A 113,294-nucleotide genomic window follows, 5' to 3' on the forward strand; every position below is an offset into this window, starting at 1 on the left:
GAGCACGAGGCCTGCGGCCTCGCGTTTGAATTCAGCGGAAAAAGAACGACGTTGTTTGGTCATCAGACACCTCTATCTGGCGAGCATTCTCGCCTAAATGGGTGTCCGGTTTCATTAGACCACTACACAAATGCCATCATTTGCACGGCGCTGAGGCGGCCCATGACACCGTTCTCCCCTTATACAGACTCCCGGAGTAACCGTTATGGTGACGGATGCCAACAGCGCTTTGTTTCCTGACCATCACATGTACACCGATGCAGTGGACGCTATGAAGCGGTATCACCAAGCCCAAGCAGACGGTATCAGTGGCGCTGAGCTAGAGAGTCTACGGCTGTTAGCGGAACAAAGGTTTCAAGCAGTCACTGACTACCAGCTTCGCGCGCTTGGCGGGCCAATAGAGCCCAGCCAATAGGAATGCAATGAATCGCCCCCAAGTTTCGTAGACACCTCTTTCCCTTAAACTGAGGCCAATTAGGAGGTGCCATGAGCAACCCGCGTTACCCCGAAAAACTCAAAATGCAAGCAGTCAATCAAGTGACCGAAAAGGAACTGCCTGCCGTTGAGGTAGCGGAGCGTTGATTATTCCGTTACCGACGTGGCGGCAGATCCTTTGTAACATCCAAGTCCCCGAACCTGCGCACGTATCTGACGTAGTACGTGATTATACAAGTGGGCGATGTCAGATGTTCATAAATAGCTCACGGGGCCGAGATTGCTGACTAAATGTTCTCGGAATTAGCGAGATTGTTGATCGATAGATGTTCATACACCTAGTTTTTCCGGCGCCTTTAGCCTCGTCGCGACTACCTCGACGGCCCCAGTCTAGATGCTGATGGATGTTGGCTCTCAAAAAACCATGCTTTTGGATTTGGTTGAAAATCACGCAGAAGCTGGCCGGCTCAGCATTGAGCAGTGTGGTTTGTTCCAGAACTGGTCATTCATGGCCCTCCTGACAGCCTCAATGGTGAAGTTCGGACTTGCCTCTAAGGACGTGGGGCCTGTTCAAGGATTAGCGTGAGTCGCTATCGACACTGGCGCGGATCTTGTCCGCCAGCGCCATCAACGGCGCGGCGTAACACGTCACGACAGCATCGATAGACTTTGGTGTGGATAGGCTGATATTCAAAATATGGTCCTGATAGTTACGGATGCCGAGTGGGGTTGAAATAGCCACGACTTCGGCCTGCCAGGACGCAGCGCAATACCCTCGAAGTCGCACGCTTTCGCAGGCTTCGGCAATCTCCGTTTCCAATACTGTCCACCTGGCATCGCAGCGTCTCGACTTGAAGTTCGCCATCAGCGCTTGCCGCTCTTTCGTGCCAATCGTCGCCAGGTAAGCGCGCCCCAAGGAAGTGAACTCCATGGGGACTCGCTGCCCGGTTTGTACGGTTCGTGGGGTGTTTTTACGGCTCAGTCGGATGGACTCCAGGTAAATCATCTCATCGCGGTCGGCGGCGGCCAGCCCCACATTCACGCCTAACGCGTGGGCCGCTTCGCGCATTAAGGGCGCAGCGATCTGCACCAGCGAACTGCTGTTGTACATGGCGTTGGCGAAGCAGAGGGTGGCGGGTGCGAGGCGATAGGCACTGTGTTGGCGGTCGTACACCAGCATGCCGCTGTGGATCAGCGTTTGGGTCAGGCGACTGATCGTGGACTTGGACAAACCTGTGCGTTCGCTGATGTCGCCATTCCCCAAGTACTCGGTGCCCGCGCGAAAGGCTCGCAGGATTTCAAGGCCGCGCTCCAGCGAACGGTTGATCGGCGCCTTGCCGGCACCCGGCGTATCAAACCCGTCGTCCTCTTTCATCGTGTTCCATCCAGTGGAATTGCCGGATTGTCAATCATGGGGAGCTCCATAGACTCGGGATCAGCGCAAGGCCCTTCAGTTTGGGCTGCTGCCATGCCAACAACAAGAGAGAGATTCCCCATGACGATGTTGCAAAGTGTTACCTCGCCCATCCACATGGCCGTCGATGACGATGGCATCGCGGTGCTGACCCTTAATCGACCCGAAGCGCGCAACGCCATCAGCGACGAGATGCGCAGCCACATGATCGAGTTGCTGGAAGAAGTGGCCGCAAACAGCCAGATTCGCGCCCTCATCATCACCGGTACCGGCAAAGGCTTCTGCGCAGGCGGCGACATCAAGGGCATGGAAAAACGCATGAGCGCACCGGCGGGCGAGGTGGCCTATAACGGCTGGAAGCGCCAGCAGCGCGTGCATCATGCGGTCTCCCTATTGCTCAACCTGCCCAAGCCGACCCTGGCTGCTGTCAATGGTGCCGCCACGGGGCTGGGTTGCGACCTGGCACTGAGCTGCGATTTCGTGGTGTCCTCCCGGCAAGCCAGCTATGCCATGAGTTATATCGCTCGGGGCCTGATCCCCGACGGCGGCGGCTTGTACCTGTTGCCGCGTCGAGTCGGATTGCCCAAAGCCAAGGAACTGATTTACACCGGTCGCCGCGTAGAGCCCGACGAAGGGCTGGCGATCGGCCTGGTGGACCGAGTGGTCGAACATGACGATCTCCTGGACGAAACCCGGCGCTGGGCATTGGAACTCTCCGCCGGCTCGGCGACCGCACTGGCATTGAGCAAATCCATCCTTAACAACAGCTTCGAACTCACCCAGGCCCAGGTCTTGGCCATGGGCAGCCAGGCGCAAGGCATTTGCTACACCTCGGCCGAGCATCAGGCGTCGGTGGCGGCTTTTCTGGCGGCCAAAGCGAAGAGGGCATGAGCATGGATAATATTTCCCGCCTGATGAACCCGCGCAGTGTCGCGGTGATCGGCGCTTCCGGCGATGCACAAAAAACCTCCGGACGGCCCATCGCATTCCTGCGCAAACATGGCTTCGAAGGCCGCTTGTATCCGGTCAACCCGCGGTACACCGAGATCGATGGGTTGACCTGCTATCCCTCTATCGCCGCACTACCAGAGGTGCCGGACGCCGCTATCATCCTGCTCGGGCCTGAGCGTGCCAACCAGGCCGTTGCCGAACTGGCGGCCATGGGCACGCCGGCGGCCATCGTGCTTGCCGGTGGCTATGGCGAGGCTGGCGAAGCGGGCGTCGCGCGCCAACAGGCCTTGCACAAGGCGCGAGGCAACATGCGCATCCTGGGTCCGAACACCATCGGCCTGATCAACCTTACCCAGGGCATCACCTTGTCGGCCAGCGGTGCGCTGGATCAGGATGCATTGAGAGCGGGTAACATCGCAGTCATTTCCCAGAGTGGCGGGATCCTGGGATCGCTCCTGTCCCGTGGTGCTGCCGCCGGCATCGGCTTTTCCAAGCTGGTGGCAACCAGCAACGAAGTCGACCTGGACGTCGCCGATTTCGTCGATTACTTGGTAGATGACGACGCCACCGAAGTCATTGCTCTTTACCTTGAAGGGCTGCGCGACACCGAGAAATTCAGCCGCGCAGCACTCAAGGCGCGAGCCGCCGGCAAGCCCATCGTGGTGTTCAAGGTCGGGCGCTCCGAAGCTGGGGCCCGTTCAGCTGCTTCCCATACCGGTGCCCTGGCCGGCGCCGACGCACTCTACGACGTGTACTTCAAACAACTGGGCATCGTGCGGGCACAGACGTTTGCCGATCTGCTCGACCTGCCGTTCGCGTTGGCCAGCCGGCGCACGATGGCGGGTAACCGGGTGGCGATTCTGACCTCGACCGGCGGCGCGGGCACGCTGATTGCCGATGCCCTGGGCGCCAATGGTTTCGACACGCCGCCGCCGGGGGAGGCCACCGCTGCACGTTTGCGTGATCTGGACCTCGGTGACCAGGCGGTGCTCGACCGTAACCCCATCGACCTGACCCTGGCCGGCCTGCAGCCGCAGATCATGCAAGAAGCCATGCGCATCCTGCTGGAAAGCGCGGACTACGACGCGGTGATCAGTGTGGTGGGATCATCCGGTGTCGCGCGCCCGACGCTGATGGCGGACGCGATCCGTGACAGCCAGCGCGACAGCAGCAAGCCTGTGCTTGCCTATGTCAGCCCGTACGCACCGCAAGCCTTGCTACGTATCAACAGCAACCAGGGCGTCGCCTTTACTGCGCCGGAGGCTTGCGCGAGTGCATTGCTGGCACTCAAAGCCAAAGCCTGCATTGTTCAGGACACGCCGCGAGCGCAATCAAGCCGTCAGCATATGAGCGCCGAGGACGTCGAGCAGTTGCCCAGTGGAACCCTGGATGAACAGCAGAGCAAAGCCCTGTTTACTCGTTTCGGCGTGCCCGTCACTCGTGAGCAGGCGGTCGCGGATGCCGGCGAGGCAATCGAGGCCGCCCGGGCGCTCGGCCCGAACGTGGTGCTCAAGGTGCTGTCCGAGCGCATCCCTCACAAGACCGAAGTCGGTGGTGTTGCGCTCGGCCTGAGCGAACACAGCATTGGTCAGGCGTTGGACGACATGCGCGGCGTGGTCACGCAGAAGGCCGGGTTCGCGCCCGAGCGTTTCCTTGTCCAGGAGATGGTCAGTGGCGGACATGAGCTGATCCTCGGCTTCCATCGCGACCCACAACTGGGGCCGGCGTTGCTGCTGGGTATGGGCGGTGTCAGCGCCGAACTGCTGCGCGATACCAGCATGCGATTGCTGCCGATCTCGCGCAATGACGCGGACGCAATGCTGCGGGAGCTGAAAACCTTCGCGCTGCTCGACGGTTATCGCGGCGCGCCCAAGGCCGATGTCAACGCGTTGGTCGACTGCATCCTCGCCTTCGCCGATATGGCCACCACCCTGGGAACAAAGCTGCAAGAGGCCGAGATCAACCCCTTGCGCGTGCTGGCCGAAGGGCAGGGCGTGAGGGCCGTTGATGGCCTCACGCTGCTGGCCTGAGGCGCCACCTGTTCCACTGTGTGGAATAGGTGGATTGACCCTCACCCCCCCGGTTTCATAATCAAGACAGCTTCATCAACGACTCATAAAAACAAGTAGGTCGCTATGAACATACTGAATTGCACATCGAATCAACGGCTCCCTTTGGGCAACCTCCATTTTCAGAGCGGGGGCCCATCATGCCTGTCGCATTGAAAGCCATTACCCAGCCTAAAGGCGCTGAAAGAGAAGAGCAGGTTTCATCGCTCATCCAGTTCATCGGCGTGTCCAAATCCTTCACCGTCAAGGGTGTTGCCAAGCAGGCCTCGCATAGCATCAACCTGTCGATCAAGAAGGGCGAAGTGGTCACCGTGGTAGGGCCGTCGGGCTGCGGCAAGTCCACCTTGCTGAACATGGTCGCGGGGTTGTTTGCGCCCACCGAAGGGCAGGTGGTCTACAACGGCAAGGCCGTTTGCGGGGTCAATGGCCGTACCGGCTACATGACCCAGAGTGACCACTTGCTGCCTTGGCGTGATGTGGTCGGCAACATTGCCGTGCCTTTGGAGATCCAGGGCATGGCTAAGGCCGAACGCCGCGTACGCATCCAGGAACTGGTTCGCCTCGTGGGCCTGGAAGGCTTCGAAAAATCCTACCCCAGTCAGCTATCCGGTGGCATGCGTAAACGTGCGGCGCTGGCCCGCCTGCTGGCGTATGACCCTGAAACCCTACTGATGGACGAGCCGTTCGCGGCACTGGATGCGCAACTGCGCATGCGCATGCAGACCGAGCTGATCCGTCTCAGTCGCCGGTTGAACAAGACGGTCATCTTTGTCACCCACGATTTGGATGAGGCCGTGGCACTCGGCGATCGCTGTCTGATCTTCGCCGGCCGCCCCGGCACCATCGTCAAGGACGTGCAGATTCCCCTGGGCGAGGAGCGAAACATTCTGCAGTTGCGCAAAGACCCGCGCTATCACCAGCTCTGCGGCGACTTGTGGGACTTCATGACCCCGTCTTTGAACGATGCAGCAAAGGATAACCAAGCATGAATATTTTCCTTGGACGCCTGGCGATTTTCATCGTGCTTTTCGGCACCTGGCAACTCGCCTCGGGGCCGTTGATCGACCCCTTCTTCGTCAGCTCACCCAGCGAGATCGCTGGCAAGTTCTACGAGTTGGTCATCAGTGGCAGGCTGTTTTCCCATGGCGGGATCACGGTGGTGGAAACCCTTGCAGGCTTCGTACTGGGGGCGACCGTCGGGATTGGGGTGGGGCTGTTGCTGGGGCGTAACGAATTGCTGGCCAAGCTACTCGATCCGATCCTGATCTCGATCTACAGCTTGCCCAAAGTGGCCCTGGCGCCGCTGTTCATCATGTGGTTCGGCATTGGCATCGAGATGAAGATCATCCTGACCGCCACCATCGTGTTCTTCCTGGTGTTCCTCAACACCTACAGCGGCGTGCGTGCGGTTGACCGCGAGCAGTTGGAGATCCTGCGCCTGATGGGCGCCCGCGAACATCACCTGATCACCAAAGTGGTGTTCCCCTCGGCGATCCAATGGGTGTTCACCGGCCTCAAGCTCTCGGTGCCGTATGCCCTGATCGGCGCCATCGTCGGCGAAATCATGGCCTCCAATCGCGGGCTCGGTTACCTGCTGCAAGATGCAGCCGGGCAGTTGGACACCGCCGGCGTATTCGCCGCACTGGTCGCGATTATCGCCCTGGCACTGCTGCTGCAAGCGGTTGTACGGATGGTGGAAACCCGTCTCATGCCGTGGAAAAAAGACCTGGGTGATCGTGAAGCTTCGGTTTGACCTGTTCATAACGCACAAGAAAATACAGGTGTACATATGTCTATTAAAACGCTGATTGCAAAGATGGGCCTGGTCGCTTCGCTGGTGGCCGCGAGCGCCGGCGCACATGCGCAGGACATCAAGGTTGCCCTGGGCACCGACGGCTTCGTGCACATGCCGCTGTTCGTGGCGGTGGATGGCGGCTATTTCAAGAAGCAGGGTATGAATGTCGAATTGATCAAGTTCAAGGGCGGTGGCGCCGCGACTTCGGGCCTGGCCAGTCGAACCGTGGAGTTCTGTTCGTGCGCGATCCAGAATTCGATCAACGCTAAATTGAAGGGCGCTGATCTAACCCTTCTGGGGCGCCTGGTGGGACAGTATGCAAGTAACGTGGTCATCAGCCAGAAGAAAGCCGACCAACTCAGCCTGACCGCGCAGACCCCTATGGAAGAACGCCTGAAGGCGATGAAAGGCTTGAAGATCGCCGTCAGCGGTGCGGGTGGCAGCGCCGATTTCCTGGTGCGCTTCCTCGGTGAAAAGGGTGGCCTTTCGGCAGAGAAAGACTTCACCCTGCTTTACCTCAACAGCGCCAGCGCCATTCTGACCGCGTTCTCCCAAGGACGAATCGATGGCTTTGCCTTGTCCTCGCCCACCTCGGACAGCGCGATTATCGAGCACAAAGGGTTCACGCTGTTGGACATGGCCGACGGGCAGGTCAAGGAGCTTGATGGCTACCCTTCGATTGCCTTGAGCGCGCGCAAACAGTGGGCCGATGAAAACCCGAAAACCGTCAAACAGTTCCTCGACGGCCTCGCGCAAGCGACCAAGCTGATCAACGAAGACCCTGAGCAAGCGATGAAACTCGTGCGTGCTCGTTTTGAAGGCACGCCGGACAATGTCTACGCAGCGGCGTGGAAGTCCAACAAACACTCGTTCCCGCAAACGCCTTATCTGAGCGAAGACGACGTGGCCCGGGCCATTGCGTTTCTCGGCAAGATTCAGGGCCAATCGATTCCTGGCAAGGCCAGCGACTACATGACCTCAGTACGCTGATACCCCTCTCAACATTGACGCACGTATCGGCCCACCGACCTCAGCCGAGTTCGGTGTGGCTGAGTACGGCCCGGAATCCCTCATGAATAATAAGAAAACAGCTGCATCCTGGGGCGTGATCGTCGCCGCCGGGCCATGGCTTGCCAGTGCACAGGCCGCGGATTTCCTGGCGGATGCCAAAGTCGACCTGGAGCTGCGCAACTTCTACATGAACCGCGACTTTCGTGATGGCAGCGGCCAATCAAAGCGCGATGAATGGGCCCAAGGCTTCATTCTTCGCGCACAGTCGGGCTACACCCCAGGATTCGTCGGCTTCGGCCTGGACGCAATCGCCATGGTCGGACTGAAACTCGACTCCAGCCCGGACCGCACCGGTACCGGCTTGCTGCCGGTTCATGATGACGGCAGGGCACCCGATGAGTATTCCAAGGCCGGGCTGACCGCAAAAATGCGCGTGTCCAAAACCGAGCTGAAGGTGGGCACCTTGATGCCCAAGCTGCCCACCCTGCAATCAAACTTCGGTCGCTTACTGCCGCAGACCTTCCGCGGCGGCATGCTCGAGTCCCGAGAGTGGGGCGGCTTGGAGCTGATAGGCGGGCACCTTGACCAAGTGACTGACCGCGATGTCACAGGCGCGCAAGGGTTGGCCATCAATAATAAGAACCGGCGCTTCAGCGGCCAGCTGGATGGCGGTGCCTTTGAGTTGGCAGGCGCTGCCTATCGTTGGAAGACGGTGCAGCTGACTTACCAGGTCGGTCGTCTGGAGGATGTCTACCAACAGCATTACCTGGGGTTCAGCAGCGCCAACGAAGTCGGCGAGGGCAAGTTTAAGTCAGACCTGCGGCTGTTTATCACTGATGATCAAGGACAGGCACGCGCCGGGCAGATCGACAATCGCGCATTCAGTGGGATGGCAACATACGAATGGCGTGGCAACGCATTCAGCCTGGGTTATCAGGCCATGAGCGGGGATTCGGCGTTTCCCTACGTCGAGGGCACCGACCCGTATCTGGTCAACTTCGTGCAGGTGGGCGATTTTGCCGAGAAGGGTGAACGCTCCTGGCAACTGCGTTATGCCCGTGACCTGGCGTCGTGGGGCTTGCCGGGGCTGACCTTTATGACCCGCTACGTCAAAGGCACTGATGCACAGGTTCTGAGTACCGATTCAGGCCGCGAGCGCGAGTTGGATATCGAATTGCAGTACCGGGTACAAAGCGGACCGCTCAAGGCCTTGGACATACGCCTGCGCAACGCCGCGTATCGCTCGGACTTCTCGCGCAATGCCAACGACACGCGGGTGATCCTCAGCTATCCCATTTCCTTCCTCTGACTGGTAACCCTCATGGATGCATTGGTAAGCCTGAAAACAGATGACGGCATCGCTGTCATCGCAATCAACAACCCGCCGGTGAACGCTTTGTCCCAAGGCGTTCGGCAACAGCTCTCGGCCTGCCTCGCTCTGGCCGGGTCCGACCCTGCGGTGCAGGCCATTGTTATCACCTGCCAGGGCAAGACGTTTGTGGCCGGCGCCGATCTCAAGGAATTCGACCAGCCCCTGATGGAGCCCCATCTGCCGGACGTTCTGAGTGTTATCGAAAACAGCCAGAAGCCGGTCATCGCGGCCTTGCATGGTTCGGTGCTCGGTGGCGGCTTCGAGTTGGCGCTGGCGTGTCATCTGCGTATTGCCGATGAACACACGGTGTTGGGCTTGCCGGAGGTCAGCCTGGGTTTGATACCTGGCGCGGGAGGTACGCAGCGGCTGGTTCGCCTCTGTGGGCCGCTGGTCGCCGTTGATGTCGTGATTGGCGGGCAGCGCCTGTCGGCGACGCAGGCTCAGGCCGTCGGGCTGGTCGACCACTGTGTGGCCGACGACCTGCCAGGTGCAGCCATCGAACACGCCAGGCGCTTTATCCTTACCCATCCTTTTTGGGAGCGCACGCGGGATCGGTTGATGCCCGCCCACAACAGCGCTGAATTCGAAACGAAAGTTACTGCGGTGATGAAGAAGCTGGCTGGGCAAGAAGCACCCCAGGCCGCGCTCAAGGCCATCAATGCGGCTCTGACCGAGTCGTTTGACGCCGGCATGGCGCTGGAGCGCTCGCTGTTTATCGAAAGGCGGCAATCGGCCCAGGCCAAGGCCTTGCGGCATCTGTTTTTCGCCGAGCGAGCCCTGGCGGGGCGCACGCGCACGCTCGCCGCTAACGGCCAGGGACGTGGGATTGAAAAGGTCGCGGTCATCGGTTCAGGCACTATGGGCAGCGGGATTGCTATCTGCGTGGCCAATGCAGGTGTTGCTGTGAGCCTGATCGATGTACAGGACGCAGCGCTGCAACGCGGCGTTAAGCACATTGATGACTATTACCGCGACGCGCTGCTTAAGGGGCGTATGGATGAGCAAGTCTGTCAGGAACGCCGGGCTTTGATCTCGCCATCGACGTCAATGGACGCTGTGGCGGACGCCGACCTGGTCATCGAAGCTGTTTTCGAAGACATGGAGGTCAAGCGCGAGGTATTTCGCCAGCTGGATACGCTGTGTAAGCCGGACGCCATCCTGGCAACCAATACCTCATATCTGGACGTCGAAGCCATCGCCGATTGCACCCGTCGCCCGCAGCAGGTATTGGGGATGCACTTTTTCAGCCCGGCGCCGGTGATGAAACTCCTGGAAGTGGTTCGCACGACCCAAACCGATAGGTCTGTGCTGGCTGCCGTGCTTGGTTTGGCGCTGCGGCTGGGCAAAGTGGCGGTCACCGTGGGGGTATGCGACGGCTTTGTCGGGAATCGGCTCTTGGCGGCGCGAGAGCGAGAAGCCATGTTCCTGCTGGAGGAGGGCGCGTCTCCCGAAGCCGTCGATCGAGTGATGCGTGCGTTCGGCTTTCCCATTGGCCCCTTTGAATTGCGGGACATGGCTGGCGTGGACGTCGCCTGGCGTAACCGTCAGGGGCGTTTGTCGCAGTTGAGCGAGCGTGAGAAACGCTGCGATTGGGTCGATACGTTGTATGCCGCAGGTCGGCTCGGGCAAAAGGCTGGCCTCGGGTTCTATCGCTACGCGTCAGGCAGCCGCCAAGCGTTGCCGGACCCTTGGCTGGCAGAGTTGTTGGCGGATCATCGACAACAATGGAGCATCACCCCCCGCAGCATCACCGATCACGAAATTGAAGAGCGCTGTTTGTTTGCGATGGTCAACGAGGCCGCCTGGTTGATCGAGCACGATATCGTGGCGCACCCTGCGGATATTGATCTGGTCTGGATTCATGGCTACGGCTTCCCCCGTTACAAAGCCGGGTTGACCTACTATGCCGACCAGGTGGGGCTAGGCGTTGTGGCGAAGGCCCTCAAGCGCTACAACCGGGAGGGTAGAGAGCTTTCGACGTTCATGGCTCGCCAGAAGAAGTTCCACTGCAATTGATGAGCAACCCCGGCGGTTTAATCAGCCCGCCGGGGCCTTGGTGTATCAGGCTTCCTTTACCACGTAGCGCAAAATCAACGTCAACACCGTGGCGACACACAGCATGGCCGCCATCGCAATGAGACCGGCATTGAATGAGTGTGTGACGTCCTTGAGCCAGCCCACTGCATACGGTCCCACCAGGCCGCCAAGGCTGCCCACCGCGTTAATGAACGCAATGCCACCCGCCGCTGCCTGCTTGCTCAGGAACGTCGCCGGAATGCTGTAGAAGCAGGTGCGCACCGAGCTTAAGCCAATCAACGCGACCGTCAGGCCAATCAGCGCCGGAATCAGGTCGCTATAGACCACCGAGAAGATAAAACCGGCCGCCCCCGTGGCGCACGTAATTGCAAGGTGCAGGACATAACGACGCTTGCGCGCTAGCACTTTGGCCCACAGCAGCATGGCAACACTGGCGATCAGATAGGGGATCGCCGACACCCAGCCGATTTGAGTGGTGGTCAGTGAATGGGTCTTGAGGATTTGCGGCAGCCAGACGCCGATGCCGAGGATGCCAATGATGTAGCTGAACAGAATGGCCGCCAGCAGCCATACGCGCACGTCGTTGATTGACTCGCGAAAGCTGTGGGAACCCTTCGATTCGTGCTCGGCATCGAGGGCCGATTGCAACGCGTGACGCTCGTCCACGGTCAGCCATTTTGCGTCAGCGGGCCGGTCGGCCAGCATGTTCAGGCACATCACACCCAGTACGCAGGCAGGCAGCCCTTGCAGCACCAGCAGCCACTGCCAGCCGTGGAAACCCCAGATGCCATCCATTGCCAGCATGGCAGCCGACAGAGGCCCGCCGAGAACCGAAGACACAGGGATGGCGAATAGAAACCAGGCCATTACCCGCGTTCGATACTGGATGGGAAACCACAACGACAGGAAGAAGATGACGCCGGGGAAAAAGCCGGCTTCGGCGATGCCGGCCAGCAGGCGGATGACCGAATAACTGACAGGCCCTTGCGCCAACGCTGTGGACGCCGAAAACAGCCCCCACGTAATCATGATCCTGGCCAGCCATCGGCGCGCACCGAAGCGGTAAAGCGCCAGGTTGCTGGGCACCTCGAACAGGCAATAACCGACGTAAAAGATGCCGGCCGCAAAACCGAACTGGGACGCGGTGAGCCCCAAATCGTCGTTCATCGTCAACGATGCGAACCCGACATTGGTTCGGTCCAGATAGTTGAAGAAATACGCGATGGCCAGCAACGGGATCAAGCGTATCGCGGCTTTGCGACAAGCGCTGGACTCCAGCGCCTCCTGGGGCGTGACTTGAGCGGCGGTGAGTGTATTCATGGGGCTCCATTATTGTTGTATTCAGGAGCTTGGAAGCATATGGGCGGCGTTCTGGTTCGCGCCAAGACCTTTAAACCATAGGTGTCCATAACGGCAGGGCATGGGACTTGGAGGGGATCCATGCAGGGTAGGGCCATGCCCGACAGGCATCGAACACCATGAGATATCGGTATTGGTTATTTTCTTCCCGGTGCATAAACCTGAGTGTTCACACCCATAATAAAAAGGCTCATCCAATGCACTACACTCGCGTCATGCAATCCTTAATCGTCGCTGGCCTCGTAGCCTATAGCCTGCCGGGAAATGCCGATGATTCGGTACGTACACTGGTGGCCGAGAAGGGCAACGTCCATATCGAAGCGCTGGACCAGGGCAAGGGCCATGTGATCGTGATCCTGCCCTCTAAGGGGCGCGGCGCAAATGATTATGACGAGGTCGCACGGTACCTGGCCGCTGACGGCTATCGCGTGATCCGCCCAGAACCACGCGGGGTCAAGGGCAGTAAGGGACCCATGGACACACCGACGCTGCATGACTTCGCCGCCGACGTCGCGCTGGTAATGGACATGGCCAAGACCGGGCCTTCGGTAGTGGTCGGGCATGCCTGGGGCAGTCAGCCCGCACGCGTGCTGGCGGTGGACCGCCCGGACCTGGTCAATGGCATCGTATTGGCGGCCGCATCGATAGGAAAGTTGCCCGCCGGCTCATCGGAGAAACCCTATGGGCGCATGGTCGAGGCGATCAAAGGCGCGGGTAATTACTCGTTGCCGGAAGCCAAGCGTATCGACTATCTCAAAGAGGCGTTTTTTGCCCCCGGCAATGACCCGCGTCCCTGGCTGAGCGGATGGTATGACAAGACCCACCAGGCGCAGGACCATGCGCGAGACAGCACGCCGGTGGAACTTTATTGGTCGGCCGGCAAAACCGTACCGATTCTTGACCTGCAAGGACAGCATGACGCAGTGGTGATTCCGAACATTCTCAAGTCCATGCTCGGCGACCGGGTCGAACACAAGACCATCGCCAACGCCGGACACGCCATGGCGCCCGAGCAGCCGCGTGCAATGGCGGATGCCATCGCCGAGTTTGCGCAGCAGGTGTATGCGAGCCAATAAACTGCACCAGTCTTAAGCCCATGTTTTCCCGGCGGATAATCGCCTGGGCAAACATGGGCCAACTCCTTCAGCGCTAGACTGCCTGTTGCCGCTCCCGGCACAGGCCTGTCGCTGCCAGGTGTTGCACCACGTATTGAGCATCGCGTGCCACCCCGGAAAACCGTCCGGAGCCCCAAGTGTGCAGCCATGGCAAACCGAGGAAATACAAGCCTTGCCGAGCGGTAACCCCGCGGGTATGGCCGGGATAGCTGCGGCCATTGAAGACAGGCACATCGACCCAGCTGAAATCTGGCTGGAAACCGATGCACCAGATCACGCTGGTGATGGCGCTGGCGGTGAGCTCCAGTTCACTTCGCTCTTCTTTCGGCGCCCACAGCGGCGTGTAGGGCGTGCCGATTGGCGCATCGATCGAGTGCTCGGCAATGTACTTGTCAATGCTGGCGTTGATGCGATTGTAGACCGCGTCGGCAGCTTCCAGATTGGCGCCCAGGTCGCAGGCAAATTTCAGCGTGGTGCCTTCCAGGCTTTCGAGCCTGCCAAACAATTGCATGCCTTCGTGGGCGAAGCGGCGCAGGTCGATATCGCGTCCGCCATCACGCCCTGTGACGTAGTGGTTGGTGTTGTCGCGCACGCCTTCGCGAAGCGGGTGAGTGTCCACCCCAATGTCGTAGTAGCCCATCTGCGCCAGCCAGTCGACCACGTCCTTGCCACGGTAGAGGCGTGCGCAACGCGGCGCATCGCCGACGGCCAGGTAAACCTTGCGCCCGGCCAGATGCAGGTCTTCGGCGATCTGCGCACCGGATTGGCCCGAACCCACGACCAACACGGCGCCCTCGGGCAAGGCCTGCGGGTTGCGATACTGCTCGGAATGAATTTGCGTGATCTGCGTCGGCAAGCGTTCGGCCAGACGCGGAATGATCGGTGTGTGATAGCCGCCGCTGGCGATAATGACGTGGTCGGCGGTGAAGTCGCCCTTGGACGTATTGAGCAGGTAGCCGCCCTCCGGGCGTGCGGTCATGCGCTGTACCGCAACCCCTTCCTTGGTCGGGGCATTGACCTTGGCGATAAAACCGTCGAGGTAGTCGATGATCTGATCCTTGGTCATGAAACCATGGGGCTCATTACCCGTATAAGGATAGCCTGGAAGGGCGCACTGCCAGTTCGGCGTCACCAGGCAAAAGGCGTCCCAGCGCTGGCTGCGCCAGGTGTGCGTCAGTGTATGTTTTTCCAGAACCACGTGATTGATGTCCTGTTGTTGCAGGTAGTAACTGGCCGAAAGGCCGGCCTGGCCGCCGCCGACGACGATGGTTGTGTAGTGAGTCATGGTGAAGTCCTCTTCAAATTTGAACAGCGCCGTCAGATGTCGCCGAAGCCTGAGTAATGAACCGTGCCGGTGCCCTGATGTTTGATTTCCACGACCTCGACCCGGGCGTGCGGGTCGGCAAAGTTGCGCGCCCGTATACGCAGGCCGCCCAGGCTGTCCATTGCCGAACTGCAGTAGAAACCCTTGACCTGTTTGACACGTTCCGAGGCCGCGTTCAGGCCGGTTTCCGCGCGCTGTAAAAATTCGGCCATGGAATACGTGCAGCCTTCCTGGAGGTGTTCGTAGATGGTCGTTGAAGGTGAATAGGTGTTGCTTTCCTGGCCATCGGGCCAACGCAGGCGAATGTTCACGGCGGGCATGTCAGTGCTCCTTCGAGAGGGCAGGGTGAGCGAATTCGGGATAGCTGAATCCGGTAAAGGGGTGGCTGGCCAAGTTCCAGAACTCGACTTGTTCGTGGCCTTGAATCACCTGCAGCCGGGCGCTGTCATCGACCTCGCCGATGCAGGCACAGTGAATGCCTTGAGCGGCGAACGCTGCCTCCACGGCAGCTAGGTTTTCGTGCTCAAGGGTGAGCAGGAAGCCGTAACTGGGGAATGCTTGCAGCCAGCGCTCCATCGGCGTCTCGACCGGGATGGGCAGCGCCTCAAGGTGAATCCGTGCGCCGCAGTGGGTGGGTTCGAGGAGCATCAACAGGGTGCCTAGAATTCCAGCGTTGCTGATGTCCTTGGCCGCGAGTAACAGGCCGGCTTCTGCCATTAGCGGGATCACCTCGAGTTTCTCGCGCAAACGAGCTCCGGGCACGTTCTCGAAGGCTTTCCAGTAGGGCGCGTTACCATGCCACTGGCCATCCAGGTCCACCGCCATGACGATGATCTGGCCCGGCGCGACGTGCAGGGTCGAGAGTACGCTGCGCGCCCAGCCCGTGATAGCGACTGCCAGCGCCACAGGATTGCCGGCCGCCAAGCTGGTATGGCCGCCAGCTATGATCAGGCCGTAGGCCGCGCAGGCGTCACGGATACCGGCCAATAGGCTGTCGGTGGCGTGTGGATCATGGTGCCAATAGGCATTGACCACCGCAGTGGCGCGCCCCCCCATGGCGGTGATGTCGCTGACATTGGCCATGACGGCCGACCAACCGGCGAACCAAGGCGCCTGTTCGACAAAAGCCGGGATCATGCCTTCGATGGCCAGCAGTTGGTATTGATCGCCGCAGCGGATAGCTGCAGTGTCGTCACCGGGCAATGCGTACAGATCGTCGCCCCTGATACCCTGGCTCGGCTGCGCCGCCGCAGCCTGGCCGATGGCTTGCTTGGCCAGCATGGCCGGTGAGTCGCGCAGCGTCGCGAGCAGTTCGTGCAGGTGTGTCTGGAGGTCAGTCATGCCGCACCACCTTGCGTGTCGGCAGTGCTACGTTGCGAGGCATGAAGGGGTAACAGCCCAGTTGAGCCTGCATCAGGCAGTGCGCGTGTCCGCACACGTCCACGGCTTGTAAGGTTTGCCAGTGCAGGCCCTGGAAATAGCTCTCGTTGGCGTGTTGCACGGTGGCTAGAAAGGTGCGGCAGCCCAGGTCGATCGCGCGTGACACCGCCTCATTGATCAGTGCCTTGCCGATCATGCCGTGGCGTCGATAAGCGCGCTCCACACACAAACGTCCGCCGTACCAGACGCCCGGTTCGGTTTCATAGATGCGCACCGCACCGACCACCCGTTCGGGCATGCCGCAATGATGCGCCACGGCAACGATCGGAATCGCCTGGAAGTCTTTTTCGTCGCGGTCTTGAGCCAGTAATTGCTGCTCATCGGAAAACACCGCGCGGCGTAACGCGTAGTAGTCCTGACGCTCCCATGTGGCCAGTGCTGGCTTGACCAGCAGGTCGTCGGCGAGGAAGTCGGCGAACGTGTCGTCGATCAGGGCAAAGGTCTGTATTGGCATGCTGGCGGCTCCCGTTACTCGTGATGTTTCAGGGCCGAGCACGCGCCGCATTTGGCGCAGCCGGCGTTGATGTTATCCGAGTGCAGGCCGTGCTTGCGCAGGCTGGCGCCAATTCGCGGGTAGAGCCGCTGCATGAAGGCGCTGTCGGGCTTGGGGTGATGGGCCAGTGGGGTACCGTCGATGGGCACGAACGGCACAACAAAGGGATAAACGCCGGCGCGGGCGAGGCGCTCGCTCATCTGCACAATTGCCTCTTCGCTGTCACCCAGCCCGGCAAGAATGTAGGTACTGACCTGACCGCGGCCGAATACGTTGACAGCGGCTTCAAAGGCGCTGAAGTAGCGCTCCAGGGGCACTTGAGCCTTGCCAGGCATGATGCGTTGACGCACGGCATCAGTGACCGACTCCAGATGCATGCCCAGCGATACCACGCCACTGTCCTTGAGCCGCATGAACCAGGCATCGTCATCTGGCGGCTCGCACTGTGCCTGGATCGGCAGATCGACAGCGGCGGTGACGGCCGCCGCCGACTCACACAGAATGGCGGCTCCGCGATCGGACGTCAGCGGCGTACCCGTGGTCATGACCATATGCTTGACGCCGTCGAGTTCCACCGCCGCCTTGGCCACTTGCGCCAATTGCGCCGGGCGTTTACGGGCAATGGTTTTGCCTGCGGCCAGGGAGTGGCCGATGGCGCAAAACTGGCAGGCCGTGGCGGCCTCGTTCATGCGAATGCAGTGCTGTAGAACGGTCGTGGCCAGCACATCCTTGCTGTGCAAGGTGGCGATTTTCCAGTACGGCGTACCGTCTTCGGTGTTCAGGGCGTAGAAGTTAGGGATGCCCGGCAACTGCACCTGGCCCACCTGCAGTCCTTCGCGAAAGATCAGCGCCTGAGCCCCCGACGCATCAGGCACGGCGGAGTAGGGTGAGCTTTGCGACGCCTGGTTGAGCATCGGTACCATCGCGGTGTGTTCGCCCAGGGTCAGAGCCTTATGGTCAGACGGGCCGGCGCCGCCTTTACGCGTAAGGCCGTCGGCACCCTGCCAGCGCACGCCATGGCATTGCAATGCGCTCAGAAGCTGGCTGTCTGGCGGTGATGCATTCAGATTATTCATGGAGGGCGTCCTCGACGCTTTCCCGCCGCTCTTGCACATGTGCCGTGACGCGACGGTCAATCAATAGGCTGAGCAACTCGGGGCGGCTGTAATGACCCACCGAATCCATCATGCGTTTGCGTTTGTTGATCAGCGCGAAGTCGAGATCAGCGATGATCACGCCTTCGCCAGTACACAAAGGTTCGCCCAGCAATTTCCCTTCTGGCGAGACAATGGCGGTGAAGCAGCCACCGGAAATCGGTTCGACGGCACAGCCGGTGTCGGCCATGATCTGCGCCTGCTGCTCGGGATCCAGCCACGCCGTGGCGTTAACCACAAAACAACCGGACTCCAGCGCATGGTGGCGGATGGTGACCTCGATCTGGTCAGCGAAGATCTGCCCGACCAGTGAGCCGGGGAACATCGCGGCATGGATTTGTTCGCCGTCGGCCATCAGCGCATAACGCGCCAGCGGGTTGTAATGTTCCCAGCAGGCCAGCGCGCCGATGCGACCGACTGCACTGCCGGTGGCGCGCAACCCTGAGCCATCGCCTTGCCCCCAGACCATGCGCTCGTGATAGGTGGGGGTGATTTTACGGCGATGCTGGATCAGCGTGCCGTCAGCGTCGAACAGCAGTTGGGCGTTATAGAGCGTGCCGCCATCCCGCTCGTTGACGCCAATGCAGGCAACGATACCGGCTTCGCGGCACGCTGCGCCTATTTGCCGAGTGACATCGGAGGGCACGATGACCGCTTGCTCAAGCAGGCGCAGATGCTCCTGCCCATGGCGAAGGGCGGTTGCACAAAAGAAAAGTAAGGGTAGTAAGGCACCACGGTTTCCGGGAACACCGCGAACTGAACGCCCTTGCGACCCAAGTCCAGGAGCGTGTCACACAGTTTGGTGACCGTGGCTTCACGGGAATACAACACCGGACTGAACTGGACGGCTGCGGCGCGAATGGTAGGCATGTCATGGGATCCTGTCAGGGATGATCGACGTTTCAATGGCCTTGAGCGTTCGGTGTCGGCGATGGCAAGGAAGGTTGCCATCGCACGCTCCTTTCAGAAGGGGGCGTCAAGCCGTCCAGGTATCAATGATCATGGCGCCCTCACGACGCATCAGCAGGCGAAGGTCCATGACGTCCAGCGGGTTGATGGGGCGGATGCCTTCGATCAAGGCTTTCTCGGTTTGGCCATACAAGGCTTGAAGGGCGAAGCGACAGGCGTATACCTCACCGCCTTCGGACATGAACGCCTTGATCTGGTTGTTGACGGCCAGATGCCCAGGGAAGGCTTCGGCGCCCAGCGTCGGAAAACCCCGCTGCACGCCCAGTTGCACGCCAGGCCCGTAGAGCAGGATCTTGGTTTCGAAGCCTTTGCGCAGGAGGCGTTTGGCTTGCAGCATATTGACCAGGCCAATGGAGCCTTCAAAGGCGATGGTATGAAACGTCAGCAAGGCTTTTTCGCCGGGTTCGGCTTTGACGTCCTCGAACACTTTCTCCTCGTAATTGACCAGAAAGTCACCGTCCTGATAGTGGGCAATTTCTACATTTGGCATGTCTTACTCCGCTGTGCTGAGGGGCTGTCATCGACGGCCGGAATCGGCGAGTCGTCGAGAGACAGATAGCGAAGGGCGTGCCAGTTGGTTCATGGCAACTTGGTGATCTTTTATCTGACTGATAAATATAGATATTTATTTTTTATCGATAAATAAAGGATCAGTTCTGGCTGGACAGAACACTACTTAATTACGTAGATATACGAATGTTCGTGATGCGTTTAACGAGATTTCGTAGTTTTGGATCGAGCTTGAACTGAGAGGTGAACTGGTTTTTTAAGCGCAAACCGGGACTATTTGTGGGTTACGAAATTCCGTATAAATGAACCTGGTCACACCTTGTAATTACGGGATTTCGTAGGCATGCGCGACACTGACTCCTTAGACGGCTGGACGGACCTGGCCTATCCCTCACGCCACATGGTATTCGAGCACTGTGCCGAGGCCATTGCGCTACTGGACCCTTATAACGATCGCTTCGTGGACTTGAACATTGCGGCCTGCCAACTGCTGAGCTACCCGCGCCAGGAGCTGCTGGAGTTTCCCGTCAGCAAGCTGTTCGGTCACCAATTGGCGGACCTGATCGTGTTCACTCAGGCGGTCATGGACAAAGGGCGGGGCTGGACCGATGAGCTGCGTTGCAATTGCAAGAGCGGCGAGCGGATCGAGTTGGAAATCTCCGCCACCCGCCTGGTGGTCAAGGGCGTACAGCAACTGATACTGGTGCTGCGTGAAAAGAGCCAGCAGCGCTACCAGCGCGATCAGGCTGAAACCGAACGCACCATGCGTGGCGGCCTTATCGAGTGGCGCAATATCCTGAACCTGTTCAAGGAGACTGAACGTGACAAGCAACTACTGCTCAGTTCGGTGGGTGATGGCATCTACAGCATCGACAGCGATGGGCTAGCGACCTTTGTCAACCCAGCGGGTGCCCGCATGCTGGGCTGGGCCCCCGAAGAGATGATCGGCAAGAACATCCATCGCATCCATCACCATACGCATGCCGATGGCGCCCACTATCCGGTGGAGGACTGTCCGATCTACAAGGCCGTGCATGACGGCATGGTGCATGAGGGGCGGCAAGAGGTGTTCTGGCGGCGCGATGGCACCTCATTTGCGGTGGAGTTCACCAGTACGCCGGTGATCAGTGACAGCCGAATCATCGGAGCGGTGGTGGTATTTCGCGATATCACCGAACGGCGCACCACCGAATTGCAGTTGCAGAACGCGCTGGTTGAACTGAAAACCCTGAAGCAGCGACTCGAAGAGCAGAACGCCTACCTGCAGGAAGAAATTCATATTGAGCACAACTATCGCGATATCGTCGGGCAGAGCGAGCCGATTCTGAAGATCGTCCAACAGATAAATGTCGTCGGCCCCACCGATGCCAACGTATTGATCCATGGTGAATCAGGCACCGGTAAAGAACTCATCGCCCGGGCCATTCACCAGGCCAGCAAGCGTCGGGATCAGCCGCTGATTCGTGTCAATTGTGCGGCTATACCGGCAGAACTGTTTGAAAGCGAATTTTTTGGCCATTTGCGTGGAGCGTTCACCGGCGCAGTACGTGATCGTGTCGGTCGCTTCGAGCTGGCCAACGGCGGCACCTTGTTTCTGGATGAAATCGGTGAGATTCCCCTGGAGTTACAAAGCAAACTCCTGCGTGTATTGCAGGAAGGGCAGTTCGAGCGTGTCGGTGAGGAGCGAACCCGCAGTGTGGATGTACGGATCATTGCCGCCACCAACCGCGATTTACGTGCGGAAGTGCAAGCCAAGCGCTTTCGTGAAGACCTTTTTTTCCGGCTGAATGTATTTCCCGTTCACTCACCGAGCCTGCGTGAGCGCCGTGCCGATGTCCCATTGTTGGCCTTGCATTTTCTCCATCTCATCGGTGCCCGCTTGAACATGCCCGGTCATCGCTTGAATAAAGGGGACATGGCGCGCCTGCAGGCTTACGAATGGCCAGGCAATATCCGCGAACTGCAGAACGTCATCGAGCGCGCGTTGATTACAGCGACCGGAGCGGAACTGAACATAGACCTGCCCAACACCGCGACGACTGAGCAAGTGGCAGTGGCGCAGGTCAGTGAACGGATCATGACCGAGCAGGAGCTACGTACACTTGAGCGGGATAATTTGAGCGCCGCAATGGCGGTCTGTGGCGGCAAGATGTTCGGCAAGGATGGTGCAGCCCAGTTGCTGGGGATCAAGCCAACGACATTGGCGTCACGCTTGAAAAAAATGGGGCTCGATTGATCAAAAAAATGCTCCGAACCTTTCGATTCGGAGCACTCATTCAAACTTACGAAAACACGCTCGATGCGCTTTTGCGCTCTACAGCTTGCGGGCGTACTGCGCCTTGGCAAACGCGGCGATTGCATCCGCCATCGCCTTGGGTTGTTCCGGAGCCATGGCATGGCCGGCATTTTTCAATACCACCACCTGGACCCGGTCGCCGAGCATGCTTTTGAGCACGCCTGAGAAACGCCGTGGAGCCACAGTGTCTGCCTCGCCCTGCAAATCGAGAATCGGCGCACTGCCGGCGGCGAAGTAGTCGTCCACCGGGGTGATGTTGCGCGCATGGCCTTCGGCATCGTGGGTCGCCTGGTGCCAGCCGCCCAGCCATACCTTGGGGTCGTTGCCGGGGGCAAAGAATGCCTTGCGCAGATAGATAAGGCGTTGTTCTTCGGAAAGCGACATATCGCCCGCGCCGTCGATGGCCTGACGCATCTCTGCGTTGATGGGTTTTTCAGTGGAGCCTGGCGGAACCTTGCCAGCGGACGCAGCAGCCATGACCACGCCGCGCACCAAATCGGGACGATCCGCCGCGAGCATGCGCGCCGCGAAATTGCCCCAGGCATGACCGACCACCACGATGGGGCCTTTATTTTCATGCTCGACCACCGCCGCGACGTCACGGGCAAAGTCGTGCACGGTCAGGTTTTCCATCGGCCCTTTGCTTTGCCCTATGCCCCGTGGCTCCGGCCTGACCACACGGAATCCGTCGGCCTGGAGATAATCGGCGACCTGATCATAATCGCGACCCGAGCGACCCAGCGAGGGCAACATCACAATCACCGGCCCGGTACCTTGGGCATTGACCTCGATTTGTACATTGTCGTAGCGAACCAGCTCTTGCTTCAGTGGAGCACCAGCGGCCATCGCAACGGCAGAAGCCAGGCCAAAGGTGGCTCCGAGTAGAAGACGCGAGACTATTTTCATTATTTGGACTCCTGGGTATTCGCGTTTTTCGCTGGCTCAAGGCCGCTCTCTTCAAGCAGACGGCGTGCCGCTGGGCTGTTGAGAAAGGCAATGAATTCACGCGCAGGCAGCGCATTTTGGGTTTGGTGTGCAACGGTGGCGCAGAAACGGCTGACTTTCTGCACCTCCTCTGGCAGCGGGCCCAGGAAATCGACACCGGGGGTGACTTTCAATTCGCTAATCTGTTGCATGCCGATATCCGCATCTCCCCTGGCCAGGGCTGTGCCTACCAGTTCCTTGCCGGCGATTTCGACGGTCTTGTTTTTCACTTGATCGCTGATACCCAAACGCTGGAACAGCTCGGTGCGGATGTATACGCCGCTTGCGCCCTGGGAATAAGCGATTTTGTCAGCGTTCAGCAGGGCTGCTTTCAACGCCGCGACGCTTGAGACATCCGGCTTCGCTTTGCCGTGAGGTACGCCAACACCAATGCGTGAATCCGCGATTTCGCGGCGGGTCGTCATGTCGAAGGCGCCGGTGGCCGAGAGCAGTTCCAGGGTTTCGTCGGCCATGATCGCCAGGTCCATCGGCTCTTTATGCCTGATGCGCTCTGGAATGGATTCCGGTGAGGTGCCCATCGAAGGCCCCCAACTGAAACTCAGGGTGTTGCCGCTGGCTTTTTCATAGGCCGGTTGAAGGTGTTCCATGGCGCCCCGGAGTGCGCCACTGGCAATGACCTTCAGCTCGGCCGCTTCGCCTAACTGAGAGAAACCGAGCAAGCTGACCAGGCCGGTGGTCACTAACATCGGGGCAGATCTTGTTTTTTTCATGGTGCTACCTTCTCTATTTAGGCGCTCGTTTCAAGCGCCACGGGTGTTGACGAACAACGCATACAGCGAAGTGGTTGAGGCCATCAGCAGACGATTACCGCGAGGCCCGCCGAAGCACAAATTGGCGCAGCGCTCCGGCAAGTCGATATGCCCGATGGCGCTGCCGTCGGGGGCGAAGATGCGCACGCCATCCATGCCTGGCTCCGGTGCGCCCCAGCCGCACCAGAGGTTGCCGTCCACGTCCACGCGTAGACCATCCGGCAGCCCGCTGCCGGCATCAATCAGCTCGCGCCTTTGGCTGAGGCAGCCCTGGCTATCGACGCTGTAGGCCACGATCCGCCGCGGATGCGCGCGGGATTCGACCAGGTAAAGGGTTTTTTCGTCTGGGGAGAAGGCGAGGCCGTTGGGGCCTTCGAGGTCTTCAGCGACGCAGTGCAGCGTGCCATCCGCATCGAGGCGATAAAGGTTGGCCGGCAGTTCCGGCGTACCTTGACGGCCCATGTAGTCGCTGATCAGGCCGAAAGGCGGATCAGTGAACCAGATGCTGTCGTCAGACCTCACCACAATGTCATTCGGCGAATTCAGCGGTTTTCCCGCGAAGCTATCGGCAAGCACCGTGATGCTGCCGTCGTACTCGGTGCGGGTCACTCGCCGCCCGCCGTGTTCGCATACCAGCAAGCGGCCTTGACGGTCGCGCGTCATGCCATTGGCCTGGTTGGCGGGCTGGCGAAACACGCCCAGGACGCCGGTGGCCTCGTCCCAGCGCATGATGCAATCGTTGGGCAAATCGGTGAACAGCATGAAGCGTCCGTCGGCAAACCAGGCCGGGCCTTCTGCCCAGCGCAGACCACCGCCGAGACGCTCGACCTTGGCATGGGCAATACGGTAATGCGCAAATCGAGGGTCCAGTTCGCGCACCCTTGGGTCTGGCACGCGCACGCTGGGAGCCCAGGTGATATCGTTCATCTTGTCACTCCGCAAGGGGCAGACGTCAGGTGTAAAGGCGCGCCGGGTTATCGATCAGGACCGCCTGCTGCAGGGCAGGGCTGTCGCACACCTGGCGAATGAAGGCGAGTAGCGCGGCGTCATCAGGCACAGGCCCCTTGATGTTCGGATGCGGCCAGTCCGACCCCCAGATAGCGCGTTCCGGCGCGCACTCAAGCAGCGCACGAACCTGGTCCAGCGCCTGCGGCCAGGGGCCGGGCCGACCTTGCATGGCGCGGTCGACGCCCGATAGTTTGAGCCAGCGATTGGAATGGCCCAGCTCAGCACGCAGTTGACTCATCAACAACGGATCAACAGGCTGAGTGAGGTCCGGACGTGCCATATGATCGATGACCAACGGCGTTTTCAGGTCGCGCCAGGCTTGTAGAAAAGGCAGTAGCGTAGGTAATTCACCATGCACCAGTACATGCCATCCAAATGGGCCGACGCGCTCAGCCAGAACGCGCAGTTTTTCAGGATCACGTGCGCCAGGCAGGTGGCCCATCAAATTGAAACGGATACCGCGTAGGCCCCCGTCATGCAGCGCCTGCAACTGCGCATCGGTGGTGGTTTCATCAATGATGCCGACACCGCGGTACGCACCTTGGCTGCTGGCAATCGCTTCCAAAATGGCAGAATGATCGGTGCCATACGGCGCGGCCTGTACCAGCACGCCGTGGCGGATGCCCAGCCGACGATGTAGTGCCAGCAGCTCGGTAAAAGGCGCCGGTTCAGGTGTATAGGCTGCATCGGCTGGTAGAGGGAACTGAGCCCAAGGGCCGTAGATATGGGTGTGGCAATCCCACGCGCCCCCAGGGTTGGATAAAATCGGCATGTTGGCTCCGAAAGTTTGCTCAGATGCACCGCCAACCAGGCCGATACCGGCTGCAGCGATCAGGCTGCGTTTAATGAACAGACGGCGTGCCGCCTGAACGAAAGATAGATCGTCCATGTTCGACTCTGATTGGTTAGGTGGGCAGGGCTGCAATCTGTGCAGCCTTTACAGTGACTTAGTCGCAACGCGCGGTCATGCCGCCATCGACGATGATTTCAGTGCCGGTGACAAAGCGCGATTCATCGCTGGCCAGGTACAACGCCGCGTAAGCAGTGTCGCGGCCATCGCCCATGAACCCGAGGGGAATGCGGGCCAGGCGGGTGTCGAGTAATTTGCTCACATCACCGCCGGTGCGTTGCCCGGCCAGGCGTACTTCGACCATAGGTGTGTGCAACTGCCCGGGTACCACGGTGTTCACGCGGATGCCCTTGGGCGCGTATTCCACTGCGGTCACACGCGACAACTGGATGATCCCGGCTTTGCTGGCCGCGTAGGCCACTTGGGCCGAACCCGTCCAGCGAATGCCGGACGTTGAGGCGGTGTTGATGATCGAACCGCTGCCCTGGGCTTCCATCAGTGGCAGCACGTGCTTGCAGGTCAGGAAGACGCTGCCGAGGTTCAGGGCAATCTGCGCATCAAACTTTTCTTCAGCCAAGGCAACGGCGCCGCCCGCTGCCGAGCCGCCGACGTTGTTCACCAGAATATCAACCGTGCCATAGGTCTCTTTGCAGGCGGCAACCATTGCGGCGACGGCCTGGGTGTTGGTGACGTCGCAGGCATAAGGCGTGACTTCCCCGCCCGCATCGCGAATGCGCTGCAGCGTTTCCTCCATGGCTCCGAGATCACGATCAACCGCGAACACCTTGGCACCGGCCATGGCGAATAACACCGCGACTGCTCGGCCGTTGCCCCAGCCACTGCCAACACAACCGGCACCGGTGACGATGGCGATCTTGCCTTTGAGACGGTCGCTTTTTGGAAGAGTATCGGTCATGTACATATCCTCAGTTCAATGTAGTCGGCAGTTCGGCAGTGGCGCCGGCGGGCGGGGGCACTTCGAATACCTTGATGGTCATGGAGATCAGGCTGTAGTAGCCCGCGATGCCGACCAGGTCGACAGCCGCATCGGTGCCCAACAGCACGGTGAATTCGGCGTACAGGTCGTCGCTGATTGCACGCTGGGCATGCAGTTCGCGAATGAAGCGGTAAACCAGCGCTTCATCGGCGTTTTCGAACGCTGGCGGCAGGTCATCGCGAATGGCATCAATGATCTGCGGCGCCAAACCCGCCTCCAGCGCGAACGGCTTATGGGCGGCCCATTCGTATTCGGCGAGCCAGTGGCGCCCCATCATCAGGATGGCCAACTCGGACAGGCGCGGATCCAGACAGGTGTCATAGCGGCAGTAGCGGCCCAACGCCTGGGCGCACTCGGCCAGTTCAGGCCGATGCAGCCAGATGGCCAAGGGGCCTCGCACGCCTTTGCGCGGGCCGTTGGCGATGCGCTCGTAGACCGGGCGCTGCGCATCGCTGAGGTTGTTCGGGTCGATAGGGGGCAGACGATTCATGGAGCTTTCCTGTCAGGGACGCGGTGACTGAATATGAGGTTTATGCGCCGGCTCGATGGGCAACTCGGCCGACTGGGCTTCCACCGGCGGGCGCAGCAGGCTGCGGCTCGGTTTACGGCCGGTTTCGCGCTCGAAGTCTTCAGGGTTGAAGGCGCCTTCCCAGCGGGCGATGGCGAATACCGCGACTGTGTTGCCGACGATATTGGTCAGGGCGGTGGCGGTGGCCATGATGCGGTCGATGCCGAACAGAAGCCCGAGGCCACTCAGCGGCAGGGTTTGCACTGATTGCAGAGTCGCGGCCAGTTTGATGAAGGCGCCGCCTGCCACGGTGGTTCCGCCCTTGGAGGTGATACTCAGGATGGCCAGCAGACCCAATTGCTGCATCAGCGAGAACGGTGTGTCGGTGGCCTGGGCGATGAAGCCGATGGCAATCGCCATGTAGATCGCGGTGCCGTCGAGGTTGAAGCTATAACCTGCTGGAAGCACAAAACCGACCACCACTTCATCGCAACCGCTGCGCTTGAGCTTTTCGATCAGTCGTGGGAATACCACTTCGCCGGAGGCGGTGCCGAATACCAGCAGGATTTCATCGCGAATCAGGCGCAGCACGCTGCCGAACGGCAAGCCGATGGACCAACTGATCGACCCCAGAATGCCGAACACGAAGATCAGCGAGGCGGCGTAGTAGACAACGATCAACTTGAGCAAGTAGAGAAGGGTGTCACCGCCGTAGCTGCCGATGGCCGCAGCCATGGCGCCAAACGCACCCAGAGGAGCGAGCTTCATGATGAAGCTGAGCATTTTGAACAGGATGTTCTGCGCTTCGCCAAGGGCTTTTACCGCGACAGAATCCGGGGCGCATACGCGATTGATCGCTATACCGGCCAGCACTGAAATAATCAGTACTTGAATGATGTCGCCCTTGGCGAAGGCGTCGACCAGTGTGTGAGGGATCAGGCCCAGCAGGTAGTTGATCATGGACACACCGCCTGCGGCGGAGGTTGCCTTGATCGCCTCACTGGACTCATTCAGGCTGGTCGCATGCAGGCCCACTCCCGGTTCAACGACGTTTACGAGGATGAAGCCAATGAGCATCGCCACCGTGCTGACCACTTCAAAGTAGACCAGCGATTTGATACCGAGCCGCCCGAGTTTACGCATGTCCTGAACGTGGGTAAGACCATGCACGAGGGTCACGAAGACGATCGGCGCCAGCATCATTTTCAGCAAGGCAATGAACGCTTGTCCGAGGGGCTTCATGGCGACCGCCCATTGTGGTGCGGCAAAACCGAGAATGACGGCAGCGACAAGTGCGATCAGCACCTGCACGTGGAGCTTCTTTAACTGATTCATGGCATTTCCTGACCCAATAGTGGGCATCATTATTCTTGTGGTAACACGTCCCTTGAAGGGCGAGCTGGGCCTTCAGCTATCTGCGTTGAGCATAGAAAAAACTAAGTCTAGGCACAAAAACCTTATTTTGATACAAAGCTATGCCATTACGGCATGGTGAGTACGATGGACATTCGAGAACTCCGCTCCTTTGTAAAAGTGGCTCAGTGCGGCGGCTTCAGCCGAGCCGCAAAAGAGCTTTTTATCGCTCAACCGGCGCTCAGTCGGCAGATCGCCAAGCTTGAAGAGCAGCTTCAGGTTGCACTGTTCATTCGCCATGGCAGGGGAGTGGAACTGACGGCCGCCGGGGCACGTCTGCTGGAGCGCGCGGACGTCATGCTGCGCTACATGGAAGAAACCGCCGACCATGTGCGTAACAGCGCGGTCGAGGAGCGCGGGCACCTGGCAATCGGGCTGCCCCCTGCGATCGGGACCATCGTCGGGCCGCAGTTGATCCGGCGTTTTCACGAGCGTTGGCCCAAGGCCTCATTGCATGTACTGGAAGGCTTGAGCACGTCGCTGCAGGAGTGGTTGCTGGATGGACGCATTCAGGTCGCGGTGGTGTACAACCAGCCGTTGCTTGAGGCCTTTGATGTCAGGCCGATTTTCAGTGAGCGAATGGTACTGGTCGGGCCGCCAGGCGAAGCGCCGAAATCGGTGCGCATCATGGGGTTGGCGGATTTCCCGCTGATCCTCCCCGGCTTGCCCCACAGCAACCGGCGGCTGATTGAACAAGTGGCCGCGCAGAGCGGATTTCATTTGAATGTGATATTCGACGTTGACAGTGTCAGCCTGACCAAGCGCATGGTGGCGGAAGGCATGGGGTACTCGATCCTGGCCCATGCGGCAGTGCAGGAAGATATCGCCAAGGGGATCTTGGTCGGCCATGCCATCGAGAGGCCAGGTATTCGGTCGACGGTTTCGTTGACCACGCTCAAGGAGCGCAGGAGCAGTCGCCTGGCATTGAGCTGGGAAAAAATCCTGCTGGAAACCCTGGAAGAGTTAGTGACCGTCGGGGCGTGGAAGGATGCCACGCTTTGGTTAGGGAGCGACGGCCAGGACAGCTTTGCGCGACCCGCACGGACGGTGGGCAGGACAGGGTCCCATTAGCCTGGAACCCTGCCCGTTACCACGTTATTTCATGTCCCTGGCCTGATTCCTAAGGGTGGGATTTCCTGTTCCAGGGCGGCTTTCGCAAACGCTTCCAGGGTAAAATCGCGTCCAACTACGCCGGTTCAGTAACGTCGAATATGCAGATCAACGACGTGCTGCTCTCTGTTCGGCCAACCGAGAAATTGACCCTGAACGCGATGGCCTTTGACTACCACCAACTGTCCCGTCGCAATGAACGGGATTTCGCGGCGCGGGAGGTGGACCTGTTCCTGGATTGGTTGGTCACGGATAACGTCACACTCTCGCCGTTGATCGGCCTCTATAAACCCGAGAAATGGTTTGGCAACGGAGGCGGGCAGAGCGGCAGCGCGTCGACCAACGCGTACATGCAGTTCATTGTGTGGGCGACGTTCTGAGTCGTCATTGAGGTTTGTTGCAGGTCCAGGCAGGCGTTGACGTTTTGCGTCAACGCCTCATGCATTCAGAGCATGCGGCGCAGCACGTCGTTGCGCGGATCGCGGTCGTAGAAGCGATGCTTGAGGGCCCCCGCCACATGCAGCACGATCAGGACCAGCAACGTATAGGCGAGGACTTTGTGCAGCCATTGGAACACCGCAAACCAATCGTCATTCTTTGGCAACAGTTCCGGCAGGTTAACCCCGAAAAAGAACACCCCGTCGCTCATCGTGTAGGTGCTCGACATGGAGTAGCCCATCAACGGCACGATCACCAGCAGCACGTACATCACGCGCTGCGTCAGGCGTGACAGGAACCGTTCATACCCCGCCAGGGTTTCCAGTGGCTGCGGCAGCTTGGGGGTGCGAAAACGCACGGCGAGCTGAGTCAGGACCACCAGGAACGTCAACACCCCGAAGGACTTGTGCCACGGGTAATAGAGCTCGTATTTGCTCGCCACTTCATCATTCATGCCGGTCATGTGCCAGCCGACCCACAGCAGGCCCAGGACCAGCACCGCACGCACCCAGTGCAGCATGCGCAAGGAAGTCGGGTACCGATCGATTGTCGGTTGATCTATTGGGTTCATATCAGGCTCTCCACGGAGCGATGCACGGTTCAATGGCCACCCTCAACGTTGGAGGGTGGCTCGGTCAGGTCAAGGCGTGTGCTCAGGCCGGCAGCAGCACGGTGATGACTTTCTCCTCGGTGTAGGCCAGCGCGCCGCTGAACCCGCCTTCACGCCCGATACCGCTGGTCTTGACGCCACCCCAAGGCAGGTTGGCGTCCAATGGGCTCCAGCAGTTGATACCCACGGCGCCGGCTTTCACCGCTGCCGCGACACGGTGCGCTTTGACCAGGTCGCGGGTCCAGACCGTGGCCGCTAGGCCGTAGCTGCTGTCGTTGGCCAGGGCGATCGCTTCGTCTTCGCTGTCGAACGTAATGAGGGTGCCGACGGGACCGAAGATCTCGTCCCGGGCGATTTCCATGTCGTTGCGGGCGTTGGCGAAGATCGTCGGGCGCACGAACCAGCCCTTCTTAGGCGCCGAGACGCCGCCGGCGAGCAGTGTGGCGCCTTGGTCGATACCCAGTTGGATGTAGCGGTTGACGCGATCGAATTGCGCCTTCTTGGCCACTGGGCCCATCTGTACGCCGGGCTCGCGAGGATCGCCCACGTTCACGGCCTGTGCGGCCTCGGCCAGTGCGGCACCGAAACGTTCGGCGAGGCTGCGCTGCACCAGGATCCGCGAACCGGCTGCACACACCTGGCCCTGGTTGGCAAACAGACCGAGCGTACAGCCGCGCAGGGCGTCGTCGAAGGAGGCATCGTCGAACACAATCTGCGGGCTCTTGCCGCCCAATTCCAGGGCCACGCGCTTGAACAGCACCCCGGCGGTGCGCTGGATTTCACGCCCGGCCTCGGGACTCCCGGTGAAGCTGATCTTGGCGACATCCGGGTGTTCGCACAGGGCGCGACCGACTTCGTTGCCGTAGCCGGTGACCACGTTGATCACGCCGTCCGGGAAGCCGGCTTCCTGCGCCAGCAACGCCAGGAGCAGGGCCGACTGCGGGGTTTCTTCCGATGGTTTGATCACGACGGTACAGCCAGCCGCCAGCAATGCGGCGAGCTTCCACACGGTGATCATCAGCGGCGAGTTCCAGGGCACGATGGCACCGACTACGCCGACGGGCTCGCGTACCGTGTACGACAAGGTCTTGGTGCCAAAGTAGCCACCAGTGGGAATGGTGCGGCCTTCAAGCTGGTTGGCCCAGCCAGAGGCTGCGCGCAATCTCAGGACGTTCCAGTAGCACTGAGATGGAAGGAAATATCCAAATGCAGGAACAATTCCGCAATTTAGATTTTTACTTCTCTGAAATTTCGATCTTCACTTCCGGGTACCTTTGACCTTGCAATTCTGTAAAATAGCGAAATTTTGAATTTGAAACTTTTCTAGCCGTTTGTTCGACTATTGTTTTTTGCATATGTTATCTCAATTTTTGGTCATATTTGAATATTGCAGATAAAGATTTTGTCTTTATCAGCGTGCGTTATAGCCTATTCAGCTAAATATGAATTTTTAACTAACAAATATTCTAAGCCAAAAAAGGCCTCTGGAGCATAATTTCTGTAAATTTGCGAAACGCCCGGCCGGTGCGCAAATGTGAAACTTTGTAAGCTACTGTTTTAAATCGACTATGCAGCGGTCGAGTCGAGCAGGATGATGAAAATGACTACATTTGTTTCATTTGAATCGTGTCTTCGTCCAAAGGGGGCGCCAGAATTTGTGGCGTTCAGTTTGAAAAAGAATGAGCGGGTGAAGTTCTTCAACCGCGCCAGCCTCTGGCGATGGGCTTCAGTGGAATTCGATCCATTAGCGGTATCTCTGAGACTCAATGAGCAGGTTTTCACGAGCACCTACGGAAAATTCGCTATTCCGGTAGCCTATGAAACTAACGTATCAGATTGTTTGGTTTTTTTTGAAAAAGGCATCAACGAAGATGTTCGTAGTGAAATAATTAGCTACGGCGAAAAAAAATGGAAGTTGTATTGAGTTCATAGGGCGGCAGTTTTTGGATGGCCGACAGGTAGAATCGGTTAATTATTTAAATATGTTGTCCTATATTGTTAAACGACGCGATTCGTTGACTAACCGAAATTTGGATCGTGGCTTGAGAATTGTTAGAGATAACGCTAGGACGGTGCAAGATGCCATTCGGGCACTGAATCTGGATTTCGCAGACAGAGCAGCGGCGTTGTTCTTTGAGATGGTCCGCCGCGGCTCAATAAACGTTCCCGATATTAAGACCACAAAGATCTATGGCCAGATGAGATTCGAGATCAGAGGCGACGCTCATGAGCCAAGGTAAGAGGTTTTCACGGGTTCAGTTCAAGGTCGATGGTGGCGACTGCAATCTCTGGCCACCCGTTGATGCCGACCTCATACCTGAAGACCTGCGGGCTGATGCGCTCTCACGTGTGAATGCAATCAAAGCTTATTTGAATGAAGATGCAAGCGTTGAGGAGGTGGAAGAAAAATATGGAATTCATCGGTCGACGCTGTATCGAATGATCAAACGCTGTGAGTCCCGAGACGACGATGGACGGGTGCTAGGTTTCAAAGGCGCCATACCTTACTGGCGAAACTCAGCTGATAAATATAACCGCTTGAAAGAGATAGAACAGCAGGTCGACTCCGAGGAGAGGGGCGACGCAGGCGTTTTTCAACAGCTAATCGATGAGCACAATGCCCTCAGGGAGTGGTTGGGTGCTCAGGCGCGCAAGTATAAACCGCGCAAAGAGGGGGGGGAGCACTTTGCTGTGCTGCACTCCGCATTTTTGGCCCTTTGTGCCTCTCTTGAGATACCGGATACAAAGTATCCCTTCTGTAGAAAGACCAAAGCGAGGTCGGCTCTCAGATCTCATCTGATCAAAACTGCGAAAACTCTCAAATCGCAGTCCGAAGCTGACTACAACGAATCAAGAGTGCGAGATATTGTAACGCCTACCGATATCATGGAGGATGTTGAAGCGGACGGGCACGAAGTTGATATTCGACTTGTAATTGAAGAGACCGATCGGTATGGCCAGCCCGTGCGATATGAGATTTTAAGAATTTGGCTCATAACACTGATTGATGTATTTTCTCGTTGCGTGCTTGGCTATTCGATTGCACTTGGACGAAGTTATGATCAGATAGATCTTTTATCAGCTGTCTACAATTCAATGGCCCCTCACCGCCGGCCTCCACTGTGCATACCCGAAACATCTTACATGATGGAAGGTGGTTTCCCGTCTGAAGAGGGCTGCGCCTGGGAAACCTGGTCTACGCTTAAGCTGGATAACGCTTGGGCACATAGAGCTAAACACGTATTAACAGTACTTCAAGACCGTGTCGGCTGCGTAGCTGAGTTCGGCAGAGTACACGTTCCAAATGATCGACCTTTTATAGAACGGTTTTTTAGGTTTTTAACTGAGCATTTTTCCCACCGAGTCATAGGGACGACAGGCAGTAATAGTCTGGATAAAATCATTGAGAGACTTTCACCGAAGTCGAAAGATCCCTTGAAGTTGCTCATCACGTTGGATGAGCTACACAGTGCGTTGGATATTGTATTATCAGATTACAATGGCTGGCCGCATTCATCCCTGCAAGGGCACACTCCGCTTGACATATTTCATTTAAGGATGAGTGCGCGAGCTATGCCCGCCAACTCACTGCCTGAAGAATTCCAAAATGCAGACGAGTTCGTTATGGTTCGCGAAAAGGTGGTGATTAAAAGCTCCTCGAAATATGGAGGCGCTTACGTTAATTTCGCCTATCTAAAATACCGGAATGCGGAGATATTACGTAGCGACTCGACCGGGCGAACTATGTTCATAGAATATTCGCGCACGGACATCTCGATAGTCCGCTTGTTGGATGAGGCAGGATCCTTAGTTGGTATGCTGATACCGCCGGACCCTTGGTCTCGAACTCCCCATAGCCTTAAGCTTCGCCTTGAACTGTGCAAGGCGATCAAGGATGGACAGCTTAAATTCGAATGTAACGAAACCGTGCATGATGCATTCCGCCGAAGTAAAGTTGCAGGGGAGGGTGTATCGCGCAGCGTCGCCACTACTCTATTCAAACAGTCTGGCAGCGTATTTAAAGACTCTGCGCCGCCACTTAGTTCGAACCACGAAGAAGATGTAGATACGCGTGTAAAGCCACCTCGGCTGACAAAAGTGTTTACATTTTAACGAGGAGATTTTTCATGGATATCGGTGAACTCAGACCAATTGAGCCCTATCTGCATCCGTTGAGCCTGGAACGCTACCTAATTCCGACTGATTCGATAAGCGCTACGTATGCATTGGTTCTGAAGGTCATCCGTCATAGGGATTCAGGGCTCGTCATATACGGTTATCCTCGCTATGGTAAAACAAGTGCAATGATGTATTGCCAGCACTGTCTCAAGGCGGAGTTCCCTCAAATGCCTGTAGCGATATTTAATACAAAAGATGAGATATCTCCGAACAAGGGCGGATTTTACACCACGCTCTTGGAAGTTGTACATCACAAACTAGCAAAGCAACAATGTTCTGTGACTATTAAACACATCCGCCTTGTCGAACTTATGGCTGAGGAAGCAAAGAAGGATCCGCGTGGACTTTTTATTTTGTTCATAGACGAGGCGCAGCGCATGATGTTGCCTCACTACCAATGGATAAAAGACATTTACAATGATTTGAATCTCAGAGGCGTTACGTTGTTGCCCATACTCGTTGGGCAGAAAGAGTTAATAGACCAGAAGGCAGCACTCGAGAAGGCGGGCAAGGATGCGATACTAGATCGCTTTATGCTATACGAGCATGCATTCAGAGGCATCCTTGACAGGGTGGACTTCGAGACATGCCTCGGTTACTACGATAGCTCCGTATTTCCGGCGAATACGAACTGGACTTATACGCGATTTTTTTTCCCCCTAGCTTATGCAAACGGATTTCGACTGGCCTCATCTGTTGATGTCTTATGGGACGCCTTCAAAGAGTCATACGAAGGAATTGGCTTTCAAAGTCGAATGGAGATTCCAATGAAATATTTTACCAAAACAATCGAAATTCTGATGACGGATTTCTCAGAACGTGACCAGCCCGAATTCTCAGTTTCCAAGGACCTTTGCAAGGAGGTGATTAAAGAGTCCTGGTATCTGGCAGCTGGCGGAAATATGAAAAAAACGAATCCGAGCATGTAGTTTCGTGATTATCACATTGGATATTAATGGAGAAGCGGTGGAGCCCCGTTACTGTTCTGCCTCTCCGAAGTATATTCCGTTTGAGTCAGCCTACTCAATATTATCCCGGTTCGGGCTGTACAATGTGCTTTATGGTGAAAGGCTAATTGATATATTTCGCAATTCATGTCACTCTAAACAGCGTATTAAAAGCCATCCTAGACTTATACACCTTGCATGCACGCAATCTGTTGATCTTGACGTAATGGCGCGCACACTGAGCTTGCCCGCTTGGAAAGTGGAAAGTCTTTTTCTTTCGCCTACGTATGTAAAATACGATAAACATATATCCGAGACGCTAAAGATCTGTCCCTTGTGCTTGGCGCAAGGCAGGCACTATACAATATTCCAACATGGACTCGTTCATCAATGCCCTATTCACCGAGTTGACCTTAGGCAGCGGTGCCCAACTTGTTCCGCTGTGGTCAGGTACGCACTAACGTCTAGTCTATTTAAAGTGCCTTATGGGTGTTGGCATTGCGGTGAACAATTAGGTGAGCGTCGGAGCGCCGCTCAGATGCATTTCATTAATTCGGCAGGCATTGCGAATTTACAGAAAAGCTATAGAGCGCTTGAGTTGTCTAAGGGTAAACGTTTTGTTTTTTCAATTGGCGAAATTTCGGAATTATACTACGACAGTGTCTTGCAGTTCTCGACATCAATCCGCAAATTTGCGAGATTAGAATCAGACTTATTTCGAGAGATTCAGGTCCTTGCCGCAGAACTAACTCCGAAACGCATTGGCGCGCGTTATCCCTGGTGTCGATTACGCAACAAGACACAATCCAAACAACTGAAAGACGTTCCTGCGATCGCACCAAGATATCTGTTAAGTATTGCGAAGTCGATTTTTCGACATTTCAGAAAACATCGCGTCGGACGCTTCAATTGGTCAAATCGGACGCTCCGCCAAATGTGGCGACCAATTGAGGCTTGCTCGGTTCCGCCGGACTGCTACGCGGCATTGGCGCTGTTGGATTGGCATTGCTTTTGGTGGGGTTCCAAAACCCCCAGTTGTTTATCAAGTCCTATCAGCGACAACAAGCATAAAGTGGCGGAGTGGCTGGCTGAAATAAATCAGCACTCAGTGTTTTTAAACTGTCCCGATAGTGCAAGTAAGAATTGGCTTACACAACATATTTTTGGGCGAGATGTGCTCGCCATGTTAACCCGCCAGTTAGAGGAGGGGTGGCGGCAATCAGATGCCTCTGGGGATATCGCGGCGACCATGTTCACCTATGAACGAATGATCAATCCAGTTTGTTGGGCGGCTTACTTTTCCGAACACCAAAATAATATGCGTATTTTTTTTATTGGACGACCGGCAACCACGACGCCCATGCCAATTGTTGCTGGACATGGCGATCTCGGGGCGCGGTTACTCAAAGAATGTGTCGATCTCTCGGGTTTTAAATATTTTTGATGTTGCCAAGGTTCAGAGCCATTGATAAATGACGTCGCCCAATCAACCCGTTCGTTCCTTTAATGAATGATCCGATGCTCGTCAAAATTCGCCGGCCGGATACTCTCTCGCGTCACACCTTCCGTTGTATCGTAGCGCCCAATCCTCACAATGATCTGTAAAGGCCAAGTCGTGGGGTGGCGTTCACATTTTTTACCGACGGGAGTACTTATCAAGGTTGGAGTGTCCTGCTCAGTCTCGGTTCCAAGTGGGTCAAGTGGAACATCGTGCCTGATTGCCCAATCAAGTTATGACGTTTTGAATAACAATCCCCCTCCAGTGGGCTACTACTTCTACACCAATGCTTCATCGGATGTGTCTATTTCAATTAGCCCGGCAAGAATACGTCACATCCGGTGACGCTGTTTGCCCTATCGAATTTATAGAAGGCCCGGCAATATTTAATGAGTATGCAGGAGAGATGCGCCTAGATGTGGGGCGGGTACCTCTGTGATGTGCTCGCAGCGGCTAAACACGGGAAGGAGTGATTGATCTGAATGTTTTGGATCGACTCATCATTTTTAAAACGGCAGTGGCCGAAGTCAGGCGGAAATGTCTGACTACGTCAGGACATTTCCTGGGCTTACGGCTTCAAATATTTTCAGGGTGAACCGTGAGATTCAAATTTTTTGATAATCGCGAGGTCCCAGTCCTCTTGCTCTACGTACTCTGCTGGTAGGCCTGTATCTCTGTTGGGGGCAGTAGCTACATTTATCTTTTCGTCGCTAAGCGGGTCAGACAGCAAGTTTGTCGCGGGACTATTTACTAGCAAACCGTTCTGGTAATAGCCCATGATCGAACTAACGCTACGATGCTCGGTCATGGCCATGATTTCGCCCAAGTGGACGCCCTGCCGGCTGGCCTCGGTGAAAAAGCCGGAGCGCAAGCTGTGTGCAGCCCAATCCCCCTCAAGCCCTGCTAACTTTGCGCGATGCTGGACAATCCTGGCGACCTGGTCTGCGGACAGTCCCTTTTTGCCGACCTTGCCGCCCCTGTACATGCGGCGGAACAGCGGGCCGGATTCGGCTGGTAAAACCGCCAGCCACTCGGTTAAGGCCTTTGCCGCCGGCCCGCGCAGAGGTTTCTCTCGGCGAACGCCGTCAGTATCGGTTCCACCGAGGGCGAAGAGCCAAGTATCGGCGTCCAGTCTGCGCACATCACTCAGTTGCAAGGCGACTACCTCGGAACGACGCCGGCCGCCGCCACTCCAGGCCAGCAGGAGCAGGGCGCGGTCACGAAGGCCGAGTACGCCATCCGTACAGGTGGCGAGCATCGCCTGCAGCGGCTCCAGCACCGCTGCGGTTTTTTTGCGGACCGCTACGCCCTGGCGCGATTGCGACTTGCGCGCCTCAGCCAACAGCGTTTTTAGCGCCCGCGTATCAGTTGGGCTGTCCCAGTTGTTGAGCCTATGCCACTGGCACAGTACCGTCAGGCGGTGACTGACAGTGTTAAAGGCGAGGGGCCCTAACTTGGCCTTGAATCCCGCCGCCACCAGAATGGCATCGATGTCGGGCGGCAGTAGGTGCGTCCAACAGCCGTTCTCCAAAGGTAGTACCAGATGATCAAGAACGAACTGCCCCGCTATCGAGGCAGTCAGCGGGGCATCACCCAGCACCTGGCCATAGCGCAGTTGCAACCAGGTTGACCAATAGGCGAGAGCACTGCAGTAACTGCGCAACGTATTGTCTGCGACGCCTGCGGTGAAAAATACTGCGGCGGCTTCTTGGGCGTGGAGCGCGAGGAGATGTGGGTTCAGTTCCGCTTTGCCTACCTTCGGCAACTGATCGGTAATTTTCATTACGTCCACACCTCAGTTTTGAGATTCGACAATATACCGCGGACATCATTCCCTTATCAGACCCAATATAGCCGGAGGCGGGCCTTGGCAGTAGGGGTGCCGGAAAGCGACGTGTTTGCCGCCGCGGATGCGGTGCTGGCCCGTGGGGAGCGGCCAACGGTGGAACGTGTGCGCTTGGAACTGGGGGGCGGCAGTCCGACGTGCGTCGGCGGGTTGCTCGTTCAATCTTGGGCGAGGCTGGCCGAACGGCTGAGCGGCGAGACTCGCCTGCTGACGTTGCCGGCGGAGGTCTCGCAGGCCTTTGTCGCCCCGTGGCAACAGGCGATTCATCTGTCCCATGGCGTTGCTGAGCAGGCGTTGTCCGAAGAACGTCAGGTCTTGGCTGCCGAACGCGAGCGAGTCGCCGCGGTGGAGGGCCAGGCGCGTCAAGTCGCCGCACTAGCGCGGCAACATGCGACGACTGCGCAGGTGGCCCAGCAAGTGAGCGAGACTCGCTTGGCGGACCTGGAGTTGCTGCTGGAACAGCGTGCGACGCAGATTCAAGACCTGAGCAGCGCGACAGCCTGCTGCGGGAACGCGGTGACGCGCAGCAGTAAAGCCAGACCTTGCAGCAGGAATTGCAGGAGTTGCGACTTAAGGCCGAGTAGGAACGCGTCGCGCAGGAGATCTACGTGCTCGGGGTCGAGGATCGTGCGCATCGTGAAGTCGATCGTGCCAGAGAAGAGAGCAAGCGCATGCCCCCCCAAGTGAAGGAAGCAGGCAACCAACTTGAGCAGTTGCAGCAAAAGATTGAAGGTGCGCAGGCCGCGCTGGGTCAAGCACTGCAAAACGCCGCAGCACAGCAAGCGCGTGGCGACGCGCTGGAGCAGAAGTTAGTGCATCTCGCTCATCGCCGGTCAGCGAACGCAAGACACGCGCGAGGAAAAAGCCCGAACCCAAGTCAGCGAAGTAAGCACCCCAGGCTACATCTTCAGCATACGGCGCCTACGCTTCAACGGCTGGACATGACACGACACAGGGAATGAGCGATGGATGAATTGGGTTTCGCGAATGACCGACCGATCAAAGCTGCCGAGCAGGATCTACTAGGGCGATCCACATTTGCTAAAAACCTAGCGGCGGCGATTGTCGGCTGGAAAAACCAAAGAGCCTGGTCGTTGCCCTGACGGGGCTATGGGGCAGCGGCAAGAGTTCGATCAAGAATCTGGCCATTCAGGAGTTAACCGCCACGCCTCAGCTTGACGTCATTGAGTACAACCCTAGGGAGTGGACTGGCCAGGAAAAACTGAGCGCGTCGTTTTCCGATGAGGTCTCGCGTGCCATTCGGCGAAAGGACAAAAGCAAGGACGGTAAGAAACTGGCCAAGGTCCTGCGCCAGTATGGGCAACGGATCAATGCCAGCGCAGAGTTGGTGGACGGAATGACCCGCTACCTACCGGTCTGGTAGAAACCGGCTCCGCGAGGGCATACTACTTGCGGGAAAATCTGATCAGGACACGTATTTCTTTTTAAGAGCAGGCCATCCAACGCGCTCCCCGAAGTGATCAAAGTCCGAGCGCAAGATGTTGGATCCGTCTCTCCTGAGAGGTCGTAGGGGGCCGGACTACAAAAATTCTTTGATGACTCTGTGGTTGGGCGATGCTCTCGTGGGAATTAATAGCTCTTGTCACAATTGTGGGACTGGTGCCGACGCCACACATAGGAGAGGTTCACCGGCCACACCAAGCGGCGCAGCTAGGCCAGAAGTTGATTCCTGTTAGAATAGAATCAAACGCTGACCCCGCTGTCACGGTTCGCGACAGTTCCACAAACTACTTCTCACGACGTAGTTTTCCCGGCGCTTCCCCGTAAAACTCTTTAAATTTTTTGCTGAACGCGGACTGCGACTGATACCCGACCTGTACGGCAATATCGCTCAATCCCAGATGGGAGTGGCTCAGCAGGTTGAACGCCATTTCCATGCGGACCTGAGTCAACAGCACCCAGGGTGATGCGCCCGCCACGCGTGCAAATGTGCGCAGAAAAGTTGCGCGGGACATGCTCGCCATTTCCGCCAGCCCTTCAACGGTCCACTCGAATGCAGGGTCGGCCAGCATCGCCTGCCAAGCGCGTCCGAGGCGTTTATCGCTGAGCAAGGCCAATGAGCCGGCGGTCTGGCCATCGCTTGCCAAGTGCGCTCGCAGGATTAGGGTGAACAGCGCCTGGGATAGCGCGTCGAGCATGAATCTGGAGCAGACCTGGTGGCCGTCCGCTTCGCCACGCAGCATCTCCACCAGCGCAGGCAACTGCCCACTGGCGGTGGGCGGGACGACCAGATACTCGGGCAGCGCGGCGAAGAGTAGTGACGTGCGATTGAAGTGAAACCCGCCACAGAGCATGTCAAAATCGCGACTGGCCCCGCCAATACGATGCATCGGCACGACACCACCTTCGCTAACGTACGGCACGGTCGGCGCTACGGTTTTGCCTGTGCTGTGCATGACATGCGGCGCGCCTCGTGGAAGCAACAAAATGTCCCCGGTCTTCATGGGAACACGCTGGCCATCGGGAAAATAAACCTGGCACTCTCCGGCCAACACGATGTGATAGGGCGCCTTGCCCAAGGCTTCCTGCTCATGCTCGCGCGCCCAATCCCCCTCGAACTGGCAGCGTAAATCCAGGCTGCCGCGTACGTTGGCCAAGCTGATGAGTTTATCGATTGAATTCATTTTGAGTCTTTCGCAATAAAAGCTGAGCCGATTGAACAAACCTGAATCGCGCCACTGGAGAAAACTGAGTCTGTCGAAACAGTACACTCAACCTGTTCAGGAATTAACGCTATGTTCAATAATTGGTCTGAATTATTGCCCACTATCCAGAAAGCCTTCGGCGCACTGGGCAAGAGCAACCCTAAGATGGTCAAAGCCTACATGGCACTCGGTGAAGCCGCTGCCGAAAACGATGTGCTGGATGTCAGGACACGCGAGTTGATCTCGATCGCCGTCGCTGTCACTACTCGTTGCGATGGTTGTATCGCCGCACATACGAACGCAGCGATCAAGGCAGGCGCGAGCCGCGAAGAGGTGGCGGCGACCCTGGCCACGGCTATCTCGATGAACGCGGGTGCTGCGTACATCTATTCGCTACGCACGCTCGAAGCGTTTGATACGCTGAAAAACTAGTCTGACATCGCGTCCACCGCAGCCTCGGCACTACAAAGAGCCGAGGCTTTTTTACGTCATTGAAACGTTAAGGTCACGTTGAGACGATCAAGCAACAACTTGAGCATGACGAACAAAAGCACCGGTCTCCAAACCAGCAGACTAGCTCCACATTCAATGTTCTGGAGAAGTCCCATGCTCACCTCATTTACAACCTGGTTATGGTTCCTCAGCAAAGTGGATACCTTTGGCGCTTCGCTCATGCGACTGGCCATCGGCATCGTTTTCCTGTGGATTGGCGCACTAAAATTCGTCCCATACGAGGCCGATAGCATCACGCCGTTTGTCGCCAACAGCCCCTTCATGTCGTTCTTCTACGAACACCCGCAAGAGTACAAGGCTCACCTGACACATGAAGGTGAACTGAACGTCGAGAAGCGCGCCTGGCAGACAGGTAACAACACCTACGGATTCTCGACCGGTCTGGGCATTGTCGAACTTCTGATTGGGCTGTTGGTTCTATCCAACCCGATCTCACGACGCACCGGCTTGCTCGGTGGTGCGTTGGCCTTCGGTACGCCGCTGGTGACTTTGAGCTTTCTGATCACCACGCCCGAAGCCTGGGTGGGTGCCCTAGGCGACGCTCAGCACGGTTTTCCCTACCTGTCCGGTGGCGGTCGTCTGGTGCTTAAAGACGTATTGATGCTGGCAGGCTCTCTCACTGTGATGGCCGACTCCGCTCGTCATCTGCTGCGAGAAAGTCGCGCATGAATCGCTTATCGGAAAACATATTGAAACCCGCGGTTGCTCTGGCGTTTGCCATCGTATCCAGCAGCATCCTGGCAGAACCGACCGAGGAGGTCGCACGTCCCGGGGTTCCCTTGGATATTGCCAAAACCATTAGCATTACCGATGTCAGTAATGCATGCGGAATCGTCCCCGTGGAGCTGACGTATGACGATTCACATGGACAGCGTCACACCGTAACGTATCAAGTCTGGGGGACGGCGTGCAGCGGTGGCTAAGCGTCCCTGGCAACACACGATAGGCCTCCGTTTCCTTCCAGCGACCTCATAGTGGATGGTCGCTGGAAGCGACGGTCTCAGCTTTTGACGCCCAGATCGACCTGGGTCATGTGGCTGCGAATGGTGAACAGGTCATCACCCGAGAGAATCGTACTGCGCGCAAGCAAATGTCCGCTCTTCCAGTTCGACAAACCCAGTTCCGGCTTGTTGAGCGCGTTTTAACCATCAACCCGACGGGTGATGCCGTTGCCAACAAAAGGCGCGTTGACGGCGTTGTAGAAGCGCGCTCCTTCGTCGCGGCATCGTCGCTGATCAGCGATACGGCGAACTGCGGGCTGTAGCGATTGAACCGACCAAGCGCCACCAATGCCGTGCAGGCTGACGGCGGTGCCGGCCTGTTGCGCGATGCTGCCCAACTGACTGGCGGCGCGATGCGTTCAGAAAGCGTTTTGCAGGCTTGGACTTTTTTGAATATCAATGACCTCGCATAAGACGCTGATGTTCGGGCCTTATGACAACGCCTCGCTAGATTATTTCACCCAGCACAATTAAGTCATGACATCCCTGCTGGTTCTCTAATTGTCCATAGATGGGGAGACTTAATTCAGAAGCAATTGACTCATTTCGGGTTAATGCAGTGTCCATCCAGGGAGTTTTCACATGATTGATGTCGCTCATTCCTGCGACGGTAACCGCTGGTTGGACGCCCCAGCCATGGCCGATACCGAATACGAAGGTGGCTTTCTGCTGCCCCAATTGATGGGAGCGCTGGCTAGCGAGTCCAGAGCGGCCCCTGTTACGCACCGATCTAGTAAGTATCAGAACGATACTTCGCTTTTGACACCACGCGCGACGTTTTTGCGTGCATTGAAACTTCGTTTTCCTCCCCTTTAACGACAATCAACAGTTCATGTGTTGTGTGCCTTGCAGAGAATTGAGATGACCTACGATTTTGATTTATTTGTAGTTGGTGCAGGTTCCGGCGGTGTGCGGGCAGCGCGTTTTGCCGCCGCGTTCGGCGCGAAAGTAGCGGTAGCCGAGAGTCGCTACCTCGGTGGCACATGCGTCAACGTCGGTTGTGTGCCAAAGAAACTGCTGGTCTACGGCTCGCATTTCGCTGACGACTTCGAACAGGCCGAGGGCTTTGGTTGGACGGCCGGCAAGGCGCAATTCAACTGGGAAAAATTGATCTCTAATAAGAATCGCGAGATCGAACGACTCAACGGGATTTACCGCAATTTGCTGATCAACAGCAGCGTGACCTTGCTCGAAGGCCATGCACGGCTGGCCGATGCCCATCACGTTGAAATCAACGGCCAACGTTATAGCGCTGAGCACATTCTGATTGCCACCGGCGGATGGCCACAGATCCCGGATATTCCAGGTCATGAGCACGCAATCACTTCGAATGAAGCATTCTTTCTGAAACAACTGCCCAAGCGAGTATTGGTGGTTGGCGGTGGTTACATCGCCGTCGAATTTGCCGGCATCTTCAATGGACTGGGTGCCGACACCAGCCTACTGTATCGCGGTGAGCTATTCCTGCGCGGATTTGACAAATCGGTTCGTATGCACCTGGTGCAAGAGCTGACTAAACGGGGTCTGCAATTGCAGTTCAACACCGATATCGTGCAGATCGACAAACAAGCAGACGGCAGTTTACTGGCGACGCTTAACGACGGTCGTCAACTGGAGACCGACAGCATTTTCTACGCCACTGGCCGCCGCGCCATGCTCGACAATCTGGGCCTGGAAAACACCCGCGTCGTACTCAATGACAAGGGTTTCATCGACGTCAACGACAACTTTGAAACCCGCGAACCATCGATTCTGGCATTGGGCGATGTGATTGGCCGGGTGCAATTGACCCCGGTCGCCACGGCGGAAGGCATGGCGGTCGCGCGTCGCCTGTTCAAACCCGAAGACTATCGCCCGGTGAATTACCGCCACATTCCCACCGCGGTGTTCAGCCAGCCCAACATCGGCACCGTTGGGCTGACGGAGGAACAGGCGCTGGAGCATGGCCACAAAGTGCTGATTTTCGAGAGCCGGTTCAAGCCGATGAAGCTGACGCTCACAGAATCGTCCGAGCAGACGCTAATGAAACTGGTGGTGGACGCCCAGACGGATCGTGTGCTGGGCGCCCACATGGTCGGCCCCGACGCCGGTGACATCATCCAGGGGCTGGCCATCGCGCTCAAGGCCGGTGCTACCAAGCGCCTGTTCGATGAAACCATCGGCATCCACCCGACCTCGGCAGAAGAGTTCGTGACCCTACGTACGCCTGTATCCGGCAGATGATGGCAGGCAACCAACTCACGACTTTTACTAACAGTCTTGCTATGAAGTCCACTTATCTCGTCACGAAGGACCTGAGCTCGTCGACCTGCATCTGGCACCAGCTTGCGCTCACCTGTCGATGACCCGGAGGTCGAGCAAGTATTGGCCCTGTAGGAGCTGCCGCAGGCGGCGATCTTTTGATTTTGTTTTTAAAACAAGATCAAAGGATCGCCGCCTCGTTTCACTCGATAACTCCTACAGGGGCCAACCTGTCTGCAGTTAATCAATAACAGTCCACTTCGCTATACAATGCAGCGCATAAGCAGTGCTATAGAGGAGAGTTCTTATGCTGCTGCGCCATTTGCGCTATTTGTTGGCCGTCGCCGATAACGGCGGCTTCACCCGCGCTGCAGAGGCGCTGCATGTTTCCCAGCCGACCCTGTCGCAACAGATCCGGCAACTGGAAGAAACCCTGGGTGTCGTGCTGTTCGACCGAACCTCGCGTACCGTCAAACCGACCGATGCGGGGCAGGCTTACATCGAATGCGCGCGTCGCGTGCTGGTGGAACTTGCGGCCGGCAAGCGGGCGCTGCACGATGTAAAGGACCTGTCGCGCGGCACCCTGCGCCTGGCCATGACGCCGACGTTCATGGCGTATCTGGTCGGGCCTTTGATGCGCGACTACATGGCCCTCTATCCCAACATCCATCTGGAAATCTTCGAGTTGTCGATGGACGATATCGAAACCGGCCTGGCGGATGATTCGCTGGATATCGCCATTGCGTTCGATGATGTGAGAAACGCCGACATCGAAACGATCCCGGCCTATACCGAAACCCTGGGTTTGATGGTGGGACGCGATCACCCGTTGTACGACTGCAGGACGCCGTTGACCGCCGAGCAGGTGGCGCAACTGCAATTCGCACTGCTGACGCCGGACTTCGCCACCCGCGTATGCATCGATGAGTATTTCGTCAAGACGCAGATCACTCCCCAAGTGGTGATCGAGGTCAACTCGGTCAATACCTTGCTGGAAGTGATTCGGCACACGGCGGTCGCCACCATTCTTCCGGAACCCATCGCTACCCAGGACCGCGCCCTGCGCAAGATCGCGTTGCTGGATAAGGGACCGCAACGGGGCGCCTCGTTGCTGCGACGCAAGAACAACTACCACAGCGCGGCGTCAGTGGCCTTCATGGACTTGATGGTAGGCGTGTCAGTGGGTCAGTAGACTCGATGCAAGAGTGCTGATTATTACTTCCCGTGAAATGCTGGATTGTAATTGCTGGTCATTCCTCAGTTTGGGAGGGCAGGGGAAGATAGCTCCATCGACGCGATGACCGGGTCGAACTCAAAAACAATCGGAGTACGTCATGTCCCAAGCGATCAAACTTTATCGTCACCCATTGTCCGGCCACTCTCATCGGGTTGAATTGATGCTGTCCCTGCTCGGCCTGCCGACAGAACTGGTCTTTGTGGACTTGATGAAGGGCGCACACAAAACCCCCGAGTTCCTGGCGATCAACAGTTTTGGACAAGTACCGGTGATCGATGACAACGGCACCGTACTGGCCGACTCCAACGGCATCGTGGTTTACCTGGCCGCCAAATATGGCAACGGCCAATGGCTGCCGACCGATCCGGTAGCGCTGGGCAAGGTTCAACGCTGGTTGTCAGTAGCCGCCGGTCAAATCAGTTCGGGCCCTGCCACCGCGCGATTGATTACCGTCTTTGGTGCCGGTTATGACCCAGAAGAAGCGATCAAACGTTCTCACGCCCTGCTTAAAGTCATGGAAGATGAGCTGGGTCAAAGCAAATTCCTGGCCGGTGACAAGCCGACCGTGGCCGATGTTGCCGCCTACACGTACGTGGCTCACGCTCCCGAAGGTAACGTGGCGCTGACTGACTACCCGAATGTCCGTGCCTGGCTGAGCAGCATCGAAGCATTGCCAAACTTCGTTGGCATGCAACGTACCGCGGTAGGCCTGCAGACGGCTTGATTCGATCCTCAAAGCGCTTGCCGGGAGAATACTTCCGGCAAGCTGCTTTTCACGGGTTGCGCATATCCCTCAGGATTACTTTGCGTACATGCAGCCAGCCCGACGGCGCGTGCGAAAGTTGCTTTGGCCGACGATACTGGCAACCAGGTCTTACCGCTTAAGCGGCCAGACTCCTTGCGGTTCTCTCATAAAGACAAGGTCGTCTATGGATCGTTTTCAAGAAATGCAGATATTCATGGCAGTAGCCGAGGAAGAAGGTTTTGCCGCGGCCGCTCGCCGGTTTAACATTTCTCCCCCCAGCGTGACCCGTGCCATCGCCGCGATGGAAGAGCGCATCGGCACACAGCTCCTTTCTCGAACCACTCGCAGCCTGCACCTCACCGAAGCGGGTCAACGCTATCTTGAGGATTGTCGGCGTATCCTCAGTGATATCGACGAGGCGGAGGAAGCAGCCGCCGGCAGTTACTCGATACCGTGCGGGCATTTGACCGTGACCGCGTCGGTGCTATTTGGCGAGTTGTTCATCGCTCCGCTGCTGGCCGACTACGTGGATCAGTTTCCTTCGGTGCACATCAATGCCTTGCTGGTGGATCGCGTCGTGAATATGGCTGATGAGGGTATCGATGTGGCCATACGCATTGGCCATTTGCATGAGTCAAATCAGCACGCAATCAAAGTCGGCGAGGTACGCCAGGTGATCTGCGGTACGCCCGATTATTTCGAGCGCAACGGCAGGCCGCGTCATCCCGGTGAACTCAGTACCGCCAACATCGTCATGTCTTCGGCCAGTCATTTGCTGAGTGACTGGCAATTCGTCAACGACGGCAACGCACTGAGCTTTCGATTCGAACCGCGATTGGTGGTTACTGCCAATCAGGCTGCGATCAATATCGCCAGCCTGGGCTGGGGCGTCACACGGGTGTTGTCCTACCAGGTGGCCAATCAGGTGGCAGCTGGTGAACTGGAGTTGGTGCTGGAGGATTTCGAACCGCCTGCGTTGCCCATTCAAGTGGTCTACCTCAAGAGCGCCAGAATTGCGGCGAAGGTTCATACCTTCGTGGATTTTCTCGCGGATAGACTCGCAAAGGATTCGGCGCTCAAGGCTGTGGTGAGGGGTTCCAACTGATGGATCGCTACCATGAAATGCTGATGTTCGAAGCATTATCGGAGCGACCCAGCCTGGCTGCTGCGGCCCGTCGTTTGAACGTGTCAGGACCTACGGTCGTGCGCGCCATTGCACGGCTGGAGGAACGTCTTGGCGTGCAGCTGTTACTTCGAAGTACCCGCGGGGTATCGCTGACTGAGGCCGGTGCCGGCTTCATGGCCGATTGTTCACGCATTATCGAGGCCATCGAAGACGCGGAGGCTTCGGCCAAGGGCTTGCACGTTCAGGCCAAAGGCAATCTCAAGGTGCTGATGCCTTTGCTGTTCAGCCGTTACGTCATGACCTCGATTCTCTCGGACTACATGAATCTGTACCCCGAGGTAAAGGTTTTTGCGCAATACCATGATCGTTTTCCGAACATGAACGAAGAGGGCATCGATGTGGCTGTGCTGGTCGGGCATCTGCCCAGTTCGTCATTGATCGCACGACAAGTAGGCCATGTGCGCGCGATGGTCTGCAGCAGTCCTGCTTATTTGGCTACTCACGGTGAGCCCGGCGTACCGGAGGATCTGCGAGATCATCGCCTGGTCGCCACCCATGCTTATCGAGACAGGGTCCAGTGGGGCTTTCACCACAACGGTGAGGTCAATCACTTGAAAGCCCGGACACGGATCAGTTGCGCGACAGTGCAGGCGGCCATCGATGCGGCCGCACATGGCGCCGGTATTACCCGCTGCCTGAGCTATCCGTTGTACGAGTATTTGAATACTGGGCGATTACGCCGTGTATTACAGCCCTTTGAATTACCGGCGCTGCCGGTGCATGTGGTGTACCGCGAGGGGCGCAAGGCCTCGATGCGGGTACGCAGCTTCGTTGACCACATCGTCGAAGGCCTGCGCGAACATCCGGCGATGCAGCCGGATGCTGATTAAGCGTGTGCAGCGCACGCAACTTGCACTGATACAGATGCCCATTGGGTATTTCAGTGAGCGAAATAGTGGATTGTATTTTGTGGTCGTTCTTTGTACGGCAGTTAAGGCGGAGCATAAGCACACGCTCTTCCATGCTGCACAGCAGAGGTTCATGACCGATGAAACGCGTGCTTATGTTACTGGCCAACGGTGTAGAGCCCCTGGAAATGGCCGCTTTTACCGATGTGCTTGGCTGGGCCAACCTGCTGGGTGATCACCCTGTGGAACTTGTCAACGCCGGCCTTCGCAGAAAGATCGTGACCACCTTCGGTCTCATGCTCAATCCGAGTTTTTTATTGAGCGATCTGGACGTGAGCAGCTTCGATGCCCTGGCACTGCCGGGTGGTTTTGAACCGTCGGGTTTTTACGAGGAAGCCTTGAGCGAACCCTTCCTGGCGACCATCCGGCATTTCGTCGAAGCCGGTAAACCCGTTGCCAGCGTTTGCGTGTCTTCCGTGTGCCTGGGCGTGGCCGGCGTGCTGCGTGACAGGAACGCCACGACTTACCACCAGGAGGGCGGCAAGCGGAAAAACCAACTGTTGGAAACCGGTGCACGCTTTGTCGATCGCCCCGTGGTTGTCGATGACCAGATCATCACTTCAAGCGGGCCGGGGACTGCCACCGAAGTTGCATTCGTACTGCTGGAAAAAATAACCAGCGTCGAAAACGCCGCTTTTATCCGCAAGAAAATGCGCTTCGCCACCCCCGACCGTGATTGGTATGACACGCCGCAAGTGCCCTGAAATGATCAACCCACTCCTGATCGACTTTTTACCAAGGTAACCGTATGACTAACACAGCACTCATCGTCGTTGATATTCAGAACGACTATTTTTCCGGCGGCAAATGGGAACTCAATGCTACTGACGCGGCTGCTGACAATGCGGCTCGTGTGATTGGAGCAGCACGTGAGCGGGGTGACTTGGTCATCCATATCCGTCACGAGACTTTAGCCCCTAATGCACCGTTTTTTGTTCCAGGCTCCGACGGCGCGCAATTGCACGAGAATGTGCGCAATCTTGGGGACGAGTTGGTCATCGTCAAACACTTCATGAACCCGTACCGCGAAACTCAATTGCTCGAAGTGCTTGAGCACAACGAGATTGAACGGGTCACCGTGGTCGGCAACATGAGCCACATGTGCATCGATGCAGTCACCCGCGCGTCTGACGATTTCGGGTTTGAGACGACCGTTATTCACGATGCCTGTACGACCCATGATCTGGAATTCAACAACGTCAAGGTTCCTGCGCATCTGGTGCATGCGGCGTTCATGGCCGCCTTAAAGTTCGGGTACGCCGAAGTGCTGAGCACTGACGAGTATGTGGCCTAGGGTTTCGATTCTGCTGGCGAAAAGGGTGACCCAATGTTCAGTCTTTCCAATGCTGTCGATTACTACTGGCCAACACCCGACGGGCAGAAAGTCGCCATTTTTCTGGAAGAATCGGAACGCTTCATGAGGCTGTAAAGCACAGAGTTGAAGATCACCGGCAACTGCGTATCAGACCCCGTTGCCGGGGATTCAACCATTCCTCGCCGGGCGGCGGGTGAAGGGCACCTGTTTACGAATGCGTAGAGGTGATCATGAATCAGTCGGACGCGCCAGGAGTATCCCCTTGGCATGCGGGTGAGCGTGAATTGCAGGAAAGCGTCGGTGTCGTCGATCAAATGGAGATATTCGGGCGCAAGGTCGTACGTGACTTCATGCCTGATCAGCATCGATTGTTTTACAACCAGTTGCCTTACCTGGTGGTGGGCGCGGTCGATGAACAAGGGATGCCTTGGGCCACGTTGATCGAAGGCCCCCCTGGCTTCATCCATTCACCCGATCCGCGAATGCTGCAACTCGACCGCCTGCCTGCCAAGGGTGATCCGGTCAGGGCAGCCCTTAAGCAGGGCGCTGCGGTGGGACTGCTGGGTATTGACCTGAAGAGCCGAAGGCGCAATCGCATGAACGGTAACATCAGCACCGCCTCGTCAGGCGGTTTTGCCGTTTCTGTGGTGCACGCTTTCGGCAACTGCCCGCAATACATTCAGTTGCGAGGCGTTGAGCCGGTCAGCCTTGGCCAAGCCTCAGCAAATGTTGCGGCCGAATGTCTCAGCGAACTGGATGAAGCCGCGAAGGCGGCCATCACCAAGGCCGATACCTTTTTCATCGCCAGCTATGTCGACCTGGATGGCGATGCATCCCGGCGCTCGGTGGACGTTTCTCACCGGGGTGGCAATTCAGGTTTCGTCAGGATCGAAGGCAACGTGCTGACGATTCCTGATTTCGCCGGCAACCTGCACTTCAACACCTTGGGTAATTTCCTGCTCAACCCGCGCGCGGGGCTGGTGTTCATCGATTTTGAAACAGGCGATATGCTGCAAGTCAGCGGGCGTACCGAGATCATTCTCGAGGGACCGCAGATTGCCGCCTTTCAGGGGGCTGAGAGGCTCTGGACGCTGACCGTGGAACAGGTGGTTCGACGTCAGGCTGTGTTGGCCCTCCGTTGGCGGTTTGAAGGTTTCTCGCCTAACAGCCTGATGACGGGCAGTTGGGAGCAAGCCGAGGGCCGATTGCAAGCCGATAACCTGCGCGATCAATGGCGACCGCTGAGGGTGACGCGGATCGTTGACGAGAGCAGCACCATTCGCTCTTTCTACTTTGAACCGGCCGATGGCGCGGGCATACCACGGTTCGAGGCTGGCCAACATCTGCCGGTACGCCTTTGCCTTGCTGAAGGACAGGCTCCTCTGGTCAGAACCTACAGCCTGTCGAGTGCGCCGTCGGACATTTTTTTCCGCATCAGCGTCAAGCGTGACGGACTCATCTCGTCGTATCTGCACGACCGCGTTCAGGTCGGGGATCTGGTTGAAGCCCGTGCCCCTCAAGGGCGCTTCACGGTGCAAGCCGATGAGCATCGTCCGTTGGTTTTGCTGGCCGCGGGCGTGGGCGTGACCCCACTGCTGTCGATGCTGCGTGAAGTGATTTATGAAGGCGAACGTATCCGTCGCACTCGACCGACCTGGTTCATCCAAAGTGCGCGCAGCCTGAGTGAACTCGGGTTTCGCGATGAGCTGTACGAACTGGCGACCCGTGCCAAGAATAAAATTCATGCGCTGCGTCTGCTCAGTCAGCCGGAAACTCACGCTCGCGTTGGTGAGGATTTTGAGGTGGCGGGGCGGGCGGATGTCGAGCTGCTCAAGGCATTGCTGCCCCTGGACGATTACGATTTTTACTTATGTGGCCCTGGTGCTTTTACCCAGGCGCTGTACGACGGCCTGCGTCAGTTGCGTATTGGCGATGATCGTATTCAGGCGGAGACTTTCGGCCCTTCGACTCTGGTTTGCCAACGGGATCATCTAACCCCGGCGGTCGAGCAGATACCCGCGGCAAGCAGCCCGGTCAAAGTGCTGTTTTCGGCGTCGGCAAAGGAAGCTCGTTGGGAGCCGGGTGGCGGGAGTTTACTGGAACTGGCCGAGAGCCGTGGCCTGAACCCGGACTTCAGTTGCCGGGGCGGATCGTGCGGTACATGCCGGACCAGATTGGTCAGTGGCCAAGTGCATTATCTGAACCTGCCGGCTGAGATGCCGGCCGAAGGAGAGGTACTGATTTGCTGTGCGGTACCAGCGCAAGCCAAGGGGGGCGACGCCCCCCTGGTGCTGGATGTGTGAGCTGGCGTCATCGGTGCTCATCCCGCCATGCGCGGGTTGAGTACCTGGTCGATGCCGCCTTCGCTTTCAAGTTGAGCCAAGTCATCGAAGCCGCCAACGTGCCAGTTGCCGAAGAAGATCTGCGGGACGGTACGGCGACCGCTTCGGCTGACCATTTCGTTCTTCACATCGACTGAGCGTACATCGATTTCCTTGTACGCAATCCCTTTGGCATCAAGCAAGCGCTTGGCATTACGGCAGTAGGGGCAGGTCGTGGTGGTATACATGGTGACTTCAATCATGTTGAGGACTCTCGAAAATTAGAGGCTGATTCAGGCAACAGCTTTTGCTGGACGGGCATGAACGGCAACGGTGTTCGGATACTTGACCAGTGACTTGAAGGTCTTGTTGTCGGCGTCCAGGGCGTCGATTGAACCGGTCCCGATGTCGTAGACCCAGCCATGCAGATTCACCAGACCTTTTTCCTGAGCCAGGCGCACGCTTGGATGAGTCTGAATGTTGGCCAGTTGGGCGATGACGTTTTCACGCACCATGGAACTGACTTTGGCGGCTTCACTGGCGTGAGGACGGGATTCGTTGATGACTTTCGCTGACTCGGCATGTTGCAACCAACCGGCGACCGCTGGCAGGTGATCCATGCACTTGCACTTGGCGACAGCGGTCATCGCACCGCAATCGGAATGGCCGCAGATCACGATATCGGTCACGCCCAGTACGGCGACCGCGTATTCGACCGTGGCCGACACACCACCTGGATGCGGGCTGTAGGACGGCACGATGTTACCAGCGTTCCGGATCACGAACAGTTCGCCAGGTTCTTGCTGCGTTAGCAGTTCCGGTACAACGCGGCTGTCGGAGCAGGTGATGAACAATGTGCCTGGATGTTGCGTGGCGGCCAAGTGTTTGAACAGGTCAGTGCGTTGAGGGAATGCTTCTTTCTGGAACTTCAAGAACCCTTCGATGAGCGCTTTCATGGTGTGTGCCTTCAATAAGTGGTGTGTGGGGAACGATCAGTTGGTGCAACCGCTGCCGATCACGCTGTATTCCAGAACATGGGTTTCACCATGGGAATCGCGGTAGGTCATTTGCACCGGTGTCGGGCCGCAGACATCCGCCGCCGACGTGATATTGACGACCTTGGCGATATCCAGATGCATGCCGTACGCAAATGGAACGGCCTCGGGTGCGACCACGGCTGGCTGGGCGTAGGCCGACAGCGAAGCGGTCAGAGACAGGGCCAGCGACAGAATTTTTCTCATGATGAATCCTCCATTCAAATGTGGTGATTGATCGAAAGGGCTTAGTCGTTTTTTGAAGCAGGCCCGCAAGGCTGCGGGCCGATTTACAGCTGTGGTTGCATCCTTAGAAAGGACGCAGTGGCAGGAACTTGCCGTCGAGAGTGATCACTGCGCGGTGGCCGCCTTCAGGGTCTTCGACTTTCTTCATGTCGAGCTTGAAGTTGATTGCGCTGATAATGCCGTCGCCGAACTGTTCGTGAACCAGGGCTTTCAACGTGGTGCCGTAGATCTGGATCATTTCGTAAAAACGGTAGATGGTCGGGTCGGTCGGGACACCATTGAGGCTGCCACGCAGCGGGATGATTTGCAGGCGGGCCACCGAATCGGCATCCAGCTCCAGTTTTTCACCGATCACTTTGGCAGCGGCTTCAGGCAGCGGGTGCTGGCCGAGGAGGGCGGCGGTGACGTAAGCGAGGCCGAGGCCGGTGCCTTCAGTCACTTGTTCGAAGGACAGATTCTTGCGCGCCTTGGCGTCGAGTATTTTCGCGGTCAGTTCGAGGCTGGTGTCGTTGTAAGCGTGGGACTGTTGCATGGTGTTTCTCCTGTCCGGTTGGCTCGGTTGCTGTTGCTTGGGTGTGAAGCAATCTTCTGCCATTCGATCAATAGCGTCCAAGACCGATAAACAATCCATCGCATAAGTCCTACCTATAGGTGCATCCCGGAGTGCTCACAAACGTTGAAGACTCAGAAACGCTACCGTTGACCTTCAACGGCTACCCGGTTCGGATTGACGTGGCTGAGGAAAGCGTCACCACGCACTCATCGGACCCGAAACGACCACCAGCAATCATTCCTGCGAATCGACACAAGTTCGACGCAAGCCTCAAATATGAAAGTGAATGACTCGACAGCGCAATGACACTCGGCTGTTCCCAGGAGCAAGCGACGCAGGAGGCGGGTTTATATGGGGTATTACAGTTATGTTCGACGATACAAGGGGGCATAAAAATCAACCCACCGTGGGCCGCAACTTCTGCGCCAGTTCAATCAGTGCGCGCAATCGCGCTGGTACGAAACGATGGCCCGAGTAGTAGAGCCTCAACCCGCCAAATGAAGGGCACCACGGCATCAACACCGGCACCAGTGCGCCGCTTGCCAGTTCATCGACGATGAACCACTCGGAAATAAATCCAATGCCAAGGCCCAACAACACGGCCTGTTTGATGGCCAGCAACTCGTTGGAGGCGAAGCGCACCGGCAGATCCATCTGCAGCTTTTGGCCATCGCGCTCCAATTCCCACTGGTAGAGGCCACCATGGGCCATGCGCATGCCGATGCTCCGGTGGGTGAGTAGATCTCGCGGATGCTCGGGCACGCCGTGGCGTTCGAGGTACTCGGGCGTTGCGACCACGAGCATCCGGATGTCACCTGACAGTGCCACGGCGATCATGTCTTGCGGCACAGACTCTGCCAGGCGAATCCCGGCGTCGAAGCCCCCAGCGACGATGTCGACCATGCTTGATTCGCTGACGATGTCGATGCGCACTTCGGGATAGCGCTCAGCGTACTGCTTCAATAGCGGCTCCAGCAGCAGGTAGGCCGCGCCATGCGGCGCATTGATGCGCAATGTGCCGCTGGGTTCATCGGGGCCGACGCTGGCTTCTTCGTCGGCACTTTTGATCTGGGCCAACGCAGGTGCGATGCGTGCGACATAGCGTTGCCCGATGTCGGTGAGGGCAACGCTGCGCGTTGAGCGATTGAACAGGCGAACTTTCAGGCGTGCTTCCAGGCCGGCCACCGCGCTGCTCACGGCGGTAGTGGACATTCCCAACTCCTGTGCTGCGCCGCGAAAACTGCTGCGGCGCGCAACGGCCAGAACCACTTCCAGCTCGGTCATTCCTGTTCTGTGCATGGATTGTCCTGAATATAAGGATGCTTCGTAAGCAAAAGGATGGCTTATCGGAATAATGAACTCTTCTTAGACTTCATCACAGAGGCTCGATTCAGGCGAGCCATTTTGAGCGAGGAGTCGCGATGCAACGCATTGAACACATCTACATCAACGGCGAGTTCGTCATTCCACACGGTCAGGAATGGTTCGACCTTCATAACCCGAGCACCGAGAAAGTCATTGGTCAGGTTCAATTGGGCGATGCACTGGACGCTCAGCGTGCCATCGCAGCCGCCAAGGCTGCGTTCCCGGCGTGGGCTCGTACAAGCAGGGAAGAACGAATTTCGGCATTGCAACGCATGCACCAGGCCGTGGCGGCAAAGGAGGAAGAGTTGCTGGAAGCCATCCTCACGGAATACGGCGCACCTGCAGTTCGCGGGCGCTGGATGGCGACTTATCCGGCTGATGTGATCGCGCAAGCAATCGATGCACTGGAGGCGTTCGATTTCGAGGAGCAGGTCGGCATGGCCAGGGTCATTCTGACGCCCGTGGGCGTTACCGGTCTGATCACACCTTGGAACAGCAATGCGGGCTTCATCTGCAACAAACTGGTCACCGCGCTGGCAGCAGGCTGCACCGCTGTCATCAAGCCCAGCGAAATGAGCGCGTTGCAGACGCAGGTGGTGGTCAGGGCGTTGCACGAAGCGGGGCTGCCACCGGGTGTATTCAATATCGTCAACGGACGAGGCGATGTGGTAGGCGAGGAAATCGCCCGTCATCCCGACGTTGCCAAGATCTCGTTCACGGGGTCGTCCGCTATCGGCCAACATCTGGTAAAAACCGGTGCTGACACCATGAAGCGCGTGACGCTTGAACTCGGCGGAAAGTCGCCCACCGTGGTGCTTGATGATGCGGATTTTCAGGCCGTCATGCCGCTGGTGCTGCAAGCGGGATTTCTCAACAGCGGCCAGGCTTGCATCGCAGGCACTCGCATTCTCGTGCCGCGCAGTCGGTTGGCAGAGTTCGAGCGGATTGCGAAGGAGGGTGTCGCACAGATTCAATCGGGCGATCCACGCAACGCCGACACTGACATCGGTCCGATGGTGAGCCAGAAACAATGGGAACGGGTGCAGCGCTACATCCGTATCGGCCAGGAAGAAGGCGCGAGGTTGCTGGCGGGTGGCGAAGGTCGCCCGGAAGGCTTGCACGCCGGATGGTTCGTGAAGCCCACGATCTTCACTGATGCCAACAACCGGATGCGCATCGCGCGTGAGGAAATCTTCGGCCCCGTGCTGACGATCATCCCCTACGAGGATGATGCTGATGCGATCAGCATTGCCAACGATACGGACTATGGACTGAGCGCCCTGGTGCTGGGAAAAAGCTCCCAACGTTGTATGAACGTCGCCCGGCAGATCGATTCGGGGCGCGTGCTCATCAACACGCTGGCCCACGAACCACGTGCCCCCTTCGGTGGATTCAAGCATTCAGGCCTTGGGCGCGAAATGGGCAGGTGGGGGATGAGCGCGTATTTGGAGCCGAAGACGTTGATCAGGTATGACCCGTTGAAATGACTGGGTCAGGTCCCTGTCTGGGAGCACTAGATGGGGATGGGCAGTTAGCGTCCGCTAATGGCCGATTGCTATCCGTCGCGAAAGGCTGAAAACGGCCAGGAACTGCTACTCAGATCACCATTAAGACTGTTTTACACGTTAACCAAGCACCCCAGAACAGACTGCTGAAAAGCGGGTAGCGTCCCCAAAAAACGCATCATGCAAAAGCTTCTGAACAGCCGCCTCAGAATGTGGAGGGTCAGCGCCTTGAAGAATTTTTCCAAGTTTGACTTTCACTTCATCCGGACTAGCTCCGTGCCGAAGCCAACGTTGCGTATAGACATCGAGGAGACCGGCTGAGTGGCATAGGCATATTAATCAAAAACAATAAGCCAAGTGGATCGACTTATTTTTCCTTTGGGTGGATGCATAAAAGATACCTGAATAAACCCGGATGGTATCCGGGTTTATTTAAGCGTTAATCCGCGTGCAATATGTGGCCACCCTTAAAATATTTCATTTCATGTTACCTCCTGCCGGTTTGCCGAAACGGGTTCGAGTATGATGTCCTGAGTCACCAACTTTGGCTTTTCGGGCATGAACCATATAACGCATGCCGAGACGAAAAAAAATCCGGCGCAAACCATCAAACCAGCCGCCAAACTGTAGTATGTTGCGATACCGCTTAGCAATAACGGCGCAAGAGCGGCCAAGCCGCGCCCGGCGTTGAAGCAAAACCCGGCGCCCAGCGTTCGAACGTGAGTAGGATACAATTCGCTGAAATATGCACCGAACAAACCCGCAAAGGCGATGAAAAATGCATACAGGGCACCAAGCCAGAGCAGTGTGTTTGCCTGGGAGGCATAAATATAAACTGGTAACATTACCGTGGTGCATACGAGGGAAATGATGATAACTTTTCGCTTTCCAATAATGTCCGCCAAGTATCCGAAGAAATTCAGACCAATAAAGTTGCCAATATTTAGTATGGCCATGAAGGTTGCCATGGAACTCAAACTCAAGCCTCGTTCTTGGACTAGATAGGTAGGTAGCCACGTATTGGCACCCCAGTAGCCGAGCAGGGCAAAACTGGCTGCTGTAGTACCCAGTAGAGTCGATTTTATGAGCGCCGGTGAGAAAATCTCAGTAATCGTAGCGCTTTTTTTGAGGCTAAGATTCTGCGCCTTGGCTGCCTTCCATGCAGGTGTTTCTGGAACCCAGAAATAGATGTAAAGCACAGGAATAACGACCATGCCGCCTGCGTAAACAAACATGGTCCGCCATTCGGGTAGCATGTATTTTGCCGCTAATGACGCCGCGATAGCACCAATGGCAAACGCGCTGATTGCAAGTGACGTCGCTCTGGCCCGTTGATGTGATGGCCAACTTTCAGCGATGTATACTGCGACAATTCCCCACAGGCCGCCCAGCCCAAGTCCGGAAAGAAAGCGCAGACCCATGAATACATAAAGATTTTCAATGCTCGAGAGTATCGCTGTTAATGAACCAAACAGTAGCAAACAGGTAAGCATAGCCTTTCTTCGCCCAAAGGTGTCTGCGTACCAGCCAGCAATAACACTACTTACTCCAATACCTAAAAGAGTGGCGGTTGCCAAGAGTCCCCCTTGGTTAATATTGAGGTCCATGTCCTGCCTGATCACTGGCAGTGAAAGTGAAAGCATTACAATTTCGATCGCATCAAAGAAATATGCTATAAAGCAACCTATCAATACATGCCATTTCGATATTTTATTCATTTTTATTTTCCTATCTGTTTGGATGTGGCGATTGACATATTTATGCATTGGTAGATTGGCAATGGTCAATGTGACACGTTGCCTAATGCAATCAATCATAGAGCCGAGAGTTTTTATTTTGGCGTTGAAGGGATGTGGAACGTTAATGAGTTTTACTTTTTGGGAAGATGAGTTTTCAAATCTAGCGCAAGTGCCATTTTAATGTGAGGTTTGGATGATCGGGCTCTAATAATCTGCGTCAGCGGATCTAGATGTGTGGAATAGTCATATTCAAGCCTTATTTTTAATTATTATGTGCAAAAGTAGATCTGCTTTGAGGACAAACTAGAGGCTAAGGAAGCTGGAAACAAATAATCTGGTTTATGCTTATGAATAAATCTCGTTTATAGGATGAATGCGAAGGTACATGCGGAGACTGCCTCCTTGGTCAATGCGTTATAAAACGGCCACTTAGCGCATTTTCTGAGCCTTGTGGGAGTGCTGACGTCCTTCAGGAGCGGTCACGGAAATTGGTAACTGAATGTGTAATATTTGATGGTGACCCGAAAGGTCGCGGTTTCAAACCAGACAAACGTCACTCCAAGCGTGAGAGGCGAGATTTTAGCTGCCCTTCCATACTCGTCTTCCCAAGATGAGTTGGCTGACTCTCGTTAAACGGGCTGAGCCAATCTCATAACTGAACGTGTTTCAGCCTGGCATTCACACCATTGGCCAAGTCGGCTAGAGCGTCGCTGGCCCTGCAGGTCTGAAAGGAACGCACCGCTGATTGTGCGGATAAGTCGCGGATGCGTACCAAATTGCTGTCCACCTCATGCGCCACTTGCACCTGTTCTTCATAAGCGCTGGCAATCACGGTGTTGCGCTCGTCAATGGCCATCACCGAACTTGCGACCAAGGCTGTAACTGCTGAGCATCAACGCGCTCATTTCGTGGGTGGCCGAGGACAGCTGGTTGGCGGGATCACCCGCATGAATCAGGGTGCCGCGAAGGATTTTCCGCATGCGCTCCATGGATTTCAGCAACAGGGCCGCCCGTCGCTGCCGGTGATGTGGATACGAGAAGGGCGCAGGTCACCGCCGGCGACCGTTTCCGATGCAGTCAGTGTCTGGCTGATGGGCAGGCCAAACTCAGGGTCAATCGCAAGGCCAGCAACAGAGTGGTCCGTTTGGCATTCAGGTAAAACTGCGTGGCTTCGGTGCTGGACTTGATTTTCGACGCGTCGTGAAGTTGTTCAAGCTTTTCCAGTTGATCGATCATGGTCCGAGCGACCTTGTCCATGTCGGCCCACGCCAACTGAAGACCTGCATCGCCTCGGCCGTTTTTGATCAGTTCATGAATCACATCCGCCTGGCTGACGCAGCGTTGGTAAGTGATTTTGAATCCCTCGATCAGCGCCCGTTCCTCCGGCTAGGTCACCAGCAGTAGGTTGTTTCCAGGGCTTTGTTCCGCGAGCAAGCTAGCTCCTGCAGGTTTTATTTTAGCAGGAGCGAGCCGGCTGGCGATGGACTCTAGCGGATGATAGGCCAAACGGTGGCGCCGTTCGCTTAGCCTTTGGCCGCCATGAAACTACCCAGCAGGTTGCCATAGAATGGCAGGTGTAAGCCCATGATCTGGGCCAGTGTTTCGCCGGTGACGTTACGCCAGTCCGCTTGCAACTCGGCGGCTACTGCGACCCATGTCATCGGAACGACACCTGCCTGGACCATGCGGGCGAGGGCGACTTCCTGCACCAGCTTGTTCCAGGTACCCGATGCATCAATCACCGCGTACACGTCATAACCGGCCTTGATCGCCGACAACGCGACGAAGGTGACGCAGACTTCGGTGGAAACGCCCGCCACGATCAGTTTCTTGCGGCCGGTTTTCTCGATAGCCTCGACAAAGGCCGGGTTACCCCACGCATTGATTTCACCCGGGCGGTGAATGATTGGAGCATCGGGCAGCGTCTGGGTGATGATTGGCAGCACCGGACCGTTGGGGCCATCTGCGGCGCTGGTGGTGATGATTGCGGGCAGGTTGAAGGCCTTGGTCAGCTTTGCCAAGGCGGCCACCGCAGTCATGTATTCGGGCAGGCTTTGGTCCTGCACGCCGTTGGACAGGCCGGTCTGGTGATCGACAAACACGACGGCGGCGTTGTCAGCTGACAGACGATCGTAGCTCATTGGGTTTCTCCTGGGTTTTCAGTCGGCTTGCAGCCGGTGATGCGGCCATGGAATCCATGGCCGTTGCGACGATTCGTGGATCGCCGGGATGATTTCAGTGAGGTTCAGAGGGGAGGCAGTTTGCCCATCTTTCCTTCCACGTAGCGGGAGTAGGCGGCCTGGAGTCCGGCCTGATCGTTCATGATGAATGGGCCGTACACCGCCACCGGCTCTTGTGGGTCGAAGCCGGAAAGAATCAGCACATGGGCGTCTTGGTCAGGGACAAGGTGTACATCTTCCGGCTGCGACAGACTTCGGGCGGCAATCGCTTGATGTGCCGTTAATGATCGTTGTTCGCTAAAGGCGCTAAGAGTGAGAGCACCCGACAGCACGTAGATCAGGACGTTTTGCCCGTTGGGTACCGAGTAGGTGAAGCTGGCGCTTAGGGTCACATCCAAGAAAGTAAACGGCTCAACCGGCGCGATGGGCCCTTCGATTTCATTGAAGCACCCCGTCAAAATCCGTACCCGCGCTCCTTGCCCGGTGACCACGGTCGGAACCTGGTCTGCGGATGCATGGATCACGCGCGGCGGCAGATTTTTGTGCGACCGGGACAGGTTGACGAACAGTTGCAGTCCGTGTACTTCCTCGCCGTTGACGGCAGGGTGCTCATCGTGGACCACGCCGTGGGCAGCTTGGGTCCAGACCATGGCGCCGGGCTCGATGACCAAGTCGTGGCCAAGGGAGTCTCGGTTTCGCAGGCCGCCAGTGGAGTCTTCGAAGAGATATGACACGGCGGAAAAACCGGCATGGGGGTGCGGTGCAAAGGTCGGGCCGCTCGCACGGAAATGATCAAATCCCATGATTGGGGCGCTGAACCCCGTCAGTGCGTCCAAATCAAGGCGATGTGCGGAAAATTGAGCACCCAGTTCAGCCTTTTTGGCTTCAGCTATTGGGGAAAACTTGATCGACATCTTTGTCATCCTTCGCACGTATTTATAGCGCTGTTTTCATGCGATGAACTGTAAACTAGGCATTAATCATCGATAAGATGGTCAAATCACCCAAGACTGTTGCAGGGCAGCACCAATGATTGATGACCTCAATGACCTTCAATACTTCGTCCTCGTGGTGCGCCATAAAGGCTTTACCGCTGCCTCAAAAATCTCGGGTGTTGAAAAAACGCGTTTAAGCCGCAGGGTGGCTATCCTCGAGTCGCGTCTGGGTGTACGCCTGCTAAACAGAACTACCCGTCAAATTGCCTTGACTGAGGCAGGCTCGCACTTTTATGCGCAATGCCTGACCGTGGTCGAAGGGGCCAATACGGCGTTCGACAGCATTGCCAACCTGCAAATCGAGCCGGCGGGTATGGTCCGGCTCAGTTGCCCGCAAGTGATGGCGGAGACGTATTTGTCGCCGATTCTGCCGGGCTATCTGTTGATGCATCCCAAGGTACGCCTGGAACTCAATGCAACGGATCGCGAGGTCAACTTGATCGAGGAGGGCTTCGACCTCGCGCTCAGGGCCCGCCCGCAAATCGAAGATTCGGCCGGACTGGTTGCGCGAAAACTCGGCGTGGCTCGGCGTGTGCTGGTGGCCAGCCCTGCATTTATCGCACGTTGTGGCCAGTTGGAGTCGCCAGAAGATCTCAAGCAAGTAGACACACTTTGCCGTCCGGGAGACGTTCAGGATGGTAAGGGGAGATGGTTGCTGGAAAATGGGGGAAGCAGTTGTCTGGCTGCTCACACGCCGCGGTTATTATCGGATGACTTGAGGATGCAACTTGAGGCGTCGATTCATGGTCTCGGTGTAGCGCTCCTTCCAGAACCCATCGCTTCATCAGCTGTTGCACGCAATCAAGTGGAGTTGGTACTTCGTGGCTGGACAGGTGCGGAACATATTATTCACTTGTTGTTTCCAAAGCCGAAGGGAATGCTGCCATCGGTAAGGAGCTTGATTGACTACCTTTCCATCCATTTGCCCGCGAGCATTCAAGAACACAGCGTCGTTATCTGAGTTGAATATTATTCAATGACCAACGTTCAGGTCATTGAAGATGAACGCCTGGACTCTTTTAGTCTTGGGTTATCTCCACGTCCTGCTGCGATCACGCTGACACGAACGCGATGGGGTGTCAGCGACTGGGTCAAGGCTCGGCTCATGCGGATCAGGCTACTGTTGGGCCGCAGACATGGATTGGGTTCGCTTATGGCGCTCGGTGGCGGCTCAATGGTCACAATACTGCCGCCATGTTCGCTATTCATCATGTGTAAATTGGTGCAGTGGACGATGTGATCGTTCAGTGGAGTGTATTCGTGTTCGCCGCTGTTGTTGATCAGTACATCGACGTTGCCCAAGCACTCTTGAATCGTTGCCAGCGCTGCCTCCACACTGACACGGCATTCGCTGTTTAGGCTGACGGTCAACACCACGGCGCCTTCGCAGCGCAGATCCGCCGCCAGTTGAACCAGTTGCCAGGAATGCTGTGCACCAATGGCCACCTGCGCTCCGGCGCGGGCGATGAGGCGAGCGAAACGCGCACCCAACCGGGTTGAGGCATCTACGACCCATACGACTTTTCCTTCCATGGAAAACGATTGCTGCGGGTCGGTCATCGGCATAGTTCCCTTGGCACGACTCTTCGAGTAATGGAAGGTCGGCGGTCTGGTACACCGGCCACAGCGACTAGAGTGGGGCTGAGCATTCTCATCACCAGTTCGGAGTAATGTCGGATCACCTCATCGATGCCCCAGCGTTCATCGGCCTGATACCAGACACAAGCGTGGGTCAGCATATTGAGCAAGGTGCGCGCCATCTGCTTTGAATCGGCGCAAACGAAAGCCCCCTCCCTCGCGCCCTGCTCGAGTAAGTCCTGCAAGGTTTTCAGGTATATCTGTCGAGCCTGGCAAACCTGTGATAACGATTCCTCGTCCAGGCTTCGGAGTTCGAGGTTGCCTAACATCGCTTGGTCTTGATGTTCCAGGTGGTAGCGTATATGGCACGAAATAAAGGAGCGCAGTTGTATGCTGGCGCTGACATTAGCGGCGGGGCAGTTGCGATTCCACTCGTGACCCAGACTCTGGAGGTACTCCAGGATTAGTTCCAGCAGTAACTCACTTTTGCTTTTGTAATACAGATAGAGCGTCGAGACATTGACCCCGGACTCAGCCGCCAGTTGACGAAGACTCATCGACTCATAGCCGTTACGGGAAATCAGTTTGATGGCAGCCAAGCGAATGGTGCTTTCAGTCCTGTTCATGATGTGATCCTGCGGTCATCCAATTCAACCAGTATCGTTTCGCCAACAATCGCTTCGTCATGAGCAGTCGGGGAGTGGTGCGCGCCATACTTGGCAGTTTTGAATAACTTAATCAGCCCTTCCATCATTGAAAGAGCTGATTCGGTCGCGTGTTACAGGCTCAGGCAGAGGTATTTGATTTCCAGGTAATCTTCGATGCCGTACTTGGAGCCTTCACGCCCCAGGCCCGACGCCTTGATGCCGCCGAACGGCGCGACTTCGTTGGAGATCAACCCGGTGTTGACGCCGACCATGCCGTATTCCAGGGCTTCGGCCACACGGAACACACGGCCCAGGTCGCGAGCGTAGAAGTACGAGGCCAGACCGAACTCGGTGTCGTTCGACATCGCAATCACTTCGGCTTCGTCTTTGAAGCGGAACAGCGGCGCCAATGGACCGAAAGTTTCTTCCTTGGCCACGGCTGCGTTCTTCGGCACGTTGGTCAGGATGGTCGGCTCGAAGAAGTTGCCTTCCATGCTTTTGCCGCCGGACAGCACGGTGGCGCCTTTGGAAACGGCGTCAGCAATGTGCTCTTGCACCTTGGCCACGGCTTTTTCGTCAATCAGCGGACCGGTGGTGGTGCCTTCTTCCAGACCGTTGCCGATCTTGAGTTTGGACACCGCCACTTTCAGCTTCTCGGCGAACGCGTCGTAGACCGAATCCTGAATGTACAGACGGTTGGCGCATACGCAGGTCTGGCCGTTGTTGCGGTATTTGGAAATGATCGCGCCTTCGACGGCCTTATCCAGGTCCGCATCGTCGAACACGATGAACGGCGCGTTGCCGCCCAGTTCCAGGGAGACTTTCTTGATATCCTTGGCGCATTCGGCCATCAGCTGGCGACCGATTTCGGTCGAGCCGGTGAAGGACAATTTACGCACGATCGGGTTGCTGGTCAGCTCGCTGCCGATGTCGCCGGCGCTGCCGGACACAACGCTGAACACGCCCGCAGGAATGCCGGCACGCTGGGCCAATTCAGCCAGAGCGAATGCGGAGAACGGCGTTTGCGAAGCAGGCTTGAGCACCATGGTGCAACCGGCGGCCAGGGCCGGGCCGGCTTTACGGGTGATCATCGCGGCCGGGAAGTTCCACGGGGTGATTGCAGCGGTCACGCCGATTGGCTGCTTGATCACGATCAGGCGCTTGTCTGGCTGGTGGCCCGGAATCACGTCACCGTAGACGCGCTTGGCTTCTTCGGCGAACCACTCAATAAAGGAAGCGGCGTAAACGATTTCGCCCTTGGCTTCGGCCAATGGCTTGCCTTGCTCCAGCGTCATCAGGCGAGCCAGGTCGTCCTGGTTTTCGATGATCAGCTCGAACCAGCGACGCAGCTTGTTCGCACGGTCCTTGGCGGTCAGCGCACGCCAGGCCGGCAGCGCCTCGTCAGCGGCTTCGATCGCACGGCGGGTTTCGGCAGCGCCCATTTTCGGCACGGTGCCCAGAATTTCGCCCGTTGCCGGGTTGTTGACCTTGATCGTCTGACCATTGTCCGCATCGACCCAAGCGCCATCGATGAAGGCTTGCTGGCGGAACAACTGGGTGTCTTTAAGCTGCATCATGAACTCCAGTGTTGTCATTGAACGCGGGCGGCACGGCATCCGGCACCGCCCCTGAGATTGAATGATGATAGAAGGATCAGACCAACGCGCTTCTTCTCTTGAGTTCGCTGTTGAGAATGAAATCATTCTCCGAGTAGTCCACGGGGCAATCGATCACGTGCACACCCGGCTCACTGATGCAGCTCTCCAGCAGTGGAAGGAAGCCTTCGGCGCTTTCTACCCGGTGGCCTTTAGCGCCATAGCTTTGTGCATACATGACAAAGTCCGGGTTGCCATAGTCCAGACCGAAGTCGGTGAAGCCCATGTTCGACTGCTTCCAGCGGATCATGCCGTAGCCGTCGTCGCGCAGGATGATGACCGTGAGGTTCATCTTCAAACGCACGGCCGTTTCCAGTTCCTGGCTATTCATCATGAAACCACCGTCACCGCACACGGCGACTACCGGGCGGTCCGGGTAGACAAGATGCGAGGCCATGGCCGACGGCAGGCCCGCGCCCATGGTCGCCAGGGCGTTGTCCAGCAGCACGGTATTGGGCTTGTGGGCCTTGTAGTTACGCGCGAACCAGATCTTGTAGATGCCATTGTCCAGGGCGACGATGCCTTCTGACGGTAAGGCGCGACGCACGTCAGCAACGAAACGCTGCGGGTAAATCGGGAAACGCTTGTCGTCCGCGCCCTCGATGATCTGTGCTTCGTTGGCTTCGCGGATCGCCATGAGGCGACTGAAATCCCAATGAGTCTGGATCTGCAGCGCTTCACCGATCTGCCACACGGCGTTGGCAATGTCGCCCACCACCTCGATTTGCGGGAAGTACACAGGATCGACTTCGGCAGAACGGAAGTTGATGTGGATCACTTCGGTACCGCCACGGACCATGAAAAATGGCGGCTTTTCAATGACATCGTGGCCGATATTGACGATCAGATCGGCGGCTTCGACAGCGCGGTGCACGAAGTCTCCAGCGGAAAGGGCAGCGTTGCCGAGAAAGCGTGGATGACGCTCATCCACCACGCCCTTGCCCATTTGCGTGGTGACAAAGGGGATGCCGGTGCTGTCAATCAATTGCTTGAGCACCTTGGCCGTCATCTTGCGATTGGCACCTGCACCGATAACCAGAATCGGGCTACGGGCCGCCTGCAGTTTCTGAACGGCTGCTTCGATGGATTTGTGCTCGGCCAAAGGGCGTCGATGCAAGCTCGGCGGGACAGGCAGGCTATCCGTCTGCTCGGCGGCGATGTCTTCTGGCAACTCCAGGTGCACGGCACCGGGCTTTTCTTCCTCCGCCAAGCGAAACGCTTCGCGTACACGGGACGGAATGTTGTCGGCAGAAGCGAGCTGGTGGGTGTACTTGGTCAGTGGCTGCATCATGCCGACCACATCGAGGATCTGGAAGCGACCCTGTTTGGACTTTTTGATCGGTTTCTGGCCGGTGATCATTAGCATCGGCATGCCGCCCAGGTAGGCGTAGGCTCCGGCGGTGACCAGGTTGGTGGCCCCTGGACCAAGAGTCGACAGACTCACACCAGTCTTACCTGTCAGCCTTCCATAGGTGGCAGCCATGAAGCCGGCGGACTGTTCGTGGCGAGTCAGTACCAGCTTGATTTTCGATTTTCGCAGGGACTCAAGCAGATCGAGATTTTCCTCGCCAGGAATGCCGAATACAAACTCGACACCTTCATTTTCCAGACATTGCACAACGACATCGGCAGCCTTGGCCATTTTATTGATCTCGAATTAAGGGGCAGCGGATTGAGGTTCCATTAAAGACTCGCGAAGCTGAAAAACGGTTAAGTGGGTAACACCATTGTCCTCCAGCATCTGCCACATGATCCCTGCAATCGGACCGGCGAACGGTTTTCCACTTAAACGAACCTCAACATACAACGAGGATTTAACTCATTTTTATGGGGGGAATAATCCTCGCGCCGCCGCATAAATAATAAAAGCGAATTGTACGCATTGATACTATTTGCTTTTGTTATATATATTAAGAGGCCCTATTCAACCCTCTGGTCATTCCTGATATTTAAACCAGCGAAACCATTTCGGGCACAGCTTCAAACAGATCAGTCACCAGCCCGTAATCGGCCACCTGGAAGATCGGCGCTTCTTCGTCCTTGTTGATCGCCACGATCACTTTGGAGTCTTTCATGCCGGCCAGGTGCTGGATCGCGCCGGAGATACCGACCGCGATGTACAGCTGTGGAGCAACGATCTTGCCGGTCTGACCGACCTGCATGTCGTTGGGTACGAAACCTGCGTCGACCGCGGCGCGCGAAGCACCGACGGCAGCGCCCAGCTTGTCGGCCAGGGCGTACAGGTGTTTGAAGTTGTCGCCGTTCTGCATGCCGCGGCCGCCGGAAACGACGATCTTGGCAGCGGTCAGTTCAGGACGATCGGACTTGGCCAGTTCTTCGCCAACGAAGCTCGAGGTGCCAGCGTTGTGCGCAGCAGCAACCGCTTCAACAGCAGCCGAACCACCTTCAGCAGCCACCGGGTCGAAACCGGTGGCACGCACGGTGATCACTTTGACCGCAGCGTTCGACTGAACGGTAGCGATGGCGTTACCGGCGTAGATCGGGCGCTTGAAGGTATCAGCGCTTTCCACCGAGATGATCTCGGAGATCTGGTCAACTTCCAGCTGAGCGGCAACGCGCGGCAGGATGTTTTTGCCGTTGGAAGTCGCGGCAGCCAGGATGTGGCTGTAGCCAGCGCCCAGCTCGGCTACCAGCGGCGCTACGTTTTCCGGCAACTGGTGAGCGTAGGCAGCGTTGTCGGCCACCAGCACTTTGGCCACGCCAGCGATTTTCGCAGCGGCTTCAGCCACGGCGCCAGCGCCCTGGCCAGCGACCAGAACGTGGATGTCGCCGCCGATTTTGGCAGCGGCAGCCACGGTGTTCAGGGTGGCCGGAGCCACTACCTTGTTGTCGTGTTCAGCGATTACCAAGATAGTCATGATTAGATTACCTTCGCTTCGTTTTTCAGTTTCTCGACCAGTTCAGCCACCGACTTGACCTTGATACCCGCGCTGCGTGCAGCAGGCGCTTCGACTTTCACGGTCTTGTTGGTGGAGGCGGTGGAAACGCCCAAAGCGTCCGGAGTCAGCACTTCGAGAGGCTTCTTCTTGGCTTTCATGATGTTTGGCAGGGACGCATAACGCGGCTCGTTCAAACGCAGGTCGGTGGTGACGATGGCCGGCAGTTTCAGGGAAACGGTCTGTGCGCCGCCGTCGATTTCGCGGGTCACGGCAACGCTGTCGCCGGACACTTCGACTTTCGAAGCGAAGGTGCCCTGACCGTAACCGCTCAGTGCAGCGAGCATCTGGCCAGTCTGGTTGTTGTCGCTGTCGATGGCTTGTTTGCCAAGGATTACCAGCTGAGGCTGTTCCTTGTCGACAACAGCTTTGAGCAGCTTGGCAACGGCCAGGGAAGTCAGATCTTCAGCGGATTCGACGAGGATGGCGCGGTCGGCACCCAGAGCCAGCGCGGTGCGCAGTTGCTCTTGAGCGGTGGACGGGCCGACGGAAACGACGACGATTTCAGTCGCAACACCTTTCTCCTTCAGGCGTACGGCTTCTTCCACTGCGATTTCGCAGAACGGGTTCATCGACATCTTGACGTTGGCGAGGTCGACGCCGGAGTTGTCCGCTTTCACGCGGATCTTGACGTTATAGTCGACCACACGCTTGATCGATACCAAAACTCTCATAGCAGGGGGCCTCCAAACAAATTTCATGCGCAGTATCAGTGGGCGATATCGGTGTCGGCCATGGAGCCCGCGTTGCTGGGCTCACAGACCGCGTGAATACCTCCTGAGTTACCGCCGCCGGTGGGCGTCGTGGGCGTACCGGCGGAGGCAACTCTTTATGGGTGTCTTTTAAATCGGGTGTATTCGGACGTATCAGCGATCAGCGTCAGGCTTCGTCGGTGTGGTCCATGCACTCAGGGACAGAAATTGCCTAGCGCGCGCCATCACCGGGGCATCGATCATTTCGCCATCGAGTCTGAAGGCGCCTCGGCCATCGGCCGCATCGAGGACGTGGCGGGCCCAAACCAGTTCTTCCTCCGTCGGTGCCAGGGCGGTGTGAACCACGGCAACCTGTTTCGGATGAATACACAGCATCCCGGCGAAGCCCATATTGCCAGCGGTGCGGGCGTAATGTTGCAGACGCTCGCTGTCTTCGATGTTCGAGAACACGCTTTCCAGCGGAGCGGCCAGGCCGGACAGACGAGTCTGCAACAGCAAGGAGTACCGAACTTGATCGAACATGCGTTCTGCGCCATAGCTGGTCACGTCCAGGCCCAGATCCAGCCCAAGGTCCAATCGGCCGTAGGTCAGGCGCACGACACCGGGTACGCGTGCCATAGCCGGTAGCGCATCAAGGCCCAGGGCACTCTCAACGATAGGAATCATCATCTTGCCCGTCGCAGATACCCGCAGCAGTTGCTCCGCCGTTTCAGCCTTGGGTAAAAAGATGCCTTCGACGCCTGGGTGACAACACATTTCCAGGTCGGCTTGATGTTCGGCATGGCCGGCCATATTTACCCGAACCCAGACGCGGGCAGTGGTGTTGGTGTCAAGGAACGCGCTCAGGTTGGCGCGCGCCTTGGCTTTTTGTTCTTCTTCGACCGCGTCTTCGAAATCAACGATAACGATATCTGCGCCGCTGATCAGCGCCTTCGTAAAGCGCTCCGGGCGATTCCCCGGAACGAAGAGGGCAGAACGCAATGTTGGGTTATGCATCGGCATCTTCCCTCAGAACGAGCGGGGCAACTCGAGCAGATGCTCGGCCACGTACGACAGGATCAGGTTGGTTGAGATCGGTGCAACCTGGTACAGACGGGTTTCGCGGAATTTTCGCTCTACGTCGTACTCGCAGGCGAAACCGAAGCCACCGTGGGTTTGCAAGCAAGCATTAGCCGCTTCCCAGGACGCCTTGGCTGCGAGGTACTTGGCCATGTTGGCGCTTGCGCCGGCGTTGATTCCGCTGTCGTATTCTTCGCAGGCGCGCCAACGCATCAGGTCAGCCGCTTCGATTTCGATGTGGGCTTCCGCGATCGGGAACTGCACGCCCTGGTTTTGTCCGATCGGACGGCCGAATACCACACGGTCGCGGGCATAGGCGCTGGATTTCTCGGTGAACCAGCGTCCATCGCCGATGCACTCGGCAGCGATCAGGGTACGCTCTGCATTGAGGCCATCAAGGATGTAGCGGAAGCCTTTGCCTTCTTCACCGATCAGGCTGTCGGCCGGCAACTCAAGGTTGTCAAAGAACAATTCGTTGGTTTCGTGATTGACCATGTTGGCAATCGGCTGCACGGTCAGGCCCTTGCCGATGGTCTCGCGCAGATCGACGAGGAAAATCGACATGCCTTCAGACTTCTTCTTCACCTCCGCTAGCGGTGTGGTGCGGGCGAGGAGGATCATCAGGTCGGAATGTTGGATACGCGAGATCCACACCTTCTGGCCGTTGATCACGTACTTGTCGCCCCTGCGCACGGCGGTGGTCTTGATCTTGGTGGTGTCGGTACCAGTGGTAGGTTCGGTCACACCCATCGATTGCAGGCGCAGTTCGCCACTGGCCAGTTTCGGCAGGTAGTAGGTCTTCTGCGCGTCGCTGCCATGACGTAGCAGCGTAAACATGTTGTACATCTGGCCGTGAATGGTGCCGGAGTTGCCGCCACAGTAATTCACTTCTTCCAGGATCACCGAGGCTTCGGCCAGGCCCAGGCCGGAACCGCCGTACTCTTCGGGGATCATTGCCGACAACCACCCGGCCTGGGTCATGGCGCTGACGAAGGCTTCAGGAAAACCTTTTTCTTCATCGATCTTGCGCCAGTAGGCAGCGTCGAACTCGGCACACAGGGCGCGGACGCCTTCACGGATGGATTTGATGTCTTCGCTGTTACGGTGGCTCATGGAGCGTTCCTCGAATTGGGCGTCCGCGACCAAGGCGGGCGCATTTTTTATAGAGTCAGTCGAAATGCACTTCGGCTTGCTGGCAAAGGCCGCTCGCATTGCTTGCCCACAGTTCGGCGGTGCCGGAACCCGTGTGTCGTCCACCGAGTTGGAAGTCGTCCGGGGCAATCAGCGGACGCAGCCCGCGGAAACTAAAGCGGCGCACGCGGGCCAGGGGATTGGCGCGCACGAAAGCAGTCATGCTCAGGGTGGCGGTCAATGGGCCATGAACTACCAAGTTGGGGTAGCCTTCGGTCTCTGTGACGTAGGGCCAGTCGAAGTGAATGCGGTGGGCATTGAAGGTCAATGCGGAATAGCGGAACAGCAACACCGGAGTGGGGCTAAAGTTCTCCCTCCACTCGGATTCAGGCACTGGCTCACCTTGCCCCAGCTTGGGTGGGCTAGGCTCGCGGTAGACAATGTCTTGTTCTTCCGAGATGCATAGCTGGCCGTCCTGCCAATACTCATGCTTGAGTGTCACGAACAGCAGCGAGCCCGTGTGACCGGTCTTTTCCGCGATCTTTTCGATCCGGGTCTTGCGGGTGGCTTGCAACCCCACGCGCAACGGCTCGATGAAATCCAGGCGCCCGCCAGCCCACATCCGGTTGCGACCATGAGCCGGCGGCATGAAAGTGCCGAGTGCCGGGTGCCCGTCCGTACCCAGATCGCTGCTGTCGGCTGGCTCCGTAAAGAAGCACCAGTGCCAGAGCCACGGAAGTTCTTCACCCTGACCAGGAACTTTCACGTTGAAAGTCGCGGCAATGCGCTGGATCAGGTTACGGCTGAACTGGTCGTGGGCTTCCTGGGTACGTCCCAGCCATTGGGATGGATCGAAACTGAGCATGTCTGGCATCCGCTGATGTTGTGCGATGCATGATGCTAGGAGCGTGGCGAGAGGGGGAATTAGCTTTTGCGGAAGAGGGGGTCAACTAATGGCTAAGGAGGTAGGCCATTCAGTTTTAGCGGTGAGGGTTTGAGCGGCAAGGCAAACGCATCCGCTGGATCACAGGCACAACTCAGGAGCTTAAGCCAGGCGAAACGCGGGCTTTCGCGATGCAAAATTGCCGGCGCGTTCGTTGACCGCCCATGCTGTGCGCATTGCCCCCATTGAGGTTGAGCTGCAATGAAAAACGCGCTGATCGTTTCGCCCCTTCGCACACCCATCGGCAAGTTTGGCGGCGCGCTGGCTCCGCTCACAGCCGAGCATTTGGCCTCGTTCATGATTAGCCAGGTGATGGCGCGCACGGGAGTGCCGGGACACTCACTGGACGAGGTGATCGTCGCACAGTCCTACGCCTCCAGTGAGGCACCGTGCATCGGTCGATACGCTGCGTTGTCCGCGGGCCTACCTGTTGAGGTGCCGGGCTACACGCTGGATCGTCGTTGCGGCTCGGGCCTGCAGGCGGTGATCGATGCTTCCATGATGGTCAAAACTGGCAATGCCGAAGCGGTGCTGGTGGTTGGTGTAGAGAGCATGAGCAACATTGAGTACTACAGCACCGACATGCGCTGGGGCGCGCGAGCTGGCAGCGTGCGCTTTCATGACCGCCTGGAGCGCGGTCGCGAGCGTTCGCAGCCTTCCGAGCGATTCGGGCACATTTCCGGGATGCCGGAAACCGCCGATAACCTGGCCCTGGACTATGGCATTAGCCGCGAGGAAGCGGATAGCTTCTCCGTGCGCAGCCACCAGAATGCCGCGGCTGCCTGGCGAGAAGGGCGCTTCGCCGATGAAGTGGTCGCGGTAGATGTGCCCGGCAAGCGCGGCGCCGTCACGCGGGTAACAATAGACGAGGGCATTCGTGAGGACGCCAGCCTCGAAAGCATGAAGGCCCTCCGCCTCATTCGCCCCGAAGGCGTGTGCACGGCGGGCAATTCCAGCCAGCAGAACGACGCGGCAGCGGGCTGTCTGGTGGTGTCGCCGGAGTACGCCGCGCGTCACGGATTGACGCCAATGGCGCGTCTGGTGGACTGGGCCGCCGCGGGTTGCGAACCCTCGCGTATGGGCATCGGGCCAGTACCTGCCACGCAAAAGCTGTTGATGCGAACCGGGTTGAGCCTGGCCGAACTGGACTTGATCGAGCTCAACGAAGCCTTCGCTGCCCAGGCCCTGGCGGTGCTCAAGACCTGGGGCCTGGACGACTTGTCCCGGGTGAACGTCAACGGTTCGGGGATTTCGTTGGGCCACCCCATTGGGGCCACGGGTGTGCGCATTATGACCACGCTGTTGCACGAAATGCGTCGGCGCGAGGCACGCTATGGCTTGGAAACCATGTGCATCGGTGGCGGCCAGGGACTGGCGGCGTTGTTCGAGCGCGTTTGATCGACCGATGCCGTTTGCGCGGCTGTACACTCGCCTTAAGCGCTTCTTAAGGTGCTGTTAACGAGATATCAACTGCGCAGTCGGTACCGGCAACGGATAATCCGGAAAAACCAGCGGCACAGCCGCGAACTAACAAAAACCGTTGAGGTACAAAGCCATGATGCAGTCCCGCATGATCGGAGACATTAAAGTTACCCGTATTCTTGAATACGCGGGCCCGACCCATGATCCCGCGTTCCTGTTTCCGGGCATGGAGGAGGGTGTACTGCAACAGCACCGTGACCTGATGGCGCCAAATCACTGGATCGAGCACATGAACAAGTTGCTGGTCACTATCCAGTTCTGGATCGTGCACGTGGGCAGCAACATCATTGTGATCGACACCGGCGTCGGTAACTTTAAGCCGCGGCCGGGCATTGCGCGCATGAACATGCTCAACACCCTGGTCAAGGAGTGGATGATCGCCGCTGGCGCACCGCCCGAGAAAGTCACACACGTGGTCATCACCCACCTTCACTCCGACCATGTGGGCTGGAACACCACCTGGCAGGACGGCCGCTGGGTGCCGACGTTCCCCAATGCGCGTTACTACCTGCCCAAGGACGACTTCGATTTCTGTCACCAGGGCAAGAACAAGGAAGCCGGCGTGATTGACGTGTTCGGAGAGTCGTTTTTCGACAGCGTGATGCCGATCGTCAACGAAGGCCTTGCAGAAATGATGTTGCCAGGTGAAGAAATCGCCGATTGCCTGGTGGTCGAAGCTGCGCCGGGGCACAGTCCTGGTCAGGTGGCTTTCCGTGTGCGATCTCAAGGGCAAGAAGGTATTTTCTGTGGCGACATCCTGCACAGCCCGATCCAGATCGTGCGCCCGGACATCAACTCCGGTTACTGCATCTGGGAAGACATCGCTCGCCGCACCCGTCTGGAATTTCTCAATAACGCGGCCGACCGCGAAGCGCTGATCATGCCGGTGCACTTTGGTGAGCCGCATTGCGGTTTCATCCGTCGCCAGGGCAACGGCTTCGTGTTCGAGCCGTCGCACTGGGTTTGATACCGGCTTGTTTGCCGTGCTTGTAGTTTGCCGTGCTTGTAAAGTAGCCGCGACCGCGCCGGTCGTGGCTATGTTGAATGCCACTAGGCAGACTCAATGTACTGTGAGTACAGTAAGTCTCACTTGGCAGGAACCGTGCGACCATGGCGATGCATTTCGATATCACCGATTTCCGTCTGTTCATCAACATCGCGGAAACCAGCAGTCTTACCCGCGGCTCCGAGCGCTCGTTCCTTTCGGTGCCCGCAACAAGCAACCGTATCAAAAACCTGGAAGAAAACCTCGGCGTGCGCTTGCTCGAGCGCTCGCCTCAGGGTGTGACCCTGACCAACGCCGGCAAGACCTATTTACAGCACGCGCGGGTGATCCTATCCCAGCTGGAAATGCTCACCGGCGATCTACAGCAATACACCGACGGCCTCAAGGGGCAGTTGCGCCTGCAAGCCAACACCACCGCGATTACCGAATACCTGCCACCGGTGGTGGGTGAGTATCTGATCAGTCATCCGGATGTGCACATCGACATGCGCGAGCGTCTCAGTGACGACATCGTGCGTGCCGTTCGCGAGGGCAGCACCGATCTGGGCATCGTGTCCGGGAGCGTGGTTACCGACGGCTTGCAGAGTGTGCCGCTGGTATCCAGCCGTTTGATGGTCATCGCGCCGCTGGATCACCCAATTCTGTTGCGCGGTGATGTGTTTTTTAAGGAAACCCTGCAATACGCCTTTGTATCGTTGCTCGAGGGCAGCGCAATCAATGTGTTCCTCAGCCGCGCCGCCGCCGCGTTGCACCTGCCGCTGACCATTCGGGTACAGGTTGCCAGTTCCGACGCCATCTTCCGTATGGTCGAAGCAGGGGCCGGTATTGCCATCGTGCCTCAGGCCAGTTACGACCGGCTCAAGGGGCGGCAGGGTATCGGTGCCTGTCAATTGCTTGATCCCTGGGCGGTGCGGACCTTCCAGCTCTGTTCCCAGGATTTCGACGGCCTCTCGACCTTCGCCCGCGAATTCGCCGACGCGCTCATCGAGCGTTACCGCACGGTCTAGATCCGCCTGAATTGCCTCCCCATAGATGCAGAAATCCACTGTAGGAGCTGCCGCAGGCTGCGATCTTTTGATTTGTTTTTAAAAATCAAAAGATCGCAGCCTCGTTGCACTCGATAGCTTCTACAGGGTTTCGCGCATGTTACGCAGGCAGCCATTAATCGATCGTTAATTCGCCCTTTCGAAGTCCGAAATTGTGGGCCTCGGGCCGCACTGGCAAGCTGATTCAAACGCGGGGTAGCGCCTTGCACTGCTTGCCAGACTCCGGCCTGGCCCCAAGAACGAGAAAGGATGTATAGCGATGATCAACAAGCTGTTGCCTAGCGCCATTGAAGCGCTGGCGGACATTCCCGACGGGGCTGTGGTGGCCGTGGGCGGCTTCGGCGGCGCTGGCATGCCCGACGACCTGATTCAGGCATTGATCGCTCAGGGCGCGACCGACCTGACTCTGGTCAGCAACAACGCCGGCCAGGGCGATACCGGTTTGGCCGCGCTGCTCAAGGCGGGCCGCGTTCGCCGGATCCTTTGCTCCTACCCGCGAATGAACGGTTCTCATGTGTTCGAGACCCTCTACCGTGCCGGAAAAATCGAACTGGAGATCGTCCCTCAGGGCAACTTGGCCGAGCGCCTGCGGGCCGCCGGCTGCGGCATCGGTGGTTTTTACACGCCGACTGGCTTTGGCACCTTGTTGGCCAAAGGCAAGGAATCGCGCACCATCGACGGCCGCAACTACGTGCTCGAATACCCCATCCACGTTGACTTCGCCTTGATCAATGCTGAGGAGGGCGATCGCTGGGGCAACCTGGTGTACCGCAAAACCGCGCGCAATTTCGCCCCGATCATGGCCATGGCCGCGCACAACACCATTGCTTCGGTCGGTCGCGTGGTGGAGTTGGGTGAGCTTGATCCGGAGCGGATCATCACCCCCGGTATCTTCGTCAAACACATTGTCCAGCGCACCGATGTTGCGCCGGCACAGCAGCAGGTGGGATGAACAAAAATGGACAAAAACATTCGCAACGCAATGGCGGCTCGCGTCGCCCGCGACATCCCTGAAGGCGCCTACGTCAACCTGGGCATCGGCCTGCCAACCCTGGTGGCCAACCACCTGCCACAGGAGAAGGACATTTTCCTGCACAGTGAAAACGGCGTACTGGGACGCTGGGTGGCCGCGCTTCCCGGTCAGGAAGATTGGGACATGATCAACGCCGGCAAAGAGCCGATCCAGCCGCTACCGGGCGTCGCATTCTTTCACCATGCCGACTCCTTCGGGATGATGCGCGGGGGCCATCTGGACATCTGCGTCCTTGGCGCATTCCAGGTCGCAGCCAACGGCGACCTGGCCAACTGGCATACCGGCGCTAAGGATGCCATTCCCGCAGTAGGCGGTGCGATGGACCTGGCGATCGGCGCCAAGCGCATCTTTGTGATGATGGATCACCTGGGCAAGGACGGTCAGAGCAAGTTTTTGTCCGCCTGCACCTACCCATTGACCGGGCTGGGCTGCGTCAGTCGGGTCTACACCGACATGGCCACCCTGGAACTGACCGATGACGGTGTGTTGGTGCTGGAGCTGATTGGCGATGTCACTGCCGAACGCCTGCAGGAGCTGACACCCGTGCCACTGGACTTTTCCATCCTCAACTTAGCATCAATGGCTAAGATATAAGGCGCCGGTCATGGAGCTGCATACCTCTGGACAGTACTGGGATCAGCGGGACCTGACCGAATTGCTTGCGCTGGATCTGGATGGGCAAAACCGATACCGCAGCCATACCAGTGACGTCGACAACCACGGACATGTCTATGGCGGACAATTGATCGCCCAAACGCTTTGGGCGGCGGCGCAAGGCTTGGAAGGGCGCAGCCCCAGTCTGTTGCAAATGACCTTTCTCAATGATGCCAGCCCGCTGGACACCATTGAGTACAGCGTGGAGTTGCTGCAGGACGGCCGATGCTTCTCCAACCGGCATATCTATGGCGTGCAGGGCACCGGCCTGGTGTTGAGCGCCAACGCGTCATTCCAGAAAACCAGCACTGACAGTGGCAGGGTCTATCACTTGGACCGCCTGCTGCCGACACCCGAAAGCCTGCCGACTCTCGCCGAATCGGCCGCCAGTCAGATGCATCAGGGCCACGCTCTTCGTTTGCGCTTAATTGACCGGCCTGTTCTTGACGTGCGGCCAATCCACGCTGAAAGAGCGGGCGGGCGACCAGACGATCAGCCCGAGGTCGGCTACTGGGTGCGTTTGAACCAGCCGCTGCCGAACGAAGGTTGTCTGCACCCTGCGGCGCTGGCCTATATGTCCGACTGCTGGCTCAACCGATGTCTGGTGCCGTCGCCTTCGATGCCTGATCCGTGGCAGCACGGCCGCGTCAGTCAGCTCAATCACAGTCTGTGGTTCCACAGCTCGTTAATCGATGCCAACGACTGGCTGCTTTTTCTGAGCGAGCCTGTTCGTAGCCTGGCCGGTCGCGGTTTGGTCACGACCCACATTTATCAGCGTTATGGCCGGCTTGTCGCGAGCATGACTCAAGACATGTTGCTGTCGCCGTTGGTTGCGTGAATGAGATGGTCTTAGCTATTGCGAAAGAGGGACTTCCACAACGGCAAATGGGCAGAAGCAACGAACTCCCTCATGCTGCGAATGCGGATTGCGCATCGGTAACAGAAACACCCATGGCGTTGCTCTGAGGCCATGAGCAGTTCACCAATAACAATAAGGAAGGTCATCATGTTCGATTGGTACAGGAAAGGCTCGCCTCGTGAACGCAAGACATTCTGGGCCTGCTACTCCGGCTGGGCGCTGGATTCCTACGACATGCAGATGTTCAGCTTTCTGCTGCCAACGATCATTGCCCTGTGGGGGCTGACCAAGGCCGAAGCCGGCATGGTCGGCACTGCCGCATTGCTGTCGGCGGCCATTGGCGGTTGGGCCGCCGGTATTCTCAGCGACCGCCACGGTCGTGTGCGCATCCTGATCTTCTCGATTCTCTGGTTCACTTTTTTTGGTGTGGTAGCCGGCTTCGCGCAAAACTTCGAACAGTTGCTGATCGCCCGGACCTTGCAAGGTTTCGGCTTCGGCGGTGAATGGGCGGTAGGTGCTGCGCTGATGGCTGAAGTGATCAACCCGAGTAATCGCGGTCGCGCGATGGGCTTTGTGCAGTCGGGCTTCGCACTGGGTTGGGCAGGCGCGGTAATTATCATCACCGTCATCCTCAGCCAGTTCCCGGCGGAACTGGCTTGGCGTGTCGCGTTCTGGTTCGGGGTCATCCCGGCACTGATGGTGTTGTTTATCCGCCGTCACGTCAAAGACTCCGATGCGTTTGTTCAGGCCGTTGCAAGCAAGGCGCCCAAAGCCTCTTTCTCGACCGTGTTCAAACCGCAGTACCGGCGGCTGACAATGCTATCGAGCATTCTGGTGGTCGGTCTGCAAGCGGGCAGCTACGTGATTCTGGTGTGGATACCGTCGTTGCTCAAGGACCGTGGTGTGGAGTCCGGTTCGTTGATCGCTACCATCCTGGTCATGGCGCTGGGCTGCTTTGCCGGTTTCGCCAGTACTGCTTATCTGGCGGACAAACTGGGACGGCGTCCGACGCTGATCGTGCTGTCGCTGATGTCGTGGATCGTGACCGTCACCTACATGATGATCCCGCTCAATCCACTGGTCACCCACGTCATGGGTTTCCTGGTGGGCTTCGCCGCCATTGGCATGTACGCGGCGCTGGGGCCGTTTCTCAGTGAATTGTTTCCCACCCATGTGCGCACCACCTGCATGGGCTTTTCCTACAATGTCGGCAAGTCGGTCGGTGCCACGGCGATCACAGGCGTCGGTGTGCTCTCGGTGCATGTCGGCCTGGCGCAAGCGATCGGCCTTTTTTGCCTGTGTGCTTATGCAATCTCCGTGGTGGCCTTGTTGCTGCTACCGGAAACCAAGGGCATCAGCATTGAAGTGCTGGATGCACAAGACCCGGCCGCTGACGCTGCCGCCCCTACAAATTCCACAACGCCGAAGACCGCCTGAGCGCCGTTCTTTAGCCATTCATCGAGGTCCCCATGATTCGTATCCTTTATCTGTTGGTTAAACCGGAAAGCATGAGCCACGAGCAGTTTCGAAAAGAGTGCGTGGTGCATTTCCAGATGTCCGCCGGAATGCCGGGGCTGCACAAATACGAAGTGCGACTGGTTGCCGGTAATCCTACGGATACCCACGTGCCGTATCTGGACGTAGGCCGTATCGATGCGATCGGTGAATGCTGGTTTGCCAGTGAGGAGCAGTATCAGGTCTACATGGAATCCGATATCCGCAAGGCCTGGTTCGAACATGGTAAGTATTTCATCGGCCAGCTTAAGCCCTTCGTCACTGAAGAGCTGGTTTGAGGTTTCGCGCCGCCGCTGGCAGGGGGCGCTCGTTCAACAACAATATCTGGAGTTCAACATGCTGTATTGCGTAGAAATGACCGTCAGTATTCCCCGTGACATTCCGCTGGACGAAGTGGAGCGGATCAAGGCGTCGGAGAAGGAAAGGGCCATCGACATCCAGGAGTCGGGCAAGTGGCCCCACCTGTGGCGCGTCGTGGGCGAGTACTCCAACATCAGCATCTTTGACGTCGAAGGTAACGATGAACTGCACAGCCTGCTGTCGAGTCTGCCTCTGTTCCCTTTCATGAAGATCAAAGTCACCCCGCTGGCCAAGCACCCGTCGTCGATTTTCTGATTGTCGCGGCGGCCCGCAACGGGCCGCCATTTTCCATTTGAGCCCTGTCTGCCTTGGGTCCTGTACCACAGGGCCCGGCTCGCTATTGCCAGGGTTTTGCCATGCCTCTCGAATTACAAGCCAATGCACCGGACCTCTCCAGCCTGATCCGACCCGGGGACACCGTGTTATGGGGACAGGCGAACGCCGAGCCGCTGACCCTGACCCGTGCGCTCATGGCACAGCGTCATGATTTCAAGCGCATCCGGGTGCTGCTGGGCATTGCCAACAGTGACACCTGCCGGCCCGAGCATGCCGATGCCGTGGACTTTCTCGCCTATTGCGGTGCCGGCGCAAATCGTGCGCTGGCTGACGCCGGTGTGCTGGACATTCTTGCTTGCCACTACTCTGAAATGGCGTCGCAGTTGAGTTCTGGGCAATTGCGCGTCGATGTTCTGATGCTGCAGCTTTCGCCGGCGGATGCCAACGGCCGGCACAGCCTCAGTCTGGCCAGCGAATACTTGCTCTGTGCGCTGGAACAGGCGGCCGTGGTGATCGGGGAGGTCAATCAACAGGCTCCCTGGACCTATGGTGAGCGTACCCTGGGTCTGGATGAACTGGACGCTGTGGTCTACACCGACCGTGCGCCCCTGGCGAGCGAAAGCGCGAGCATTCGCGAGGTAGACATGAAAATCGCCAGGAACATCGCCGACTTGGTCGAAGACGGATCGACCCTGCAGACGGGCATCGGTGCCATACCGGATGCAGTGCTCAGCGCCTTAAATGACCACCACAATCTGGGTGTGCATTCGGGCAGCATCGGCGACGGCGTCATGCGGCTCATGCAAAGCGGCGTGGTCAATAATTCACGCAAGAGCAGGGACGCCTGGCTCAGCGTGGGCGGCGTGCTGATTGGCAGCCAGGCATTGGCGCAGTTCGCCCATCGCAACCGGTCAGTGCATATGCGTTCCAGCGCCTATACCCACGACGCTCAGGTGCTGGCCAGTCTGGATCGTCTGGTGGCGATCAACTCCGCGGTGGAGGTCGATCTCACCGGGCAAGTGAACTCTGAGGTCGCGGCAGGCAGTTACCTGGGCGCGGTAGGGGGATCACTGGACTTCATCCGCGGCGCCCATCGTTCACGGGGCGGTCTGCCGATCATCGCACTGCCGTCCAGCGCACGGAGCAACAGTCGAATCGTTGCCCGCCTCAATGGTCCAACGACCATTCCCCGCAGTGATGCCGGGCTCATCGTCACCGAGTTTGGCGTCGCCGACCTGCGTGGACTGACCATGAAGCAAAGGGTCGACAAAATGCTCAGCATCGCCGCCCCGCAGCACCGAGCCGATCTGGAGGCGGCGTGGGCGCGGGGAGGGCTCGCAGGATCCTGACGGTACCGACAGTCCCGAGCGAGGGCGGAGTCAGTCGTCGAAAACCACTTCCTTTCCTGGCAGATCGTGGGGCAGCGCGGCGCTGACACCCGGTTGGTCGTTCTCGAACAAGGTACGCACGGTCTGGCGAATCCATTGGTGACGCGGGTCGTTCTGAAACCGCGCATGCCAGTACTGCTTGATGTCGTAAACCGGAAAGCCGTCGGGCAATTCGACGCTGCGAACATTGGCGTATTTCGCGTAAAGGCTGGCGACGGTCCGGGGCAGCACGACCACTAGGTTCGACCGCTCGATAATTGAAGCCGTACTCATGTAGTGACCCATCTGCAAAACGATATTTCGCTTAACACCGGCCTTAGCCAGGTAGCTCTCATACATCTCCTGATTACGCCCGCCATCGCGCACTTGTACATGTTCCAGGGTGCAGAATTCATCCAGGGTCAATTGTTCGTGCCGGATCTTGTGCCCCCCTCGGATCAGGCAGACCAGGTCATGGGAGAACAATCTTTGCTGATAGATGTTCGCCGCGCCGAGGTCAGGAAAGTAACCCATGACCAGGTCGACCTTGCCTTCGCGCAGATGCTCGTCCACGTCCTTGGCGGCCAGACTCAGGCTGCAAATCTGCGCAAGCGGCGCGACGCTGCGAAGGTGCCCGAGCAGCATCGGTAGAAAGGCGATTTCGCCAATCTCGCTCAAACAGAACATGAAGGGGGCGGTGCTGGTGGATGGGTCGAACACCGGATTGCTGAGGATGTCGCGGTCGATGATGTCGATCACCTCCCGCGTGCGATCAATGATGCTTTGGGCTCGTGGCGTTGCGGCCATTGTCTGACCCGAACGTACGAACAGCGCGTCTCCCAGTGACCGCCGCAAACGGGCCAGTGCCGCGCTGGCGGCTGGTTGACTCATGCCTAGACGTTGTGCCGCGGCGGTCACGTTGCCGGCTTCATGGACGGCCAGAAGCACTCTGAGAAGATTCAGATCGGTTTTCATGGGTATAACCAAAACAAATAAAATGAATAAAGATAATTTGCTATTTTTATTTTTGCCGCGACGCGAGGATTAAGTCCACATAAAAATAACGTTCGAGGCCGCTTCATGATCAATCTTCACGACATCCGCTATGTCCGTCTGGGGACGCCGGATCTGGAACAAACCCGCCTCTATGCCACCCAGATTCTGGGTCTGGAAGTGGCCCGGGTTGCCAATGGCGCCATCTATTTCCGATCCGATGATCGCGACCACACTTTGTGTTACTACGAAGGTGACCCGCAGGAGGCCACCGCGGCTTTCGAAGTGAGCACGCCCGAGGAGATGGACCATGCCGCGCAGGTGCTCGAAGATAATGGCTTTGCTGTTCGTCATGGCACTCGCGAAGACATCGAGTTGCGTGCGGTCAATGACCTGATCCAGTTCCGCGACCCGAGTGGCAACCGCATCGAATTGGTGCTCGGCCCTCATGCCAGTGGCGTGCGGCATTTCCCCTCGCGGGATGCCGGCAATACCGGTTTCAACCACATCGGCCTGCGCACCACCAACGCAAAACGCGACGAAGCGTTCTGGACACGCCTGTGCAACGCCAGGGTCAGTGACCGCATCGGCGAGGCGGCGCTGCTGCGCATCGATGAGGTGCATCACAAGATTGCGCTGTTTCCGTCCTCGCATGCGGGCGTGCAGCACATCAACCATCAGGTCGAAACCGTCGATGACATCATGCGCGCCTGGTACTTCCTTCGCGAGCGTGGCATTCGGATTCTCTTCGGCCCCGGTCGCCATCCGACTTCGGGCGCCTACTTCCTGTATTTCGAAGGGCCCGATGGCATGACATATGAGTACTCCTCGGGGGTCAGGCACATCAGCGCCGAGGAGGAAGCCGGTTACCGGCCACGGCAGTTCCCGGCGGTCCCTACGTCGTATTGCTGCTGGGGGTCGAAACCCGATATTGCGGAATTCCGTTCGTGAGTGGCGTGACCGCCACGGCCGCCCAGCAACGAGAAGTGCGGCTAGCGGCACGGGCATTGGCTCGGGCGGGCCTGGTGCATGCCTATGGTCATTGCAGCCTGCGCCTGGACGCGCATCACTTCCTGGTGTGCGCAGCCAAACCGATGGGGCTGATCGGCCCGGGAGAACCCGGTGTGGTGGTCCCCGTCGAGGGCCCGTTGCCGGAAGGCGTGCTGGGTGAGGTGCGAATCCATCAGCAGATCTATCAGCGTCGTGCCGATGTCGGTGCAGTGATTCGCAGCATGCCCGATCAGGTCATGACGTTGTCCTGCGCCGGTATTACGCCAAAGTCACGGCATGGCGCTGGCGCCTATTTTCACTCGTCCATACCTCTATGGGATGACCCGCAACTGTTGCGCGATGACGTTCAGGCGGCGGCGCTGGCCGAGCAACTGGCGGACGGTCCGGCATTGGTGATGCGCGGCAACGGCGCCGTTGTGGCCGGTGCCTCGCTGGTCGAGGCGCTGACGCTCAACTGGTACTTGGAGGATGCCGCTCATATCGAGTTGCAGCTGCATGCCGCGGGGCTGGCTGACCGGGTGCCGCCACTTGACGATGAGCAAACACGACAACGAGCGACTTACTCCGGTCGGATCTTCGAACGTATGTGGGATTACCTCACTGCCGGTGACATCGAGGCGGTCGAGCTCACACAGCAAGGAAACTGAACATGGCCACACTGCCTCTTAATGAGTTCCGCAATTTCATTGATAACCAATGGTGCGAGGGCGTTCGCACGTTCGATAACCGCAACCCCGTGGACAATAGCCTGATCGGCAAGGTCCACGAAGCCGGCCAGGCACAAGTGGACGCGGCGGTCCAGGCAGCCCGGGGCGCCTTGCAGGGCCCCTGGGGCAGTATGACCGCTGCGCAACGCATCGCTATTTTGCACAAGGTCGCCGAAGGTATTGAAAGTCGTTTCCAGGAATTCGTCGCCGCGGAAATCGCCGATACCGGTAAGCCTTACGATCTGGCCAGTCACCTGGACATTCCCCGTGGCGCGGCGAATTTCAGGGTGTTTGCAGACCTGCTGAAAAATGTCCCGAACGAATGTTTCACCATGGACACCCCCGATGGTGGCAAGGCGGTCAATTACGCCGTACGTGCACCGCGCGGCGTCATCGGGGTGATCTGTCCGTGGAATCTGCCGCTGTTGTTGATGACCTGGAAAGTCGGCCCCGCGCTGGCCTGCGGCAATACCGTCGTGGTCAAACCGTCCGAAGAGACGCCGGCGACCGCCACTTTGTTGGGTGAAGTCATGCTCGAGGCGGGGGTCCCGGCGGGTGTCTACAACGTCGTGCACGGCTTTGGTGAAAACTCGGCCGGTGCGTTTCTGACCGCTCACCCGGACGTCAACGGCATCACCTTCACCGGTGAAACCGGCACCGGCGAAGTGATCATGAGGGCAGCGGCCAAGGGCCTGCGTCCGGTGTCCCTGGAGCTGGGCGGCAAGAATGCGGCCGTGGTATTTGCCGATGCCGATCTGGAAAAAGCCGCCGCGGGCGTCGCTCGTTCGGCCTTTGAGAACAGCGGCCAGGTCTGTTTGGGCACCGAGCGCGTGTATGTCCAGCGTCCAGTGTTCGAACGTTTTGTCGCAGCGCTCAAGACAAAAGCTGAATCCCTGCGCGTGGGCATCCCCTACGAACGGGGGGTGAACATGGGCCCGCTCATTTCTCTGGGCCACCGTGAAAAAGTGCTGGGTTACTACCGTCAGGCCGTCGCCGATGGCGCTACCGTGGTCACCGGCGGAGGCGTTCCTGAGTTCAATTCCGAGTTGGCAGAAGGTGCCTGGGTACAGCCCACCATCTGGACCGACTTGCCGGAAAACTCAGCGGTGATCCGTGAGGAGATTTTCGGCCCGTGTTGTCACATCGCCCCCTTCGACGAAGAAGACGAGGTCGTGCGTCTCGTCAATGACACGCCGTACGGCCTGGCGGCCAGCGTCTGGACCTCCAACCTGCAAGTGGCCCACCGCATGGGCTCGGTTCTCAACGTCGGTGTCTGCTGGATCAATTCGTGGTTCCTGCGCGATCTGCGCACCGCTTTTGGCGGTGCGAAGCAGTCGGGTATCGGCCGAGAGGGCGGAGTGCATTCCCTGGAGTTCTACACCGAATTACGCAACGTTTGCGTGCGCCTGTGAGGTCTTTCATGAATACCCAGACACTGCATGCCTTGGGCAGCGAGTTGCACAATGCACTGACCAGCCGTGAGGCGATCGATCCCCTGAGTGAACGGTATCCGCAGCTGACGATTGAAGACGCCTACCAGATCCAGCTGGGCATGATCCAGGCGCGACTGGATGCCGGTCAGACCATCATCGGCAAGAAGATTGGGGCCACCAGTAAGGTCGTGATGGACATGCTGGGTGTGGATCAACCGGACTTCGGCCACCTGCTCAGCGGGATGTTGTACAGCGACGGTGCGGCGATCGAATGCGCCGGACTGATCGCCCCCAAGGCTGAAGGGGAAATCGCATTCGTGCTCAAACACGATTTGACCGGCCCCGGTGTCACGGTGGCGGATGTCATTCGGGCCACGGACTTTGTCATGCCTTGTTTCGAGATTGTCGATTCGCGCATTCGAGACTGGAAAATCCGCATTCAGGACACCGTCGCCGATAACGCTTCGGCCGGTGCATTCGTGCTGGGCAGCGAGTGCGTCGATCCACGGGATGTCGACCTGGCCTGTGTCGGCATGACACTGGAAAAAAATGGCGAACTGATTGCGACGGGCGCTGGCGCTGCGGCACTGGGTCACCCAGCCAATGCCGTCGCGTGGCTGGCCAATACGCTGGGGCGCTTGGGTATCGGCCTGAAGAAAGGCGAGGTGATCCTGTCCGGCTCACTGGCCGCCATGGTGCCGGTCAAGGCCGGTGATCAATTGCGCATAAGCCTGGGCGGTATCGGCTCTGCGTCCGTTCGTTTTGTTTGAGGGGATCCCATGAAACTGACACACGAGACGGTCATCGAGCTGGCCCTGCATCTGGAAAGAGCTGAGTTGACAGGTGTGGCCGTGACCAAAATAACTGACAAATTCCCTGATATGGACTGGGAGGACGCGTATGCCATTCAAGACACGATTCGCCGCCACAAAGAGCAGCGAGGTGTGCGCATCGTCGGGCTAAAGATGGGGTTGACCTCGTTCGCAAAAATGAAACAGATGGGCGTCAGTGAACCGGTCTACGGCTTTCTGACGGACTACGGTTCGTGCATGGATGGCTCGGCTATCGATGTCGATCATTTGATCCACCCCAAGATCGAGGCGGAAATTGCCTTTGTCCTCAAGCACCCATTGAAGGGCCCAGGCTGTCATGTGGGCGATGTGCTGGCCGCCACCGACTTCATTATTCCCGCCGTGGAAGTGATCGACTCGCGGTACGAAAACTTTCGCTTCGACCTCAAGAGTGTGATCGCCGATAACACCTCGGCGGCGCGCTTTGTTGTGGGCGGCAACGCCCTCGACCCCAAAGGGATCGACCTCAAATGCCTCGGCGTGGTGCTGGAAAAAAACGGCGAGGTGGTGGCAACCGCCGCAGGCGCGGCGGTGCTGGGGCATCCGGCGCAAAGCGTGGCCATGTTGGCCAACATGCTGGGCGCGCGGGGCCGTGAGCTGCCCGCGGGCACTTTCATCATGACTGGAGGCATGACCGAAGCGATCGCCGTTCAGGCGGGCGATCAGATCAATGTGCGGTATCAACATCTGGGCAGCGTTTCGATGCGCTTTCAGTCCAGCCTTCTGTGAGAACAGTCCCATGCCAATCATGCAGGTATTTCTGGTCGAAGGCCGCAGCGAGGAACAGAAGGCTCGATTGATAGCCGCACTGACCGACGCGGCCGTGAGCTCGCTGCAGGCGCCCATCGAATCGGTGCGCGTCATCATCAACGAAATGCCGAAGACAGATTTCGGTATTGCTGGCAAAACCGCCAAGGCGCTCGGGCGTTAGGTGCGAGGAAACCGTTATGAATACAAACAAGAAGAAAGTCGCGATTTTGGGTTCGGGCAATATCGGCACGGACTTGATGATCAAGATTCTGCGCCAGAGTCAGCACTTGCAGATTTCGGTGCTAGTGGGCATCGATGCAGCTTCGGACGGCCTGGCGCGAGCCAGAAAAATGGGGGTGGCGGTGTCCCACGAAGGCGTCGAAGGCTTGATCGGCATGCCTGAGTTCGCCGACATCGAATTTGTCTTCGATGCCACCTCTGCCAGTGCCCATCTGGACAATGAAACCTTGCTGCGTCGACATAAACCCGACATCCGGATCATCGATCTGACACCGGCGGCGATCGGTCCGCTCTGCGTTCCGGTGGTGAATCTGGAACAGAACCTCAGCGCCACCAACGTCAATATGGTGACCTGCGGCGGCCAGGCGACCATTCCCATGGTGGCAGCCGTGTCTAGGGTAGCCGAGGTTCATTACGCGGAAATCGTGGCCTCGATCAGCAGCAAATCGGCTGGGCCCGGTACCCGTGCCAATATCGATGAGTTCACCGAAACCACCTCCAGGGCCATCGAAAAAGTCGGTGGCGCAGCCAAGGGCAAGGCCATCATTGTGCTCAATCCGGCCGAGCCGCCGTTGATCATGCGCGACACCGTCTACGTGTTGTCCGCGATGGCCAATGAGGACGAGGTCAGGAGATCCGTGGAGGAGATGGTCCGTGCCGTCAACGACTATGTTCCGGGTTATCGGCTCAAGCAGCGTGTGCAGTTCGAGCAGATTCCAGTCGACGCACCCGTGAACATCCCTGGGCATGGACGTTTCAGCGGGCTGAAAACGTCGATCTTTCTCGAAGTCGAGGGTGCCGCACATTACCTGCCGGCCTATGCGGGCAACCTCGACATCATGACTTGCGCCGCTTTGGCCACCGCAGAGCGCATCGCGCGTTCGATGGTTAACTAAAGGAACACACCATGACGTTCAATCCCGGAAAAAAACTCTACATTTCTGACGTTACGTTGCGTGACGGCAGCCATGCGATTCGTCATCAGTACTCCATCGACAACGTCCAGACCATTGCCCGTGCACTGGACAAGGCACGTGTGGACAGCATCGAAGTGGCGCATGGCGATGGCCTGCAGGGCTCCAGTTTCAACTACGGCTTTGGCGCGCGCACCGACCTTGAGTGGATCGAAGCGGTCAGCGATGTGATTTCTCACGCGAAGGTCGCCACGCTGCTGTTGCCCGGCATCGGCACCGTTCACGACCTCAAGGCAGCGTACAACGCCGGCGCACGAATTGTCAGGGTCGCCACCCATTGCACCGAAGCGGACGTTTCGCGCCAACACATCGAATATGCGCGCGAACTGGGAATGGACACCGTAGGTTTTCTGATGATGAGCCACCTGACCAGCCCGCAGAATCTCGCGACCCAGGCCAAGATCATGGAGACCTATGGTGCCACCTGTATCTATGTGGTGGACTCCGGTGGCGCGATGAGCATGCAGGACATTCGCGAGCGGTTCCGCGCGCTCAAGGAAGTGCTCGACCCTACGACACACACCGGCATGCACGCTCACCATAATTTGTCGCTAGGCGTAGCCAACTCGATCGTCGCCGTGGAGGAGGGCTGCGACCGCATCGACGCTAGCCTCGCAGGCATGGGCGCCGGCGCTGGAAACGCGCCGCTGGAGGTCTTTATCGCCGCCGCCGATAGGATGGGTTGGCATCATGGCACCGACCTCTACACCCTGATGGACGCCGCCGATGACATCGTCCGTCCGCTGCAGGACCGGCCGGTGCGCGTCGATCGCGAAACCCTGGCGCTGGGGTATGCCGGCGTCTATTCGAGCTTCCTGCGCCATGCTGAAGTCGCCGCCAGGCGATATGGTCTCAAGACTGTGGACATTCTGGTGGAGCTCGGCCAGCGGCGCATGGTGGGTGGCCAGGAAGACATGATTGTCGATGTGGCGCTGGACTTGCTCAATTGTCCGAAGATCTACCCGACCTGAACCCCGGGCTTGATTGGTGCACTGGCGCAACAGGCTTTGGTGATTTTGCTGTATTGCGGTATCAGGGCGCGGAAAATAAAGTCGGGTGAAAGAAAACAACAACAAAAACGAGGATTGCTGGATGAATTACGCAATGAAAGCGATGTTTGACTGTGTCGACAGCAAAAACATCGAAGGCTTCCTGAGCTACCTGGCGGATGACGTCGAATTCCGCTTTGGCAACGCACCGAAACTGGTGGGCAAGGTGGCGATCAAGGACGGTGTGGGCGCCTTTTACTCGCAGATCCAGGGCCTTGAGCATGTCATGACCGGCGTGTGGGAACTCGATCACGTGACTATTATCGAGTTCGACAGCTACTACACCAAACACACGGGCGTCACCGTTGGCGTGCCGTGTTGTGTTGTCCTGCGTTTCAATGCCGATCGACTGATCAACGATTACCGGATCAACATCGACCTGTCCCCGGTGTTCGCTAGTGTGCCCGACAGTCATCTGATCCGCGCCACCGCCTGACCTTCGTTCCAGGTTCCCCTGCCAGTGACCTGCCAGCTGCCTCTCTCGAGGCCGGCAGGTCGCCGGCGTTCTGGAAAGACGTGATCAAGGCACCGTGATGAAAGATCTGAATTTGCTGTACATCTTCGAAGCGCTTTGGCGGGATCATTCGACGTCAATCGCAGCGCAGAACCTGGGCGTCACTCAGTCGGCCGTCAGCAGTAGTCTCAAGCGCCTGCGCCAGACCTACAGCGACCGGTTGTTTACGCTGGTCGGCCGGCGGATGGAACCTACACCTTTTTGCGCTCAAATCGCGCCGCGCCTGTTGCAGTCACTAGCCCTGATCCGGGCTGCGGAAAGCCAGATGATCGAGTTCGATCCGGGACTTTGCCGCAAGTCGTTTACCGTTAGAATGCTCGATGTGGGGGAAGTGGTGTGCCTACCGCCGATTCTGAAAAAGCTGGCCGCCGATGCCCCCCTGGCGCGCATGAACACCGTCGGAGGCGGCGTGGAGGAAACCCTCAACGGCTTGGCCACCGGCAGGATCGATCTGGCAATGGGCTTCATGCCGACTTTGCAAACCGACATACATCGATTGCCGGTGTTTTCCCAGCACTACGTGTGTGCCATGCGCCGCGACCATCCCTTGGCCAACAAGGTAATGTCCCTGGACGAGTTCATCGCTTGCGACCATCTACTGGTGGAGGCGGGCGGTACCGGCCATCAGGCGCTGGAGCGTGCCTTGATCGATGCGGGGGGCGCGGACTGCGTCAAGATGCGCGTGCCTCATCATCTGTCCAGTCCGCACCTACTGCTGGACAGTGACCTAATCTGGACGCTGCCATGTGCGCTCGGCAAGACGCTGGCGCGCTTTTACCCGTTGGCTATCCAGCCCTTGCCGCTGCAGATTCCTTCGTTCGAGATTGATCTGTACTGGCACGATCGCTTTCATCGAGACCCACAGAATAAATGGCTGCGCGAAATGATGGGCGGGGTTTTGAAGAGTCAGCAGGCGCAGTGGCAATAACTCAATCGGACGCTTTGCCGCTCAGCGTGCCATCGAGTATGAGCTGCGGCAGATGTAGGCTCAGGTAGTCGATCACACTGCGCACCGAGGGCAACATGCCCTTGGGTTTCGGATACAGCAGATGAATCAGGTGGGGCGGTCCGGCCCACGAGGGCATCACCACCTCAAGCGCACCGCTGCGCACCCACCCTACGACGATCGGCTCCGGCAACATCGCAATGCCTAGGCCATTGAGCGCGGCGTCCAGCTGCATGCTCAAATCGTCGGAAATCAGGCAGGGCAGATGGGGCATCAGTCGTTCTTCGTGAACGCCGTTGTGCAGCAGCCAGCGGCCGAAACCATCGTGCATGTCCGCTGGCAGGCACAGGGTCGGCAGGCCCGATAAGGCCTTGAGGGTGTCGGGGCGGCCCACGCGATCGAGCAGCGTCGGGCTTGCGACCATTAATCGCCTGGCGCTGCCCAGGGTTTTCGCCACCAGCCCGGCGGTTTCGTCGATATGGGTGCGGGCACGCAGAGCGATATCGAGTCGCTCCTCATACAAATCGACCTCGCGGTCTACCGCGCTCAGCTCCAAGCGAACCTTTGGGTACTTCGCCATGTAGCTGGGCAGGAGCGGTGACACGTAGGTCTTGGCCATGACCTGAGGGCAACTCAAGCGCACCAGACCTACGGGTTCACGGCGCATGCGCTCGACGCTCTCATAGGCGGTCTGCGCGCCCTCGACCACAGCCTGGCTCAGTGCAAAGAAATGTTGGCCGGCTTCCGTCAGCGACACCTGGCGCGTGGTGCGGTGCAACAGGCGCGCACCAATGCGTTTCTCCAGAAGGGCAATGTGCCGGCTGAGCAGGGTTTTCTCGATGCCCGTGGCCCTGGCCGCGGGTGAAAACCCTCCATGCCTGACGACAAGGACGAAGTAGTGCAGATCGTTCAGGTCATTCATGCAACGTCCCCCCTTTTTCGGAACCAATAGCAACCCTGTAGGAGCGAGCACGCTCACGATGGACGTCAACGATAACGCGTGCCCGCAGGATGAACGCGGCGCCCTTGAGTTCCTCGCGAGCATGCTCGCTCCGACAGGGATCACCGTGCTCACGATGATCGTGTTCGCGCCGCATTGGAGCATGGACCCCTTCGGCAGTGGAAGGGTTTTGCGGCATTTCATTGGTGCATTAAAGCAACAGTCTTTAGTGATTTATTCATCTAGTCAGTGACCGGTCGCCTACCTAAAGTTGAACCACTGACCAGCCCCCGATGTTGGGCAGCAGCATCACCGAAGGCAGTCATGGTTGTTGGCCAGATTCAGTGCAAGGGCTTAATGCGGCACTTGGCCAGGAACGAGATGAATAACAAAAAAGTCGCCAATGGAAGCTAGCTATGAGTGATTTGAACCAACGCAATATCATTGTCACTGGCGCATCCGGTGGCATCGGCAAAGCTTCGGTCATTGCGTTTGCCGAGGCCGGCGCCCGGGTCATCATGCTGGACCGCGATACCGCCGGTTTGAACGATATCGTTGAAGTGGTGCAGTCCTGCGGCGGTGCCGTCCATGCCATACCTTGCGATATCACCGACGAAGCCGCGGTCAAAGACGCCGTCGACGAGGTGATCAGCCGCTTCGGTGTGCTGCACGGCGCTTTCAACAATGCTGGCATCGAACAGAGCCACCTGCCGCTGCATGAAATCTCCGCCGAAGCCTGGGACCGCATCATCAAGGTCGACCTGACCGGCGTCTTCTACTGCATGAAGCATCAGATCCGAGCCATGCTCGCCTCCGGCGGCGGCTCTATCGTCAACACGGCATCAGCCCTGGGTGCGGTGGCCATCGCCGCCGCCTCCGACTACATCGCGGCCAAGCATGGCGTACTCGGCCTGACCAAAGCCGCCGCCGTTGATTACGGCCCGCAGCGAATCCGCGTGAATGCCGTCCTTCCCGGAATCATCGAGACCCCGATGATTCTGCGCCTGAGCCAGGAAGACAACTTTGCCAATCAGTTCCAGGCATTGCGCGAGCGCCACCCGATAGGTCGCTTCGGCAAGCCCGAGGAAATCGCCGCCGCTGCGTTGTGGCTGCTGTCAGACAAATCCAGTTTCGTGACCGGGACATCCTTGTCCGTGGATGGCGGCTACCTCGCCATCTGAAAACCGCTGTTGTGTGGTGTGCGGCCACTCATGAACGGGCGGCCGCGTCATTTGAAAATAAAAAGGTGAGCAAGATGATCATTGTAAGTAAGCGTCTGGAAATCAATCCGGCCGGTGAAGTTGAGTTGACCCGAGCCCAGGTCTGGGAAGGTCTGGAAGAAAAGGCGCGCAATCCTATCGGTTATGTCGGCCCGATCGAGCAATGCACGATCGTTGAAGAAGCCGAAGGCCGCAACCCATTCATTCGCGAAGTGGTGCTGCACGGTGAAACTCTGCAAGAGCTAATCACGCTTTTCCCGCAAGAGCGTGTCGAGTTCGTGCGTATTTCCGGCGGCGCACGCGGCATCATCAAGAACATCATCGAAGAAGAGAACGGCACGCTGTTCCTGCGCTTTACCTTCACCTTTTCCCTGGAAGGCGTGAAGGCTGGCAGCCCGGAAGAAAAAGCCTTTGCCGAAGGCATGGAAATCTCTTACTGCGAAGCGGTAAACACCACGCTGGGCCGTATGCGCGCGAAAAAAAACGTCGCCTGACGGACGAGGGCAAGCGGTGCGGCGATGGCAAGGTCACGCAGGACCTCGGGTTTGATCTCAACCTGTTCTGGGTGAACGGAGAATGAGAACCCGACCTTGTCCATCGCTCGCTTTGCGCTCTGCCATCAACGGTTGATCGCAACGGAGGCGACCGTGACACGTTGACTTCCCATCAAGCAGGAGAACGTCATGAGTGATCGTCTGAAGGGTAAGGTTTGTATCATCACCGGCACCGGTGGTTCGATGGGACGAGCCGCAGCACTTATGTTCGCCCGCCAGGGCGCAAAAGTGGTCGGCTGCGATATCAACCGCGAGTCGGCTGAAGCGACGGTCGACGAAGTGCTGTCGTTCGGGGGGGAGATGGTGTCCCTGAGCGAATGTGACTTGACCGATACGCTGCAATGCAAGGAACTGGTTGAACTGGCCGTCTCGACCTATGGTCGTGTCGATGTCCTGTTCAATAACGCGGCCATGGCCTATTTCGGCTGGGTCGACGAGATTTCCGACTTCGATTGGCACCGTACAATCGACCAGGAGCTGAATCTGGTTTTCCACCTGGTACGAGCCGCCTGGCCTGAGCTGATCAAGACGCCGGGCTCGTCCATCATCAACACTGCATCGGTGTCCGCCTGGTCGACCTATCGCATGTTGCCCGGCATCGCGCATTCCGCAGCCAAAGGCGCCGTGCTGTCGATGACCCGACAACTGGCGATGGAAGGCCGTACCTATGGATTGCGTGCCAACAGCATTTCACCCGGCTTGATCGAATCCAAGCAAACGCTTCCGCTGCTGGAAGATCCGGAGTGGGTCGATGTGATGGTCGGCAAGATCATGTTGGGTCGTATCGGCAAGCCCGAGGAAGTGGCCGCAACTGCGCTGTTTCTGGCCTCGGAGGAAAGTTCGTTCATCACCGGCACGGATATAAAAATCGACGGCGGAACTACCGCGTGGTGAAACACGCAATGTGCTAAGTCGCTAACTTCAAGGGATTGTAAATCACTAAAAATATCGCTGTCTTTATGGCCAGCGAGCGTCACGGCTTCTTCAAAACCAAGCACTAATAATAACTAAGTTGGTGAAGAGAAAATGATCGTCAAGAAAACAAGAGAGTCAGGTGCGCTTGCGTGCGCGCAACGTCAGGATTCGGAAAGTCATCAGTTTCAACACCGGGCGCTGGCGTGTGCCGTTGTGACCGCGATGACTGCATTCGCCGCCCCCATGGCCAGTGCGTTCGAGTTCAATACCGGCGTCGAAGATTTGAAGATTCGCTGGGACAACACGATCAAGTACAGCGCCGCCTGGCGTGTAAAGGATCAATCTTCGAAGTTGACCGGCGACGCCAACCAGGACGACGGTGACCGCAACTTCGACAAGGGCATGATTTCGAACCGGATGGATCTGTTTTCCGAATTCGACCTGACCAAGAACAATATGGGGCTGCGCGTGAGCGGCGCCGGCTGGTATGACAGCATCTACAACCGCAAGAACGACAACGATTCACCGTTCACCAATAACTCGCGCTCTGTGGACTACAACGAGTTCACCTCCGAGACCGAGAAACTGCACGGTCGCAAGGCGGAACTGCTGGATGCGTTTGTCTTCGGCAAGACCGAAATCGGCGACATGCCCACGACCATTCGTGTCGGTCAACATACTGTCCTCTATGGCGAAAGCCTGTTCTACGGCGCCAACGGTATTGCGGGAGGCCAGGCACCGACCGATATCGTCAAGTTGCTGTCTGTACCGGGTACGCAGTTCAAGGAACTGGTGCGTCCGGTGCCGCAGATCTCCGGGCAAATCCAGCTGCGGGACAACCTAGCACTCGGCGCGTATTACCAGGTGCATTGGGAAGCAGATCGCTTACCAGCGGCGGGCAGTTACTTCTCCACTGTGGACATTCTCGATGACGGCGGTGAACAGATTCTCGCTGGTCCCGGTTCGAGTTTTATCCGTGGTAAAGACAAAAAGGCCAGCAACTCCGGCCAGGGTGGTTTGCAACTGCGCTTTCGGCCAGAAGATATCGACGGCGAGTTTGGTCTCTATGCCATTCAATACAACGCCAAGAGCCCGGTGGTGCATGCCAGTCTGAGCCCGGCCTTTGCGCCGGACACGTACGAGCTGGTGTACCCGGAGAAGATCAAGGCCCTGGGTGTCAGCTTCAGTACCACGGTGGGTGACACCAACGTTGCCGGTGAGTTTTCGGTGCGGGACAATATGCCTCTGGTGCCGCACGCCGGTTCGGTGACCGTGTTGCCAGGGGAACAAATCAACAATAACAACCACCCTTTGTATCCCGTCGGCCGTACTGCTCACGGCCAGGTCTCATGGATTGCCTTGCTCGACGCTGGCCCGTTGTGGGAAGGCGGTAATTTTCTCGGTGAAGTGGCGTGGAACCGCCGCCTGAGCATCACCAAGAACGCCGACGCACTGGACCCCAATGCCACCCGCGATGCCGGTGCGGTGCGCATGATTTTCGAGCCTGCCTACTACCAGGTGCTGGACGGGGTCGACCTCACGGTGCCGATCGGCGTGGGCTATGGCCTGTTCGGCAAGTCCTCGGTGATCAACCCGGGTTTCAGCGTCAATCATGGCGGTGACTTCAGTGTCGGGCTCAAGGCCGACTACCTGAAAACATGGAAGCTCAGCCTGATGTACACCACGTTCTTCGGCACTGAAGAAACCGGCGTGGTGCCGGCCAACTCCGCGGATCAATCCTACTCCTACGACCAATCCCTGAAGGATCGCGATTTCATCGCGTTCTCCGTGCAGCGTTCGCTCTAGTAAAAACAATAAGCCGAGCAGGAGATGTGAAGATGCAAGCAAAACACACGATTTTATGCGCTGCGTTGTGGAGCGTGATGTTCGCGACACCACACGTTCTGGCGGCGGTGTCCCCTGACGAGGCCGCACAGCTCAAATCGACCCTGACCCCCATGGGGGCGGAAAAGGCCGGCAACAAGGAAGGCACGATTCCCGCTTGGGATGGTGGCTACACCACGGTGCCGGCCGGTTACAAAAACGGCGACTCACGGCTGGACCCCTTCGCCAGCGAAAAGCCGCTGTACACCATCGATTCGAAGAACATGGACAAGTACGCCGACAAGTTGAGCGATGGCATCAAGGCCATGTTGAAGAAGTACCCGGACAGCTATCGCCTGGACGTGTATCCGACTCACCGCACGGCGGCGGCACCACAATGGGTCTACGACAACACCTTTGCTAACGCGACCCGCGCCAAGTTGACTGACGACAAGGTCTGGGTCGAAGGCGCCTATGGCGGCATTCCATTTCCGATTCCGAAAAACGGCGCCGAAGCCATGTGGAATCACAAGTTGCTCTATGCCGGGGAGGCGACCTCATACGCCTTCAACAACTACGTCGGCACGCCGGACGGCAAGCTGGTGCTGTCGGTGCGGGGCTATAACAAGGCCATGTTCCCGTACTACAACAAGAATGGTTCGCTTGAAACCTTCAAGGGCCAATCCACTCTTTTGCGCGTATGGATGACTGATCCACCCATCAAGTCCGGTGAGCAGTTCGTGCTTATCGACTCGACCAACAAACCGCGTCAGGCCTGGCAATACCTGCCGGGGCAACGTCGCGTGCGCAAGGCGCCGACCCTGGGTTACGACACGCCTTCGGATGTGAACTCGGGGATGGAATATTACGACGAGTCGTACATTTTTCTGGGCGACCTGGACCGTTACAACTGGAAGCTGGTCGGGAAAAAAGAGCTTTATATTCCCTATAACAACAACAAGTTCCTGCAAAAAAACGTGTCGATCGACAAGCAGTTGATGCCCCACCACATCAACCCGGATTCGACCCGTTGGGAACTGCACCGTGTCTGGGTCGTGGAAGCCGATCTGGCGCCAGGCAAGCGGCATGTGGTGCCCAAGCGTCGTTACTACCTGGATGAAGACACCTGGGGCGCGATTCTGGCGGATGGCTGGGACGGTCAGGGGCAACTGTGGCGTACCCAGATCTCGTTGCCTTTCCTGATCCCGGACGGTCCTTTCGTGTACCCGAACCTGCAATGGTCGACCCACAACCTGCAAACCGGCGGCTGGAGCGGCGAGGGCGCGACAGACTGGAGCAATCCTTCCTACACCTTCCACCTCAAGATGCTGACCGATGCCAGGTCCGGCGATTTCACGCCTGAAGCGATGTCGGGCGAAGGCGTGCGTTAAAGCAACCTGCAATTCCCCGTAGGAGCGAGCTTGCTCGCGATGGACGTCGACGAAAGCGCGAAGCTTCTGGATTAACGCGTCACCTTTGAGTCCATCGCCAGCACGCTCCTGCAGGGCCCGATAAAAGGTTGTAGATCCGCGTCAGATAACAATTATAAAAAAAGCTGGAGAATGTCTATGCGCTGTAATCGAACGGTCGGTGATTTGCTCACTGCCGCATTTTTGCTGGCCTCGTCCTGGTCCGCTCAGGCAGTCGTTCCCGGACCGCTTGAGCGTCCGGCACAGCTTTCGCCCCATGCCGAAAACTCAGTGCTGGTAGCCGTGACCTCGACGCCTGATCGCCTGGTAGCGGTGGGCGAGCGGGGCATCGTCGTGCTGTCGGACGACAACGGCATCTCCTGGCGCCAGGCGAAAGTCCCGGTAAGCGTGACACTGACCTCCGTGCAGTTTGTCGACGCGAAACAGGGGTGGGCCGTCGGTCATGGCGGTGTTGCATTACATAGCAAGGACGGTGGCGAAACCTGGGAAAAACAGTTCGACGGTATCGAATTGGCCCAGACCCTGTTACGTATTGCCAAAGAACGCCAGCAGAGCAACAACGGCGATCCGGATGAGCTTGAGCGCCAGGTGAAGGCCGCCGAGCTAATGGTATCCGATGGTCCGGACAAGCCATTGCTGGACGTCTATTTCGTCAACAGACGCACCGGCTACATCATCGGTTCCTACAACCTCATTTTGCGTACGGACGATGGCGGCCATAACTGGCAGCCATGGCAGGCACACGTCGACAACCCGACCGGGTTGCACCTCTATGCCATGGGAGGCAGTGGTTCGAGCCTGTACATCGTCGGTGAGCAGGGCAGCGTGTTTCGCTCGCAAAACGACGGCGCCGAATTCGAGGCGGTCCAGACGCCTTACGAGGGCAGCTACTTCGACTTGATAGTGGACGCCAACGACCAACTGCTGGTCAGCGGCCTGCGTGGCAGCACCTACCGCTCCAGCGACAGTGGCGCCGACTGGACCAAGGTCGAGGTGCCGTCCAGCGCTTCGATCACCGGCAGCGTGCGCTTGAAGGACGGCGGTTTTGTTTTGGTCAATCAGTCCGGCCAACTTCTGCTCAGCCGCGACAAGGGCAACAGTTTCCAGTTGTCGCCAATGAAACAACTGCCGCCGCTGGCGGGCATCACCCAGGCAGCCGATGGCGGCCTGGTCGTGGTGGGTATGCGGGGTGTCACGAAGGTCAGCTTGTCCAGCGTTGTCGGGAGTAAGTAATGAAATTTGATAATTGCGCGGACGGCAAACCCGTCATTTGCAACCTGGAAGACTTTGACAAGCAATCCGGTTCGATCGTGGAGCGCCTGTTCTTCAATCATCGGATGATAGTGCTGGTGGTGTGCCTGCTGGTCACCCTGGTGCTGGGTTTTTACGCGACCAAACTGAAGCTAAATGCCGATTTCGAAAAGATGATCCCCACGGGGCATCCGTACATCGAGCAATACCTCAAGCACAAAGGCGATATGAAGGGCTTTGGCAACGCGGTGCGCATCGCCGTCGAGGTCAAGCAAGGCACGATTTTCAATGCGGCGTATCTGGAGACCCTGAAGGAACTCAACGATGAAGTGTTCCTGATCCCGGGTGTCGATCGTGCGTTCCTCAAGTCGCTGTGGACTTCGAATACGCGCTGGCTGGGGGTGACCGAAGAAGGGCTGGACGGTGGTCCGGTGATTCCGGACAACTATGATCAGTCGCCGCAAAGCATCGACCAGACCAGGACCAACGTCGAGCGTTCGGGAGATGCCGAGCAATTGGTGGCCTCGGACTACAAGTCCAGCATCATCTTCGTGCCGCTGCTGGACGTGAATCCTGAGACAGGCAAAGCCCTGGACTACAAGCAATTCTCCGAGCAACTGGAAACCCTCAGGGACAAGTACCGAGGCCAGGGTGTCGAACTGCACATCACCGGTTTTGCCAAGGTCGTGGGGGATCTGATCGATGGCATTCGCCTGGTGCTGTGGTTCTTCTTTCTGACTATCGTGATCGCCGGTGCCGCGGTGTACTGGTATACCCGTTGCGTGCGCAGCACCTTGCTGGTGGTCGTCACCTCACTGATTGCGGTGACCTGGCAGATGGGCATCTTGCCGTTGCTAGGCTTCGAACTGGATCCCTATTCGATCCTAGTGCCGTTCCTGGTCTTCGCCATTGGCATCAGCCATGGCGCGCAGAAGATGAATGGGATCATGCAGGACGTCGGCCGTGGCATGCACAAGCTGGTGGCGGCGCGCTTCACCTTTCGCCGGCTGTTTCTCGCAGGTCTGACGGCGTTGCTTTGCGATGCAGTGGGCTTTGCCGTATTGCTGGTCATCAACATCCGGGTGATTCAGGAACTGGCGATTACCGCGAGCATCGGCGTGGCGGTGTTGATCTTCACCAACCTGATCCTGCTGCCGGTGTTGCTGAGCTTTACCGGGGTCAGCCGCAGTGCAGCCGTGCGCAGCATGAGGGACGAGGCGGGTGAGGCGGCCGGCGTCGAAAAACATGTGGTCTGGCGTTTTCTCGATCTGTTCACCGAGCGCAAATGGGCCAGTGTGGCGGTGGTGGTTTCGATCATTCTGGGCGTGGCAGGGTTCATGGTCAGCCTGCATCTCAAGGTCGGTGATCTCGACCCAGGCGCACCGGAGCTGCGTGCCGATTCGCGCTATAACCTGGACAACGCGTTTATGGCCAAGGCCTATTCAGCGAGCAGTGACGTGCTGGTGGTGATGGTCGAAACGCCGAATGATCAATGCACCGCCTACAAGACTCAGGCGCTGGTGGATGCGCTCGAGTGGGAATTGCATGACGTGGCGGGCGTGGAGGGGACCAATTCGCTGCCGTTGCTCAGCCGCCGGATCACCGTAGGCATGAACGAAGGCAATCCGAAGTGGTATGAACTGGTGCCCAACCAATGGACGCTGAACACCGTGGCCAACCGCACGCCGCGGGAAATCTTCAACCAGGGCTGCAACCTGCTGTCGCTGTTCGTGTACCTGCAAGACCACAAGGCCGACACCCTAGCGGGCGTGGTGGACAAGGTCGAAGCCTTCGCTGCGAAAAACAACACCGACGGCGTGAAGTTCGTGCTCACGGCGGGCAACGCCGGCATCGAAGCGGCGACCAATATCGTAGTGAAAAAGGCCAGTCACGAAATGCTGTTCTGGGTGTATGGCGCGGTGATCCTGCTGTGCTTTATCTCCTTCCGCTCCTGGCGCGCCGTGGTCTGCGCCGTGGTGCCTTTGGCCTTGACCTCGATCCTGGCCGAAGCCTTGATGGTGTCCCTGGGGATGGGCATCAAGGTTGCGACCTTACCGGTGATTGCGCTGGGCGTCGGGATCGGCGTGGATTATGCGCTGTATGTGCTGACCATCGTCCTGGGGCAACTTCGCCAGGGTTCCACGCTGTCCGAAGCCTATTACCGGGCACTGACCTTCACCGGCAAAGTGGTGATGCTGACTGGCGTGACACTGGCGCTGGGCGTGGCGTCCTGGGCGTTTTCGCCAATCAAGTTCCAGGCCGACATGGGGATTCTGCTGGCGTTCATGTTCATTTGGAACATGCTCGGTGCCTTGATCCTGTTGCCGGCGCTGGCGCACTTCCTGTTGCCTCAGGCGCAGGTATCGTCCGAACCGTCACGCGGTGAACCGGCCACCAAGGTCAATCTTGCCACGGCGAGCAAACCGGGCATTTGCCCGCCCCATCAAGCGACCTCGTCGGCGATCACGCTGTCGTGAGCGCTTGAACCAGAGCTGGCAACCCGGCGCCCACTGCGCCGGGCTCCCGGCAACACATTCTTCCGCAGCTTTCGGTTTGTGACTGGTTCACAGGCCGATTTTTGCGTCAGCCCCAAGGGCAATACCGACCGTTGAAAACAGGGAGACAGTATGAACAGCCAACATAACCCCGAGATCGGCCGTAGCGTTCAAACCGGGTCCATCATGACCAATTACCATGATGTGGGCAGTGGAGAGCCGATGCTGCTGTTGCACGGCTCCGGTCCCGGCGTAAGTGCCTGGGCCAATTGGCGCCTGAGCATTCAGAGCCTGCAATCGGACTTCCGCTTGCTGGCCCCGGACCTGGCGGGTTTCGGCTTCAGCCAGACGCCGGCGGATATCGTCTATTCGCGCAACCTCTGGCTGGAGCAGATCGTCGCGTTTCTGGATGCCACCGGCGTCGATAAAGTCAATGTGATCGGCAATTCGTTCGGCGGCTCCATGGCCCTGGCCCTGGCGATCCACCACCCGCAGCGCGTCAACCGGCTGATCCTGATGGGCAGTGTCGGCGTGCCGTTCGAGCTTACGCCGGGCCTGGATGCGGTTTGGGGGTACGAGCCGAGTGAAGACAACATGCGCGCCATCATGCAGGTGTTCGCCTATGACCAGGCGCTGGTGGGGGATGACCTGGTGCGCATGCGCTATGAGGCGAGCAACCGTGCCGGGGTTCAGGAAGCGTTTTCAGCTATGTTCCCGGCGCCACGCCAGCGTTGGGTGGAGGCGATGGCGCATCCTGAGGCCGATATACGCGACATCGGTCACAAGACGTTGTTGATTCATGGTCGTGACGACAAGGTAATACCTCTTTCCACCTCGCTGACCCTGCAGCAATGGATTGATGACAGTCAGTTGCATGTGTTTGGCCGCTGTGGGCACTGGACACAGATCGAGCACGCGGCGGCGTTCGCGCATCTGGTTACGAATTTTCTCAAAAGTACCTGAGTGGGCGCGAACCCCTTGTAGGAGCGAACTTGATCGCGAATAACACCCGTGCAACGCGGGCATTCAGGCAGCCAACGTCATCGTTAACGAGCATCGCGAGCCTGCTCGATCCTAGAGGTTCCGCAAACGACAAGGCCCCATCATTGGATGGGGCCTTGTCGTTCGCGCTTTACAGATACCGCAAGATCATTGGCCGGCGCGTGGACGCTGGCTGCGGTGTTCATCGTCGGCGTTGACCGCCGGTTGCAGAACGAAGTCGAATTCGAGTTCAGCGAACTGTCGCCCGTCCAGACCATGGGCTTTCGAGGCGTCGGCGTTGTCGAGCAGTCTGGCTTCGCCGACCAGCCCTTCACGGGTGGCGTAGGCGAAGTCGTCCCACAGGTATTTGTCGCCGGCAAGGTTGATCTGGCTGGTCAGATGACGATGTTCCGGTGCGGAAACGAACACATGGATATGTGCCGGGCGCTGACCGTGGCGGCCCAGGGCGCTCAGGCATTCCTGGGTCGGCCCTTCGGGATTCACACCGTAACCGCTCGGAATGATGCTGCGCGCGGTGTAACGGCCTTCAGCGTCGGTCTTGATCCGGCGACGCAGGTTGAACGCCGACTGACTCTCGTCGAAGTAGGAGTAGGTGCCATTGGTGTTGGCGTGCCACAGATCAACGATCGCACCGGCCACCGGCTTGCCGTCCGTATTGAGGACCGTACCCTTGATGAACAGCGGGATGCCGACGTCATCTTCACTGCCATCATCCATGCGCGCAAAACCTTCGCTGAGCGGCGCGTTAGCCACGTACAGAGGCCCTTCGATGGTCCGCGGGGTCCCGCCGGCCAGGCCTATCTGCTGGTCCTTGGCGTCCTGCAGCAGGTCCATGAAGTGCTCCATGCTCAGGCCCGGCAGCAGCAAGCCGAACTCAGCGTGGGCGCCGACCTTGTTCAGGCGATCCACCGCCAACCAGAATTCGTCTTCGGTCACTTCCAGGTCTTCGATGATCTTGAAGGCGTCGCTGATCAGGCGATGCATCAGTTGCTTGAGGCGCGGGCTGCCCTGGTCGCTGTTGAAACCGGCGGCCTCCTTGATCAGGTCCTGCACTTCAGCGGTGTGGCTGATTTTTACGGTCATGTCTCAGTTCCTCGTTTTTTGTTTTAGATTCGGCGAGCTATCAAGGGCTGCGCGTTAAATCGCCTTGGCTACCGGCGACGAAACAGCGCGAGGCGTTCTTCATCCAGGCTCACGCCAAGACCCGGTGTATTGGGGACGTGCAATTCGAAATCGCGGTAAACCGGTGCCTCGTTCACGATCTCTTCGGTCAGCAGTAGCGGGCCGAACAACTCGGTGCCCCAGGCCAGCTTCTTCAAGGTCAGGAAGGCATGGGCGGAGGCGAGGGTGCCGATGGCGCCTTCGAGCATGGTCGCGCCATACAGCGCGATGCCCGCCGATTCAGCGATCTGAGCAGTACGCAGTACCGCGCGTGGACCGCCGTTCTTGGCGATCTTCAGGGCGAACACGCTGGCCGCGCCATCCGCTGCGAGACTGAATGCGTCCTCCACCGATTCGATCGATTCGTCGGCCATGATCGGGGCCAAGCTGCGCTGATTGAGGCGCACCTGGCCGGCACGGTTGATCCGCGAAATCGGTTGTTCGATCAGGTCAATGCCGTTGTCGCCCAGCACCTGGCAGCCACGAATCGCCTGCGCTTCATCCCAATACTGGTTGACGTCGACCCGCACGCTGGCTCGATCGCCCAGGGCCTGCTTGATCGCCACCACGTGCTTGAGGTCCTGCTCCAGCGGATTGGCACCTATCTTCACTTTGAAAATGCGGTGGCGGCGCACATCGAGAAAATGCTCGGCCTCGGCGATGTCCCTGGCCGTATTGCCGCTGGCCAGAACCCAGCCCACTTCCAGGCTGTCGCGCACACGACCGCCCAGCAATTGGCTGACGGCCACACCCTGGCGCTTGCCCTGGGCGTCAAGCAAGGCGCTCTCCAGGCCGGACTTGGCGAAGGTGTTGCCCTTGGCAATCCGGTCCAGACGTTGCATCGCGGCATTGAAGTTACTGGCGTCCATACCGATCAAGGCCGGCGCCAAGTGCACGTCGATATTGGTCTTGATGCTTTCCGGGCTTTCGTTGGCGTAGGACAGCCCGCCGACCGTGGTCGACTCGCCCAGGCCTTCGATACCGTCGCTGCAGCGCAGGCGAATGATCACCAGGGTCTGCTGCGAAATGGTGTGCATCGCCAACTTGTGCGGGCGGACGGTGGGCAGATCGACGAGGATCGTCTCGATGCTTTCGATTTTGGCTTGGGTCATACCGGCTTCCAGATGCAGGTTGCAAGAACGTCAGGGGTCATTACGGATTGGCCTGTGGCACGGAGGAGGGCGACAACGGTTGAACGGCCTTCACGTCCGGGTCGGTGGGGCGCTGGCGCCTGACCCGAATCAGGAACAGTCCGATCGCCCCGGCACCGATCAGCCCCGGGACAGCGAAAGCCAGAAAGGAAAACTGCAACGGCAGTTCCGCGGCATGCATGGCCGCCCCGAGCATCGGGCCGATGATTGCGCCGATGCGGCCGATGCCCATGGCCCAGCCCAGTCCGGTGGAGCGGATGTGCGCCGGGTAGTACTGCACCGCGAAGGCATTGGCGAGGATCTGCGCGCCAGTGGTGCCGCCGCCGGCTATGGCGATCAACACATAGAGCACCGACAGTGGCGCCTTCACCGCCATCAATGCCAAGACCAGCGCACTGGCGGTCAGGAAACACAGGAGCACCCGGCCGAGACCGAAGCGGTCGGCCAGCCAGCCACCAAACAGAGAACCGAAGATCGCGCCGAAATTGAGCACCAGCAAAAAGCCGATGCTGGAGTTGATGCCGTAACCGGCGGTGTTCATCAGCTTGGGCAGCCAGGCACTGATGCCGTAGATCATCAGCAGGCTGCAGCAGAACGCCAACCAGAGCAGCAGGGTATTGATCAGGCGTCCGTCCTGGAAGATCTGCACGACAGAGACCTTGGGGGCCTGGCCAGCCTCGCGATGCAGTTCGTCATCCATGTGCGGGATGTATTCAGGTTCTGCCCGGTGCAGCAAATGCTGGGCATCTATGACCCTAGTCTTGCGCAGCAGAAAGTTGATCGACTCCGGCAGCTGGCTGACCAACAGGGGCAACACGACCAATGGCACGGCTGCGACTAAGAACACCGACGACCAGCCATATTGCGGAATCAGCCACATGCCAAGCCCGGCGGACAACATGCCGCCGACGGAATAACCGGTGAACATCACGGCGATCAGCGTACCCCGCAACTTTTTCGGCGCGTACTCGTTCATCAGCGCGATGACGTTGGGCATGACCCCGCCGATGCCGATACCGGCCAGAAAACGGAAAAAAGCGAACTCTTCAGGGGTGCGGGCAAAGCCGTTGATTACGGTGATGCCGCTGAACAGCACCACGCACATTGTGATGGTCTTGCGCCGGCCGATTCGATCCGACAATTGACCGAAAAACAGCGCGCCGACCATCATGCCCAGCAGCGCGCAGCTACCCAACAGACCGGCCTGCAACGCAGTGAGGCCCCAATCCTTCATCAGGGCGGGCAGCACCACGCCGTAGATGACCAGATCGTAACCGTCGAAAATTATGATGAGCGCACCCCAGAACAGCAGGCGTGCGTGAAAGGCATTGAATCGGGCCCCGTCGAGCAGGGTGGCTACGTCGATAGTTCGCATGGCATGGCTCTTCTTGTAATTGTTATTTGAGCCGGGGTGTCGCCTGGGCGCACCCCGGTTTGAGCGCAGACGATCAGGATGCGTCTGACGGCATCCCCCAGCCCAGACGCGCGCGCGCCTCGACCACATCGGTTTCCGGGTCGTGGTTCCACAACCAGTTGAAACGGCTTTCCAGCTTGGCCGCCAGGGCCTGCTCATCAGCGCCGATCTCGGGGTCGCGCATCTCGTACAGCTCGCCTGCCTGCCAGGAGGTGCGTTGTACCTTGCACGCTCGCGGACGGCGCAGTTCGTCGTAGGTGGTGAGCACGGCGGGGAGGTTGTCGGCGGTCAGCCGCGAGTCGCCCAACAGGCGTGCCAGGAAGTAAGCATCTTCCAGGCCCTGGCCGGCACCGGCACCCTGGTGCGGCAGCATGGCGTGGGCGGCGTCGCCGATCAGCACCACGCGGTTGTGCACGTAGCCCGGCAACTCGGCCAGGTCATGCAATGCCCAGTAGGTCGGCTCGGGAATGCACTCGAGTAGCGTGCGGGCAGCCTCACCCCACTCGGCGAAGTCTTCGAGCATCTGCGCCTGGGTGGTCTTGCGCACCCACGGGGCGTCGGCCGGCCATTGCGGGGTGGCGCTGGAGCGGTCGGAAAGGAACGCCACCACGTTGATAATGCGACCCTGTTTCACCGGAAAGGTCAGGATGTGCCCGTCCTTGACCAAGTACATCTGCGGCACGTCCACCAGATGAGTATTGATGCCCTTGGCGCGGTAGGCGGCACGCAGGGTGTCGCTGTCGATCATGCCGCGATAGGCGCAGGTGCCGGTGAAGCGCGGCTCGGCCGGTTCAGCGTTGATACCTTCGAGTACGTGAGCGCGCAGCGCCGATTTGATGCCGTCTGCGGCAATCAGCAGGTCGCAACGGTAGTCGGTACCGTCGGCGAACGTGACACGGGCCTCGTTGCCGTTCTGCTCAACACCCACGGCGCGTTTATTGAACTGCGCGATACCCGCAGGCAGGTGCGTGGTCAGCACATCGAGGAAGTCGGCGCGGTGCACCGTAGACTGGCCCATGCCCGGCATTACGGTGGTCGCCAGGTACTTGGATTCGCCGGTGCCGTGGCGCCATTCGAACCAAACGTCTTCCCAGGGGGCAGGGGTGCGGTCTTCGACTTTGCGGTAGGCGTCGCCGATACCGAGGCCGTTGAGAGCACGCACCGAGTTAGCGCCGAACGCGACACCGGCACCCACTTCACCGAAGGCCGGTGCAGCTTCAAACAGCTGCACCTCGACGTCACTGTTGCGGCAGAGATCAAGGGCCAGGGCGACGCCGGAAATGCCGCCGCCGACGATACCTATACGCAGGGATTGCTTGGAGCTGTTGTTATTCATTGGGATACCCATGACGGAAATTCTTGTTGTGGGAACCATCATGAGTAACGCAGTGACATTGATAAATGCACTGACCCGTATAAGATCTATCACCAGTCTGAATATTACTTTTGCGGACCTGCCCAGCCCCGATTTAGAGCGTAACCATGGAACTGCATGACCTGGATTTGAACCTGCTGGTGGTTTTCAACCAGCTGTTGCTCGACCGTCGCGTCTCGACTGCGGCGGAAAACCTCGGGCTTACGCAGCCGGCGGTAAGCAATGCGCTCAAGCGCCTGCGGGCGGCGCTGGGGGATGACCTGTTTGTGCGTACTTATCACGGCATGCAGCCCACACCGTACGCCGAGCAACTGGCCGAGCCGGTGTTGCAGGCCATGGACACGCTGCGCGATGCCTTGAGTCGGGCCAACACCTTCGACCCCCTAAGCAGCGCGCGGACATTCACCGTGGCGATGACCGATATCGGGGAGATCTACCTGATACCCCGGTTGATGGATGCCCTGGCGCGCCTGGCCCCCGGTTGCAAGATCAGCACCGTTCGCGACAATGCGATGAGCCTCAACGAAGACTTGCAGAATGGTACTGTGGACGTTGCAATCGGCCTGATCCCGCAATTGCGCGCAGGCTTCTTCCAGCGTCGTTTGATGCGCCAGCACTATGTGTGCCTTTGCCGCAAGGATCACCCCGCAACCAGGGAACCGCTGACCCTGGAGCGGTTTTGTGCCTACGGTCACGTGCGGGTCGTTGCGGCCAACACCGGCCACGGCGAAGCGGATACACTGATGATGCGCTTGGGCATCGAGCGTTCGATTCGCCTGGAAGTGCCGCACTTCGCCGCCATCGGCCACATCCTCAAACACACCGATCTGGTGGCCACGGTGCCGGAGCGTTATGCCACGGTGAACCTCGAACACTTCGGCCTGACGGCGCTGCCGCACCCGGTGGACATTCCCGAGTTCACCATCAACATGCTGTGGCATGCGCGGTACCACCGCGACCCGGCCAACCGCTGGTTGCGTCAACTGATGTTCGAGCTGTTTTCCGAGGCCTAACGGTCGACCCGCTCTCAGTCTGCAAGGGACTCGCGCAGGGCGGCCGCCAACATCTCGCGAAACCATTTGTTCTGCGGATCGCGGTGAAAGCGGTCATGCCAGTAGAGCGCGATGTCGAATTCCGGCAGCACCAGGGGCAGGGGTTTGAGTAGCAGGGGAAAGAATCTCGACAGGGTCTTGCCCAGCACGTTGGGCACTACCCACAGCATGTCCGACTCCAGCAACAGGTGCGGGGCCGAGAGATATTGGGGAATGCGCACACCGATGTTGTGGCGCGCGCCGGCTTCGATCAGCGCGCGCTCGAGCAGCACGTGCCCGGTGCCGCCGGTTTCCACCAGCAAGTGTTGCTGCGCCAAGAAGCGCTCTAGGGTCAACTCTGCGTCGGCCAACGGGTGGCCCCGGCGCAGCGCACAGACGTAATGCTGCGAAGACACGATAGTCCGGTGGATGTCCGTCTTCAGAGTCGGCAGGTAACCAATCGCCAGGTCAATGCGACCCGTGGACAGTCCGATCAAGGTCTCTTCGACACTGCTGGCGACGGTATTGATGCGGCTCATAGGCGCCTGGGTTTGCAGCATCTTCAGAATCGTCGGCAGGCACACGGCCTCGCCGATGTCTCGTGTGCGCACGGTGAATACTTTGCGGCAGTGCTGCGGGGAAAACTCAAGGGCGCGGCTCTGTGCCTCGCGCACCAGGTCCAGGGCTTCGAGAAGCGTCGGTGCGATTTGCACGGCGAACGGCGTGGGTTCCATGCGCCGGCCTACTACAGTGAACAGACGGTCGCCGTACTCCTGGCGCAAGCGTTTTAGCGAACTGCTGACCGCACCCTGGGTGACCCCCAGATTATCGGCTGCGATGGACACAGAGTGGTCACGCCACAGTGCCTCGAACGCAAACAGCAGGTTCAAATCCTTCATCGCAGCGCCTCGTATCACTCTCATTACTAGTTATAAATAACTCAGGCTATTTGTTCTCGATCAAAGCCGCGCCTAAGTTAGCAGCCAATGACGCGTTGCGGTGTACAACCGCAACAATAACAACAAGAGAAGCCTAAAATGAGCGCTATCACTATCGGAATGGTGGGTATCGGCCAACTCGGCCTGCCCATCGCAAGTAACCTGCTCGCTGCCGGATATCGAGTGGTTGGTTACCGTCGCCGTGACCGTGAACCCTTTGTGCAATTGGGTGGTATTGCCCTCAACAGTCCTGCCGAAGTCGCCGCCGAGTCGGACTTCATCCTCACCTGCTTGCCGAGCGAAGCGTCCCAGATCGAAATCATGGAGGGGCCTGACGGACTGCTCGGTGCCTTGCGCCCGGATCACACTCTGATCGAGATGGGCACCTATGAGCGCGACTTCAAAGTGCAGATGGCCGAGCGCATTCAAGGCAAGGGCGCCCGCGTGCTGGAAGCGGAAGTCAGCGGTTCTCCACCCCTGGTGCTCGCCCGCAAGGCGTCGCTGTTCCTGGGAGGTGACGAGCAACTGATCGAGCACTGCCAACCGGTGCTCAGTGCCATCGCGGACATCCAGTTCAGGATCGGCGAGTTCGGCAGTGCCGTGGCAATGAAGCTGATCGCCAACTACCTGCTGACCATCCACACGCTCGCCGCCGCTGAGGCCATGAACCTGGGCGTACGCGCCGGCTTCAGCGCCGAAAAAGTGGTCGAAGTGATCCGCCAGAGCGCGGGCAGTTCGACCATGTTCATGGTGCGTGCCCCAATGATGGCCAGCCGCACCTTCCAGCCAGCGCCAGGCCCGATCGTGACGCTGGAAAAATACCTGCACATGGCCGGTGACCTGTCCGCGGACCTGGGCTGTGCATCGCCGCTGTTCAGTGCAGCCCAATCCTACTTCAACCGTGCGCTGGACTTGGGCATGGGTGAAGAAGATATCTCCGCCGTGATCAAGCTGATCGAAGCCGATTCCCGTGTACGTCCCCAACAAGAGTGAACGACATGCTTATTGAACAACGCACCTACCAACTCAAGCCTGGCACCCTGAATGAATTCCTTCGTGTGTACCAGGCCGAAGGCCTGAAAATCCAGAGTGAAGCGCTGGGTAACCTCATTGCCTACCTCAAGCCTGAAACCGGTGACGTAAACAGGGTCATCCACATCTGGGGCTTTTCCAGCTATGAGGACCGCGCTCAACGGCGCGCCGCTCTGTCGGGCAATCCGAAATGGCACGAATTCCTCGGCAAGGCAGGGCACATGGTGACGGCGCAGCAGGTCGAGTTGCTGACCGGCGCACCGTTTTCCCCGATTCAGTAAAGGAGATACCGTCATGATCCGTTTTCTTCATCACGTAGGTTTGTCTGTTCCGGATCTGGAAGTAGGGCGTGCGTTCTATGAGGCCTTCGGCCTGGAAGCGCGCGTATCGGGCGAGCATCTGGTGCTGCGATGCAAAGGTCGCGGCCAGGATCAGATTCGCTTGATGCCCGGCAGCCCTAAGCATTTGAGTTACGTCGCCTATGGCACCGATGCCGCCGGCATGAAACAGGTGCGCAAAAACCTTAAGAGCCATAACGTTACCCTTGAAGATGCGCCGTTCAATATCGATTCAAAGGGCATCTGGTTCCGTGATCCGAGCAACGACTGGGTCCACATCTGTGAAGGCGTAGAAGCTCCTGCGGCGCCACGGCCTACCCCGGAAGTGAACACCCATGGCCGTTATCGCCGGATCGGTCAGCGTGCCTGCGACCTGACCTCGTCGTCGCGCATCGCTACACCGCTGCGCCTGGGCCACCTAATCAAGTTCAGTCCGGACGTGGACAAGTCCATCGCGTTCTATACCCAGGTGCTTGGCATGAAGGTGTCCGATCGCGCCGGCGATATCCTCGGTTTCCTGCGTTTCGGTTGTGGTGGCGATCACCACGCGCTGGGCCTGGCCAAGAGTTCCCACAGCGGCCTGCACCACCTGAGTTTCGAAGTGATGGACATCGATGAAATCGAGATGGGTGCCCAGAGCCTGATGGCCAAGGGTTACATCAGCGCTTTCGGCCTGGGTCGCCATGTTGGCGGCTCCAACTACTTCCACTACATCCGCGATCCGTGGAATAGCCTGGTGGAGTACTTCTGGGATATCGACGTGATCCCCGAAGATGACAGCGACTGGGTCGTGTTGAATGCTGCGGGCCCGCATGAGCTGGC

Annotated in this window: 110 protein-coding genes and 6 pseudogenes (1 of these 116 running past the window's edge); 66 read left to right on the forward strand and 50 right to left on the reverse strand. The window is 58.0% G+C overall.

What is annotated here, in order from left to right; translation table 11 throughout:
- Positions 1–205: 205 nt before the first annotated feature.
- On the forward strand, positions 206–415 hold the full coding sequence (locus BVK86_RS30020; protein WP_075944457.1) for a hypothetical protein: 210 nt from the start codon (positions 206–208) through the stop codon (positions 413–415).
- Positions 416–1,012: 597 nt separating this feature from the next.
- Here BVK86_RS30020 and BVK86_RS00015 read toward each other — a convergent pair.
- On the reverse strand, positions 1,013–1,810 hold the full coding sequence (locus BVK86_RS00015) for an IclR family transcriptional regulator (RefSeq protein ID WP_075944459.1): 798 nt from the start codon (positions 1,808–1,810) through the stop codon (positions 1,013–1,015).
- A gap of 120 nt (positions 1,811–1,930) precedes the next feature.
- On the opposite strand from BVK86_RS00015, the gene BVK86_RS00020 reads away from it, so the two are divergent.
- The 7 genes from BVK86_RS00020 (at position 1,931) to BVK86_RS00050 (ending at position 11,063) form a co-directional block, all read left to right on the forward strand.
- Positions 1,931–2,740, forward strand: coding sequence for an enoyl-CoA hydratase/isomerase family protein (locus tag BVK86_RS00020; RefSeq protein ID WP_075944460.1), 810 nt, complete (start codon positions 1,931–1,933; stop codon positions 2,738–2,740).
- A 2-nt stretch (positions 2,741–2,742) separates the two neighbouring features.
- A complete protein-coding gene (locus tag BVK86_RS00025) occupies positions 2,743–4,830 on the forward strand; it encodes an acetate--CoA ligase family protein (protein ID WP_075944461.1) in 2,088 nt (695 codons plus the stop codon).
- A gap of 179 nt (positions 4,831–5,009) precedes the next feature.
- Positions 5,010–5,858, forward strand: a complete 849-nt coding sequence (locus tag BVK86_RS00030) for an ABC transporter ATP-binding protein (protein WP_083659276.1) — start codon at positions 5,010–5,012, stop codon at positions 5,856–5,858.
- The gene (locus BVK86_RS00035) at positions 5,855–6,622 is read left to right on the forward strand and encodes an ABC transporter permease (RefSeq protein WP_075944462.1); all 768 of its coding nucleotides are present in this window, start codon (positions 5,855–5,857) and stop codon (positions 6,620–6,622) included. The genes BVK86_RS00030 and BVK86_RS00035 overlap by 4 nt, the downstream gene beginning before the upstream one ends.
- Before the next feature lie 36 nt (positions 6,623–6,658).
- On the forward strand, positions 6,659–7,654 hold the full coding sequence (locus BVK86_RS00040; protein WP_075944463.1) for an ABC transporter substrate-binding protein: 996 nt from the start codon (positions 6,659–6,661) through the stop codon (positions 7,652–7,654).
- Positions 7,655–7,736: 82 nt separating this feature from the next.
- Positions 7,737–8,984 carry an OprD family porin gene (locus BVK86_RS00045; protein WP_075944464.1) on the forward strand — a complete coding sequence of 416 codons (1,248 nt, stop codon included), beginning with the start codon at positions 7,737–7,739 and terminating at the stop codon, positions 8,982–8,984.
- A 12-nt stretch (positions 8,985–8,996) separates the two neighbouring features.
- Entirely contained in the window at positions 8,997–11,063 is a 2,067-nt protein-coding gene (locus BVK86_RS00050; RefSeq protein WP_075944465.1) for a 3-hydroxyacyl-CoA dehydrogenase NAD-binding domain-containing protein, read from the forward strand.
- A 45-nt stretch (positions 11,064–11,108) separates the two neighbouring features.
- Here the strand turns inward: BVK86_RS00050 and BVK86_RS00055 are convergent, their stop codons facing one another.
- On the reverse strand, positions 11,109–12,404 hold the full coding sequence (locus BVK86_RS00055) for an MFS transporter (protein WP_075944466.1): 1,296 nt from the start codon (positions 12,402–12,404) through the stop codon (positions 11,109–11,111).
- Between the two features lie 236 nt (positions 12,405–12,640).
- On the opposite strand from BVK86_RS00055, the gene BVK86_RS00060 reads away from it, so the two are divergent.
- Positions 12,641–13,519 carry an alpha/beta fold hydrolase gene (locus BVK86_RS00060; protein WP_083659278.1) on the forward strand — a complete coding sequence of 293 codons (879 nt, stop codon included), beginning with the start codon at positions 12,641–12,643 and terminating at the stop codon, positions 13,517–13,519.
- A 73-nt stretch (positions 13,520–13,592) separates the two neighbouring features.
- Here the strand turns inward: BVK86_RS00060 and BVK86_RS00065 are convergent, their stop codons facing one another.
- The 7 genes and pseudogenes from BVK86_RS00065 to BVK86_RS00095 form a co-directional block, all read right to left on the reverse strand.
- A complete protein-coding gene (locus BVK86_RS00065) occupies positions 13,593–14,843 on the reverse strand; it encodes an MSMEG_0569 family flavin-dependent oxidoreductase (RefSeq protein ID WP_075944467.1) in 1,251 nt (416 codons plus the stop codon).
- Between the two features lie 32 nt (positions 14,844–14,875).
- On the reverse strand, positions 14,876–15,202 hold the full coding sequence (locus BVK86_RS00070; protein ID WP_075944468.1) for an MSMEG_0570 family nitrogen starvation response protein: 327 nt from the start codon (positions 15,200–15,202) through the stop codon (positions 14,876–14,878).
- Position 15,203: 1 nt separating this feature from the next.
- Positions 15,204–16,223 carry a sll0787 family AIR synthase-like protein gene (locus tag BVK86_RS00075; protein WP_075944469.1) on the reverse strand — a complete coding sequence of 340 codons (1,020 nt, stop codon included), beginning with the start codon at positions 16,221–16,223 and terminating at the stop codon, positions 15,204–15,206.
- Positions 16,216–16,776, reverse strand: coding sequence for an MSMEG_0567/Sll0786 family nitrogen starvation N-acetyltransferase (locus BVK86_RS00080; protein ID WP_075944470.1), 561 nt, complete (start codon positions 16,774–16,776; stop codon positions 16,216–16,218). Before BVK86_RS00080 ends, BVK86_RS00075 begins: the two co-directional genes overlap by 8 nt.
- A gap of 14 nt (positions 16,777–16,790) precedes the next feature.
- The gene (locus BVK86_RS00085) at positions 16,791–17,891 is read right to left on the reverse strand and encodes an MSMEG_0568 family radical SAM protein (protein WP_075944471.1); all 1,101 of its coding nucleotides are present in this window, start codon (positions 17,889–17,891) and stop codon (positions 16,791–16,793) included.
- Positions 17,884–18,839 (reverse strand): annotated as a pseudogene (locus BVK86_RS00090) (Nit6803 family nitrilase). The gene BVK86_RS00085 and the pseudogene BVK86_RS00090 overlap by 8 nt, the downstream one beginning before the upstream one ends.
- A gap of 106 nt (positions 18,840–18,945) precedes the next feature.
- Complete coding sequence (locus BVK86_RS00095) at positions 18,946–19,428, reverse strand: MSMEG_0572/Sll0783 family nitrogen starvation response protein (protein ID WP_075944472.1); 483 nt, start codon at positions 19,426–19,428, stop codon at positions 18,946–18,948.
- Positions 19,429–19,791: 363 nt separating this feature from the next.
- Between BVK86_RS00095 and BVK86_RS00100 the strand changes: the two genes are divergently transcribed.
- Positions 19,792–21,684, forward strand: a complete 1,893-nt coding sequence (locus BVK86_RS00100) for a sigma 54-interacting transcriptional regulator (protein WP_075944473.1) — start codon at positions 19,792–19,794, stop codon at positions 21,682–21,684.
- 78 nt (positions 21,685–21,762) lie between these two features.
- Here the strand turns inward: BVK86_RS00100 and BVK86_RS00105 are convergent, their stop codons facing one another.
- Genes BVK86_RS00105 through BVK86_RS00135 form a run of 7 tightly spaced genes read right to left on the reverse strand, consistent with a single transcriptional unit; the run spans position 21,763 to position 28,196 of the window.
- Positions 21,763–22,650, reverse strand: a complete 888-nt coding sequence (locus BVK86_RS00105; protein ID WP_075944474.1) for an alpha/beta fold hydrolase — start codon at positions 22,648–22,650, stop codon at positions 21,763–21,765.
- Positions 22,650–23,435 (reverse strand): molybdate ABC transporter substrate-binding protein, encoded by a 786-nt coding sequence (locus BVK86_RS00110; RefSeq protein ID WP_075944475.1) that lies wholly within the window; start codon positions 23,433–23,435, stop codon positions 22,650–22,652. Before BVK86_RS00110 ends, BVK86_RS00105 begins: the two co-directional genes overlap by 1 nt.
- A gap of 54 nt (positions 23,436–23,489) precedes the next feature.
- Positions 23,490–24,425 carry an SMP-30/gluconolactonase/LRE family protein gene (locus tag BVK86_RS00115; protein WP_075944476.1) on the reverse strand — a complete coding sequence of 312 codons (936 nt, stop codon included), beginning with the start codon at positions 24,423–24,425 and terminating at the stop codon, positions 23,490–23,492.
- Between the two features lie 25 nt (positions 24,426–24,450).
- Positions 24,451–25,431 carry an amidohydrolase family protein gene (locus tag BVK86_RS00120; protein WP_244160018.1) on the reverse strand — a complete coding sequence of 327 codons (981 nt, stop codon included), beginning with the start codon at positions 25,429–25,431 and terminating at the stop codon, positions 24,451–24,453.
- Between the two features lie 22 nt (positions 25,432–25,453).
- On the reverse strand, positions 25,454–26,272 hold the full coding sequence (locus tag BVK86_RS00125) for an SDR family NAD(P)-dependent oxidoreductase (RefSeq protein ID WP_075944937.1): 819 nt from the start codon (positions 26,270–26,272) through the stop codon (positions 25,454–25,456).
- Positions 26,273–26,282: 10 nt separating this feature from the next.
- Positions 26,283–26,843 carry a carboxymuconolactone decarboxylase family protein gene (locus BVK86_RS00130; RefSeq protein ID WP_075944477.1) on the reverse strand — a complete coding sequence of 187 codons (561 nt, stop codon included), beginning with the start codon at positions 26,841–26,843 and terminating at the stop codon, positions 26,283–26,285.
- Positions 26,844–26,855: 12 nt separating this feature from the next.
- Positions 26,856–28,196, reverse strand: coding sequence for a cation:dicarboxylate symporter family transporter (locus BVK86_RS00135; protein ID WP_075944478.1), 1,341 nt, complete (start codon positions 28,194–28,196; stop codon positions 26,856–26,858).
- Between the two features lie 165 nt (positions 28,197–28,361).
- Here BVK86_RS00135 and BVK86_RS00140 point away from each other — a divergent pair, with 165 nt between their 5' ends.
- On the forward strand, positions 28,362–29,345 hold the full coding sequence (locus BVK86_RS00140; RefSeq protein WP_075944479.1) for a LysR family transcriptional regulator: 984 nt from the start codon (positions 28,362–28,364) through the stop codon (positions 29,343–29,345).
- A gap of 140 nt (positions 29,346–29,485) precedes the next feature.
- On the forward strand, positions 29,486–29,764 hold the full coding sequence (locus BVK86_RS00145) for a hypothetical protein (protein WP_231977880.1): 279 nt from the start codon (positions 29,486–29,488) through the stop codon (positions 29,762–29,764).
- Between the two features lie 65 nt (positions 29,765–29,829).
- On the opposite strand, the gene BVK86_RS00150 is transcribed toward BVK86_RS00145, so the two are convergent.
- Together BVK86_RS00150 and BVK86_RS00155 are read right to left on the reverse strand one after the other, a co-directional pair.
- On the reverse strand, positions 29,830–30,393 hold the full coding sequence (locus BVK86_RS00150; RefSeq protein WP_075944480.1) for a cytochrome b: 564 nt from the start codon (positions 30,391–30,393) through the stop codon (positions 29,830–29,832).
- Positions 30,394–30,475: 82 nt separating this feature from the next.
- A pseudogene (locus BVK86_RS00155) lies at positions 30,476–31,603 on the reverse strand (aldehyde dehydrogenase family protein); the annotation flags it as partial.
- A 429-nt stretch (positions 31,604–32,032) separates the two neighbouring features.
- Between BVK86_RS00155 and BVK86_RS00160 the strand changes: the two are divergent.
- From BVK86_RS00160 to BVK86_RS29140, 4 genes are all read left to right on the forward strand, one after another.
- Positions 32,033–32,356: a hypothetical protein gene (locus tag BVK86_RS00160; RefSeq protein WP_075944481.1), complete on the forward strand. Its 324-nt coding sequence runs from the start codon at positions 32,033–32,035 to the stop codon at positions 32,354–32,356.
- A 302-nt stretch (positions 32,357–32,658) separates the two neighbouring features.
- The gene (locus BVK86_RS00170; protein WP_075944483.1) at positions 32,659–34,545 is read left to right on the forward strand and encodes a DDE-type integrase/transposase/recombinase; all 1,887 of its coding nucleotides are present in this window, start codon (positions 32,659–32,661) and stop codon (positions 34,543–34,545) included.
- A 14-nt stretch (positions 34,546–34,559) separates the two neighbouring features.
- Positions 34,560–35,540, forward strand: a complete 981-nt coding sequence (locus BVK86_RS00175; protein ID WP_075944484.1) for an ATP-binding protein — start codon at positions 34,560–34,562, stop codon at positions 35,538–35,540.
- 556 nt (positions 35,541–36,096) lie between these two features.
- Positions 36,097–37,002, forward strand: coding sequence for a hypothetical protein (locus BVK86_RS29140; RefSeq protein WP_139315734.1), 906 nt, complete (start codon positions 36,097–36,099; stop codon positions 37,000–37,002).
- A gap of 640 nt (positions 37,003–37,642) precedes the next feature.
- On the opposite strand, the gene BVK86_RS00180 is transcribed toward BVK86_RS29140, so the two are convergent.
- On the reverse strand, positions 37,643–38,848 hold the full coding sequence (locus tag BVK86_RS00180) for a tyrosine-type recombinase/integrase (protein ID WP_173668858.1): 1,206 nt from the start codon (positions 38,846–38,848) through the stop codon (positions 37,643–37,645).
- On the opposite strand from BVK86_RS00180, the pseudogene BVK86_RS30370 reads away from it, so the two are divergent.
- Positions 38,786–39,226 (forward strand): annotated as a pseudogene (locus BVK86_RS30370) (DNA-binding protein); the annotation flags it as partial. The gene BVK86_RS00180 and the pseudogene BVK86_RS30370 overlap by 63 nt on opposite strands.
- Positions 39,227–39,378: 152 nt before the next feature.
- Here BVK86_RS30370 and BVK86_RS30375 read toward each other — a convergent pair.
- The gene (locus BVK86_RS30375; RefSeq protein WP_408003004.1) at positions 39,379–39,657 is read right to left on the reverse strand and encodes a hypothetical protein; all 279 of its coding nucleotides are present in this window, start codon (positions 39,655–39,657) and stop codon (positions 39,379–39,381) included.
- Between the two features lie 210 nt (positions 39,658–39,867).
- On the opposite strand from BVK86_RS30375, the gene BVK86_RS30025 reads away from it, so the two are divergent.
- Together BVK86_RS30025 and BVK86_RS30030 are read left to right on the forward strand one after the other, a co-directional pair.
- Positions 39,868–40,005, forward strand: a complete 138-nt coding sequence (locus BVK86_RS30025) for a hypothetical protein (RefSeq protein ID WP_231977881.1) — start codon at positions 39,868–39,870, stop codon at positions 40,003–40,005.
- Positions 40,006–40,034: 29 nt separating this feature from the next.
- Positions 40,035–40,286 carry a hypothetical protein gene (locus BVK86_RS30030; protein WP_331717017.1) on the forward strand — a complete coding sequence of 84 codons (252 nt, stop codon included), beginning with the start codon at positions 40,035–40,037 and terminating at the stop codon, positions 40,284–40,286.
- Positions 40,287–40,650: 364 nt separating this feature from the next.
- On the opposite strand, the gene BVK86_RS00195 is transcribed toward BVK86_RS30030, so the two are convergent.
- Entirely contained in the window at positions 40,651–41,547 is an 897-nt protein-coding gene (locus BVK86_RS00195) for an AraC family transcriptional regulator (RefSeq protein WP_075944485.1), read from the reverse strand.
- Positions 41,548–41,658: 111 nt separating this feature from the next.
- On the opposite strand from BVK86_RS00195, the gene BVK86_RS00200 reads away from it, so the two are divergent.
- The 3 genes from BVK86_RS00200 (at position 41,659) to BVK86_RS00210 (ending at position 43,004) form a co-directional block, all read left to right on the forward strand.
- Positions 41,659–42,000 carry a carboxymuconolactone decarboxylase family protein gene (locus tag BVK86_RS00200; protein WP_075944486.1) on the forward strand — a complete coding sequence of 114 codons (342 nt, stop codon included), beginning with the start codon at positions 41,659–41,661 and terminating at the stop codon, positions 41,998–42,000.
- A gap of 174 nt (positions 42,001–42,174) precedes the next feature.
- On the forward strand, positions 42,175–42,750 hold the full coding sequence (gene rclC, locus BVK86_RS00205) for a reactive chlorine resistance membrane protein RclC (protein ID WP_075944487.1): 576 nt from the start codon (positions 42,175–42,177) through the stop codon (positions 42,748–42,750).
- The gene (locus tag BVK86_RS00210) at positions 42,747–43,004 is read left to right on the forward strand and encodes a DUF2790 domain-containing protein (protein ID WP_083659280.1); all 258 of its coding nucleotides are present in this window, start codon (positions 42,747–42,749) and stop codon (positions 43,002–43,004) included. The genes rclC and BVK86_RS00210 overlap by 4 nt, the downstream gene beginning before the upstream one ends.
- Before the next feature lie 77 nt (positions 43,005–43,081).
- Here BVK86_RS00210 and BVK86_RS29145 read toward each other — a convergent pair.
- Positions 43,082–43,365 (reverse strand): annotated as a pseudogene (locus BVK86_RS29145) (aldehyde dehydrogenase family protein); the annotation flags it as partial.
- 299 nt (positions 43,366–43,664) lie between these two features.
- Between BVK86_RS29145 and BVK86_RS00215 the strand changes: the two are divergent.
- From BVK86_RS00215 to BVK86_RS00255, 9 genes are all read left to right on the forward strand, one after another.
- Entirely contained in the window at positions 43,665–43,898 is a 234-nt protein-coding gene (locus BVK86_RS00215) for a hypothetical protein (protein ID WP_075944488.1), read from the forward strand.
- A 45-nt stretch (positions 43,899–43,943) separates the two neighbouring features.
- Complete coding sequence (gene gorA, locus BVK86_RS00220) at positions 43,944–45,305, forward strand: glutathione-disulfide reductase (protein ID WP_075944489.1); 1,362 nt, start codon at positions 43,944–43,946, stop codon at positions 45,303–45,305.
- 325 nt (positions 45,306–45,630) lie between these two features.
- Positions 45,631–46,515: a transcriptional regulator CynR gene (gene cynR, locus BVK86_RS00225; RefSeq protein ID WP_075944490.1), complete on the forward strand. Its 885-nt coding sequence runs from the start codon at positions 45,631–45,633 to the stop codon at positions 46,513–46,515.
- Positions 46,516–46,657: 142 nt separating this feature from the next.
- Positions 46,658–47,284: a glutathione S-transferase family protein gene (locus tag BVK86_RS00230; protein ID WP_075944491.1), complete on the forward strand. Its 627-nt coding sequence runs from the start codon at positions 46,658–46,660 to the stop codon at positions 47,282–47,284.
- Between the two features lie 205 nt (positions 47,285–47,489).
- On the forward strand, positions 47,490–48,410 hold the full coding sequence (locus BVK86_RS00235; protein WP_075944492.1) for a LysR substrate-binding domain-containing protein: 921 nt from the start codon (positions 47,490–47,492) through the stop codon (positions 48,408–48,410).
- Entirely contained in the window at positions 48,410–49,321 is a 912-nt protein-coding gene (locus BVK86_RS00240; RefSeq protein ID WP_075944493.1) for a LysR family transcriptional regulator, read from the forward strand. Before BVK86_RS00235 ends, BVK86_RS00240 begins: the two co-directional genes overlap by 1 nt.
- A gap of 158 nt (positions 49,322–49,479) precedes the next feature.
- Positions 49,480–50,103, forward strand: coding sequence for a DJ-1/PfpI family protein (locus BVK86_RS00245; protein WP_075944494.1), 624 nt, complete (start codon positions 49,480–49,482; stop codon positions 50,101–50,103).
- A gap of 44 nt (positions 50,104–50,147) precedes the next feature.
- The gene (locus BVK86_RS00250) at positions 50,148–50,693 is read left to right on the forward strand and encodes a cysteine hydrolase family protein (protein ID WP_075944495.1); all 546 of its coding nucleotides are present in this window, start codon (positions 50,148–50,150) and stop codon (positions 50,691–50,693) included.
- 251 nt (positions 50,694–50,944) lie between these two features.
- Positions 50,945–53,017, forward strand: coding sequence for a 2Fe-2S iron-sulfur cluster-binding protein (locus BVK86_RS00255; RefSeq protein WP_075944496.1), 2,073 nt, complete (start codon positions 50,945–50,947; stop codon positions 53,015–53,017).
- Positions 53,018–53,034: 17 nt separating this feature from the next.
- Here the strand turns inward: BVK86_RS00255 and grxC are convergent, their stop codons facing one another.
- The 5 genes from grxC to BVK86_RS00280 all read right to left on the reverse strand — a co-directional run bounded on the left by grxC (position 53,035) and on the right by BVK86_RS00280 (position 56,167).
- Complete coding sequence (gene grxC / locus BVK86_RS00260) at positions 53,035–53,298, reverse strand: glutaredoxin 3 (RefSeq protein ID WP_075944497.1); 264 nt, start codon at positions 53,296–53,298, stop codon at positions 53,035–53,037.
- Positions 53,299–53,328: 30 nt separating this feature from the next.
- Positions 53,329–53,991: a carbonic anhydrase gene (locus tag BVK86_RS00265; RefSeq protein WP_075944498.1), complete on the reverse strand. Its 663-nt coding sequence runs from the start codon at positions 53,989–53,991 to the stop codon at positions 53,329–53,331.
- 36 nt (positions 53,992–54,027) lie between these two features.
- On the reverse strand, positions 54,028–54,276 hold the full coding sequence (locus tag BVK86_RS00270; RefSeq protein WP_075944499.1) for a DUF2790 domain-containing protein: 249 nt from the start codon (positions 54,274–54,276) through the stop codon (positions 54,028–54,030).
- A 103-nt stretch (positions 54,277–54,379) separates the two neighbouring features.
- Positions 54,380–54,847 carry a cyanase gene (gene cynS, locus BVK86_RS00275; protein ID WP_075944500.1) on the reverse strand — a complete coding sequence of 156 codons (468 nt, stop codon included), beginning with the start codon at positions 54,845–54,847 and terminating at the stop codon, positions 54,380–54,382.
- 417 nt (positions 54,848–55,264) lie between these two features.
- Entirely contained in the window at positions 55,265–56,167 is a 903-nt protein-coding gene (locus BVK86_RS00280; RefSeq protein WP_075944501.1) for a LysR family transcriptional regulator, read from the reverse strand.
- Between the two features lie 122 nt (positions 56,168–56,289).
- On the opposite strand from BVK86_RS00280, the gene BVK86_RS00285 reads away from it, so the two are divergent.
- Positions 56,290–57,720, forward strand: a complete 1,431-nt coding sequence (locus BVK86_RS00285; RefSeq protein WP_075944502.1) for an aldehyde dehydrogenase family protein — start codon at positions 56,290–56,292, stop codon at positions 57,718–57,720.
- Between the two features lie 109 nt (positions 57,721–57,829).
- Here BVK86_RS00285 and BVK86_RS30035 read toward each other — a convergent pair.
- The 7 genes and pseudogenes from BVK86_RS30035 to BVK86_RS00315 all read right to left on the reverse strand — a co-directional run.
- Positions 57,830–58,073, reverse strand: a pseudogene (locus tag BVK86_RS30035) (SAM-dependent methyltransferase); the annotation flags it as partial.
- Positions 58,074–58,220: 147 nt separating this feature from the next.
- The gene (locus BVK86_RS00295) at positions 58,221–59,525 is read right to left on the reverse strand and encodes an MFS transporter (protein WP_231977882.1); all 1,305 of its coding nucleotides are present in this window, start codon (positions 59,523–59,525) and stop codon (positions 58,221–58,223) included.
- Between the two features lie 601 nt (positions 59,526–60,126).
- A pseudogene (locus BVK86_RS00300) lies at positions 60,127–60,366 on the reverse strand (methyl-accepting chemotaxis protein); the annotation flags it as partial.
- On the reverse strand, positions 60,323–60,457 hold the full coding sequence (locus tag BVK86_RS30300) for a hypothetical protein (protein WP_256574619.1): 135 nt from the start codon (positions 60,455–60,457) through the stop codon (positions 60,323–60,325). The gene BVK86_RS30300 and the pseudogene BVK86_RS00300, both read right to left, overlap by 44 nt.
- Before the next feature lie 97 nt (positions 60,458–60,554).
- A complete protein-coding gene (locus BVK86_RS00305; RefSeq protein WP_139315735.1) occupies positions 60,555–60,734 on the reverse strand; it encodes a hypothetical protein in 180 nt (59 codons plus the stop codon).
- Between the two features lie 266 nt (positions 60,735–61,000).
- On the reverse strand, positions 61,001–61,618 hold the full coding sequence (locus tag BVK86_RS00310) for an isochorismatase family protein (protein ID WP_075944506.1): 618 nt from the start codon (positions 61,616–61,618) through the stop codon (positions 61,001–61,003).
- A gap of 104 nt (positions 61,619–61,722) precedes the next feature.
- A complete protein-coding gene (locus BVK86_RS00315) occupies positions 61,723–62,571 on the reverse strand; it encodes a pirin family protein (RefSeq protein ID WP_075944507.1) in 849 nt (282 codons plus the stop codon).
- 115 nt (positions 62,572–62,686) lie between these two features.
- On the opposite strand from BVK86_RS00315, the gene BVK86_RS00320 reads away from it, so the two are divergent.
- A complete protein-coding gene (locus BVK86_RS00320) occupies positions 62,687–63,613 on the forward strand; it encodes a LysR family transcriptional regulator (RefSeq protein ID WP_178134545.1) in 927 nt (308 codons plus the stop codon).
- Positions 63,614–63,639: 26 nt separating this feature from the next.
- Here BVK86_RS00320 and BVK86_RS00325 read toward each other — a convergent pair whose 3' ends face one another.
- The 9 genes from BVK86_RS00325 to BVK86_RS00365 all read right to left on the reverse strand — a co-directional run bounded on the left by BVK86_RS00325 (position 63,640) and on the right by BVK86_RS00365 (position 73,257).
- Positions 63,640–64,212, reverse strand: coding sequence for an SDR family NAD(P)-dependent oxidoreductase (locus BVK86_RS00325; RefSeq protein WP_075944508.1), 573 nt, complete (start codon positions 64,210–64,212; stop codon positions 63,640–63,642).
- Positions 64,209–64,856 carry a TetR/AcrR family transcriptional regulator gene (locus BVK86_RS00330; RefSeq protein WP_075944509.1) on the reverse strand — a complete coding sequence of 216 codons (648 nt, stop codon included), beginning with the start codon at positions 64,854–64,856 and terminating at the stop codon, positions 64,209–64,211. Before BVK86_RS00330 ends, BVK86_RS00325 begins: the two co-directional genes overlap by 4 nt.
- Before the next feature lie 152 nt (positions 64,857–65,008).
- Complete coding sequence (gabD, locus tag BVK86_RS00335) at positions 65,009–66,451, reverse strand: NADP-dependent succinate-semialdehyde dehydrogenase (protein WP_075944510.1); 1,443 nt, start codon at positions 66,449–66,451, stop codon at positions 65,009–65,011.
- Positions 66,452–66,530: 79 nt separating this feature from the next.
- Entirely contained in the window at positions 66,531–68,174 is a 1,644-nt protein-coding gene (locus BVK86_RS00340; RefSeq protein WP_075944511.1) for an acetolactate synthase large subunit, read from the reverse strand.
- A gap of 307 nt (positions 68,175–68,481) precedes the next feature.
- On the reverse strand, positions 68,482–69,411 hold the full coding sequence (locus tag BVK86_RS00345; RefSeq protein ID WP_075944512.1) for an electron transfer flavoprotein subunit alpha/FixB family protein: 930 nt from the start codon (positions 69,409–69,411) through the stop codon (positions 68,482–68,484).
- Between the two features lie 2 nt (positions 69,412–69,413).
- Positions 69,414–70,163 (reverse strand): electron transfer flavoprotein subunit beta/FixA family protein, encoded by a 750-nt coding sequence (locus BVK86_RS00350; protein ID WP_075944513.1) that lies wholly within the window; start codon positions 70,161–70,163, stop codon positions 69,414–69,416.
- A gap of 192 nt (positions 70,164–70,355) precedes the next feature.
- On the reverse strand, positions 70,356–71,198 hold the full coding sequence (locus BVK86_RS00355; protein WP_075944514.1) for an HpcH/HpaI aldolase/citrate lyase family protein: 843 nt from the start codon (positions 71,196–71,198) through the stop codon (positions 70,356–70,358).
- 12 nt (positions 71,199–71,210) lie between these two features.
- Complete coding sequence (locus BVK86_RS00360; RefSeq protein WP_075944515.1) at positions 71,211–72,374, reverse strand: acyl-CoA dehydrogenase family protein; 1,164 nt, start codon at positions 72,372–72,374, stop codon at positions 71,211–71,213.
- A 55-nt stretch (positions 72,375–72,429) separates the two neighbouring features.
- A complete protein-coding gene (locus tag BVK86_RS00365) occupies positions 72,430–73,257 on the reverse strand; it encodes an HTD2 family dehydratase (protein WP_075944516.1) in 828 nt (275 codons plus the stop codon).
- A 279-nt stretch (positions 73,258–73,536) separates the two neighbouring features.
- On the opposite strand from BVK86_RS00365, the gene BVK86_RS00370 reads away from it, so the two are divergent.
- From BVK86_RS00370 to BVK86_RS00415, 10 genes are all read left to right on the forward strand, one after another.
- Positions 73,537–74,733, forward strand: coding sequence for an acetyl-CoA C-acetyltransferase (locus tag BVK86_RS00370; RefSeq protein ID WP_075944517.1), 1,197 nt, complete (start codon positions 73,537–73,539; stop codon positions 74,731–74,733).
- A gap of 157 nt (positions 74,734–74,890) precedes the next feature.
- Positions 74,891–75,784, forward strand: a complete 894-nt coding sequence (locus tag BVK86_RS00375; RefSeq protein WP_075944518.1) for an MBL fold metallo-hydrolase — start codon at positions 74,891–74,893, stop codon at positions 75,782–75,784.
- A gap of 143 nt (positions 75,785–75,927) precedes the next feature.
- The gene (locus tag BVK86_RS00380; RefSeq protein ID WP_075944519.1) at positions 75,928–76,830 is read left to right on the forward strand and encodes a LysR family transcriptional regulator; all 903 of its coding nucleotides are present in this window, start codon (positions 75,928–75,930) and stop codon (positions 76,828–76,830) included.
- 298 nt (positions 76,831–77,128) lie between these two features.
- Positions 77,129–77,821, forward strand: a complete 693-nt coding sequence (locus BVK86_RS00385; RefSeq protein WP_075944520.1) for a 3-oxoacid CoA-transferase subunit A — start codon at positions 77,129–77,131, stop codon at positions 77,819–77,821.
- Positions 77,822–77,827: 6 nt separating this feature from the next.
- Complete coding sequence (locus BVK86_RS00390) at positions 77,828–78,496, forward strand: 3-oxoacid CoA-transferase subunit B (RefSeq protein WP_075944521.1); 669 nt, start codon at positions 77,828–77,830, stop codon at positions 78,494–78,496.
- 10 nt (positions 78,497–78,506) lie between these two features.
- A complete protein-coding gene (locus BVK86_RS00395; RefSeq protein ID WP_075944522.1) occupies positions 78,507–79,394 on the forward strand; it encodes an acyl-CoA thioesterase in 888 nt (295 codons plus the stop codon).
- A gap of 168 nt (positions 79,395–79,562) precedes the next feature.
- A complete protein-coding gene (locus BVK86_RS00400; RefSeq protein WP_075944523.1) occupies positions 79,563–80,852 on the forward strand; it encodes an MFS transporter in 1,290 nt (429 codons plus the stop codon).
- A 32-nt stretch (positions 80,853–80,884) separates the two neighbouring features.
- Complete coding sequence (gene mmlI / locus BVK86_RS00405; RefSeq protein WP_075944524.1) at positions 80,885–81,208, forward strand: 4-carboxymethyl-4-methylbutenolide mutase MmlI; 324 nt, start codon at positions 80,885–80,887, stop codon at positions 81,206–81,208.
- A 58-nt stretch (positions 81,209–81,266) separates the two neighbouring features.
- Positions 81,267–81,545, forward strand: coding sequence for a muconolactone Delta-isomerase (gene catC, locus BVK86_RS00410; protein ID WP_075944525.1), 279 nt, complete (start codon positions 81,267–81,269; stop codon positions 81,543–81,545).
- Between the two features lie 101 nt (positions 81,546–81,646).
- A complete protein-coding gene (locus tag BVK86_RS00415; RefSeq protein ID WP_075944526.1) occupies positions 81,647–82,915 on the forward strand; it encodes an acetyl-CoA hydrolase/transferase family protein in 1,269 nt (422 codons plus the stop codon).
- Positions 82,916–82,945: 30 nt separating this feature from the next.
- On the opposite strand, the gene BVK86_RS00420 is transcribed toward BVK86_RS00415, so the two are convergent.
- Positions 82,946–83,908 carry a LysR family transcriptional regulator gene (locus BVK86_RS00420; protein ID WP_075944527.1) on the reverse strand — a complete coding sequence of 321 codons (963 nt, stop codon included), beginning with the start codon at positions 83,906–83,908 and terminating at the stop codon, positions 82,946–82,948.
- Between the two features lie 105 nt (positions 83,909–84,013).
- Here BVK86_RS00420 and BVK86_RS00425 point away from each other — a divergent pair, with 105 nt between their 5' ends.
- The 10 genes from BVK86_RS00425 (at position 84,014) to BVK86_RS00470 (ending at position 92,383) form a co-directional block, all read left to right on the forward strand.
- Positions 84,014–84,877 (forward strand): VOC family protein, encoded by an 864-nt coding sequence (locus BVK86_RS00425; protein WP_075944528.1) that lies wholly within the window; start codon positions 84,014–84,016, stop codon positions 84,875–84,877.
- 35 nt (positions 84,878–84,912) lie between these two features.
- Complete coding sequence (locus BVK86_RS00430) at positions 84,913–85,584, forward strand: class II aldolase/adducin family protein (RefSeq protein ID WP_075944940.1); 672 nt, start codon at positions 84,913–84,915, stop codon at positions 85,582–85,584.
- Positions 85,585–85,586: 2 nt separating this feature from the next.
- The gene (locus tag BVK86_RS00435; RefSeq protein WP_075944529.1) at positions 85,587–87,056 is read left to right on the forward strand and encodes a 2-hydroxymuconic semialdehyde dehydrogenase; all 1,470 of its coding nucleotides are present in this window, start codon (positions 85,587–85,589) and stop codon (positions 87,054–87,056) included.
- Between the two features lie 8 nt (positions 87,057–87,064).
- On the forward strand, positions 87,065–87,847 hold the full coding sequence (gene dmpE / locus BVK86_RS00440) for a 2-oxopent-4-enoate hydratase (protein WP_075944530.1): 783 nt from the start codon (positions 87,065–87,067) through the stop codon (positions 87,845–87,847).
- 9 nt (positions 87,848–87,856) lie between these two features.
- Positions 87,857–88,657, forward strand: coding sequence for a 2-oxo-3-hexenedioate decarboxylase (gene dmpH, locus BVK86_RS00445; protein ID WP_075944531.1), 801 nt, complete (start codon positions 87,857–87,859; stop codon positions 88,655–88,657).
- A gap of 10 nt (positions 88,658–88,667) precedes the next feature.
- Positions 88,668–88,859 carry a 2-hydroxymuconate tautomerase gene (locus tag BVK86_RS00450; protein ID WP_075944532.1) on the forward strand — a complete coding sequence of 64 codons (192 nt, stop codon included), beginning with the start codon at positions 88,668–88,670 and terminating at the stop codon, positions 88,857–88,859.
- A 16-nt stretch (positions 88,860–88,875) separates the two neighbouring features.
- Positions 88,876–89,814 (forward strand): acetaldehyde dehydrogenase (acetylating), encoded by a 939-nt coding sequence (locus BVK86_RS00455; RefSeq protein WP_075944533.1) that lies wholly within the window; start codon positions 88,876–88,878, stop codon positions 89,812–89,814.
- 11 nt (positions 89,815–89,825) lie between these two features.
- Entirely contained in the window at positions 89,826–90,863 is a 1,038-nt protein-coding gene (gene dmpG, locus BVK86_RS00460; protein WP_075944534.1) for a 4-hydroxy-2-oxovalerate aldolase, read from the forward strand.
- A 121-nt stretch (positions 90,864–90,984) separates the two neighbouring features.
- The gene (locus tag BVK86_RS00465) at positions 90,985–91,377 is read left to right on the forward strand and encodes a nuclear transport factor 2 family protein (protein WP_075944941.1); all 393 of its coding nucleotides are present in this window, start codon (positions 90,985–90,987) and stop codon (positions 91,375–91,377) included.
- 97 nt (positions 91,378–91,474) lie between these two features.
- A complete protein-coding gene (locus BVK86_RS00470) occupies positions 91,475–92,383 on the forward strand; it encodes a LysR family transcriptional regulator (protein ID WP_075944535.1) in 909 nt (302 codons plus the stop codon).
- Between the two features lies 1 nt (position 92,384).
- Here the strand turns inward: BVK86_RS00470 and BVK86_RS00475 are convergent, their stop codons facing one another.
- Positions 92,385–93,323, reverse strand: coding sequence for a LysR substrate-binding domain-containing protein (locus BVK86_RS00475; protein WP_075944536.1), 939 nt, complete (start codon positions 93,321–93,323; stop codon positions 92,385–92,387).
- Here BVK86_RS00475 and BVK86_RS00480 point away from each other — a divergent pair.
- The 9 genes from BVK86_RS00480 (at position 93,322) to BVK86_RS00520 (ending at position 103,993) form a co-directional block, all read left to right on the forward strand.
- Positions 93,322–93,594, forward strand: coding sequence for a hypothetical protein (locus BVK86_RS00480; protein ID WP_075944537.1), 273 nt, complete (start codon positions 93,322–93,324; stop codon positions 93,592–93,594). The genes BVK86_RS00475 and BVK86_RS00480 overlap by 2 nt on opposite strands.
- A gap of 163 nt (positions 93,595–93,757) precedes the next feature.
- Positions 93,758–94,522, forward strand: a complete 765-nt coding sequence (locus tag BVK86_RS00485; RefSeq protein WP_075944538.1) for an SDR family NAD(P)-dependent oxidoreductase — start codon at positions 93,758–93,760, stop codon at positions 94,520–94,522.
- A gap of 74 nt (positions 94,523–94,596) precedes the next feature.
- Complete coding sequence (locus BVK86_RS00490) at positions 94,597–95,055, forward strand: SRPBCC family protein (RefSeq protein WP_075944539.1); 459 nt, start codon at positions 94,597–94,599, stop codon at positions 95,053–95,055.
- Between the two features lie 189 nt (positions 95,056–95,244).
- Positions 95,245–96,009, forward strand: a complete 765-nt coding sequence (locus BVK86_RS00495; RefSeq protein WP_075944540.1) for an SDR family NAD(P)-dependent oxidoreductase — start codon at positions 95,245–95,247, stop codon at positions 96,007–96,009.
- 132 nt (positions 96,010–96,141) lie between these two features.
- Entirely contained in the window at positions 96,142–97,836 is a 1,695-nt protein-coding gene (locus BVK86_RS00500) for a DUF1302 domain-containing protein (protein WP_083659283.1), read from the forward strand.
- A gap of 32 nt (positions 97,837–97,868) precedes the next feature.
- Entirely contained in the window at positions 97,869–99,245 is a 1,377-nt protein-coding gene (locus BVK86_RS00505) for a DUF1329 domain-containing protein (RefSeq protein ID WP_075944541.1), read from the forward strand.
- A 177-nt stretch (positions 99,246–99,422) separates the two neighbouring features.
- Positions 99,423–100,517 (forward strand): WD40/YVTN/BNR-like repeat-containing protein, encoded by a 1,095-nt coding sequence (locus tag BVK86_RS00510; protein ID WP_075944542.1) that lies wholly within the window; start codon positions 99,423–99,425, stop codon positions 100,515–100,517.
- Positions 100,517–103,012 (forward strand): efflux RND transporter permease subunit, encoded by a 2,496-nt coding sequence (locus BVK86_RS00515; protein ID WP_075944543.1) that lies wholly within the window; start codon positions 100,517–100,519, stop codon positions 103,010–103,012. Before BVK86_RS00510 ends, BVK86_RS00515 begins: the two co-directional genes overlap by 1 nt.
- Before the next feature lie 150 nt (positions 103,013–103,162).
- Entirely contained in the window at positions 103,163–103,993 is an 831-nt protein-coding gene (locus BVK86_RS00520) for an alpha/beta fold hydrolase (RefSeq protein ID WP_075944544.1), read from the forward strand.
- Between the two features lie 186 nt (positions 103,994–104,179).
- On the opposite strand, the gene catA is transcribed toward BVK86_RS00520, so the two are convergent.
- The 4 genes from catA to salA form a co-directional block, all read right to left on the reverse strand.
- Entirely contained in the window at positions 104,180–105,115 is a 936-nt protein-coding gene (catA, locus tag BVK86_RS00525) for a catechol 1,2-dioxygenase (RefSeq protein ID WP_075944545.1), read from the reverse strand.
- 68 nt (positions 105,116–105,183) lie between these two features.
- A complete protein-coding gene (locus BVK86_RS00530; protein WP_075944546.1) occupies positions 105,184–106,305 on the reverse strand; it encodes a muconate cycloisomerase family protein in 1,122 nt (373 codons plus the stop codon).
- A 40-nt stretch (positions 106,306–106,345) separates the two neighbouring features.
- Entirely contained in the window at positions 106,346–107,719 is a 1,374-nt protein-coding gene (locus BVK86_RS00535) for an MFS transporter (protein WP_075944547.1), read from the reverse strand.
- 73 nt (positions 107,720–107,792) lie between these two features.
- On the reverse strand, positions 107,793–109,106 hold the full coding sequence (gene salA / locus BVK86_RS00540) for a salicylate 1-monooxygenase (protein WP_371918956.1): 1,314 nt from the start codon (positions 109,104–109,106) through the stop codon (positions 107,793–107,795).
- Between the two features lie 134 nt (positions 109,107–109,240).
- On the opposite strand from salA, the gene BVK86_RS00545 reads away from it, so the two are divergent.
- Positions 109,241–110,146 carry a LysR family transcriptional regulator gene (locus BVK86_RS00545; RefSeq protein WP_075944548.1) on the forward strand — a complete coding sequence of 302 codons (906 nt, stop codon included), beginning with the start codon at positions 109,241–109,243 and terminating at the stop codon, positions 110,144–110,146.
- A 14-nt stretch (positions 110,147–110,160) separates the two neighbouring features.
- On the opposite strand, the gene BVK86_RS00550 is transcribed toward BVK86_RS00545, so the two are convergent.
- Positions 110,161–111,063 (reverse strand): LysR family transcriptional regulator, encoded by a 903-nt coding sequence (locus BVK86_RS00550; protein WP_075944549.1) that lies wholly within the window; start codon positions 111,061–111,063, stop codon positions 110,161–110,163.
- A gap of 138 nt (positions 111,064–111,201) precedes the next feature.
- Here BVK86_RS00550 and BVK86_RS00555 point away from each other — a divergent pair, with 138 nt between their 5' ends.
- The 3 genes in view from BVK86_RS00555 to BVK86_RS00565 are tightly spaced (at most 13 nt apart) and all read left to right on the forward strand, a layout consistent with a single transcriptional unit that may run on beyond the window.
- Complete coding sequence (locus BVK86_RS00555; protein WP_075944550.1) at positions 111,202–112,095, forward strand: NAD(P)-dependent oxidoreductase; 894 nt, start codon at positions 111,202–111,204, stop codon at positions 112,093–112,095.
- A 5-nt stretch (positions 112,096–112,100) separates the two neighbouring features.
- The gene (locus tag BVK86_RS00560; RefSeq protein ID WP_075944551.1) at positions 112,101–112,415 is read left to right on the forward strand and encodes an NIPSNAP family protein; all 315 of its coding nucleotides are present in this window, start codon (positions 112,101–112,103) and stop codon (positions 112,413–112,415) included.
- Between the two features lie 13 nt (positions 112,416–112,428).
- On the forward strand, positions 112,429–113,294 hold the 5' portion of the coding sequence (locus BVK86_RS00565; RefSeq protein ID WP_075944552.1) for a VOC family protein. It continues 115 nt past the right edge of the window; the window shows 866 of its 981 coding nt (coding positions 1–866); it begins with the start codon at positions 112,429–112,431; the stop codon falls past the right edge of the window.

The sequence above is a fragment of the Pseudomonas reinekei genome (assembly GCF_001945365.1).
In the GTDB taxonomy this organism is placed as follows: Bacteria; Pseudomonadota; Gammaproteobacteria; order Pseudomonadales; family Pseudomonadaceae; genus Aquipseudomonas; species Aquipseudomonas reinekei.

Bases quoted from the DNA above. Each gene is read 5' to 3' on its own strand.
- cynR (WP_075944490.1), top strand. From the start codon at position 45,631: ATGCTGCTGCGCCATTTGCGCTATTTGTTGGCCGTCGCCGATAACGGC.
- BVK86_RS00535 (WP_075944547.1), bottom strand. From the start codon at position 107,719: ATGCGAACTATCGACGTAGCCACCCTGCTCGACGGGGCCCGATTCAAT.
- BVK86_RS00240 (WP_075944493.1), top strand. From the start codon at position 48,410: ATGGATCGCTACCATGAAATGCTGATGTTCGAAGCATTATCGGAGCGA.
- BVK86_RS00385 (WP_075944520.1), top strand. From the start codon at position 77,129: ATGATCAACAAGCTGTTGCCTAGCGCCATTGAAGCGCTGGCGGACATT.
- BVK86_RS00095 (WP_075944472.1), bottom strand. From the start codon at position 19,428: ATGCCAAATGTAGAAATTGCCCACTATCAGGACGGTGACTTTCTGGTC.
- BVK86_RS00370 (WP_075944517.1), top strand. From the start codon at position 73,537: ATGAAAAACGCGCTGATCGTTTCGCCCCTTCGCACACCCATCGGCAAG.
- BVK86_RS00490 (WP_075944539.1), top strand. From the start codon at position 94,597: ATGATCATTGTAAGTAAGCGTCTGGAAATCAATCCGGCCGGTGAAGTT.
- BVK86_RS00135 (WP_075944478.1), bottom strand. From the start codon at position 28,196: ATGAATCAGTTAAAGAAGCTCCACGTGCAGGTGCTGATCGCACTTGTC.
- BVK86_RS00395 (WP_075944522.1), top strand. From the start codon at position 78,507: ATGGAGCTGCATACCTCTGGACAGTACTGGGATCAGCGGGACCTGACC.
- BVK86_RS00345 (WP_075944512.1), bottom strand. From the start codon at position 69,411: ATGACTATCTTGGTAATCGCTGAACACGACAACAAGGTAGTGGCTCCG.
- grxC (WP_075944497.1), bottom strand. From the start codon at position 53,298: ATGATTGAAGTCACCATGTATACCACCACGACCTGCCCCTACTGCCGT.
- BVK86_RS00020 (WP_075944460.1), top strand. From the start codon at position 1,931: ATGACGATGTTGCAAAGTGTTACCTCGCCCATCCACATGGCCGTCGAT.
- BVK86_RS00330 (WP_075944509.1), bottom strand. From the start codon at position 64,856: ATGAACAGGACTGAAAGCACCATTCGCTTGGCTGCCATCAAACTGATT.
- BVK86_RS00560 (WP_075944551.1), top strand. From the start codon at position 112,101: ATGCTTATTGAACAACGCACCTACCAACTCAAGCCTGGCACCCTGAAT.
- BVK86_RS00130 (WP_075944477.1), bottom strand. From the start codon at position 26,843: ATGAATCGTCTGCCCCCTATCGACCCGAACAACCTCAGCGATGCGCAG.
- BVK86_RS00360 (WP_075944515.1), bottom strand. From the start codon at position 72,374: ATGAGCCACCGTAACAGCGAAGACATCAAATCCATCCGTGAAGGCGTC.
- BVK86_RS00485 (WP_075944538.1), top strand. From the start codon at position 93,758: ATGAGTGATTTGAACCAACGCAATATCATTGTCACTGGCGCATCCGGT.
- BVK86_RS00270 (WP_075944499.1), bottom strand. From the start codon at position 54,276: ATGAGAAAAATTCTGTCGCTGGCCCTGTCTCTGACCGCTTCGCTGTCG.
- BVK86_RS00025 (WP_075944461.1), top strand. From the start codon at position 2,743: ATGGATAATATTTCCCGCCTGATGAACCCGCGCAGTGTCGCGGTGATC.
- BVK86_RS00350 (WP_075944513.1), bottom strand. From the start codon at position 70,163: ATGAGAGTTTTGGTATCGATCAAGCGTGTGGTCGACTATAACGTCAAG.
- BVK86_RS00375 (WP_075944518.1), top strand. From the start codon at position 74,891: ATGATGCAGTCCCGCATGATCGGAGACATTAAAGTTACCCGTATTCTT.
- BVK86_RS00100 (WP_075944473.1), top strand. From the start codon at position 19,792: ATGCGCGACACTGACTCCTTAGACGGCTGGACGGACCTGGCCTATCCC.
- BVK86_RS00085 (WP_075944471.1), bottom strand. From the start codon at position 17,891: ATGAATAATCTGAATGCATCACCGCCAGACAGCCAGCTTCTGAGCGCA.
- BVK86_RS00245 (WP_075944494.1), top strand. From the start codon at position 49,480: ATGAAACGCGTGCTTATGTTACTGGCCAACGGTGTAGAGCCCCTGGAA.
- BVK86_RS00315 (WP_075944507.1), bottom strand. From the start codon at position 62,571: ATGTCGATCAAGTTTTCCCCAATAGCTGAAGCCAAAAAGGCTGAACTG.
- salA (WP_371918956.1), bottom strand. From the start codon at position 109,106: ATGGGTATCCCAATGAATAACAACAGCTCCAAGCAATCCCTGCGTATA.
- BVK86_RS00150 (WP_075944480.1), bottom strand. From the start codon at position 30,393: ATGAACCCAATAGATCAACCGACAATCGATCGGTACCCGACTTCCTTG.
- BVK86_RS00520 (WP_075944544.1), top strand. From the start codon at position 103,163: ATGAACAGCCAACATAACCCCGAGATCGGCCGTAGCGTTCAAACCGGG.
- BVK86_RS29140 (WP_139315734.1), top strand. From the start codon at position 36,097: ATGCATTTCATTAATTCGGCAGGCATTGCGAATTTACAGAAAAGCTAT.
- BVK86_RS00170 (WP_075944483.1), top strand. From the start codon at position 32,659: ATGAGCCAAGGTAAGAGGTTTTCACGGGTTCAGTTCAAGGTCGATGGT.
- BVK86_RS00480 (WP_075944537.1), top strand. From the start codon at position 93,322: ATGCAACGTCCCCCCTTTTTCGGAACCAATAGCAACCCTGTAGGAGCG.
- BVK86_RS00420 (WP_075944527.1), bottom strand. From the start codon at position 83,908: ATGAAAACCGATCTGAATCTTCTCAGAGTGCTTCTGGCCGTCCATGAA.
- BVK86_RS00515 (WP_075944543.1), top strand. From the start codon at position 100,517: ATGAAATTTGATAATTGCGCGGACGGCAAACCCGTCATTTGCAACCTG.
- BVK86_RS00470 (WP_075944535.1), top strand. From the start codon at position 91,475: ATGAAAGATCTGAATTTGCTGTACATCTTCGAAGCGCTTTGGCGGGAT.
- BVK86_RS00340 (WP_075944511.1), bottom strand. From the start codon at position 68,174: ATGGCCAAGGCTGCCGATGTCGTTGTGCAATGTCTGGAAAATGAAGGT.
- BVK86_RS00325 (WP_075944508.1), bottom strand. From the start codon at position 64,212: ATGACCGACCCGCAGCAATCGTTTTCCATGGAAGGAAAAGTCGTATGG.
- BVK86_RS00035 (WP_075944462.1), top strand. From the start codon at position 5,855: ATGAATATTTTCCTTGGACGCCTGGCGATTTTCATCGTGCTTTTCGGC.
- BVK86_RS00310 (WP_075944506.1), bottom strand. From the start codon at position 61,618: ATGAGCTACGATCGTCTGTCAGCTGACAACGCCGCCGTCGTGTTTGTC.
- BVK86_RS00355 (WP_075944514.1), bottom strand. From the start codon at position 71,198: ATGCATAACCCAACATTGCGTTCTGCCCTCTTCGTTCCGGGGAATCGC.
- BVK86_RS00145 (WP_231977880.1), top strand. From the start codon at position 29,486: ATGCAGATCAACGACGTGCTGCTCTCTGTTCGGCCAACCGAGAAATTG.
- BVK86_RS00235 (WP_075944492.1), top strand. From the start codon at position 47,490: ATGGATCGTTTTCAAGAAATGCAGATATTCATGGCAGTAGCCGAGGAA.
- BVK86_RS00545 (WP_075944548.1), top strand. From the start codon at position 109,241: ATGGAACTGCATGACCTGGATTTGAACCTGCTGGTGGTTTTCAACCAG.
- BVK86_RS00070 (WP_075944468.1), bottom strand. From the start codon at position 15,202: ATGCCCGCCGTGAACATTCGCCTGCGTTGGCCCGATGGCCAGGAAAGC.
- dmpH (WP_075944531.1), top strand. From the start codon at position 87,857: ATGAAACTGACACACGAGACGGTCATCGAGCTGGCCCTGCATCTGGAA.
- BVK86_RS00475 (WP_075944536.1), bottom strand. From the start codon at position 93,323: ATGAATGACCTGAACGATCTGCACTACTTCGTCCTTGTCGTCAGGCAT.
- BVK86_RS00285 (WP_075944502.1), top strand. From the start codon at position 56,290: ATGCAACGCATTGAACACATCTACATCAACGGCGAGTTCGTCATTCCA.
- BVK86_RS00450 (WP_075944532.1), top strand. From the start codon at position 88,668: ATGCCAATCATGCAGGTATTTCTGGTCGAAGGCCGCAGCGAGGAACAG.
- BVK86_RS00195 (WP_075944485.1), bottom strand. From the start codon at position 41,547: ATGAATTCAATCGATAAACTCATCAGCTTGGCCAACGTACGCGGCAGC.
- BVK86_RS00210 (WP_083659280.1), top strand. From the start codon at position 42,747: ATGAATCGCTTATCGGAAAACATATTGAAACCCGCGGTTGCTCTGGCG.
- BVK86_RS00050 (WP_075944465.1), top strand. From the start codon at position 8,997: ATGGATGCATTGGTAAGCCTGAAAACAGATGACGGCATCGCTGTCATC.
- BVK86_RS00105 (WP_075944474.1), bottom strand. From the start codon at position 22,650: ATGAAAATAGTCTCGCGTCTTCTACTCGGAGCCACCTTTGGCCTGGCT.
- BVK86_RS00045 (WP_075944464.1), top strand. From the start codon at position 7,737: ATGAATAATAAGAAAACAGCTGCATCCTGGGGCGTGATCGTCGCCGCC.
- BVK86_RS00140 (WP_075944479.1), top strand. From the start codon at position 28,362: ATGGACATTCGAGAACTCCGCTCCTTTGTAAAAGTGGCTCAGTGCGGC.
- BVK86_RS00030 (WP_083659276.1), top strand. From the start codon at position 5,010: ATGCCTGTCGCATTGAAAGCCATTACCCAGCCTAAAGGCGCTGAAAGA.
- catC (WP_075944525.1), top strand. From the start codon at position 81,267: ATGCTGTATTGCGTAGAAATGACCGTCAGTATTCCCCGTGACATTCCG.
- rclC (WP_075944487.1), top strand. From the start codon at position 42,175: ATGCTCACCTCATTTACAACCTGGTTATGGTTCCTCAGCAAAGTGGAT.
- BVK86_RS00160 (WP_075944481.1), top strand. From the start codon at position 32,033: ATGACTACATTTGTTTCATTTGAATCGTGTCTTCGTCCAAAGGGGGCG.
- BVK86_RS00015 (WP_075944459.1), bottom strand. From the start codon at position 1,810: ATGAAAGAGGACGACGGGTTTGATACGCCGGGTGCCGGCAAGGCGCCG.
- BVK86_RS00305 (WP_139315735.1), bottom strand. From the start codon at position 60,734: ATGGACAAGGTCGCTCGGACCATGATCGATCAACTGGAAAAGCTTGAA.
- dmpG (WP_075944534.1), top strand. From the start codon at position 89,826: ATGACGTTCAATCCCGGAAAAAAACTCTACATTTCTGACGTTACGTTG.
- BVK86_RS00040 (WP_075944463.1), top strand. From the start codon at position 6,659: ATGTCTATTAAAACGCTGATTGCAAAGATGGGCCTGGTCGCTTCGCTG.
- BVK86_RS00065 (WP_075944467.1), bottom strand. From the start codon at position 14,843: ATGACTCACTACACAACCATCGTCGTCGGCGGCGGCCAGGCCGGCCTT.
- BVK86_RS00555 (WP_075944550.1), top strand. From the start codon at position 111,202: ATGAGCGCTATCACTATCGGAATGGTGGGTATCGGCCAACTCGGCCTG.
- BVK86_RS00250 (WP_075944495.1), top strand. From the start codon at position 50,148: ATGACTAACACAGCACTCATCGTCGTTGATATTCAGAACGACTATTTT.
- BVK86_RS00060 (WP_083659278.1), top strand. From the start codon at position 12,641: ATGCACTACACTCGCGTCATGCAATCCTTAATCGTCGCTGGCCTCGTA.
- mmlI (WP_075944524.1), top strand. From the start codon at position 80,885: ATGATTCGTATCCTTTATCTGTTGGTTAAACCGGAAAGCATGAGCCAC.
- gabD (WP_075944510.1), bottom strand. From the start codon at position 66,451: ATGCAGCTTAAAGACACCCAGTTGTTCCGCCAGCAAGCCTTCATCGAT.
- BVK86_RS00380 (WP_075944519.1), top strand. From the start codon at position 75,928: ATGGCGATGCATTTCGATATCACCGATTTCCGTCTGTTCATCAACATC.
- BVK86_RS00510 (WP_075944542.1), top strand. From the start codon at position 99,423: ATGCGCTGTAATCGAACGGTCGGTGATTTGCTCACTGCCGCATTTTTG.
- BVK86_RS00390 (WP_075944521.1), top strand. From the start codon at position 77,828: ATGGACAAAAACATTCGCAACGCAATGGCGGCTCGCGTCGCCCGCGAC.
- BVK86_RS00125 (WP_075944937.1), bottom strand. From the start codon at position 26,272: ATGACCGATACTCTTCCAAAAAGCGACCGTCTCAAAGGCAAGATCGCC.
- catA (WP_075944545.1), bottom strand. From the start codon at position 105,115: ATGACCGTAAAAATCAGCCACACCGCTGAAGTGCAGGACCTGATCAAG.
- BVK86_RS00255 (WP_075944496.1), top strand. From the start codon at position 50,945: ATGAATCAGTCGGACGCGCCAGGAGTATCCCCTTGGCATGCGGGTGAG.
- BVK86_RS00320 (WP_178134545.1), top strand. From the start codon at position 62,687: ATGATTGATGACCTCAATGACCTTCAATACTTCGTCCTCGTGGTGCGC.
- BVK86_RS00505 (WP_075944541.1), top strand. From the start codon at position 97,869: ATGCAAGCAAAACACACGATTTTATGCGCTGCGTTGTGGAGCGTGATG.
- BVK86_RS00175 (WP_075944484.1), top strand. From the start codon at position 34,560: ATGGATATCGGTGAACTCAGACCAATTGAGCCCTATCTGCATCCGTTG.
- gorA (WP_075944489.1), top strand. From the start codon at position 43,944: ATGACCTACGATTTTGATTTATTTGTAGTTGGTGCAGGTTCCGGCGGT.
- BVK86_RS00455 (WP_075944533.1), top strand. From the start codon at position 88,876: ATGAATACAAACAAGAAGAAAGTCGCGATTTTGGGTTCGGGCAATATC.
- BVK86_RS00055 (WP_075944466.1), bottom strand. From the start codon at position 12,404: ATGAATACACTCACCGCCGCTCAAGTCACGCCCCAGGAGGCGCTGGAG.
- BVK86_RS00400 (WP_075944523.1), top strand. From the start codon at position 79,563: ATGTTCGATTGGTACAGGAAAGGCTCGCCTCGTGAACGCAAGACATTC.
- BVK86_RS00230 (WP_075944491.1), top strand. From the start codon at position 46,658: ATGTCCCAAGCGATCAAACTTTATCGTCACCCATTGTCCGGCCACTCT.
- BVK86_RS00075 (WP_075944469.1), bottom strand. From the start codon at position 16,223: ATGACTGACCTCCAGACACACCTGCACGAACTGCTCGCGACGCTGCGC.
- BVK86_RS00425 (WP_075944528.1), top strand. From the start codon at position 84,014: ATGATCAATCTTCACGACATCCGCTATGTCCGTCTGGGGACGCCGGAT.
- BVK86_RS00495 (WP_075944540.1), top strand. From the start codon at position 95,245: ATGAGTGATCGTCTGAAGGGTAAGGTTTGTATCATCACCGGCACCGGT.
- BVK86_RS00080 (WP_075944470.1), bottom strand. From the start codon at position 16,776: ATGCCAATACAGACCTTTGCCCTGATCGACGACACGTTCGCCGACTTC.
- BVK86_RS00280 (WP_075944501.1), bottom strand. From the start codon at position 56,167: ATGCACAGAACAGGAATGACCGAGCTGGAAGTGGTTCTGGCCGTTGCG.
- BVK86_RS30300 (WP_256574619.1), bottom strand. From the start codon at position 60,457: ATGCGGAAAATCCTTCGCGGCACCCTGATTCATGCGGGTGATCCCGCC.
- BVK86_RS00415 (WP_075944526.1), top strand. From the start codon at position 81,647: ATGCCTCTCGAATTACAAGCCAATGCACCGGACCTCTCCAGCCTGATC.
- BVK86_RS00365 (WP_075944516.1), bottom strand. From the start codon at position 73,257: ATGCTCAGTTTCGATCCATCCCAATGGCTGGGACGTACCCAGGAAGCC.
- BVK86_RS00200 (WP_075944486.1), top strand. From the start codon at position 41,659: ATGTTCAATAATTGGTCTGAATTATTGCCCACTATCCAGAAAGCCTTC.
- BVK86_RS30025 (WP_231977881.1), top strand. From the start codon at position 39,868: ATGGATGAATTGGGTTTCGCGAATGACCGACCGATCAAAGCTGCCGAG.
- BVK86_RS00550 (WP_075944549.1), bottom strand. From the start codon at position 111,063: ATGAAGGATTTGAACCTGCTGTTTGCGTTCGAGGCACTGTGGCGTGAC.
- BVK86_RS00530 (WP_075944546.1), bottom strand. From the start codon at position 106,305: ATGACCCAAGCCAAAATCGAAAGCATCGAGACGATCCTCGTCGATCTG.
- BVK86_RS00265 (WP_075944498.1), bottom strand. From the start codon at position 53,991: ATGAAAGCGCTCATCGAAGGGTTCTTGAAGTTCCAGAAAGAAGCATTC.
- BVK86_RS00110 (WP_075944475.1), bottom strand. From the start codon at position 23,435: ATGTTAGTGACCACCGGCCTGGTCAGCTTGCTCGGTTTCTCTCAGTTA.
- BVK86_RS00115 (WP_075944476.1), bottom strand. From the start codon at position 24,425: ATGAACGATATCACCTGGGCTCCCAGCGTGCGCGTGCCAGACCCAAGG.
- BVK86_RS30020 (WP_075944457.1), top strand. From the start codon at position 206: ATGGTGACGGATGCCAACAGCGCTTTGTTTCCTGACCATCACATGTAC.
- BVK86_RS00435 (WP_075944529.1), top strand. From the start codon at position 85,587: ATGGCCACACTGCCTCTTAATGAGTTCCGCAATTTCATTGATAACCAA.
- BVK86_RS00215 (WP_075944488.1), top strand. From the start codon at position 43,665: ATGATTGATGTCGCTCATTCCTGCGACGGTAACCGCTGGTTGGACGCC.
- BVK86_RS00500 (WP_083659283.1), top strand. From the start codon at position 96,142: ATGATCGTCAAGAAAACAAGAGAGTCAGGTGCGCTTGCGTGCGCGCAA.
- BVK86_RS00465 (WP_075944941.1), top strand. From the start codon at position 90,985: ATGAATTACGCAATGAAAGCGATGTTTGACTGTGTCGACAGCAAAAAC.
- dmpE (WP_075944530.1), top strand. From the start codon at position 87,065: ATGAATACCCAGACACTGCATGCCTTGGGCAGCGAGTTGCACAATGCA.
- cynS (WP_075944500.1), bottom strand. From the start codon at position 54,847: ATGCAACAGTCCCACGCTTACAACGACACCAGCCTCGAACTGACCGCG.